This is a genomic window from Streptomyces sp. NPDC043853 (genome assembly GCF_056436025.1).
Genome location: NZ_JBWKDJ010000018.1, coordinates 1 through 112486, shown reverse-complemented (window position 1 = coordinate 112486; position 112486 = coordinate 1). Strand labels below are relative to the sequence as shown.

The window sequence follows — 112486 nt, the reverse complement described above, 5'->3', positions numbered from 1 at the left end:
CACCCGGGCGAGCAGCGTGGCCACCACGACGTCCAGCGCCCCGAGCCGCCACGCCTCGATGTCCTCCTCGGCGTAGCGGTGCCCCAGCGCTGCGGACAGGGCGAGGGCCAGTCCGTTGCGGTCGCGGTGGGCCTGCCGCACCAGCCCGTCGAGCGCGAGCTCGAACCCTTCCACGGTGTGCACGCGGGCATCAAGATGAGCCGCCGCCGACGCGACGGCCCCATCGATCCCCCCGGCCGCGCCGACGACAGGGCGCTCGGGCGGCACGGTCGGCAGGACGTCCTGAGCGGCATTCCAGATCATGCCGCAACGCTAGACCCACCCACCGACACCCCCGGGGCCCGTCCTGGGGACGGGTCGCTCACGGGCGCGCCGAACAGTGAGGCCCCGGGACGGTCGCCCGTCCCGGGGCCTCACTGGCTTCGCTTGACCACTCCCTTCAACGACCGGCCCGGGAGTTCGTCACGGCCGCTGGCCGACAGGCAGGGGGTGAGGAGGGTCCGGCCCCTCAGGTGTGGAGGCGGCTGTTGGTCCCGTCGTGGCTGTCGGCGCCCTCGTCGTCGAACCAGTAATCGCCCGCCGCCAGGTAGCGGAACGCGTGCGTGCCGTGCGCCGGAAGGGTGACGCTGACGGCGCGCGTGCCGTCGCCCCGCGCTTCCAGCGGATGGGCCGCCGGATTCCAGTGGTTGAAGTCCCCGACCACGCTGACCGGACCGTGCGGAGTGTTCTCGGGGAGGATGAAGGTGACCTGGGTGCGGCCCTTGAGCTGCTTGCGTTCGAGCACCGAAAGACTCCGGGGGCGTAGCGGGAGTGGGGCGGTGGGGCTGTGGGTGATGAGGCTTGAGCATCCTCACTCGGCCGTCGCGCCGCCGACGCGGTACACGCCGCCGGGCGACCGGCCATCACTCGGTCGGCCGCCGCGCGCGGCCCGGCCCCGGCCCGGGCGCTCCCGGACCGCCCTCCCCGAGGACGGCACCCTGCCCCGGTGCCGTGGAACGGATCGCCAACCCGGCGGCGCACTGGCACTCTGCCTCCGTGGACCGTGCAGAGGCATTGCTCATCGGCGGACGCGCCGGCGTCGGGAAAACAACGGTGGCATGGGAGGTTTCGGCGCGCCTGCGCGCCGCAGCGATCCCCCACGCGATCATCGAGGGCGATTTCATGGGACAGGTGCATCCGGCGCCGGAGGACGACCCCGATCGCTCGGAGATCACGACACGGAACCTCACGGCCGTGTGGGCGAACTACGCCCGTCTGGGCTACCGCCGCCTCGTCTACACGAACACCGCGAGCGTGCTGCCCGAGGCGACACCCATGTTCGAGCGAGCCATGGGACCGGACCTGCGGATCATCCGAATCCTGCTCACTGCCACCGACGCCACCACCACGGAGCGCCTGACGGCCCGTGAACGGGGCTCGGAACTGCATCAGGAGCTCCGGAACAGCATCCGCAGGGCCCGGATCCTGGACGAGCGTGCACCGGCGGAGACCCTGCGCGTGGCCACCGACGGAAGAACGGTCGTGGACATCGCCCGCGAACTGGTCGCCCTGACCGGCTGGGGCCGCGCCGGGTGACTCCGAACCAGTACGCGCGCTGGTTGTCGGACCGCACACATACGGCGGGGCCACCGCAGGTGGCGATCAGCGCGGCGAGAACGCGCCGGTCGTGGGGGTCTTCAGGACCCGGGTCAGGTAGGCGATCAAGGATGGCAGGCCGTCCTTCGGTCGGCAGCATCGAGGACGCGCCTTTGCGGCGGCCATGTGCCCGAGCGCGGGCGAGATCAACTGGGACAGCCCGTGCCGGCCGAGCCGGCCGGCCTCCGCTGCTGTCATCTTGACCGCTCCGCCCGGGCGTACTCGGTCACGTGGGCGTCAGGTCCCGGAGCGCGACCTCGCGTCACGGCAACGGGCGGGTGAGCCATGCCACTTCGCCGCTGTCTTCCGTGGAGACGTGATCGCGCTCGAACCCGAGCTTCTCCAGGACATGGAACGACGGTGTGTTCCAGGTGGCGACGGTCGCCCAGAGCCGCTTCCGCCCGGTTGCCACAGCGGCATCGAGCACCGCGCCCGCTGCCTCGGTGGCGTAGCCACGCCCATGAGCGCGCCGGAACAACTCGTACGCGATTTCGGGCTCCTCCAGGGTGGAGCGGCCGATGATCAACCCGCAATAGCCGATGAAGTCGCCTTCGTCACGGCGCTGGACGGGCAGCAGGGCGATCCGCGTGCTCGCCGCTGCGGTGAGCTGCTTCGCGATGACCGTCCGGGCGTGCTCAAGCGTGGGCGTCCCGTTGCCGCGTTCGGACTGGAGGGCGCGGAGTTCAGCGGCGTCCGACTCGGCCCACGGCCGCAGTATCAGCCGCTCGGTTTCCAGGTGGAACGGCATCGTCTCGTACGCAGGCATGCCCCCACTCTGCCCCACGGACCGTTCCACACCGTTCCACGCCGTTCCACACCGTTCCACAGCGCGCGGAGGCATACTCACCCGGGGATCGGCGGCCGTCGATCCGTTTTCCTGGCCGGACGCTTTGGGAACAGCCGCCGCGACTGCCGACGGGGCGCTGCGTCTCGCCCCGTCGGCCGCCCGTCGGCCGCCCCTCGGGTGGTCATGACCAGGAGGCGGCCACCAGCGAGCGTTCGGCCGCCGCCAGGTGGACGGCCGTGGCGAGCCAGGATCTGGCGTAGCGGTCGGCGGAGGGCTCGGTGAGACGGCCGAAGGCATCGCGGGTACGCCGGTCCGCCTCGGCGGTCAGGAGGTCCGTCAGGTCGGCCGCCGTGCCGAAGCCGACGCGGCGCAGCAGGTCGGGGCGGCTCACCGGTTCCCCGCCGCGGGCGGCTTCGGCCACCGCGCGCCGGCCGCCGGCCACCCCGGTCTCCAGGAGTCGGCGTACCCGCCACAGGGGCGAGTCGGACAGGGGGTCCGGTCCGGCCGTGGCGGCACCCGGGGGTACGGCGGGGGAGCCGCTCGGGAGATGGACGCCCTGGAGCAGGTCGTAGCCGAGGTCGGCCCGGCCCAGCCACTCCTCGGGCAGCCGCAGGGTGTACTCCGCTCCCGGTACCGGCCCGACCGCGAGCGGGCGCAGGGTGGCGGCCCGGTCCAGGTCGGGGCGCCCCAGGACGCGCAGCCTCAGCCCGGGTCGGCCCGCCAGCCGGCGCAGGTTGGCGAGGTGCGGCAGCTCGGGGTGCGGATGGGCGGGCAGCAGCCGCAGCACCGGTGCCCCCTCGCGCACCGAGCCGTCCGCCGCCAGCTCGCGGACCAGCAGCTGCTCGCCCGCCGCACCGACGACCTCCACATCGCAGCCGAGCAGTTCGGGCCGGGCGTCGTCCCCCGCCGCGTCGGCGCCCAGCCGGTCCGCCACCGCCTCGGCGGCCGGGCGGGCGAACAGGGCGGCCACCGGCTCGTCCGTCCAGGACACCCCGGGCAGGGGGGTCGCCTTGACGCCGCGGCCGGCGCCGAGCCGGCCGTCGGCCGACACCGTAGCGCCCACGATCAGCAGCCCGCCGCGGGCCAGCCCGGCATGGTCCAGCGTCGCGCCGCCGATGGCCACGGACGCGGAACCGGCACCCCGGGCGCGGGCCAGCCCGCCCGGCTTGACGTCGGAGACCGACAGCCGCACGCCGTCCGGGGTGAGCACATGGGTGACCACCCCGCCGTACCCGGTGGCGGAGAGCACCGGCTCCCGGCACAGGCCGTACGCGCGCAGGCTGCCGCCGGGCCGATAGGCGCGGCGGCCGCTGCCCGCGATCGCGGGGTCGGCCGTGCCCGATGCCAGGACGGTGCAGATCCACAGCAGTTCGCGGAAGGCGCCGGTGAGGTCGGCCAGCCGCTGGGTGGAACTGCGGTCCCGGGCGGCGCGCAGCCCGCGCACCAGACGCAGGGTGGCCGCCTCGGCGCGGGGCAGTCCGGCCACCCGGGCGCTGTGCGCGGCCCGCAGCAGCTCCGCCTGCACCACGGCGCCGGCGGCCGGGACACCGGCTGCGAGGGCCGCGGCGGCGGCCTGCCACAGTGCCTCGGCGGCGGCGATCTGCGCGGTGGTGAGCCGTTGCCGGTCAGGGTCGGTCTCGCCCGGAGGAACCTCCGCCGTAACGGACGCGAGCGCTTCCGGTGCCGCGGGCTGCGCGTCGGAAGGCGCCTCGCCGGACGGGACGTCCGAGAGGGCGGGTTCGGCCGCTCCGCCACCGGCCCCGTTCGGGATTCCGCCCCCGGCCCCGGCCGTGGCCCCGGCCGCAACCCCCGAACTCCCCTTGCCGTCCCCCTCCCCTTCCACCGGTGCATCGGCGAGCGGAGCCGCGCCGAGCACGGCGGCCCGGTGCAGGCACCGGGGTGCCAGCAGACAGGTGCACCCCGCCTGGGCGGCGGACGTGACGGTACCCGAAGGCCCGGGACACAGGGTGACCACGGCGTCCTCGCCGAAGCGGACGGTGACCCGGCCGTCCTCCGCCGGAGCCGCCCCCGCGCCGCACCCGGCGATGGCGGCGTCCAGCTTCTTGCGCAGCCGCGCGGTGAGCCCCTCGACGGCCTCGGCCAGGACATCGGGTGCCACCGGCGGCAGCGCGACTTCCGCAGGAGGTGTGGCGGTCGCGGGGGACGTGGCGGTCAACGGGCATCTCCACGGAGGCGGTCGCCCACCCAGCGGGCGAGGGCGAGGGGACTGAGTGCGGCCACCGGCATGCCGGCCGCGACGAGTTGACGGGCGATCGGAACGGAGTAACGCGGGGTGCCGGTGTCGTCGAGGGCGGCGCAACCCAGCAGATGGGCCCCGGAAGCGGCCAGCGCCCGGACCTCGCCGAGCAGTCCGGCCACCGGGAGTCCCTCCTCGAAGTCGCTCACCACGACGACGAGCGTGCGGCTCGGCACGGTGATCAGCGAACGGGCATGGGCGAGACCGGCCGCGATGTGCGTACCGCCGCCGACCCGTACTTCCAGCAGCAGCGACAGCGGGTCGTCGACCCGGTCGGTCAGGTCGACCACGTCGGTGGAGAAGGCGAGGAAATGCGTGGACAGCGTCGGCACTCCCGCCAGGACGGCGGCGGTCAGCGCTGACCAGATCACCGATGCCTCCATCGAGCCCGAGACGTCGACGACCAGCACCAGCCGCCAGTCGGCCTCGCGGCTCACCCGGGTGCTGAACACGGGCCGTTCCGGGACCACCCGCACCCGACCGTCCGCCAGCCGGCGCGTGTGCGCCAGGTTCGCACGCAGCGTGCGGGCCAGGTCCAGCCGCCCGCCGGGACGGCGGGTGGGGCGCGGTGTGGCCAGACCGGACAGGGCGGGACGCGTCCGGGTGGCCAGCTCCTCGGCGAGTTCCTCCACCAGCCGTTTGACCAGGGGCCGGAGCTTCGCCACCTGGTGCTCGGGCATCCCGCCGGCCAGCGACAGCACCGAGGTGAGCAGCTCCACCGACGGGCGTACGGCCGCCGGATCGAGCTGGGTCAGGACATCGGTGCGGCCCGCGTCGGCCGCCGCCGCGAGCACTTCCTCGCGCACGTCGGCGCCGAACAGCGCCTCCAGTTCCGCAGACCACTCCCGGGCCGTGGGGAAGGAAGCCTCCTGCCCGCCGCCGGGGCCCTGGGCACCGCCCCGCTCCAGGTCCGAAGACCCCTCGCCGCGCCCCGCACCGTACAGCTCGTCCAGTGCGCGGGCGTGGCGGCGTACGTCGGCGGGGAGCCGCTCGGGCTCACGGCCCAGCAGCAGCCGCCAGCGGTCGGCCGGACCGATGCGCAGCACGGCGGATGCCGCGATCGGCTGTCCGTCCGACGGCACCCCGGAGCCGGCACCCCCGGCCGGGCCCCGGGCGTCCTGCCCCGGCGGCGGGTCGATCGGCGTCGGCACCGGACCCGGCGCCGAGCCCGTTCCCGGCGCCGAGCCCGTTCCCGGCGCCGTGGCCGCTCCCGGCCCCCGCGCGGGCCCGGCCGCCGCCCCTACGCCCGGGTCGGCGGCCTCCCGCAGGACCTTCAGGGCGGCCGCCCCGGCCGCGTCTGCCGCCGCCCACAGGGCGAGCAGCGCCGGCGGCGCATCGAGGGACAGGTCGATCCGGTCGCCGAGACGGCCGGACACGGCGGCCAGCATCCGTTCGCGCGCGGCGGGGGACAGCACGTCGAACCCGCCGCGCAGGGCGGGCAGCCGGTCCAGGAACTCCAGGTCCCCGAGCGTCTCGACCCGGTCCAGCAGCGGGTCCAGGGCCGCCGCGGAAACCTGTAGCAGCGGACCGGCGGCGGCCAGCAGGCCGGTGAGACGGCGGGTCAGCCGACGTCGGCCGTCCGGACCGGTGGCCCCGTCGACCCACCCGGCGGTGCGCCCGCCCAGATCCGTCGTCCGCTCCAGGTCGAGCAGCACCCGCACCGCCAGGGCCGCGCCCTGCATCAGCGGCGAACCGGTCTCGCCCAGGCCGGCCAGCGCACGGTCCAGTCGCAGACCGAGGTGGTGTGCGGCGGCCCGGTCGGCCAGGGCCACCAGTGCGGCGGCGTCGGCGGGGTCGTCACTGCCCGCCAGGCCGGGCAGCGTACGCACCGCCGCCTCGAGCAGCTCCGCGGCGAGGGCGGCGGCCGCAGCCCGGCCCTCGGCGCCGGCACCCGGCAGATGACCCCGGTGCAGGGCCTCCAACAGATCGAGGGCCGCGAGGAGTTCCGGCAGGGACGCCGACCCGGGCAGCACCTCCGCCGCCTCCACCAGTCGTACGGCGACCAGCTCGGGCAGATCGCAACGGGCAGCCGCGCCCAGGCCGGTGAGGATCCGGTCGCAGGTCGGCCCGCCGTCGGCGGCCTCCCGGCGGGCGGTCTCGCGCAGGGTTCCGGCCGCGGCCTGGGCCACGGTCACCCCGCGTACGCCCGCCAGGTCGAGGCGGGCCGGCACGGACGGCGTCCACGACAGCCGCCACCTGGTGCCCAGGGCGGTCCCGTCGCCGGTCCCCGCGACCCTCAGCGGCTCGCCGTAGGACGCACCGCACACCAGCAGGCGCTGCAGCAGGATCTCCCGCCGGCCGTCGAGCGGCGAGCGCAGCGGGTCGAGCCGCACCTCGCGCGCCGCAGGCTCCTCCGGGCACGGCAGCCGCAGCTCCGCCAACTCCCTCTCCACGGCGGGCCCCAGCCCGGAGCGCGGAGTGCGGGGCGACAGCCGGCCGCGCCCGGCGCCGACCAGTACGGCGTCCAGCGCGCGGGCCAGCGCCCGGCCGCGGCCCAGCAGTTCGCCCTGGCCGAGCACGGTCGTGACGGCCTCCAGCAGTTCGCCCCGACCCGGGGCGGGCAGCCCGCGCAGCCGGGCCAGGTCCCCGGCCAGCCGCAGTGTCTCGGCGGCCTCCCCGGTGCCCGCCGTGTGTCCGGCGCCGCGCAGTTCGCGGCAGACGCCGGTGACGGCGTGCGCGGCGGCCTCCTGCACCCGCTCGGGGTCGCCGCCCGCCCCCAGCACGGCCTGCTGCCACAGCGGATCGCGGATGCCCGCCGGATAGCCCGAGCGGGCATCCAGCAGATCGAAGGAGTACGGGACGAGCGAGGTCACCGGCGCCTCCTCGGGCCGCGCCCGGTCCGCACCGGAGGCGGCATCCGGCGGGCCCGAGGCGACGCCCGTGCCGATGCCCTCACCGACGGCCCCGTCCTCACCGACGGCCCCTTCCTCCTCGGCGGGAGCGAGCAGGGCCGGGGCGTGGAAGGCGCCGACAACGGCGGCGACCGCGCGGCCCCCGGCCGCCGCGCCGCGGATCACCCGCCGCATGTGGGCCTCGCGGGCCAGATCGGTGGCCGGTACCCCACCGCGGGCCTCGGCGTCCCGGCGCAGCGCCCAGCCCACGCCGAGCGCGGCCCGGCGGACCGCTTCCGGCGGGCAGCCGGGTGCGAGGACCTCCACGGCACGGTCCCACAGGTCCTCGCCCTCGCGTCCCGTGCCCGCGGCGGCGAGTGCCCCGGCGAAGGAGCGCCCGGCGACCGCGCCCGCAGGCCGGGCGTCGCCGGGAGTCCCGTCGCCCTGCTCGCCCCGTACGTCAGCGGCCTGCGCCGTCTCCGTCAGTGACCAGCCCTCGTCCCCCAACGGCAGGTCGCAGCAGAGCACTTCCACCCCGTGCTCCCGTGCCCAGCGGACCGCCGCCAGCTCGGGGGAGAAGTCGGCGAACGGGTAGAAGGACGACCGGCCACCGAGCCCGGCGGCCGCCAGGGCCACCGGGGCCACGGTCTCTGGATCGGCCAGGTGCGGCAGCCAGTCCTGGAAGTCGGCGGGCAGCTCCACGCAGACGACCTCGGCGCCCGAGGCCTCCAGCAGGGCCGGAGTCACCGCGGCCAGCGCCGGGCTGTGGTGCCGTACACCGAGCAGGAACGGCAGCCGGGACGCTCCCAGTACGTCCACGGCCGCACTCGGGTCGTTCGGGGCAGCGGTCGCTCCGGCCCTCACGTCAGGCTCCCGCGCAGGTCCCACAGACGGCGCCACATGGCCGAGCCCTCCTCGGCCCGGCGCCGGACCGGACCGTCCCAGTACCCCAGCAGCCGGTCGTGGTCGGCGGGGTCGTCCTTGCGGACCACTCCGAGGACATGGCCGGGCAGCAGGTCCAGCACATCGCCGGCCGGCAGGTAGGCGGTGGCGACCCCGAGCGAGGTCGCCACCTGCACCGCCTCGGCGGTGGACATCACCGTGCCCGGCCGCTCGACGTCCCAGCCCTCCGCGGAACGCCCGGACCGCAGATCACGGAAGACGGTCACGAGGGCGTCCAGCACCGCGTCGTCGACGCCGAACCCGGCGCCCGCGCGCTCCACCGCGGCGACGGCCTGACGGCGGACCAGGGCGGCCTCCGCACCGGCGTCGGCGATCGGCCGGACCGTCTCGAAGTTGAAGCGCCGTTTGAGCGCGGCGGACATCTCGGAGACCCCGCGGTCGCGCAGGTTGGCGGTGGCGATGACGGTGAAGCCGGGGGCCGCGGCGACCACCGCGTCCTCGGTCGCGGTCAGTTCGGGCACGCTGACCCTCCGCTCGGACAGGATCGACACCAGGGCGTCCTGCACCTCGGGGAGGCAGCGGGTGATCTCCTCGACGCGGGCCACCCGCCCCGTGCGCATGGCCGTCAGCACCGGCGAGTCGACGAGGGCCTGCGAGGTGGGGCCCTGGGCGAGCAGCAGCGCGTAGTTCCAGCCGTACCGGAAGGCGTCCTCGGTGGTGCCGGCGGTGCCCTGGACGGTCAGGGCGCTGGTGCCGCAGACGGCGGCCGACAGCAGTTCGGACAGCAGGGACTTGGCCGTGCCGGGCTCACCGACGAGCAGCAGGCCGCGCTCTCCGGCCAGGGTGACCACACAGCGTTCGACCAGTGCGCGTTCGCCGACGAACTTCGGGGTGACGGCCAGCTTGGCGGGCAGCCCGGCGCGGCGCTCCGGCAGGGCCAGTTCCTCGCCGCCGCTGCCGCAGACGAAGGTGACGACGGCGCGCGGGGTCAGTGCCCAGCCGGGCGGGCGGGGACCGGTGTCCTGGGCGGCGAGGAAGGCCAGTTCGGCTGCGTACCGCTCCTCGGCGGGGAGCACCTGCCGGGCGGCGGGTGCGGTGGAAGGGTGATCGGTGACGGTCATCGGATGTCCTTGAAGTTCCGTGGGCGGAGTGGAGCGGTGGGGGCGGTGGAGCGGGGCGGAGCGGTGTCGTGGGTGTGGCGGCGCGGCTGCCGGACGGTGCCGCCCGGGGCCGGCCCGCCCCCGTACGAGGGCGGGCCGAGCAGCGCCGGATCCGGCGCCTGGGCGGCGCCGGACCCAGCGGCTCGGAACCGCCCTGCTCAGCGGCGCCTGACGCGCCGCACCTTCAGCTCGGTGAAGCGCGGGACGTCGCCCTCGCGGACCCGCCGCCAGGCCCTGCGGTAGAGCTCCGCCGCGGGCTCGGTGGGCACCAGCACGCCGAGGAGCGGCGTCCGGTCGGCGAGCAGGTCCTCGTGCATCTGCGCCTTCCACTGCTCCAGCGGCAGGGAAGGCGACGTCGTCTCGACCCAGCCGCCGGGCAGGAACAGGCTGCGCCCGGCCCGGGTGCGGCTCGCCGTCACCACCAGATCGGTGGCGCCCAGTTCGGCGCGGGCGGCCTTCAGCCGGGCCGGCTTCCAGCCCGTCCAGCGGGCGGTGTTGCGGTCGGTGGGGTCGGGCATCGCCAGCAGCATCAGGTACAGGGCGGCTGCGTCCGCGCCCAGGCCGTACGCCTCCGCCGCCTCGCCCACCAGCTCGGGCACCGAGCGGGTCGGATCCTGCGGCCACCACGTCTCGACGGCGCCTGCAGCACCGGCCTCCGCAGTGCCGGCCTCGGGAGCACCCGGATCGGCGAGCAGCGCGGCGAAGCGGGGGTCGTGCACGACCTGCAGTGCCGCCTCCACGGGGAAGGGATGCTGCGCGGCCCCGCGCAGCAGCGGCAGGTACGGGTCGCGGCCGGCCGAGTCCAGCAGGGCCGGGCGCACCGCCGGCACGGGCTGCCCGTCATGGGTGGGCAGCACCACCGCTCCGTACTGCTCGAACTGCTCGGCCGTACGCGTCGGTGCCCCCGCGGCCTTGCGGAAGTCCTTCAGGTTCACGTACCAGCCGACGACCATCATCAGTTCCGGAGCGACGAGCCGCTTGCGGATGGCGGCGAGTGCCGACGGCAGCAGGGCCCGCAGCGGGTCGCCGGCCGGCAGCCGGTGGGCCAGCCAGGCGATCATGGCCACGGAGCCGGTCAGCACGTCCGCGGAGAAGGCCTCGCCGGTCGACTGCGCCGGCTCCACCCGGTCCCCCTTGACCTTCCAGGGCACGTCGGTGCTCAGCGCGGGCGCGGAGGCCGGGTCGAGCACCGCGGGGAGGGCCCGCAGCGCCGGCCAGGCGGCCTTGACACCGCGGTTGGCCTCGACGGGCAGCCACTCGGGAACCGCCACGCGGCGGCCGACCCGCCGGTTCCACACCGCGGCCGCGGCGGCCACGTCCGGTCCGTGCGTCCACAGACGGCCCGGATCGGCGGGCAGCAGCGCCGCGACCAGCTCCCGGCGGACCGAGGTGCTCAGACCCTTGAGGTCGTCACGGGCCACGGCCGCCTCGCTCGCCTTGACGTCGAGTATCGCCCGCTGCTCCGCGCTGAGGAAGCTGTGTTCGTACGAGTCCACGGAGGGCAGGCCGGCCAGGACCAGCCGCGCCAGGGTGTGGGAGACACCGGTCAGGGAGGCGAACTCCTCGGCGGCCTCGGGCCGCCAGGGCACCGCGCCCCGCGCGGCCGCTTCCTCCAGGAAGCGGGCCGTCCAGTCCTCCGGGCGCCCGGTCTCGCCGAGCGGCCGGTGCCGAACCAGGGTGTACGGCTCGGGCACGGCGAACCGGCCCGCGGGATCGTACTGGAGCGCCGTGATCTCGAACCCGTCGGTGAGGTGCGTGCAGCGTTCGCCGATGACGAGGAGGGCCCCGCCGCCCAGCGGGAGCACACTGTGCCTGAAGGCGTGGTAGTCGGTGCCGTCCGGCTTGCGCAGCGCGCGGTGCGGCAGGTGGACCGTGATCCGGCGCCACCGTCCGGTCGCGCCGGCCACGCCGAGTGCGTCGATGCGCTGCAGGAGGGCCAGGAGGGCCTCGCGGTCCTCCTCGACGGTGGCCGCGGCGACCGCACGGTAGGCGATGGCCGCGGGCTGCTCCAGGAGCCGGGTCCACGTGAGGTTGGTGTGCGGCAGGCTGGGCAAGAGGCAGTGCAGCTGACCGGGTTCGGCAACCGCACCGGTGTCCGCCTGCGCCGCGGCGACGGCGGACAGCGCCTGGCAGGCGTGGTCCTGCCGGTCGTCCCAGCCGTTGTGGCGGTAGCCGGGCCTTCCGGTCAGTCCGTCCAGTGCCGGTTCCAGCACCTGGTCTGCCGGGCCCTGCGGGGCCGTCTCGTCCGCGCCGCCCCGGACGGCGGAGGCGAGGCGCTCGGTGATCTCCCTCTGGGTGTCCCGCTGGGCGAGGGCGAAGCGGACCGCGCGGGCGATGCCCTGGACCAGGATCTCGTCGGTGACCTTCGGCAGCGTGGCACGCACCACGGCGGGCAGCTCCTCGTCGGTGGCTGCGGCGGCCGTGGCCAGCATGGCGGCCGCCGTGTCCCGGTCCACCGCCCGCAGCGCCTGCGAGGCCCCCGCGTTGCGCGGGCGCAGGCAGAACCAGTGCTCGGATGGCGGCAGCTTCGGCCCGTACGCGCCGGAGCCGTGGAACGCACGGCAGGGGGCCTCGGCGGTGATCGCACCGTCCGGGTCGGTCAGGTGGAAGAAGTGATAGTTCGAGGACAGCGCCCGGGGCCGGTCGTCACCGGGAAAGACGACCGCCGCCAGAGGGGTCCCGCCGTCGTCGCTCTTCGGCACGGTGACGGCACGCCCGGCGGCGTCGCAGGCACGCCAGCCCCCGCCGGGCACCTGCACCACGCGCCAGCCGAGCAGACCGTCCACGGGCGCGCCGAGCACCGAGCCCTCGACGCCGGGCGTCGGGCGCAGCCAACTGCCGTACGCGGACAGGGTGCTGCCCTCGGGGTGCCCCTGGAGGGCATCGGCCAGGAATCCGGGCAGCGCACGGCGGCCGGTGGTGTCAGTGGCCGGGTCGTACTCCGCCCAGCCCTGGGTCCTGCCGTCGTTCTCCCAGCTCCAGTACGACCGGCCGTCGGAGATCATCGGGCGCTCCTCCGGCAGCCCGGTGTCGCCCCGGTGCAGGACGCCCGCGCCGGTGGCGAGGCCGCCGCCGGGCAGCGGCAGATCGACGTGCTGGGGGCCGAGGCGCCACGGGTTCCTGCCGGTGTCCACGGTGAAGACGTGGTCGGGGTCGGTGTGCCAGTAGCCCTGCGTCGGGCCGCTCCCGTACCAGGAGCGCCAGCAGACCAGCAGCGCGCCGTCGACGTAGTGGAAGCCGGTGGAGCGCCGGTCCGTACCGGGGATGCGCAGGTCGTGGACCAGCACGGTGGCGTGGGCGTCGATCACCCGGACCTGCCGCTGGTTGGCCACGATGAGGTGGGGCCAGGCGCTGAACACGGTGAGGTCCGCGTTGTCCCGCTTCGGATCCAGCTCGGTGAGCGCCTCCTCCCAGGCGGGCCAGGCCAGTTCCTCGAAGAGGCCGCCGCGCAGGGTGCGGGCGAGCAGAGCCCCGAGGTCGGTGGCGGCCGCGGCGGCCACCTCCTGCTCGGCGAGGACCAGAGCCTCGGCGGGCAGCCAGGTCAGACGCTGCACGGCCTCCGGGTACCGGGGCAGACCGGTGTCGTTGGCGGCGCGGGCGACCCCGCGCACCCACTCGGCGAGCATCGGGCGCCCCCCGGGGGAGGCGGCCACCTGCCGGATCACGGACTTGTTGAGGTCGTTGTCGTGGAAGCGGTTCGCGGCATTGGCGAAGGCGGTCCGGAAGCGTTCGTCGGCGGCGAGCGCCAGCAGGTCGCGGCGGTCGTCGCCATGCGCCCAGTCGTCCAGGTTCAGTGCCACGTCCGCCGCCGGAGCGGCGACCGGGATGCCGAGGGAGAGCAGCAGGTCGAGCAGGTCGACGTCCTGGCCCGCGACCTGCAGGCCCGCTTCCCGGCCCGGCTCGGCGAGTTCGGCGCGGAGCCGGTCCGCGGACCGCCGCACCACGTCGAGGAGGAGCGGCAGCGGCTGCCGCCGGCCCCAGCCCCGGTGACGGGCGCCGTGGAAACGCTCCAGCCAGCCGACGGTGCCGTCGGCGCAGCGCTCCTCCGGGGTCGCGGCGGGGGAGACCAGTGCTGCCGTGGCCCCGGACTCCTCGAGGATGTCGAGCCACAGTCGGGACATCTCGCCGTCGTTCGAGTCGTCGCCCAGCGGCATCAGGGAAAGCAGAGTGCCGCGCACGGCCGGTTCGCGGCGGCCCAGGCCGACCAGCGCCGTCCGGTGGGTCTTCCACCACCCGGTGGCCGCCCGCAGGGTGGCGGGCATGGCCAGCAGTTCGGCGAGGTAGTCCTGTTCGGCCTCCACGGAGTCCAGACCGGCCGAGCGCGCCAGGCGGCGCAGGGCCGGGGCGACCTGGGCGGAGGGCACCATGCCGCCCGCGGTGCGGCGTACGCACAGGCGCCGGTAGCGGGCGTACGCCTCGGGCGCGGGGACCCGCAGCTCCAGCTCCTTGGCGTAGGAGGTGAGCACGCGCACCGGCAGCGCCCCGGCGAGGGCGAACTCCAGGAACACTGCGTCGATCCGGTCGTCGTCGACGGTCAGGCCGTGACTGGCCTCGCTCTTGCGGGCCCGGGTGAACAGCTGCGCCGCATAGGTGGGGTTCTCCACCGACAGGAAGATGCGGGCGGTCTCCTCGTAGAAGACCGGCAGGAAGTGCGGCACGGCCGCGGCCAGCCGGCCGGCGAGCTCGTGGCAGGCCTCCAGGGCCGCCTTGGGCTTGGACTTGGCCTGGCGGGCGACACGCTCCAGTTCCGGTACGAGCGCCAGGGCGTGGTGGCCGTCCTGCGGGTGGTGTACGAGCACCCACTCGGCGAAGCCGAGGGTCTGGCGGCGGCCCAGGCCGACGACGGCCGGCTCCGCATCGGGCACCAGCCCCAGGAATCCGGCGGCGAGGTCCTCGGCCGCGCCCAGTTCGGCCGCCGCGAGACGGACCACGACACGGCCGTCGGGCAGGCCGGGGTGGCGGTAGGTACGGGCGGTGAGGCCGACCGCGCCGGGACCGGCGCCCTCGGTGCCGGGCGGCAGCACCGCACCGGCCTCGATCAGCAGCGCGGCCTCGCCGGCGCGCTCGGCCGGTGCGTCGGCGGTGGCGCCGTCCGCGGGAGTGGTCGTGGTGGTCATCGTTCGTTCCCGCCCTCTTCGATCGTGCGGCCGGCGTACAGCGCGGCGGCCATCCGCATGCCCTCGGACCAGGCGACCGGTCCGACCTCGCGCAGCACCGCCGCGCGGCCCTCCTCGTCCTGCCAGGTCAGCGCCCCGGTCGCGGAGTCCCCGTCCCAGTACGGCTCACCGATCCACACCGAGGCCTTCAGCCCGCGGCCGGCGTCCCGGACCGCGCAGGTGGCGTAGCCGCCGGACACCCGGTAGCCGAGGGCCGTGGCGCGCGCCGCGAGACGGAACCGGTTGGGGTAGGACCCGCCGGCGAACTCCCGGACCTCGGTGGCGTCGGCCGCGAGGTCCTCCGGCTTGCGCCACGTGGCCCGGTGGATCTGCTCGACCCCCTGCACGATGCCCAGTTCCGCCGCGAACTCGCGTACCTCGTCCAGGTCGGGCAGCAGCACGGGATGCGGCAGGAGCACGGTGGGGGCGGAGAACCGAACGGTCTCGCCGTCGAGGTTCACCACCCGAAGCTCGCCGGAGGCGGTGGCATCGCGCAGGAAGCCCACCTCGTCCGGGTCCTCGCCGACCACCGCGACATCGCGCAGCGCGCCCTGCCAGGCCTCGTCGGGCCAGACCCGGGCGAGCAGCGCGGTCGGCACCGGAAGCGAGGAGACCATCCAGGCGTCCACCTGCGCGGCGCACGCGGCGGCGTGCCGGTCCAGCCACTCGGCGAGCCGGCGCAGCCGGTCCACCTCGGCGTTGTCCCGCAGGGCCTTGGGAAGCGTCTTCAACTGCCGTCCCGCAGCCCGCCCGGTTACGGCGCGTGCTGCCACCCGCCCCTCCAACAAGGCGATTTCATACCCTTCGCCCGCTGTCATCCAGCCCATCCCTCGCCGCCCCCTTACATGCCCGTTCACGTTCCGGGCAGGTCGAACCGGGGGCACGGCGCCCCCTGACCTGCGATATGAGCGGGACAGTAGCGGGCCCCACTGACAACGGCGCGGGCAGGCGGTCACCCGCGCCCTCGCGCACACCCGCCGGTGCAGGGATGTCACGGACCGTAGCGCCGCCGCCGGTTCACGGCCCGTCAGACGCCAAGGGGCCCCTCGTGCGGAGGGGCCCGGAGCGGTCGGGGTGTCAGAACGCGAAGAGGGCGTTCCCGTTGAGGGTCGCGGACATGACGCACGCGTTGGAGAAGGTGTGCTGCCAGGCGATGCGCCGGCCCTGCCAGACGCCGTCCGCCGTGACGGTGACGGGGTCGTAATGCATGGGGCAGGCCCGGTCCGGGTCGGGGGAAGCCAGGAGGGCGTCAAGGCTCCCGGCCGCGGTCGCCAGGGCCGCACACGCGGCCTGGGGGTCAGGATGCGTTCCCCGGGCGGTGGGCGCGCAGCTGAGGGTGGAGGCCCGCACGACGGACGCGGCGTCCTCGCCCTGCCCGACCGTGAGTACCACGGCGGAGGGGGCGTACAGGCTCGCGGGCTGGGCCGCGGCGACGCCGGTGGTGCCCGCCAGGGCCAGGAGGGCAGCGGAGGAGACGGTGGTGATGCGGTAACGCACGACAGAGCTCACTTTCGATTCCAAGGATGGGCGCGGCAGTTGGCTGTGCAATGCCCGCCATGACCCCGCCGAGTCTGCAGAATGCGAAGGCGGCCCGCACATCGAAGACCGATTTACGGACATCCTGTTCGTCTACCGGCGACCGAACGCTCGTTCCGGCAGTTCAGGCGGGAGCCGCGCCCCGTCCGGCGAGGCTCCGGACGCGGGCCGGCACCCCGCGTGAGCGCTCTGATGAGGCCCGATGACCCTGCGTCAGTCGAGCCCGGTTCACCCGACGTCCACCCAGACTGACCGGATCGGGTCGCCGCCCGGCCGTGGACACCTTGATCCCTCATCGCCTGGCCGCACCGGCACCCCGCCGCATCCGCCGCACTCTTCACGGCGGACACCCGCACACCGAGCACCTCTTGCGGCAGCCCGGGCACACACGCAACGTAACGAACGCTGCACCGATCGTTTTTCGCCGAATCTCCGGAACCCGCCGTCCGGCGGCGAGGGATCGGTAGCGTCCCGGTACGGAAGATCCGGTGCCGGATGCGCCGGGTACGGCAGATGCAGTGCGGAGGACGGCCATGGCCAACGTGGAAGTGTCGCTGAAGGAAGCGATGACCTCGATCGACGGCGCGCTGGGGGTGGCGCTGGTGGACTACACCAGCGGTATGGCCCTGGGCACGCTCGGCGGCGGCAAGGACCTGGACCTGATGGTGGCCGCGGCCGGCAACACGGACGTGATCCGTGCCAAGGTCCGCACCATGGAGATGCTGGGCCTCCAGGACGAGCTGGAAGACCTGCTGATCACGCTGGGCCGCCAGTACCACCTGATCAGGGTGCTGCGCAGCCACAGCGGCAGCGGACTGTTCCTCTACCTCGTCCTGGACAAGGAGAAGTCCAACCTGGCCATGGCGCGCCACCAGCTGCGCCGGATCGAAGCGGAACTGGAGGTCTAGCCCGGCGTCCCGACCGGTCCACGCATGCCCATGAGTTGAAGACATCTTCAACTCGACACATCAGAAACCAGTCAACTTCGGGTGCGGGTGTGCCGACCGGACGCGACGATGGAGGCGGAGGCCGTGCCGCCGCACGCGGCACGGCCAAGGCAAGGGTCGAGGAGCAGCAGGAGCGTCGTGGGTATGCAGGTGCCGCTGTACCAGGCGAAGGCCGAGTTCTTCCGGATGCTCGGACACCCGGTCCGCATCCGCGTCCTCGAACTCCTCCAGGACGGCCCGCTGCCGGTCCGGGACCTGCTGGCCCAGATCGACGTAGAGGCGTCCAACCTTTCCCAGCAACTCGCCGTCCTGCGCCGCTCGGGCATCGTGGTGTCCACGCGCGAGGGTTCCACGGTCACCTACGCCCTGGCCGGCGGGGACGTGGCCGACCTGCTCCGCGCCGCACGCCGCATCCTGACCGAAATGCTGGCGGGCCGGAACGAACTGCTCGCCGAGCTGAGACAGGGCCAACCGGAAACCGGCCCCGCCCCGGCCCGGATCTGACGCCCCGCACGGGAGAGGGACGACGGGGCGGCCGCGAGGAGGCGGCCATGGCGACCGAGGTGGTCGTGGGTGTGATCGGGACGCCCGAGAGCCGCGCCGCGCAGGCGTGGGCCGCCCGGGAAGCAGTCCTGCACGGGCTGCCGCTCTGCCTGATGCACGTGGAGGAATGGACGGCCACGCACACCGTCCCCCACGAGTACGCCGCGGCCGCGGCCGGACGGACCAGGACCCTCCTGAACGAAGCCGCGGAGCGGGTACGGCTGGACCACCCGGACCTGGAGGTCACCACCCGCAGCGCACTCGGAGACCCCGCCGAGGCCCTGTCCCGGGCCGCGGCGGAGGCGGAGCTGACGGTGCTGGGCTCGCGCGGTCTCGGCGGGATCACCGGCTTCCTCCTCGGCTCGGTGTCCCAGACCGTCGTCGGAACCGCCGGACGGCCCGTGGTGCTGGTGCGGGCGCACTCCGCGCGGGCCTCCGTACGGGAGACGATCGTCGTGGGCACCGGCCTGACCGACCGCAGTGGCCCCCTCCTCGCGTTCGCCTTCGCCGAAGCCGGCCGCAGGGGTGGTGAGCTGCACGTCCTGCACGTCCTGCAGGCGGGCGGCACGGGCCCGCTCGGCGACGAGGACGCCGGGCCGCGAGCCGCGGCACGGCTGACGGAGCTGCTGCGGCCGTGGCGTCGTACGCATCCCGGGGTGCGGGTCACCGAAGAGGCCGTCTCCGGCCTCCCCGGGCCCCTGCTCCTGCGGGCGGCGAAGGAGAGGCAAGCGGAGTTGCTGGTCGTGGGCCGACGACGGCGGACGGTGCCGATCGGCCCGCGCCTCGGCCCCGTCGCACACGAGGCCGTCCATCACGGCACCGTTCCCGTCGCCGTGGTACCGCTTGGCTGACCGGAGCCGGTGGAATAGTGAAGAGGTGATTACCAGGGGTGATGAAGCGAGTGGTGACCGCGGCCCGGCCCCCGGCGGGGGCTCCCCGACCGGGCCGAGGACCGGACGGGACGAAGAGGCGCAGGTCATCGTGGTGGGAGCGGGGCCGGCCGGCTCCGCCGCAGCCGTGCACCTCGCGCGCGCCGGGCTGGACGTACTGCTGCTGGAGAAGAGCGCCTTCCCACGCGACAAGGCGTGCGGCGACGGCCTGACCCCCCGGGGCGTGGCCCAGCTCGTGCGCATGGGCGTGGACATCGACGCACCGGGCTGGATGCGCAACCGCGGCATGCGATGGGTGTGCGAGGGCAACCAGGTGGAAATCGACTGGCCCCGGCTGGGCACCCTGCCCGACTTCGGACTCACCCGCAGCCGGCACGACTTCGACGACATCCTCGCCGCCCACGCCGGCGCCGCCGGAGCGCGCCTGCACACCCGGGTGAAGGTGACCGGTCCGCTGACCGACCGGGCGGGACACATCACGGGCGTCACCGCGACCCGGGGCCCTGACGCGGAGCCCGTCCGCTACCGGGCACCGCTCGTCGTCGCGGCCGACGGTGCCTCCGCACGGACCGCGGTCGCCCTCGGACTCGCCCGGGACGCGAACCGGCCGGTCGCGGCGGCAGCCCGCCGCTACTACCGCAGCCAGGCCCGCACCGACGACCCGTACCTGGAGCTGTGGGCCGACCTGCGCTGCCCCCAGACCGGGCTCGACCTGCCCGGGTACGGCTGGGTGTTCCCCCTGGGGGACGGCCGGGTCAACATCGGCCTCGGCGCCCTGCCGCAGCGCCGCCGCCGCCCGGTGGACCTGCGCGCCGCCCTGGACCACTGGCTGCCGCGCCTGCCCGCCGAGTGGGGCATCCAGGAGGAGAACGCGGACTCCCCGCTGCGCAGCGCCCCCCTGCCGATGGGCCTGAACCGGCGGCCCCAGTACCGCCGGGGCCTCCTGCTGGTCGGAGACAGCGCGGGCATGGTCAGCCCGTGGAGCGGCGAGGGCATCGCCCAGGCCATGGAAGCCGCGGAAGTCGCCGCCGAGACCATCGCCCTGGCCCTGGCCCGGCCGGCCGGGCCCAGCCGGGAACAGGCGCTGCAGCAGTACCCCGCCGAGATCCGCCGCCGCTGGGGACGCTACTACCGGCTGGGCAGCCTCGCCGGTGACCTCGTCCTCTCCCGGTACGGCTACCGGACCCTGCTCCATCCGCGCGTCATGGCCTCGCCCCCGCTGCTGCGCGTCCTGGCCCGCCTGCTCACCCACGTCTCCGACGAACCGGCACACGACGCCCTCGACGCCGTCCTGCACACGCTGATGCGCCTCGTGCCCTCTCCGCGCCGTTGAACCCGTCGAACCGCGCCGTCGTCGTCAGGACCCGGACGGCGGGAGGAGCCGGCCCAGGGGGCCGAGGTCCAGGTTGAGGTCCTCGAGCGTGCAGCCGTGCTGGGCGCACAGCTCGGTCATCCGGTCGTACAGGGCGAGGAGGGTGGCTCCCAGCTCCTCTTCCTGTGCGTCCGTCAGGCCGCCCGCCTCGACCCGGCGCAGCGCCTGCCGTTCGATGAGCTGCCGCAGCAGCTCGACCACGGTCAGCACCAGTCTGACCAGGTCCTCTCCGACCGTATCGGGGCCGGTACGGACGCGTCGGCCCGGGGAGCGGCCCGAGGGGGCCGCATCCGAGGGGGAGGCCGGCAGCAGCCGGACGGCATCGGCCATCGCCTCGCCGACCGCCCGCAGGTCGGGGGCGGCGGGGCGCGGCGGACGGGACGTGTCACCAGTCATGGCGCTGCTCGCTCTCCAGGGCCGGTCGGGGACCGTCGGCCGTGCTCACGGAGCTGATGAGGGCGCGCAGGGAGATCCGGACGAGGTCGATGTCCGCGATGGACAGGACGATGTCCCCGGTGATGACGACGCCCCCGGCGAGCAGCCGGTCGAGGAGGTCGACCAGCGCGACCTGCCGGCCCGGCAGCCCGGGATCGTGACCGTCGACGGGGGTCATGGCGCGGGGGGATCCGGCGCCGGCGGTGCCGCGGGTTCGGCGGGTTCGGCGGCGAACGAGTAGGGGGCCCAGGGACCCGTGACCTCCAGGCGGATCCCGCGCAGGTCCTCGGCCGCGCCGTCGACGGCCGCACGGAACTCGTCGGCCTGCGCGTCGGCGATCAGGAAGGCGTCGTTGAGGACGTTCTCCCCGGCCGCGGGGGTGGCGAGCGGCCCGCTCTGCGGGGCGTGGCGCACGTGCTGCGCCGCGTAACGCCGGGCGATCCCGGCGATGCGTTCGGCAGCCAGCTGCGCCTGCCGGTAGTGGTCCTCGCGGGCGCCGTGCTGCGCCCGGCGGGCCTGGAGGTACGCCTTGCCGGGACTGGCCGGTACGGATGCGGTGGCAGCGGCGGATGGGCCGGCCGGGGCCTCGTCGGCGGGGCTCACGTAGATCTTGACCCCGTACTCGGTGTGGGCGCTGAGCCGGGCCAGCTGGGTGGCGAAGCCCTGACCCTGCTGCCGCAGTGCCTGACGCGCGCGCGTGCGGTCCTCGTAGAGCGTGGCCATGCGCAGTGGCAGGACGGTGGTGCGGGCGGCGAGTGCCTCGATGACGTGGTGGTGGGCGCGTGCCGTGTCCTCGAGCCACCGCAGGTCCTCGAAGCGGTCCTTGAGCACGTCTTCGGCCCAGTCGTCGCGGGGTACGTCGCTGATGACGAAGGCGACCGGTCCGGCGTCGTCGCCCGGGGGCACCAGGAGCGCGACGGGGCGGTCCGCCACCCCCGTGAGGGCGGGCAGGACCTCGTCCAGGACGGGCGCGGTGGGCGTGACGGCGTAGACGTAGGTGAGTGCCCGCGTCGGGGCGCCGGTATCCGCCGTTCCCGGGCCTGCCGCGTCCGTCGTCCCCGGTTCCGCCGCGTCCGTCGTCCCCCGGTCCTCGGGGCCCTTCATTTCTCGGTCCTCCTCCGTGCCGCCCTATCGCCTGCGGGCTGCGTCCCCTGCTCCAAGGTCTCCTGGCGCCCGGTGCCCGTGGCGTCCTGCTGCGGTCCGGACGAGGTGAGCCGGTCCCGGCGCAGTTCCGCCAGCTCGGCGCGCAGGCGCTGGTTCTCGGCGGCCAGCGACCCGTCGTTCGAGTGACGGGAGGACAGCGAAGCGTCGTGCTCCCACCAGTCGATTCCCATCTCCTTGGCCTTGTCCACCGACGCGATCAGGATCCGCAGCTTGATGGTGAGGAGTTCGATGTCGAGCAGGTTGATGCGGATGTCGCCGGCGATGACGATCCCCTTGTCGAGCACGCGCTCGAGGATGTCCGCCAGGCTGGCCGAGGAGCTCGCGGGATAGCCCGCCATCGGCGGGCCCGTACCGAATCTGCGGTCCAGGGGGCTCGTCACGAAGGTTCACCTCCCCGGCCGCCGGCCCGATACCGGTCGATCTCCACCAGTCGCTCGAGCAGCAGGTCTTCTTCACGGTCGAAGGTCTCCTCGTCGATCTCGCCCTCCTCCAGCAGACGCTCCAGGTAGGCGAGCCGTGCCCGGACGGGCGCCGGGTCGTAGTACGAGGCCTCGGCCTCGTCGGCCACGCGCTGCGCCGCCCAGAGCACGGTGCGCATCGGCAGCAGCGGCAGGGTGACCAGTTGCTCCAGCAGCCCCATCGCGCGTCACCTCCCTCCGTTCCGGGTCCCGGACGTCCTACGGCACGAAGCTGTACGGGGGTAGCGGCCCGTTCAGGCGGACCGCGACACCGCCGTCGTGAGCGTGTTCGAGCTCGGCGTGCGCCTTCAGCAGCGCCGCTTCGCCCTCCCACGGCACGAGCAGGGACAGATTGAGGAAATCCTCTCCGGCAGGAGCGTGCAGGGCGTACTCCCGTCCCAGCGGCGCCAGTGTCCGGAGCAGCTGAGCGGCCGCGTTCGACCGCCGTACCTCGACCTCGTCCGAGATCATGCGCCCCAGCTCAAGGGGCAGCCGCGGGTCCGGGGATCCGGCGAGGATCTGTTCGTTGAGCCCGCGCGCCGGGGGAGAGGCGTCCAGGATCTCGCGCAGCAGGTCCTCCTGCTCCCACGAGGCCTTCACGTTGTACTCGGCACAGCCTCGTACCCGTTCCAGCGCGGCACGGTAGGCGTCCACCTCCTCCTCCAGCACCCGTCGTACGGCTTCGTCGTCGGGCGCGGTGTACCCGAACTGCAGCGGTAGTGGTGTGCCGTCGGCCATCAGGCGGTCCTGCAGCGCCTGGTGCGCGGCCAGATCGCGCCTTTTGGGCCGGATCTCCTCCTCGATGTCGCTGACGACCGCGCTCAGCTCCCCGGTGGAAACGACCCGGGCGGGAGCGGCGTGGGCGCCGACACCGGTCATGCCGTCGACCCGGCAGGGGTGGTCGCGCGAGGTCACGGCGTACACGTAGACGGACACGGTTCACTCCCTCTCACGCCGGACCGGCCTTCGGGCGGGCCGCCGACGCCGAGGAGGCTCTTCCTCCTCGCGTTCGTCCTTCTCCTCGTCTTCGTCCGCGTCCTCGTCCTTGGCGGACAGGGACTGCGTCACGGCCTCGATGGCACCGCTGAGGGCGCCCTTGGACTTGCCTCGGCTGCCACCCTCGACCACCTTGCCGACGACGTCCGGGAGCTGGGCGGGAGCCTTGCGGCCCGCTTCCAGATCGAGCCGGTTGCACGCCTCGGCGAAGCGGAGGTAGGTGTCGACGCTGGCGACGACGATCCGTGCGTCGATCTTGATCAGTTCGATCCCGACCAGCGAGACGCGCACGAAGACGTCGATGACCAGCCCACGATCGAGAATGAGTTCCAGGACGTCGTAGAGGCTGCTCGTTCCGCCCCCGCCCGCGCGGCCGAGACCTCCGTTGGCCCCCTGCGGCATCACCGTCATGGCGTTTCCCTTCCCGGCCGTGGCGGCGTCAGCGGCCCGGCCGGTCGATCATGCCCCGGCTGTACCTCCGGGTCCGTTCGTAGGAGATCAACTCACCCTCCGTGTCCAGTTCGACCCGGTAGCTGCCCATGACGCTGGTGGTGTCCGGGATGCGTTCCAGCTCCACCACCTCGACCACGGCCTCCCAGCCGTCATCGGTGGGTTTCAGGGACGAGACCGACTCCGGGCGCCTGCCGAGCAGTTCGGACAGTTGCTCCGCGGCAGCCCTCAACGCCGTTGCGGCGCCGGGCACACCGTGCTTTCGGCGGCCGGTGCTCCGGTGCGCGGGGGTGGCGGTGGGCTGTTCGTCCTCGTCGCCCTCTGGCGGGCGGCGTCGGCGGCGAGCCGGTTCCGGTGCGGTCATCTCTCTTCCTCGTCGACCAGATCTCCCTCGACCAGGCGCCTCCCCCGACGCGTCCACACCACACCTCACATTTCAAACTTTCTTCACACAAAACCGAATATCCGGCGCCAGGGCGAGCAGCCGCCCAGGGAGAACCCGTGCGCCCGGCCCCCTCCCGGGCCCGACGCACACGCCACCGCATCCGGCCGCGGCCGGGTGATTCACCAGCGTGGGAAGGGACCGGGCTGATGGAGGACACCAGCAAGATCGCCCTGGCGGCCGCCGTGATCGGAGGCTACGTACTGGGACGAACGAAGAAGGGCCGCATGGCCCTGTCATTGGCGACCTATCTCGCCGGCCGGAGATTCGCACTGGACCCGGGCCAGCTCATGACCCAGGGAGTGCGCAGGCTCGGCGAGATGCCGCAGGTGGCCGAACTCGGTGAACAGCTCCGCGGCGAAGCCCTCCAGGCGGGACGCGCGGCACTCACCGCTGCCGCCAACCGTCAGATCGCCGGCCTCGCCGACTCCCTCCACCAACGCACGCTCGAACTCACCCGCGGGCGCGAGGAGCCGGACGAGCAGTACGACGAGGAGGAAGAGGCGGAAGGGTACGAGGACGAGGCCTACGGCGAGGGATCGTACGAGGACGAGAGGTCCGAGGACGAGGAGGCGTACGAGGGCGAGGAAGAGGAGCCCTACGAGGACGAAGAGCAGGAGCCGTACGAGGAAGAGGAGGAGGAAGAAGAGGAGGAAGAGGCGGAGCAGCCCTACGGGGAGGAGGAAGAAGAGGGAGAAGAGGTAGAGGAGGAACCGGAGGAAACGGAGACCGAGGAGGAGCGCCCGCGCAGACGTGCCCGTAGCGGAAGCCGCTCGACCGGTTCGACGCGCACCGCCGCGGCCCGCCGGAGGACCGGACCGTCCAGGACGGCCACTTCCCGCCGCGCACCGGCGAAGAAGGCGGGCACGGCGGCCGCCAGGCAGCCGGCAGCAAAGCGGTCGGCAGCGAAGAAGACGGCAGCACCGGCGAAGAAGGCGACGGCGACAGCTGCGAAGAAGACGTCGGCACCTGCGAAGGGGACCGCGGCCCGGGCCCCGGCGGCCGAGAAGCCGGCTGCCTCGAGGAAGACGGCCGCTTCTCGGAGCGCCCCGGCGAAGAAGGCGCCGGCGAAGAAGGCACCGGCGAAGAAGGCGCCGGCGAAGAAGACGGCGACGAAGAAGACGGCGTCCACGGGCCGTGCCGCGCCGAAGAAGGCGTCCGTCAGGCCGCCCGCCAAGAAGGCGACGGCGAAGCGGACACCCGCGAAGAAGACCACGGCGCGCCGGCCGGCACGGAGCGGCAGCGCCGGGAAGACCTCGACGCCGGCGAAGAAGACGACGGCGCGCAAGACGTCGACGCGGAGGTAGAGCCATGGCCATCACGCAACGCCCACGCGAATCCGGCAGTTCACGGTCCCCCATGGACCAGCTGTTCGACGAACTCGGCGGATTCCTCGCGGCGCAGGCGGGCCAGCTGGCCGACAAGGCGGTCGACAAGCTGGACGACGTCACCGACCAACTCCAGGACGTGGCTGCCAACGGAGGCTCGTTCGCCGATATCGGAGGCCGGCTCCTCAAGGGCGACTCACCCGTCAAGGCCGTCCTGGGCAGCGCCTTCGGCGGCATCAAGGAGAAGGTCAAGGACATCGGCAGCGGACTGACCGGCGGCGGAAGGGGCCGCAAGAGCGGGTCCAAGCCCACGCACATCATGGAAGCGGTCGACGTCGGAGTTCCGTTGCGAACGGCCTACGACCAGTGGACGCAGTACGAGGACTTCAGCACCTTCGCCAAGGGCGTGCGCAGCGTCTCTCAGGGCGACGACACCAAGTCCGACTGGAAGGTCAAGGTGGGACCCTCCACCCGGAGCTGGCAGGCGACCGTACAGGAGCAGGTTCCCGACGAGCGGATCGTGTGGTCCTCTTCCGGCGCCAAGGGCAGCACGCGCGGATGCGTCAGCTTCCACGAACTCGCGCCCTCCCTCACCCGCGTACTCGTGGTCGTCGAGTACTACCCCTCCGGCCTGTTCGAGAGGACGGGCAACCTGTGGCGGGCCCAAGGCCGCCGGCTGCGCCTGGACCTCAAGCACTTCGCGCGCCATGTGACCCTCAGCGACAAGGAACCCGAGGGATGGCGCGGCGAGATCCGTGACGGCGAGGTCGTCCGCACCCATGAGGAGGCCGTCGAGGAGGAGGAGTCGGCTGAGGAGGAACCGGAGGAGTACGAGGGAGAGGATGGCGAGGAATACGAGGAGGACTACCCCGCCGACGAGGACGCCGAGGAGGCCGAGGAGGCCGAGGAGGCCGAGGGGTACGGCGACGAGGTGGAAGACGAGGGTGACGAGGCCGAAGACGAGCTCGAAGACGAGACCGTAGGAGAGGACGAGGAAGGGGCCGAAGAAGCGGACGAGGGAGCCGAACGGCGTCCGCGTCGGCGACGCACCCGCTGACCGTGTCACTCCCTCCCCCCGGTGCGATCGCAGGTTACGCGATCGCACCGGCGCCCACGCGGACAAGAAACGCGGCGCGGAGCACACGCCGGAGCGCATGCCGCATGCCCCACATCGTGAGCCGCACCCCGAACACCGTCATCCGCACACAGCCCCTGCGGATGACGGCTTTGGGTGACCAGCGGGCCAGCGCCCGGCGCCTTCTCCGCTTGCTCCACTTGCTCCTGCGTCGCCGCCCCGGGAATTTCACGAATGTCTCCTGCCTGCGACAAGGCGATATACGCCCAGGAGAACGAGCGAGCCGACAATGGCGGCGACCCACGTGGACAGCTCGAAGAATCCGTCAATGGAGTCGACGCCGAAAATGACCTTGCCGAGCCATCCGCCCAGAAGGCCGCCGGCAATGCCGATGAGGATCGTGATGATGATGCCGCCGGGGTCCCGGCCCGGCATGAGGACCTTCGCGATGATTCCCGCGAGCAGGCCCAGAAGAATCCAGCCGATGATGCTCATGGAATACCTCTTGTCAACGTGCAAATCCTGTGTGATTCCGTCTGCGCCTTCTGGTCCGATTTCAAACATGGGAAATGCCGCCGACTGCGGAATGCGATGCCCCACCCACACTTCGGGCAGTTCGGCGAATGCCCGTGGCCGTTCACGGGGTTCGCGTTCGCCGCGGGGGAGACGCCTACCGCGGCACGAGGAGACGGTGGACCACGCCGCACTGACCGCCCGGCTGGACGCCTACCTGCGGGACACGTGCCCTCGCCGCTGACGCCGACGCCCCACGCTCACCCGGCGGGCCCCTGACGTCATGCCGGGTGACGGCCGGCATCCACAGCCCGAAGGCCAGGAACGCCACCGACCGGCATTCGGCTTGACCGGGCCGTGAGTTCGACGCGTTGAGACCCCCGGTCATGCCGGCCCGGGGAGAAAATCCCTGGCCCGTAGGCCGGAAAGGACGAAGACTCCTCCCATGGCTGACATGGGGGAGTTCCGGAAGACGGTCACGGAGTGGGTGGCCGGCGGGCCGGCCGAACCCGCACACGAGCTCGCCGCGCGGCTGTCCGTGCGGGCGGTCGTCCTGCTGGAAGGGCTGAGCGATGTTGCGGCGGTCGGTGCGCTGGCCGCGAGGCATGGCCGGGACCTGGACGCGGAAGGCGTGTGCGTCCTGTCGATGGGCGGTGCGATGAACGTCCGGCGCTTCGCAGGTCTCCTGGGGCCGTCCGGTCTGGGGCTGCGACTCGTGGGGCTCTGCGACGAGGCGGAGCGGGGCTACTACGCGCGCGGCTGGGAGCGGGCCGGCGCACCCCGGGAGGAGTTCTTCGTCTGCGCGGCGGATCTCGAGGACGAACTGATCCGCGCGCTGGGGGTGACCCGGGTGGCGGAGCTCATCGAGGCGGAGGGCGACCTGCGCGCGCTGCAGACCTTCCTGCGCCAGCCCGCGCAGCGGGACCGCACATCGGAACAGCGGCTGCGGCGCTTCCTCGGCACCAAGAAGGGCCGCAAGATCCACTACGGCCGGGTGCTCGTCGAGGCACTCGACGCCGACCGCGTACCCGCCCCGCTCGACGGCCTGATCGGCAGCCTCTGACTGCCGGGCGACGCCGCACGGTGGACCGGCGGCGTCAGCGGGCCCCCGCCCCGAGCAGGTTCAGGAGATCCGCGCGGTGGAGTTCGGCTATCGGGGACAGGAAGTCCGGGTGCCGGAGCAGAGCCGCTGCCTGACGGTCCCCGTCGGCCGGGTCGGTGAGGCGGTCGAAGGCGATGGGTGCCGCCGCCAGGTGGACCGTGTCGGCCAGGGCGCGGACGGCGGATCCGGCCAGCGCGGTGTCCGCGAGCAGGCAGGCGGCCCAGCTGGCCACGACCTCGTCCACCCAGCTCCGCCAGGCTCCCTGGGGTGCCGAGTGGTCCGCGGGCCCGGCCGCGTCGGCGCCGGTGACCCAGTCGAGCCGGCCCGCGCCGCCGGGTCCGGTGAACGCGACCAGCTGCGCGTCCATCGCCGTCGGATAGCGCAACCAGGCGGCGACCGTCACGGCCTGCCGCGCCTGTGCTTCGGCGAGGCTGCGCTGGAACGCGCCGGGGCCGGAGGGGAAGGCGCGGACGAGCCACTGCGTGGTCGCGGAGATCAGCGAGGACAGGGATTCTGCGGGCACGGGACCACCCGGACGGGGTCGGCGTCGGCGACGGCGTCGCGACTTAAGCGGAAGGGGGACGGCTGCACCATAGCCGCGGCCCCCGGTGGGCCGGAGTGACCTACGCCGCTCGCCGGACGGTGGCATCCGCCACACGCGGCGGCGGGCTTCAGCCCCGCTGCCAGACCTTGACCAGGCCCTCGGCGTAGCCGTCCGGACCGTCAGCGGTGTCGCTGACCTCGAAGACGATCAGCACGTCGGAGGCGACGCGCGCGCAGACCATCGAGTCCGGCCCCCAGTCGGCGCCGTCGGCGCGGCTGCCGTAGTCCGGACCCCTTCCCGTGTCGAGGCAGTCGGCATCGCCGCCGTCCGTGGAGCCCACCGTCATGATCTTCGCGGCGGTGAGGTCCCCGTCCTCGGTGAGGTTGACGTCCCATCCGTCCCCGCTGCCGATGGCGGCCGGGTCGTCCCCGTCGAACCCCTGCCCGGTGGGCAGTCGGACGTCGATCTCCTTCTCCAGAGACCAGCCGTCGAGTGGGTCCGATGCGCCGGCTGCCCTGGACGAGACGTCCGGAGACCCTCCGGACGCGGCCGCGGCGGAGTCTCCCCCGGAGTTGTCGGAGGCAGTGCCGGAATCCTCGTCCGCCGTGGCGCTTCCCTCTCCGGCGCTGTACGCGCTGTCGTCACGGGGGCCGTCGGACCGGTCGGGCCACAGGACCACGACACATTCCACCGCCACCACCACCGCCACGGCGCGGGCCACCACGCGGTACGGGCCCACGTACGCCGGATCCTCGGCCGCCAATGACTCCATGCCGCCCCCCCCGGGTCGCCGCGTGGCCGGCAGCCTACTACCGCCCCTGGCCGGACCACAGCCGTTCCGGTGCCGCGCACGGGCCCGCCGGGCGGTGATGCGGCCGATCCGCTGAACCCCGCCCCCGCGGCGCATCCCGCGCGACGGCCGGGGGCAGCCACCCCCTGTGCCCCGACCCGAAGCCGGCCCGGAACACCGGTCCGACGCAGCGTCCGTCCTGCCGTCGCCGTCCTCACTGCCCCCACCCCCACCCCCGCCGCCCTCACCGGTCCCGCGGGGCGATCACGACCGGGGCGCCCGGCAGGCCCTCCTCGCCGGAGCCGTCGGCAACTTCGTGGAGTGGTACGAATTCGGTGTCTACGGCGCCTTCGCGACCGTCATCGCCGCCAGGTTCTTCACCGCCGAGGGCGTCGACCGGACCGAGGCGCTCATCGGGACGTACGCCGCGTTCGCCGTGGCCTTCTTCTTCCGGCCGCTCGGCGCACTGCTCTTCGGGCGGCTCGCCGACCGGGCCGGACGCCGTCCCGCGCTCATCGCCGCCGTCTGTCTGATGAGCGGCGCGACCGCCCTGATCGGGATCCTGCCCGACCGCTCCGCGATCGGCGCCTCCGCCCCGTGGCTGCTGACCGTGCTGCGGTCCGTCCAGGGACTCTCCGCGGGCGGCGAGTTCGGGGGAGCCGTCAGCATCATGACCGAGACCGCCCCGGCCGGCCGGCGCGGCCGGAACGGCGCCTGGCAGTCCTTCACCGTCGCGCTCGGCCTCCTCGCGGGCGCCGGCGCCGCCGCGGGCCTGGCGACCGTGCTCTCCGGCAGCGCCCTCCACAGCTGGGGCTGGCGCGTCCCCTTCCTCCTCGCCCTCCCGATGGGCGCCGTCGCCCTGTGGCTCCGACTGCGGCTGCCCGAGCCCGCCGCTCCCGCTCGCGCTCCCGCCCCCGCCCGCAGTGCCGCCCCGACCTCCGAGGCCGCGCCCGCCGCCCCCCGGGCACTCCGGCCGATCCGCGCCATCCCCCTCGGCATCGCCCGGATCATGGGCTGGTCCGCGGCCGGCTACACCTTCCTCGTCGTCCTGCCCTCCTACCTCCAGGCCACCCTGGGCGCCTCGTTCCGGAACGCCCTCATCGCCACCTGCCTGGCCAACCTGGGCTTCGCCGCGGCGGTCCTCCCCGCCGGGTCGCTCAGCGACCGGATGGGCCGGCGCGCCGTCATGCTCACGGGCAGCCTCCTCGTCGTGCTGCTCGCCGTACCCCTCCTGCACCTGCTGCGCGACCCGGGAGTCCCGCCGGCGGCGAAGGCCGCCATGCTGGTCGCGGCGGGCGCGACCGTCGGGCTGCTGGCCGGGCCGGGTCCCGCCCTGCTCGCCGAAATGTTCCCCACACAGGTCCGCAGCACCGGGCTCGGTCTCGCCTACGCCCTCTCCAACGCCGTCTTCGCGGGCTGCGCCGGCCTGATCGTCACCGCCCTCGTCCGCCACACCGGCAATCCGGACGTCCCCGCCCTCTATGCGGCGGGCGCCTGCGCGGCGGCCGTCCCCGCCCTCCTCACCCTGCGCCCCGACGACCACCTGAGGCCCCTCCGATGACCCCTCCGATGACCGCTCCGAAGACCCCTCCCACCGCCCCTTTCCCGGCTCCCGCCGCGCCGCCGATGACCGTCATCGGCCTGATGTCCGGCACCTCCTGCGACGCCGTCGACGCCGCGGCCGCGGTCCTCGCCCGCCACGGTGACACCCTGCGCCTCACCCCGCTCGGCATGGTCAGCCAGCCCTACGAGGACGAGCTCCGCCGGGACCTGCTCGCCGCGCTGCCGCCCGGCCGTACCACCTTCGCCGACGTCTGCCGCCTCGACACCCGCATCGGGCAGTCCTTCGCCCGCCTCGCCGTCCGCGCCGACCGGGAACTGTGCGGCGGCCACGCCCAACTGGTCGCCTCGCACGGCCAGACCGTCTACCACTGGGCCGACGCTGGCCGTGTCCACGGCACCCTGCAACTCGGCGAACCGGCCTGGATCGCGGAGGCCACGGGCCTCCCCGTCGTCTCCGGGTTCCGGACCCGCGACGTCGCCGCCGGAGGCCAGGGCGCCCCCCTCGTCGCCCTGATCGACTGCATGCTGCTGCGCGGCCGCCCCGGCGTACCGGCCGCACTGAACCTCGGCGGCATCGCCAACGCCACCGTGCTGCCCCCGGGCGGCATCCCCGCTGCCTTCGACACCGGTCCCGGCAACGCCCTCCTCGACGCCGCCGCCCGCTCACTCACCGACGGCCGTCTCGACCACGACACGGACGGTCGCCTCGCGGCCCGCGGCACCGTCCACCGGCCCCTGCTCGACCGGCTGCTCGCCGAGCCGTACTACGGCCTGCCGGTGCCGAGGACCACCGGCCGAGAGCTGTTCCACGCCGGCTACCTGCGGGCCGCCCTCGACGACAGCGGCCCGCTCCCGCCCCCCGACGTCCTCGCCACGCTCACCCGGCTCACCGCCCGCACCGTCGCCGACGCGCTGCGCCCGTACGGGGTCACCGAGGTCCTCGCCTCCGGCGGCGGCACCCGCAACCCCGCCCTGATGGCGGCACTCGGCCAGGAACTCGGCCCCGCTGTACGGCTCCGCACCTCCGAGGAGGCGCTCGGACTGCCCGAAGCCGCCAAGGAGGCGTACGCCTTCGCCGTGCTCGGCTACCTCACCCTGCACGGCATGCCGGGCACCCTCCCGGAGTGCACGGGAGCCGCGGGCCCCCGCGTCCTCGGCTCCCTCACCCCGGGCCGCGCCCCGCTCCGGCTGCCCGCCCGGTCCGCCGGGCTCGGGGCTCCGCCCCGCACCCTCACGGTGGACCCGCCCCAGGTGTGTCCGGCTCAGCCGTGGAGCGTCTGACCGGGCGGGTGCCCCTGCGCGTTCCGGCGGCGGACGGACAACGGTGGCGGGGCGGCGGTCCCGTCGGACCGGGGCTTCCCCGCCGGGCGCGGTCTTCTCAGAACGTCCACCGCGTATGGGTGTAGACACCGTCGTCCCGGCCGAAGCCGTAGGCCGTGATCGGGGCGACCCCGAACACCACCGCGTCGCCCTTCCTGAAGGCGTCCCCGATGCCGTGGAACGTACCCTCGGGCGAGGTGATGTGGTGCCCGTACTTGGTCTCGTAGGCCGTGATCACCTCTTCCAGCGCCGCCGGATCGGCGACGCGCTCGGCCTTGCCCTCGACGATGAGATCGAGCCCCTCGGTGAGCGAGTTCGCCCCGGTGGTCAGCGCGCAGTGCCCGTCATGGGCCAGGTTCTTCGCCTTCTGTTCCCCCGGGCCCGTGGAGAAGTACAGCACCCCGTCGTGCCAGGCGGCGATCACCGGAGTGACGTGCAGCCGGCCGTCGGGCCGCACCGTGGACACCCAGAAGATCTCCGCGGTGTCCAGGGTCCGCCGCGCCTCGGCCCATTCCGTGGCGGTGACGTCCTCGGCCCCCGGGCGGGGATTGAGCGCGGAGCTGTAGCGGGCGTCGAGCTCCGTCGTGGGCTGCCGTTCGGGTCCCTCTGCGGTCATGGCGGCCTCCTTTCCCTTGCCCTGTAGACCGCCCGCGCGCACCGGAACCCTCGCCGGGGCCGTTTGCGCCGGTGAGTACGCCCGATCGGGGGCAGGGCTGCGTCCGCCCGCACGGCCCGGCCGACCGGCGCCGCTCAGCCGGCAGCGATCAGGGCCGGCAGGTCGTGCATGGCGTGGAAGACCGTGGTGCCGGGGCCCGCGAGCCGTTCCGCCGGAGTGAGTCCGCCGGCGTAGCCGAAGGCGCGCATGCCTGCGGCACGGGCGGCCTGCACGCCGGGCCGGCTGTCCTCGACCACGGCGCACGCCGCCGGGTCGACGCCCGACTGCCGGGCCGCATGGAGGAAGAGGTCCGGGGCCGGCTTGCCCCGCGAGACCTCGGTGGCGCTGTAGATGCGCCCGGCGAAGTGTCCGTGGAGGCCGGTGCGACCAAGGGTGTGGCGCATCTTCTCGTGCGAACCACTGGAGGCGACACACGTCGGCAGGGTGATCGCGGCCAGCGCCTCGCGGATCCCCTCGACCGGGGAGAGCCCGGCGTCGACCGCCTCCGCGTGCATCTGCACGAACCGTTCCTCCCATACGGCGGCCGTCTCCGCACCCAGCCGGCGGATCACCTGTTCGCGGATCGAGGCGTTCGACCGGCCGATGAACCGTTTCACCACCTCGTCCTCGGTGAGCGGCCAGCCCAGTTCCGCCCCCAGGGCCACCTGGACGCGCGCGGCGATGCGTTCGCTGTCGACCAGCACGCCGTCGCAGTCGAATATGACGAGCTCGATTGGCTTGATCATTCCCGCAGGATAGGGCCGTCCGTGCCGTTGTCGTTCATGCCCTTGTCGTCCGTGCCGTTGTCCCGTCCGTGCCGTTGTCGTTCATGCCCTTGTCGTCCGTGCCGTTGTCCCGTCCGTGCCGTTGTCGTCCGAGCCGGGGGCGGACGAGCCGTCAGGAGCCCTGCGGGAAGGAGCCGGTTCGAGCGCCCGGACGAGGAGGTCGCGCAGCCGGACGATGTCGTCGGCCAGGTCGATGGACGGGTCCAGCAGCCACTGCAACTGCAGTCCATCGGCAGCCGCGATCAGCATCCGGGCCGCCCAGTCGGCGTCCGGCTCCGCCGTAGGAGGAACACCGGCGGCCGGAGGGCCTTCGGCGAAGGCGCCGGAGAACCGGTCCCTGAGGATGCGGTACCGGTCGGTGAAGAAGCCGTGGGCGGGATGGCCCGGCTCGGCGGCAGCAGCTGCGAGGTCCAGGAGCAGTTTGGCGAGACCGGGGGTCGAGGCGCTGTGGGCGATCATGTCCGGCCGCCACAGGGCTTCGCCCCGGCCGTAGGTCTGCTCGAGGGCGGTGTCCCGTGCCTCCGCGACGGCCGTGAGCAGCGCTTCACGGCTGCCGAAGTGGTGCAGGACGCCCGCGTCCGTCATTCCCACCCGCTCGGCGATGTCCTTGACCGAGACCCCCCGGGTCCCGGCCTCGGCGTAGGCGGCCAGCGCCGCATCGATGATCAGTTGCCGCTTGGCGGCGGTCTTGGCGTAGGGGCCGCGCCGTCGGGGAGTGCTCACCCGGTGAACCGTAGTCGTGGGCGCGGGCCACGAAAACCTAGACACGCTTAATTTTTGCCTTTAGCGTGAAACCGGGGGCGGACACCATTCACGCGGTCCCGACACCCCCGGAGAAAGCGATGCCCGGTCCTCTTCCGCAGAGCCCCCAGAGCCCCGAGAGTCCCCCGAGCTCCCAGAGCTCCCAGAGCCCCCAGAGCCCACGGAGCCCCGAGAACCCGTCGGTCCTGCCGCAGCTGCCGAGCCCCCGCGGCCCTCTGCGGTGGGCCGACCTGCTGACGCCGGACAGCACGCACCGCAGGGGCTGGGAAGGCGGAATCCACCGGCCCGAGCTGGTCGCCTGCGGCATCGCCTGGGACGCCGTCGTCATCGCTCCCCTGGAACGCGGGCTGGCCGCACTGGACCGGCTGGGCCTCCCGATGGAGGCCGGGTACCCGGTGCTGGCGGACTACGTTCGCCGGGAGCTGATCGTCCTCGTCCCCGCCGGCACCGGACACCGCTGCGGGGCACACGGCAGCCGCGCCCTCTCCGCAGGGGCGTGGCTGCTGGTCCCGGCGGGCCGCCACGGCGCGGCATCGGCGACCTGGCTGAGCGAACCCGACCCCCGCACCCCCCGTCTGGTCGACCCGGACCGGCTTCGGGACGCCCTCCCGGCGGCCGACCACGCCGTCGTGGCCGACTGAACGCCGACCGCATGGGGTTCCGGCCCGCCTTCATGCCGGGGCGACCGGGCGCCAGTCGGGCGGGGCCGGGTGCCGCAGGAAGACGGCCCGTTCGGTGAGTGCCGCTCCGGGCCGCGGGGCAGACGAGCCTTCGGCGGGCACGGATGAGGTGCCCCACCCGGGGCCGGCCGAACCCCGAGGCGCCGGCCCCGGTCCCCCCGGCCCCGGTTTTCCCCGGCCACACAAGAGGAGGATGAGGAGGATGAGCGTGTCGCAGGTCAAGGAATCCATCGAGGTCGACGTTCCGGTGCGTGCCGCATACGACCAGTGGACGCAGTTCGAGTCGTTCCCGCAGTTCATGGACGGGGTGGAACGGATCGAGCAGCGCACTGACACGCTCACGCACTGGGTGACGCGGATCGCCGGGGTGGAGCGGGAGTTCGACGCGGAGATCACCGAGCAGATCCCCGACACGAAGGTCGCATGGGTCACGGTGAGCGGACAGACCGAGCAGTCCGGGCTGGTGACCTTCCGTCCGATCGACCCGTCCCATACGGAAGTGACGCTGATGATGGACTTCGATCCCGAAGGGATGGCGGAGAACATCGGCGACAAGTTCGGCTTCGTCGACCGGCAGGTCAAGGGCGATCTGAAGCGGTTCAAGCACTTCATCGAGGAACGCGGGACCGCGACCGGCGCCTGGCGCGGCCAGGTCTGAGCCGACCGGGTCTGAGCCGGCCGGTCCGCGGCGCCGGCGCAGCCGCCTCACCCGGCCGGACGTGGGGTGCGGGCGAAGGCGCGGCGGTACGAGCGGGGCGGGACTCCCCGCCGGCGGACGAACTGTTCGCGCAGTACGGACGCGCTGCCGTAACCGACCCTGCGGGCGATCTCCTCGACCGGCAGGTCCGTCGTCTCCAGCAGCTCCTCGGCGCCGCTGAGCCGCAGTTCCCGCAGCCAGGCGTGCGGGGTGGTGCCGGTGGACGCACTGAACCGGCGCGCGAAGGAGCGCTTGCTCATCATGGCGCGCCGGGCCAACTCCGAGACCGGCAGGGGTTGGTGAAGGTGCTCGCGGGCCCAGGCGAGCACGCCGGCGAGACGCTCGTCCTCGCCGTCCTCGGGGACGGGGGCGGCCAGGTACTGGGTCTGCCCACCGTCCCGGTGCGAGGGCAGCACCATGTCCCGGGCGACGGTGTTGGCCACGGCGGCGCCGTGCTCCCGCCGCAGCAGGTGCAGGCAGAGGTCGAAGCCCGCGGCCGCCCCGGCACCCGTGCTGATCCGCCCCTCGTCGAGGTACAGGACATCGGGTTCGACGGTGACCTCCGGATAGCTGCGCGCCAGGAGTTCCGCGAACCGCCAGTGGGTGGTGGCCCGGAGGCCGTCGAGGAGGCCGGCGGCGGCGAGTGCGAACGTGCCGACGCAGTGGGCCGCGATCAGCGCGCCGCGCTCGTGCGCGGCCTTGAGGGATTCGAGCACGGCGGGAGCCGGCGGCGTGCGGAAACCCGCCCCGGGCAGGACGAGCACGAGGTCGGCGGCGGCCAGCCGGTCCAATCCGTGGCTGACCGTGAGCGGTACCGCCAGGTCCGTGGGCACGGACCCCGGCCGGTCGCCGCACAGGGCGAAGTCGAAGCCGGGCAGCCCCTCGCCGTGCGGGCCGAACACCTCGGCGACGATGCCGACGGCCAGCATGCCGACTCCGTGCGGGGCGTACGCGGCGACGGTCCTGAAGGGAGGCATGCGCGGAGTCTGGCACAGGTGACCGGTACCGGTGGTCGACGCATTTCCCGTGGTCAACGGCAGGAGCGCCAGTTGCCGGCGATCTTCCCGTGGCAAGGGGCCGGTGCGGTCCGACTGGGCGGTGCCGGCCGATCCGGGGATGCTGAAGCTTGGTGGCGGCCACGACCGGACCCGCAGGACGCGGCCACCGGAACGGAGGCGGCCATGGACACCCCGCAGACCCCGCAGACCCCGCAGGCCCCCGGGGCTCCACCGACCCCCCGGGCCCCGCTGCACTGCCTGGTCACCGGTGCCACCGGCTACATCGGCGGGCGCCTGGTCCCCGAGCTGCTGGACGCCGGCCACCGCGTCCGCTGCATGGCCCGTTCACCCGAACGGCTCCGCGACCACCCGTGGGCCGGCCGGGTGGAGGCGGTCCGGGGCGACGTCACCGATGCCGCCGACACCGCGTCCGCCCTGCGCGGCATCGATGTCGCGTACTACCTCGTCCACTCCCTCACCGGCGGCCCGGACTTCGAGGAACGCGACCGCGCCGCCGCCCGGACCTTCGCGGAAGCGGCACACGCCGCCGGCGTACGGCGCATCGTCTACCTGGGCGGACTCGTCCCGAGCGGCGAACCTTCCCGCGCTCTCTCCCCGCACCTTCGCTCCCGCGCCGAGGTCGGCGAGATCTTCCTGCGCGGGCCGGTCCCGGCCACCGTGCTGCGCGCCGCCGTGATCATCGGTTCGGGCTCGGCTTCCTTCGAGATGCTGCGCTACCTCACCGAACGGCTTCCGGTCATGGTCACCCCGAGCTGGCTGGGCACCCGGGTGCAGCCGATCGCCGTCCGGGACGTCCTGTCCTACCTGGTCGGCAGCGCCCGCATGCCCGAGGACGTCAACCGCGCCTTCGACATCGGCGGGCCCGAGGTGCTCACGTACGAGGAGATGATGCACCGGTACGCGGCGGTCGCCGAACTGCCGCCACGCCTCATCCTCCGGGTGCCGATGCTCACCCCGCGGCTGTCCAGCCTCTGGATCGGGCTGGTCACCCCGGTCCCTCCCGCCCTGGCCCGGCCGCTCGCCGAGTCGCTGCGCCACGAGGTGGTCTGCCGGGACCACGACATCGCCCGTCACGTACCGGACCCGCCCGGTCACCCCATCGGCTTCGACCGGTCGCTGGAGCTGGCCCTGCAGCGGGTCCGCGAGGCGAACGTCAGCACCCGCTGGTCCAACGCGTCCCTGCGGGGCGCGCCGAGCGACCCGCTGCCCACCGACCCGGACTGGGCGGGCGGCAGCCTGTACACCGACCGCCGGATCCGGGACACCGACGCCGGGCCCGCCGCGCTGTGGCGGATCATCGAGGGCGTCGGCGGCGAGAACGGCTGGTACTCGGCCCCGCTCGCCTGGGCGGTACGGGGCTGGCTCGACCGGCTGGCCGGCGGCGCCGGCATCCGCCGAGGCCGGCGCGACGCCGCCAGGCTCCGGGTCGGTGACTCGCTGGACTTCTGGCGGGTGGAGGAGATCGAACCGGGCCGGCTGTTGCGTCTGCGGGCCGAGATGCGGCTGCCCGGCCTGGCCTGGCTGGAGCTGTACGTCGACCCGCGCACGGGCCCCGGAGTCCGTGACGGCTCCGGGGCCCGCTACCTCCAGCGGGCGCTGTTCCACCCGCACGGCCTGCTCGGCCACCTCTACTGGTGGAGCGTGTCCCCGTTCCACGCGGTGGTCTTCGGGGGCATGGCCCGCAACATCACCCGTGCGGCCGAACGGCTGGCCGCCGAGGAACCCGCGGAGTCCTTTCAGAAGCGGCCCAGCGGGGCGTCGCCCCAGTAGCCGCCGACCGCGCGGCGGTACTCAGGATCGATCGGCTGCCTGTCGCGGACGAACTCGGGCGAGTGCTTGACCTGCTCCCTGGTCAGGTCGACGTAGATTTTCTCCTCCGCCGTGTCGACGCGGAGGATCGTGCCGGCGGGCAGGAGCACCTCCCGGCCGAAGATCCACGGCCCGGTGTCGACGACGATCCAGGAGGCGTCGGTCTCGTCGGAGTGCTTGTCGACCTTGCCGATGGTGCCGTCGAGGGCCTCCACCGCGTAGCCCGTCAGGTCGATGCCTTCGAGGCGGGCGACGGTGAGGCGGTAGGCCCATACGTTGTCGGTCATCGTGCGGTATCCCTTCGCGCTGCTTCTTCCTGCCGGTGCCGGTACCAACCGGCCGTGTACCGAGCTGAGGTGACGGAGCGTCATCGCTCCGCGCCTCCTCCGTTCCGGCGTCCCTGTGCCGGTCCGGGCCGGCCACGGGCCGGATGGCCCCTGGCCAGACTGTGGACGAGGACGCCCAATGCGTAGGCGAGGAGGAGCAGATGCAGCCAGACGGGCCCCGGCGGGGCGGCTCCGGCCTCGGCGAGGGGAAGGAACGGGATCGCTGTCATGATGCGCGCCTGCCCCGGAACGGCGCATCGACACGCCCCGATTGCGGGACGGTCAGCCCGCGGTGTCGCGGATGCCCCCACCCAGGTGCCGGGCCGCGGCGTGGAGCGAGCGCAGGGCGATCAGCAGTACGCCGATGTCGTCCAGGTACAGGGGGTCGGGCAACAGGTCGACCGGCCACAGCGTGTACGCGACGGCGGTCCAGAACAGTGCCTTGTCCCGCAGGGGCACGCCCGCGTCCACCAGCAGCCGCCGGGCCCGGAGCACGCGGACCAGGAGCACGACGGCAACGGCCACGGTGACGACGGCGAGGATCCCGAGGACCCACCAGATGCTGCTGTCCATGCCTGTGCTCCTACCCGCGGTTTCCCCGGTCCGGCACCGTCACGCCGGGTTGCCGGCGGCCCGCTGCGGCCCCGTCTCCCCATCGTCGGCCGTCGTCGCCGGGGCGGCCAGCGGGGCGGCGAGGTACGCCAGCAGTCCGGCGATCTCGTGTCCGGCCTCCGCGGGGTGGCGGAAACGGGCGCCGGGGGCGATGACGTAGCGGTTGCGCCTGCCGTCCCGGGTCCGCGTCAGATACCCGTCGGCCTGCAGGTCCGTGACGATCGCCTGCACGGTGCGCTCGGTCAGGTCGCAGGTCGCCGCGATGTCGCGCAGCCGGACTCCGGGGTCGCGCGCGATGGTGATCAGCACCCGGGCGTGGTTCGTCAGGAAGGTCCACCGGTTCCGGCGGGAAGCCGTGCTCTCGTTCTCCACGCTGGCATTCTTGAGTGAGGACTCGCGAAAAGCAAATCCAGAACTGTTTTTCCGGTATCCCTTGACGTGTGTCCGGAGCCCCGGCAGGGTTCAGGGAAGCGGAAGCTGACTTCCGCGCACCGAGCAATCGCGCAACGCGCCGCAAGCACCCGTGCCCAAGGAGCGAAGACGATGACCCTCACGGCCGCGTACGAGGCCCCTGCCCAGGCGAAGACGCCGACGACGGGCACCCATCCCACCGGTGGTGCCGCACCGGCACCCGCACCCGAACCCGCACCCGCACTCGCCGGGCTGCCGCACGTCTCCTGCCCCCGGGAACTGTCCACCTCCGACGCCCGCCGTCTGACCCGCGTGTTCTTCGAACGGCTGCGGAGCCTCGAAGAGGGCACCCGGGAGTACCAGTACGTCCGCAACACCCTGATCGAGATGAACGTCTCACTGGTGCACTTCGCCGCCCGCCGCTTCCGGGACCGCCCCGGCGGCCCCGAGAACGAGGACATCCTCCAGGTCGGCATCGTCGGCCTGATCAAGGCCATCGACCGCTACGACCCGGCGCGCAACACGCAGTTCACCACGCTCGCCCTGCCGTACATCACCGGCGAGATCAAACGCCACTTCCGGGACACCACCTGGGCCGTCCGCGTCCCGCGCCGCCTCCAGGAGATGCGCGTGCAGCTGGCGAAGGCCACGGAGGAGCTGACCTCCGTGCTGGACCACGAGCCCGCCCCCGGGGAACTGGCGGCCCACCTGGACCTCACCGAGGAAGAGGTCCGCGACGGCCTGGTCGCGGCCAACGGCTACTCGACCCAGTCCCTCGACGCGCCCCAGGAGGCAGCCACCGGCGGCGGCACGCAGGCGCCCGCGGCCGGCCGGGCGCCGCGCACCCTCGCCGACACCCTCGGCGAGGTCGACCCCGCCCTCGAATCGGTCGAGGACCGGCACGCCCTCGCGCCCCTCCTCGCCGACCTGGACGAACGCTGCACCCGGATCCTGGAACTGCGCTTCGGCCAGGAGATGACCCAGGCGGAGATCGGCGCGGAGATCGGCCTCTCCCAGATGCACGTGTCCCGCCTGCTCAACCGCACCCTGGGCGCACTGCGCGAGGAACTGCTCCACGCCTGACCCGGCGCCCGGATCCCGGCGCCCGGATCCCGGCGCCCGGATCCCGACACCGGCGCGCCGCGCCGAGACGGCCGTCCCGGCCGCCCGCGCGGCGGCCGCGCGGGCGGCCGGCGTGCGCGACGGAGCCCGTTCCACGACCCGTCCCTTCCTTCGAGGAGTCATGAACAGCCTTCTCCGACTGCTTGCCGTCATGGGCGGCTCGATCCTGCTCACCCTCACCGCGGGCTGGCTCACCGATCTTCTCCTGCGCCGTGCCGACGCCCGCCACCCCGAGACACCCCTCTGGAACATGCTGCGCCGCTGCGGTCCGTCCGTGCGGGTCCTGCTGTTCACGGCCCTGTTGCGCGGCGCGTACCGGCAGACCGGCTGGGCACCGCTGCGGGAGCACGAGGCGGCCGTGGGCCGGATCCTGACGCTCGTGCTGATCGGGGCGAGCGCCTGGTTCGTCGTCCGCGTCACCTCCGCCGTGGTCGAGTCCACCTACGCCCGCTACGCGCTGGGCACGCGGGAGCCCTCCCGCCTCCGCCGGGTCCGTACCCAGGTGACCCTCATCATGAGGATCGTCACCGCCGTCGTCGCCCTGATCGCCGCGGCCGCGATGCTGCTCACCTTCCCCGACTTCCGTGCCGTCGGCACTTCTGTGCTGGCCTCGGCCGGCATCCTCGGCATCGTCGCCGGCGTGGCCGCGCAGTCCACGCTGGGCAACCTCTTCGCCGGATTCCAGATCGCCTTCGGCGACATGGTGCGCATCGGAGACACGGTCGTCGTGGGCGGCGAATGGGGTGTGGTGGAGGAGGTGACGCTCACCTTCCTCGCCGTCCGTACGTGGGACGAGCGCCGGATCACCATGCCCGTCTCGTACTTCACCGGGAGGCCCTTCGAGAACTGGTCGCGGGGCGGGATCCAGATGACCGGCACGGTGTTCCTGCACTGCGACCACACGGCCCCCGTCGCCCTGATGCGGGAGGAGCTCAAGGAGATCCTCGACGGTTGCGAGGCGTGGGACGGCCGCGGCTGGGACCTCGCGGTCACCGACACGACCCCCAGCACCATCGTGGTGCGGGCGATCGTCACCGCCAAGGACCCGGACGACCTCTGGACCGCCCGCTGCGCGGTCCGCGAACGGCTCGTCGCCTGGCTCGCCGAGAAGCATCCGTACGCCCTGCCTCAGGTCAGCACGTCCATGGCCGTCCCCGCACCCGGCGGCGAGCCGACGCGGGAAGTGTTTGGGAACGCCCACGCGGGCCAGACGCGCCAGGGGTGAGCGCCACGAAACCGGATGGACCCGAAAGAACCCGGAACCCGGAAAGAACCCGAGACCCGGAAAGAACCCGGAAGAAAGGATGCGGCACATGCCGAACGTGACACGTCTGCCCGGGCGGTCGGACCACCACTGGCTGTGGCAGGAGGAGGCCGCGTGCAGGAACTTGGGCACAGAGCGGTTCTTCCATCCCGCGGGGGAGCGCGCCGAGGCGCGCTCCGTACGGGACCGGGCGGCCAAGGAAGTCTGTGCTCTCTGCCCGGTGCAGGTGGAATGCCTGCGGCACGCGCTGCGCGTGGGCGAGCCGTACGGCGTGTGGGGCGGTCTGACCGAGACGGAGCGGCGGGCACTGACGGCACGCGCGGCCGGCTGACGAGCGGCGCCGGCCGACGCGCCGAGGGGGCTTGTGGACAGCACGCCGTCCGCAAGCCCCCTGGAACGTGACGCCGACGTGGCGTCAGCGCTCCGGCCGTTCCCCGTCGGTCCTGCGTCAGCCCTTCGCGGGGCCGGCTGCGGAACCGGTCTTGCTGCTGCCCGTGGAGCGGGTCACGATCGGCCATTCGCGCTGGAAGGCCGCGAAGGGGATCTCCTTCTCGAACAGCGGGGTGCCGAAGACGGCGATACGGGCCATCAGCGCCCCGTTGATGTCGAGACCGCCGTACAGGCCGGCCTTGCCGTTCACCACCGGTGCGGCGCCGCCCGATTCGATGGTCACCGACCCGTCGACCGCGGCCCGCAGGTAGGGCTTGATCGAAGCCTTCACGCCCACCGCGTCGTACAGGGCGACCGAACCCTCGAGATCCAGGCCGGTACGGACCGAAGCCGAGCCGCTGAACTTGGCGCGCACGGGGGAGATGTCCGTGGTGCCGGGCTCGGTCTTCGTCGTCCAGCCCTTGCCCTTGGCGTAGTCGGAGCGGATGCCCCAGTCGGCCGCGAGCTGCTGTTCGGCCTCGACCGTGACCTTGCCGTCGGCGGAGACCGTCGCGTGCAGCGCCAGGTCCAGCCCGATCACGATCGGCACCGGACCGGCCATCACCGTGGGGGTGGCGTGGAGCTTGGCCAGCGGGATCCGGACCGGCTCCGCCGACCCGGAGATTCCGGCGGCGACACGCCAGTTGGCGCGGGCGTCCACGTCGAAGCCGACGCTGGCCTGACGCGGGCTGAGCGCGTGGCCGTCGTAGGAGAAGTCGATGGACGGGTCGATCTCGACCGAGCCGGACAGATCCACCGAACCCCCGTGGGGCAGCGGGACCTTGGTGTCCGCGTCCAGTTTCAGTCCGGTCGAGACGGACCCGTTGCCGCCGTCGGCACGCTTGCCGAAGGAGATCTTGAGGTCCTTCACCTGTGGCTCGACCTTGATGCTGCTTGGGTCCAGGGCGGTCCGCAGGCTGGCCGAGGCGTCACCGAGCAGTTCGGCCACGGTGGCCGGGCGGGTGGCGACGGAGGTCTTCCCGCCCTCGGTCCGCTTCACCTCGGTGATCGCGACCAGCGCACCGCGGGGCGCGGCCGGGGTCGGCGGACTGTCGATCAGCTGGCCGACCTTGACCGCGGGTGCGGCCGCGGTCCCGCCCTTGCCGCCCTGCGGGGTTCCTCCGGAGGGGGCGAGCACGGCCGCGCCGGTCCGCTGGTCGTAGGAGGCCAGCGTGAGGTCGGGGGCGCCGGCCACGGGTGCGGGTTTGCCGGTCCGGGCGGAGGCGGGGGAGACGAGGGCCAGCTTCGCCGGCTTCCCGGCGGGGACCACGGAGACCGGCAGGCTGCCGGCCGTGGACGTGCGCGGGGGCTTCGGCTTGGCGGAGGCGGGGCCGCCGCCGGCCTTGGTGGTGCTGTCGGTGGCGGCGGAGCCGGCCGGCGGCGTCGCGCCGGGCCCGGTCGGGTCTGCCGCCGAAGTCGCGGCGTCGGCCGCTGACTTGGCGTCCGGCGTCGACGTACCGCAGGCGGTGAGCGTGAGCGCGGTGGCTATGAGGAGTGCGGGAAGCGCTCCGCGGGTGCTTGGGGACATGCAGGAGGTGCACCTTCGGCTTTGATGGTCAGTCAGGAAGGCAAGGCATGGGAGCGGGGGAGGGGTGCCGTGCGCGCGGTGGCGCAGGCGTGGTGGCGTCAGGACCGCGAACGTCGGTACCAGGTACGGATGTCAGGCCCTTGCCATCCCGCTCACCGCAACTACTGGGTAGTAGCTTCAGTGAGGGTGACCGTACACCAGGCGGGCGGGCGGCCCGAAACCCGGACGGCAGTGCCGGCAGGCGGACCGAAACGATCAAGCCAGTGGTCATCCAAACCCTGAACACCCGCTTCAAAAGCGCGGTGTTGATGAACCGTCAACCACGCCGTCGGCCGTCCCCTGCCTCCTCCCGCAGCCACGGCCACAGCACCAGATGGGTCAGGCCGGCCGCGGGGACGACGGCGAAGGCGATGGCCAGGGTGCGCTGCCGCACCGCCTCTCCGGACCATGCCGCGTCCCAGGCGTGCGGCAGACCGGACAGCAGCACGCTGCAGAGGAGCGACAGCCCCACCGAGCACACGCCGGCAGCCAGTGTGCACACGATCCACCCGGGTGTGCGCGGGCCGTAGCGGCTTCGCCACCAGAGGGTGAGCGCGTGGGCCGGTACCACCCCGCAGACGGCGGTGAGGAGGGACAGCACCATCACCGCGGCGAGGCGGAAGCGCAATCCTTCGATCAGCCAGATGTTGCCGATCACCACCAGGGACACTCCCAGCCCCACGATCGCGGCCCACGACAGCCGTTGCGACATGCTGCGTCCCCCCTGGATCAGCCCCGCCCCGACCGGCAGAAGCGGCGTCCCTCTCCGCCGGCGGGCCCCATCCTCCAGGCGGGGGACCCTCCTCCGCCACCCGTGTGTCCACGCGACGCAGCCTCCGTACGGCGCGGGGGCGCCGTACGGAGGCGGTCGGGACGGCCGGCGTCAGGGGTCGGTCAGGTTCCCAGGGGTGCGCCGCGCCACTGCTGGTTGGTGTGGCTCGGCGTGCAGTCCCAGATGCCCAGGCGTGCTCCGTTGCCGGTGGCCCAGCCCAGGGCGTCGAGGCACTTGCCCGAGTGGACGCTGCGCAGCAGGCCGCCCGGCAGCACCTCCCACTTCTGGTTCAGGCCCTGGTGGCAGGTGTTGAGCCCGAGCAGCGAGCCGTTCTCCGTCTTGGCGTACTGGACGTCCATGCACCGGCCGAGCGCGCGGAGGGTGCCGTCCCCCTCCAGCCTCCACGCCTGTGCGTCGGTGCCGTTGCACTGGTAGAGCTGGATCGGGGCGCCGTCCTTGAGGCTCGCGCCCTTGACGTCGACGCACTTGCCGGAGTGGACGCCGACGATCTGGCCGGATCCCGGAGGCGGCGGCGCGGTGCAGTAGATCTCCACGAGCACCTGGTAGTAGCCGTTGTTGCCGATCGGGTTCGCGGCCGGACCGGCGGACCGGGAGCAGCGGTTGCTCTCGTACCCCTCGTTCGCGGCCGCTCCGTAGGCGCTGGCCCAGGCGGCGTCGACGGCGATGTTGTAGGGGCCGTATCCGGTGCCGAGGAAGTACTTCGGGGCGGTGGGCGCCAGGGTGGCCGCGGACGAGGCGTTCTCCGCGGCGGATGCCGTCGCGGGTGCGGAGAGCAGGGCCGTTGCGGTGAGGAGGGCCATGGCCGTGGTCGACAGCCATCGAACCAGCTTCACGGCAGGCTCCTTTCGGGTTCGTGGTGGTCGTGCAGGAAGGTGTGCCGCCGGGGCCCCGCGGTCGGCTCGACACTAGCCCCGGTCCGCGGGCGCGGAGTCTCACGCAGGTATCAACTCCGGCCACACTTCGGCTGGTTGCTTTCTGACCTGTGGAGACGGCGGGTGGGTATCGTCCCGAGTCCGTGAAGATCCCCCATGGCCTCTCCGACCTGTCGGCCGCGCTCGAGTCGAGCCCCGTGGTGAACCTGACCGGCGGTGTGGGCAGCGGCAAGAGCGCACTGGCCCGGCAGCTGCCGCTCGCGGACCATGTCGACCTGTGCGGTCTGACCGCGGCCGAGGCCGCGGCACGGCTACGGGCGCTCGCGGCGCCCGGCGGGCTGCTGTTGATCGACAGCGTGGACGGGCCGGCCCGGGCCGAATCCGTCGCGGCCGCCCTGGACACCCGTGCCCGGCCCGTGCTCCTGGTCAGCCGGCGGCCGCTGCGGTCCGTGCCCGGCTGGGCGGAGCACGCCCCGGCCACCGTGCCCCTCGATCCGTGGCCGGCCGAGGCCGTCGAGGAGCACCTGCGGGCGGCCGGCCTGGCCGACCCCGAGGCCGTGGCACTGGGGGTCCGCCTGGCGGGCGGACTTCCCCTCCTGGCCGAACTGGCCTGCCGCGAGCTGCTGGCGGGCACCCCGGCCGACGCACCCGGCGCCGTCGCCGACGCCATGACCGAGGAGGTACTCGGCAGGCTCGACCGCGAGGACACCCGGACCGGGGGCCGCCACCGGCACGCACTGCGCCTGCTGGCAACCGTGAGAGCGGGCGACGAGAGCCTGCTCACCGGCGGCCCGGAACTGTTCTCCACGCTGGCCGGGCTGAGCCTGGTGCGCCGGGAGCCGCTCGGCCTCGCGGTGCGCGAACCGTACCGAACCCTGTTCGAACTCGCCTACGCCTGGCGGCGCCCCCAGGCCCACGACAGCGTCCGCAAGCGCGCGGCCGGCTACCGCCGGTCGCTGCTCACCCAGCGCCGGGATCCGCGCGAGCAGGCACAACTGGTGGAACAGGGCCTGTTCCTCTCGGGCGAACCCGTCCTGCGCCACTCACTGTTCCCCCCGGTCGAGGACTCCGCGCTGATCCGGCCCGCCGGACCCGGAGAAGCCGACGACATCGCCCGACTGATGCACCGGTGGGCGGCCCGCAGCGGCTTCGACCCCCGGCGCTCCGAGCGGATCACCGAAGGCTGGCTGGCGGCGGCACCCACCGCCTTCCATGTCGCCCGGGACCGGGACGGCCGAGCGGTGGCACTGGCCGCACTCGTGCCGGTCGGCCCGGACACGGCGGACGGGATCGAACCACTGCTCCAGCAGCACGCCACCGGCCTCCTCACGCCGCCCCGCGGCCGACCGCACAGGACCGGCGGCGCGAGCCGGGCACAAGCCGCGACCGGTCTGTTCCTGGGGGCGGCCTACGGCGCGGACGCGGGCGCGCACGCCCAGATGCTGCGCCACATCCTCGTCCAGGCCACCCTCGCCGGGCACCTCGTCGTCTCGACGGCGAGCCCGGACTACCAGCAGCTGCTGCATGCGCTGAGCTTCCGCCCGCACGGCGGCATCCGGGACGACGTCTACCGCTGCGGGCGCCGCCCGGAGGTGTACAGCCAGGACTTCACCACCGTCAGCCTGTCGGGCTGGATGAGCAGGCTCGGCCCCGGCGCGGCACCCACGGCAGGTCAGGATCTGCCGGCCCTGGTCGGATGGGCGCTGACCCACGTCCGGGAGCCGGCCCGGCTGGCGGACAGCCCACTGCTCACCCTGCCGGGACTGGCCACCCCCCGGTCGCTGGGCGGATGGCTGAAGGACCGGGTGGACGCCCTGGCCGGCTCACCCACCGCCGCGGACAGCGAGGCGGGCGCCATCCTCGCGGCGTACTACCTCGGCCGGTCCCGTACGCACCACCAGATCGCACGCAGCCTGCACCTGAGCCGGGCCACCTACTTCCGTCGGCTTCGCCACGGCCTGGCACTGCTGGCGGCCCAACTCCCCGGAGCGGTGCCTCAGCCGGCCGACATCTCGGAGTCGCCGTCCTTGTCCGGGGCCCAGTCGGTGCGGGAGTCCTCCTCGTAGGTCGGGACGGGCGACCACTTGGTGGCCGGGTTCGCCCACAGCCACTCGCCCCCTGCGGTGCCCCCGGCACCTGTACGCAGAGTGGCCGACCGCATGCGCGCCGTCAACGGGCTGTGGACAGCGCCGCGGGCAACCCCGCGGCCACCCCCGCGGGCGGCGCCGAAATCCACAGGCGGCGCGAAATCCGCAGGCCGTCCGTGATGACCGCCCACTACGATCGGGGCCCACCCGATCATCACGGTCCGACGGAGGCACCGATGACCCAGGCCCCCTCACGGACCACCCTCCCCGCCCACCCCGAACGGCTGGAACAGGGACACCCCTTCCGCCAGTGGAAGACCTGGCGCATCCCCGGCACCGAGCTCACCCTCACCGGCTACTCACGGGCCAACGACAAGACCTTCTTCCACGTCCCGGAGCTGCGCTGCGCCCTGGACGCGGGACTGGCGGAAGGCCGGCAGCCGGAGACCGTCTTCCTCACCCACACCCACCACGACCACTCCAAGGACCTCGACTACCTCGCCGCCCGGCCCGGCGGAGTCGACATCCACCTGCCGGCCGCCGCCGTGCCGTACGCGGAGGCCTTCCTGAAGGCCTCGGCCGAACTCAACCACGGCACCGCCTACGATCCGGCCCTGGCGGCGAACGGCCGACTGCACGGCGTACGCGGGGGAGACGAGTTCACCTTCGGCCGCCGCGGCCACCACGTGCGGGTGGTGGAATGCGCCCACAAGGTGCCGTGCGTGGGCTACGCGTTCTCGGAACGTCGCAAGGCACTGCTCCCCGAGTACGAGGAACTGCGCCGCACCCTCACCGGACAGGGGCGCGGCGCCGAGTTCGGCCGTATCGTGGCCCGGCGCCGTGCGGAAGGCGTCCAGGTGGAACACGAGGTCCGCCGACCGCTGTTCGCGTTCCTCGGCGACACCAACGTCAGTGTCTTCGAGGAGAACCCGTGGCTCTTCGAGTACCCGGTGCTGATCACCGAGTGCACCTACCTGGACGACGCCGAGACGGACCGCGCCGACCGCGTGGGCCACACCGTCTGGAGCCGGCTGCGGCCCTTCGTCGAGGCCCATCCCGACACGCTGTTCGTCCTCACCCACTTCAGCCTGCGCCACTCCGACCGGGACGTCCTCGACTTCTTCGGCGACGCACCGCCCGCCAACGTCCTGCCGTGGGTGCACCCGGACAGCCGCCTGCCCGAACAGCACCAGCACGGAGGTACCCGTGACTGACCACCCCTGGTCGCCCTACCCGAAGATCCCGTCCCGGCGCCGATTGGCCGAGACGCGGGTCCGGGACTGGGTCGCACTGGAGAAGGTCCACGGCGCGAACTTCGCCGTCGTCTGCGACCACACCGGAGTACGCCCGGCCAAACGCCGTGAACTGCTCGGCGAGGACGGCCTGGACGACTTCTTCGGCGTGGCCCGGATCTGGCCCGCCCTGGCCGTCGCCGCGGACCGCTGCGCCGCCGCGCTGCGCCACCGGCACGGCGTGGACGCCTCCGCCCCGGTCACGGTCTACGGCGAACTGGCGGGCGGCCGCTACCCGCACCCGGACGTGCCGTCCTCGCCGGGCACGGAGCCGGTGCAGACCGGCGTCTGGTACGCACCGGGACTCCTCTGGCTGCCCTTCGACGCCGCGATCGGCGGCAACGGCACGAGCGACGGCGGCACGAGGAGCGGCGATGACGGCGCCGGCAGCGGCGGTGACGGTACGAGCAGCGGCGGTGACGGCACGAGCGGCGGCGGCCTGCTCTGGGTCGGTGACCGGGTCCTGCGCGAGGCCGCGGCGGCGGCCGGCCTGCACTGCGCCCCGCTGATCGCCCAGGGGACGCTCGACCGGGTCCAGGACCACAGCCCCGTGTTCCCGACCCGGGTACCCGCCCTGCTGGGACTGCCCGAACTCCCCGGCAACCTCGCCGAGGGCCTCGTCGTCAAGCCGGCGGGCACGTGGTGGTCCCCGGCCGGTATCGCCGCCGGCGCGCGGCCGCTGGCCAAGTCCAAGCACCCCGCCTTCGCGGAGGACGAACGCTTCGACGGCTCCCGCCCCTACCGGGTGCCCCCGACGGGCGCGGCCGGCGTACCCGGCTGGCTCCTCGGCCAGGTCACCGGCCTCCTCACCCCCGCCCGTGCCGCGGCCGCCGTCAGCAAACTCGGCCCGCGCACACCCGCCGAAGAGGTCGCCGCGGAGATCGTCCGGGACGCGGTGGAGGAGGCCGCCGAGGCTCTGGGCGGCCTCGACGACCGCCTCGCCGCGGCGCTGCGGGAGGCATTGCGGCCCGGAGCCCGTACCCTCGCACGCTTCGACGCCGCGGACCGCCGCGCGCACTGAGCGGCGGGTGCGAGCCCCTCGGCGGCATGCCGCCGGGCAGGGCGGGCAGGGGGAGAGCATGGCGGAAGCGGACTTCGGACGGTTCGGTGACCTCCTCGACCCACCCGTGTACGTGGTCACGGTGGCCGGCGCGAGGGGCCAGGAGCGCTCCGGCTGCCTCGTCGGGTTCGCGTCCCAGTGCTCGATCCGCCCGCCCCGGTTCATGGTCTGGCTGTCGGTGGTCAACCACACGTACCGCGTCGCCCTGAGCGCGTCCTACCTCGCCGTGCACGTCCTGGACCGCGGACAGCTCGGCCTGGCGGAGCTGTTCGGCCACGAGACCGGGGACACGACGGACAAGTTCGCGCGGGTCGCGTGGCGTCCGTGCGGGCCGGAGCGGACGCCCGTCCTGGACGACGCCGCCGCGTGGTTCCTCGGCCGCGTACGGGAACACCGGTCGGCGGGCGACCACGTCGGATTCCTGCTGGACATCACCGACGAAGGCTCCGTCCCCGCCACCCCGACGGCGTCCGGCGGAGAACGGCTGCTCTCCTACGACGACGTACGGAACCTGCAGCCCGGCCACCCCGCCTGAACCGTCCCCGCAACCGTGCCCGGGAAGCGGAAAACACGGGTCGGCGAAGGCTGCCGCGGCCTATCGTGGTGCCATGATCACTCGCACCTCGATGGCACCCGCCACCTTCCACGCACCGCTCCGCGACCAGTTCGAGGCGTTCCTGGAGGAGCACCGCTCCGCCCTGCACGACAGCCTCGACGGGCTGACCGAAGAGCAGGCCCGGCGCTCGCTGGTCACCTCCAAGACCACCCTGCTGGGCCTGGTCAAGCACGCCGCGTTCGTCGAGAAGGTCTGGTTCGACGAGGCGGTCACCTGCCGGTCCCGCGCCGAGATCGGCATACCGGAAACCCCCGACGAGTCCTTCGACCTGGACGAAGGGGACACGATCGACTCCGTCCGGAAGTCCTACCGGGACGCCTGCGCGGCCTCGCGCGAGGCCACGGCCGGACTGACGCCGGACGACCTCCTCCAGGGCAACCGGCGCGGTCCGCTGCCCCTCCGCTGGGTCTACCTCCACGTGCTGCGCGAGTTGGCGCAGCACTGCGGCCACGCGGACATCCTCCGCGAGCAGGTCCTCGAGGACGCCCCCGCGGACGCCCCCGCGACCGGGTGACGATGGTCCGATCGCGCGGTGAGCCGGGACCGCCGGTTCCCGCCGCCGTGGGCGCGGTATACGTGCCCTGATCACCCATGGCCCCGAAAGGCGCGAAAGGACTGGTTTCCGTGGAGCGTACGACCTGCTGCGTCGTCGGAGGCGGGCCCGCCGGAATGGTTCTCGCGCTGCTGCTGGCACGGGCCGGGGTCCAGGTGACGGTGCTGGAGAAGCACGGTGACTTCCTGCGCGACTTCCGCGGTGACACCGTGCACCCCTCCACGCTGTCGCTGCTGGACGACATCGGCCTCGCCGAACGGTTCGCCCGGCTGCCGCAGCGCCGGGTGACTTCGGTGCAGCTGCCGATCGGGCCGAACCGGTCCCTGGTGACGGTCGGGAACATCGGAGCGCTGCGCGGCACCTACAACTACATCGCGATGGTGCCCCAGTGGGACCTGCTCGACCTCCTCGCGGACGAGGCGGCCCGCGAGCCGTCCTTCCAGCTGCGCATGGACACCGAGGCGACCTCCATCCTGATCGAACGGGGACGCGTCAACGGGGTGCGCTACCGCACCGCGGACGGCGGTACCGGCGAACTGCGGGCCACCCTGACCGTCGCCTGCGACGGCCGCGGCTCCCTGGCCAGGGAGATGCCCGAACTCGGGCTGCAACGCTTCCCTTGCCCGATGGACGCCTGGTGGTTCCGGCTGCCGCGCCACGAGGACGACCCCAGCGGGCTGGTGGGGGGCCTGGGGGAGCGGTTCTTCACCGCCCTGATCGACCGCGGCGACTACTGGCAGTGCGCGGCGCTCATCCCCAAGGGAACCGATGCCGAGCGCCGCGCCGCGGGGCTGGACCGCTTCATGGAACAGTTCACCGCGGCCGCGCCGTGGCTGGCCGACCGGGCCCACGCCCTCGCCTCCTGGGACGAGGTGAAGCTGCTCGACGTACGACTGGACCGGCTGCGCCGCTGGCACCGACCCGGGCTGCTGTGCATCGGTGACGCCGCCCACGCGATGTCACCGGTCTTCGGCATCGGCATCAACCTCGCCGTCCAGGACGCGGTGGCCGCGGCCCGCCACCTCGTGCGCCCGCTGCGCGAGGGCACCCTGGGGCTGTGGGACGTCCGCCGCGTCCAGAACCGCCGGCTGCCCACCACGGTGGCGACCCAGGGCCTCCAGCGGCTCGCCCACACCCAGGTCATCGAGCCGCTGCTGGCCGGCCGCTCCGCCTTCGGCCACCCCCGGCGGACGAAACGGATGACCGAGCTCGTCACCGACTCGCGCTGGCTGAACCGGCTGCCCGCCTACTTCCTCGCCTACGGTGCCCTGCGCGAGCGGCCACCGAAGGAATCCCTCCGCTGACTCCTCCGTCGGCCCGTGCACCACATGCGGGCGGGCGATCCGTCGAAGCCCGGAACCTGCTCCGGCCGGCGGAAGTGACGGGCCACCACCCGCTGCTCCGCGCTGCTTCTTGCTCGGCGAGCCCTCTCTCTCCGTGGTTCCGGGCCGGGCGTTAGCCTCTGTGGATGATTCCTGCAGTGCCTCCGAAGGTCATCACGCGATACCGTGACGGGTCGATATACGCCTACCTGATCGACTCCGGGGCCCTTGGGACGCTGGAACCCGCCGCGGTGTTCCAGCCGCAGCCCGGCGACGAGGTCGTGGACTGTGCGGTGCGGCCCGATCTGGAGCGAGTCGTGTACACGACGCTGAACGGGATCGTCTGCCTCACGCGCGCCGGCGACCTGGTGTGGACGTCGGCCTTCGAGCCGCACTCCGACGTGCACCGTGGCCACCTGCCCGGATGTGCGCTCTCCCTGGACGGCCGGACCGTGTGGGTCTACCGGCCGGACGCGATGGCGGGGCGTGGGGGCGGAGACCAGTGGGTCGTGTACGACGCCGACAGCGGGGTGGTCCTTGCCCGCCGGGAGCTGGAGACGGTCGGGCACGGCGCCGGCCAGCACGTGCACCCCGTGGACGGCAGTGTCTACCTCGACGTCGGTGAGGGGCAGGACGGCTCCGTCATCCTCCGGGGTACGGACGGCGCCGACGGCGCGCCGGAGTTCGTCACGTACCCGTGGTGGGACCGCTGCCTGATCGAGCTGGCACCGGGCGGGCAGCAGTTCATGACGGTCGACCACGGGCAGGCGGACGTTTCCTTCCACCACCACCCCAGCGGGGACGTGCTCTTCACCGTGCCCGTCGAGGCCTTCGGATACGACCCCGAGCAGACCTTCGTGGAATGGAGCGGCGGCTACCTGACCCCGGACACGGCCGTCGTCACCCTGGGCGGTGAGACCCAGGACGAGGAAGAGTGGTTCCGCTGCCACCTGGTCGACGTGCGCACGGGCTCGGTCAGCGGGGAGATCGCCGTCGAGGCGACCAGCCCTTACGAACTGGACCCCCTGGGCGACGGCTCCTGGCTCACCGACGGCCCCGACGGCTACCCCGTCCGCTGGGCCCGTGCCCCGCACCCCGCAGGTTGACATGCGGTCAGCACCTTGAAGCCGGTTGCAGCGGACAGGGACTGAAAGCAGTGGGTCGGCCGGGGGAGTTCTTTTGTGCGCGTTCAATTCTTCGGTGGTCACCGGATACGGCAGGTGTGGAACCGGTTGGACTTCACGTGCCCGAACGCCGCCGGAAGCCGGTCGATGCCCTGGTCGGGCCGGAGGGTCAGAGCACTGCCCTTGAAGTGCGCCCTGTTGTAGACGGTGACGCAGCGGCCCCACACCGCGTCGCCGGTCCGCCACGAACCGGAGCCGTTCCACACCGAGAGCCCGCCGTTGAGCCCGACATAGGAGGTCGTCTCCGGATACCAGGGCATGTCCTCCGCCACGGGGCTCACCACCCCGGTGTAGCCGGGCGAGGTCCATCCGCACATCCAGCCCGGCGAGCAGCGCTCCTCGACCGGGGTCACCGCCGGGGACGCCGCCGCAGCCGAGGGGGCGATCACGAGTCCCGCGGCGGCGAGCGCGGCGGCGACACCCCCGCGGAGGGCCGCCCTTCCGAGGACTTCGTGCCGCATACACCCATCGAAACGCCGGACGGCGAAGATCGCATCGCATTTGCATTGCATTGCATCGCGTCGCAACGCATCGGAGCGGTGAGCGGCGGGACTTCGGCTACCGTCCCGCAGGACGTGAACCGGGCCGGGATACCGTGGCCCCACAGAGCGGGACCGGGACCTCTGCGGCCGATGCCCGACCCGAACGGAGAGGTGTGCTGTGCCGAGACGACATGCGGTGGTGGTCGGCGCCGGCATCGGCGGCCTGACCGCCGCGATCGCCCTGCACCGCCGCGGCTGGCAGGTGACCGTGTGCGAACGTGCCCCCGAACCCCCCGTCACCGGCGCCGGCATCGGCCTCGCCCCCAACGCCCTGCGGGCCCTCGAGGCCATCGGCGTGGACGCCGCCCGCACCGTCGGCAGCGCAGTGCCGGACACGATGGGGGTGCGCCGCCGTGACGGCCGGTGGCTCACCCGGATGAGCACCGCGGACATGGCGGACCGCTACGGCACGGCGCCGATCGCCGTCCCGCGCCCGGCCTTCACCGCCGCCCTGGCCGCCGCCCTGCCCCCGGGCACCCTGCGCTACGGCGCTGCCGTGACGGCCGTGGACGACCCCGTGGACGACCCCGTGGGCCGCCCGCTCGTCCGCACGGCGGGCGGCGCCCAGGAGGACCTCTCCGCCGATCTCGTCGTCGCCGCCGACGGCATCCGCAGCCCGCTGCGTACCGCCTTCTTCCCGGCCCACCCCGGCCTGCGCTACCTCGGCGAGACCGCGTGGCGGACCATCGTGGACGCGCCGGACCTCCGGATACCCGCCATGAGCGAGACCTGGGGACGCGGCGAACGGTTCGGCGTGACCCCGCTCGCCGACGGCCGGTTCTACCTCTACGCCACCGCGGTCGTGCCGGCCGGCACCCGGTCGGCGGACCCGCGCACCGAACTCCGGGACCGCTTCGGTTCCTGGCACGACCCGATCCCGGCCCTGCTGGACCGCATCGGCCGCCTCGACCCCGCCGACGTACTCCAGAACGACCTGCACGACCTGGCCGCCCCGCTCCCTCGCCTGCACCACGGGCGGATCGCCTGGCTCGGCGACGCCGCCCACGCCATGGCACCCAACCTCGGCCAGGGCGGCTGCCAGGCCATCGAGGACGCGGCGGTCCTCGCCCGCCTCCTTCCCCCGGGGGACGGCACCGAGGGTCCGGACGCCGTTCCGGCCGCCCTCGCCGCGTACACCGCCGCCCGCCGCGACCGCACCGACGCCGTCCGCGTCCGCGCCCGCCGGGTCGGCCGCCTGGGCGCCCTCCGCAGCCCGCTCGCGGCAGCCGCCCGCGACCTCGCGGTCCTCGCCACCCCCGCCCGCCTGGCCCGGTACGGCCTGGACGACCTCTTCAACGGTTTTCCGCCGCCGGGCCGCTGACCGCCGGCGACCGCCGGCGACCGGCCGCGCACCCGGAGCGAGCGGCCGCGGCGTGCCGGAGCGGTCCCGCACGATCGAACATACGATGGGCGGGAACCGGCGCGGCCGCCCTGCCGTGCCCGACAGCCGGAACACGCAGGTGGAGACGCATGGCACAGGCCGGCGACGCGACACGTACCGTGATCCTGACGGTGGACGACGATCCGGGAGTCTCCCGCGCCATCGCCCGCGACCTGAGGCGCCGCTACGGCGGCGGATACCGGATCGTGCGCGCCGAATCGGGCGAGTCCGCGCTGGAGGCACTGCGCGAGCTGAAGCTCCGCGGCGACCTTGTGGCCGTCATCCTCGCCGACTACCGCATGCCGCAGATGAACGGCATCGAGTTCCTCGAACAGGCCCTCGGCGTGTACCCGGGCGCGCGGCGGGTGCTGCTGACCGCGTACGCCGACACCAACGCGGCCATCGACGCGATCAACGTCGTGGACCTCGACCACTACCTGCTCAAGCCCTGGGACCCCCCGGAGGAGAAGCTCTACCCGGTCCTGGACGACCTGATCACGGCCTGGCGCTCCAGCGACCACCGGCCCGTACCCGCCACCAAGGTGGTCGGGCACCGCTGGTCGGCACACTCCTCACAGGTACGGGAGTTCCTGGCCCGCAACCAGGTCCCCTACCGCTGGTACTCCTCCGACGAGCCCGAGGGCCGGCGGCTCCTGGAGGCGGCCGGGGCCGACGGCCGCAGGCTCCCCCTGGTGATCACACCGGACTGCACCGTGCTGACCGACCCGGAGCCGCCCGAACTGGCCGCCCGCGTGGGGCTCGCGACCACCCCGACCGCCGACTTCTACGACCTGGTGGTCATCGGCGGCGGGCCGGCCGGACTCGGCTCGGCCGTGTACGGCGCCTCCGAGGGGCTGCGGACCGTCCTGGTCGAGCGGTCGGCGACCGGCGGGCAGGCAGGCCAGAGCTCCCGCATCGAGAACTACCTCGGCTTCCCGGACGGCGTCTCGGGCGCACAGCTCACCGAACGCGCCCGCCGCCAGGCCGGCCGGTTCGGCGCAGAGATCCTCACGGCGCGTGAGGTCACCGGGCTGGAGGCCAGCGGCTCGGCCCGCGTCGTGCACTTCTCCGACGGCTCCACGGTCGCGGCGCACAGCGTCATCCTGGCGACCGGTGTGTCCTACCGCCAGCTCGGCGCCCCCGGCTGCGACGGCCTGACCGGCCGCGGGGTGTACTACGGCTCCTCCCTCACCGAGGCGTCCTCCTGCGAGGGGCAGGACGTGTACGTCGTCGGCGGCGCCAACTCCGCCGGACAGGCCGCCGTGTTCTTGGCGCGGGGCGCGAAATCGGTGACCCTGCTGGTGCGCGGGGAGTCCCTCACGGCGTCGATGTCGTACTACCTGGTCCAACAGATCGAGGAGGCACCGAACATCAGGGTGCGGACCCGCACCGCCGTCGAGGCGGCGCACGGTGAGGAACACCTGGAACGGCTCACCCTGCGGGACCTCGCCACCGGCGCCACCGAAGCCGTCGACGCCCAGTGGATGTTCGTCTTCATCGGTGCCGCCCCGCTCACCGACTGGCTGGAGGGTACGGTGCTGCGCGACCGGGACGGCTTCATCCTGGCCGGCCCGGACCTCACCCCGGACGGGCGCCCGCCGGCCGACTGGGAACTCGACCGGCCGCCCTACCACTTGGAGACCAGCGTTCCGGGCGTGTTCGTGGCGGGCGACGCGCGCGCCCGGTCCGCCAAGCGGGTCGCCTCCGCAGTCGGCGAGGGAGCCATGGCCGTGATGCTCGTCCACCGCTACCTGGAGCAGTCGTGAACGGGCGGTTCACGTCCTGCGACCCGCAGGAGATCGGTTCCCTGTTCCTGTTCGAGAAGCTCTCCCCGGAGCAGCTCGGCCGGCTCTGCGCCGAGGGACGCGTGGAACGGTTCGAAGCCGGCCCGGTCTACACCGAGGGCGAACCGGCCACCTGCTTCTACGTGATGATCGAGGGCGCCGTCGTGCTGTACCGCCGGGTCGGCGGCGAGGACGTGGAAGTCAGCCGCACCTCGCAGCGCGGCGTGTACGCGGGGGCCATGCAGGCGTACCTGGGCGACCGGGTGCCGCAGACGTACGTCAACTCCATGCGGGTGACCGGGCCCACCCGCTTCTTCGTCCTGCCCGCGCAGTCCTTCGCGGACATCATGCAGGAGTGGTTCCCGATGGCGGCACACCTGCTGGAGGGCCTCTTCTTCGGCGCGAAGGACACCCAGCGGGCCATCGGACACCGCGAACGCCTGCTGGCGCTCGGTTCGTTGTCCGCCGGCCTCACCCACGAACTCAACAACCCGGCCGCGGCCGCGGTACGGGCCACCGCGGCGCTGCGCGAGCGCGTGGGCAAGATGCGGCACAAGCTGGCCGTCATCGCCCGGGGCCCCTACTCCCGCGAGGCCCTCGCCGACCTCATCGAGATCCAGGAACGGACCGCCGAACGCGTGGCCAAGGCACCGGTGCTGAGCCCACTGGAGGCTTCCGACCGGGAGGACGAGCTCGCCGACTGGCTCGAGGACCACGGCATCCCGGAGGGCTGGCGGATCGCCCCGGCCTTCGTCCAGGCCGGGTTGGACCCGGACTGGCTGGAGCAGGTCGCGGCGACCGTGGCCGAGGACATCCTGCCGGGAGCCGTCGGCTGGCTCAACTACACGGTCGAGACCGAACTGCTGATGGACGAGATCGACGACTCCACCACCCGCATCTCCCACCTCGTGGACGCGGCCAAGCAGTACGCGCAGCTCGACCGTGCCCCGCACCGCGACGTCGACGTGCACGAACTCCTCGACAGCACCCTGCTCATGCTGTCCGGCAAGATCGGCCCCCGGGTGCGGGTGGTCAAGGACTACGACCGATCCCTCCCCGACGTACCCGCCTACCCGGCGGAACTCAACCAGGTGTGGACCAACCTCATCGACAACGCGGTGTCCGCCATGGGGAGCACCGGCGGCGAGGGCACGCTGACCGTCCGCACGGCCAGGGAGGGCGACCGCCTGCTCGTGGAGTTCCGGGACACCGGCCCCGGGGTCCCCGAGGACATCCGCGGGCGCATCTTCGACCCCTTCTTCACCACCAAGCCGGTCGGCGAGGGCACCGGCCTCGGCCTCGACATCTCCTGGCGGATCGTCGTCAACAAACACCACGGCAGCCTCCAGGTCGAGTCCGTCCCGGGCGACACCCGCTTCCAGGTGCTCCTCCCGCTGACCTCCCCCGACACCGACACCGACACCGACACCGATGCCGATGCCGATGCCGGCACCGAAACCGGCACCGACTCCGAGACCCCCGAGGAGCCCGCATGACCGAGACCGACGGAATCGACCCCGGCGTCCCGCCCAGCGGCACCGGCTGCGCCGAATGCGACGCGGTCGGCGGCTGGTGGTTCCACCTGAGGCGCTGTGCCCAGTGCGGCCACATCGGCTGCTGCGACTCCTCACCGGCCCAGCACGCCACCGCCCACTGGAAGTCCACCGGGCATCCCCTGGTGCAGAGCTTCGAACCGGGCGAGGAATGGTTCTGGAACTACGACACCGGCGACCTGTACGACGCGGGGCCCGAACTGGCCCCGCCGTCCGACCACCCGTCCGACCAGCCCGCCCCGGGCCCGGCCGGCCGCGTCCCCCAGGACTGGCCGGAGCTCCTGCACCGCTGAAGACCGGTCGGACCCGCCGGACAGCCGTCGTCCCCGGCCGGCCGCCGTGCGGTCCGCTGCCGCCGTTCCCGCGTTCGCCTTCCGGACGCGCGAGGGCGGCCGCGGTCAGCCGCCGTCGCGGGCCGGGAAGGTGAAGGCGTACCCCTGCCGGGCGAACCACGGCAGCACCTGCCGGAGGGCGGCCACCGTCTCGGAGCGGTCACCGCCCCCGTCGTGGAAGAGCACGGTGGGGCGGACGAGGGGGTGCTGCACGGTGTCCACGATCGAGGGCACGCCCGGACGGCTCCAGTCCTTCGGGTCCACGCTCCAGCCCAGCGGCCGCATCCCGTGCTCGGCGGCTATGCGCCGGCTGTCCGGGGTGAACGCTCCGCCCGGCGCCCGGTAGTAGTCCACGCGGGCCCCCGGCGCGGCCTTCTCGATCATCTGCTTGCCGCCCACGATCTCCCGCTCCTGGTAGGCGACCGGCTTGTGGTCCATGGCCGTGTCGTGGCCGACCGAGTGGTCGCACAGCCGGTGGCCCCGGGCCACGACCTCACGGACCAGGGCGGGGTGCTCCTGCGCATGGTTGCCGATCATGCAGAAGGTGGCCTTGACGTGGTACCGGTCGAGGACGTCGAGCACCTTGGGCGTCCAGACGGGGTCGGGGCCGTCGTCGATGGTGATGGCGACCGAGCGCTCCGCGCCCAGGGCCGTCCTGGTGATCGTCATGGGCGGCGTCCCGCGCCGGGCCCCCGACGCCTTCGCCGACTGCGCGGCGGCAGCGGCTTTCGTCCCGGTCCCCGTTCCCGCCCCCGTCCCCGCCTTGCCGTCCGTGGCGGCGTACGAGGGGGTGCCCAGGAGCGCCGCGGGGATGAGGACCGCCGCCGCCAGGGCGGTACGGCCGGCCCGACGCCGGGCACGCGTGCTGGTGATCGCCATGAAAGCCGCTCTCGTGTCGCAGTGAGGTCCCCCGGCCGACAAGGGTACGTAATGCCGCAATCGTCCCCATCGTCCTTTCGGCTCCCCCGGCCCGTCCCGACGGCCGTGCACCACGCCCCGCGCCCGGACAGCGCCCGCCCACCGCCGCCCCCGCCCCCGGACGGAAGGCGATAATGTGCCTTTGGTCACAGCCGGCGGTGCGAGGGCCGGTGGCAGGCCACGGCCACGGCCACGGCGCAGCCCCGGCCGCGCTCAGCGAAGGCGCGCGGACCGGCGGACGCGCTCGATCCGGTCCGCGGCCCGGCCCGCGTCCGACCCGCCGTGCTCCACACGGCGCTCCAACCGGCGGATCACGGTCTCACCGAGCCGGACGTCCGCCCACTTGCGCCACGAGCCGGTACCCGGCCGCCCGAAGCGGACCTCCGACTCGTCCACCGCCCCGCCGAACCCCTCCAGCTTGCGCAGGGCCACCTGCTCGGCCCGGCGCAGCCCGTGATGGCGGGCCCGACGGGATCGCGGGATGTTCTTCCGCGAGCTCTTGTCGTTCTCGCCGTAGGAGTTGCGGCGGTCCTTGACGTAGCTCAGCCGCTTCTTCTCCTGCGGGGATCTGGGTGTCATGCGCGCATCGTGGCAAACTGCCGGGGCCGCCGCCACCGCCTTTCAGCGCCGGGCGGTGCCGCGGCCGATCACCACCAGACTGCCCTCCGGAGTGCGCCGCACGAGGTCACCGGTCCGGAGGTAGCCGTCGACCGTGAAGGAGCGTGCGTCGAGTCCGGGCGCCCGGTAGTAGCCGCGCGGCGTGCAGGGCCCGCGGGCGAGGAGCTCGCCGGGCTCCCCGTCGGGCACTTCCTCGCCGTCGGCGCCGACGATGCGGATCTCGTCGTCGGGCGAGAGCGGCCGGCCCTGCGTGGTGAGCACGGTCTCTTCGGGATCCCCGGGCCGGGTCAGGGTGAGCGGCCCTTCGGGCCCGCCGTGGACCTGTTGCAGTCGGCCGCCCAGTTCGACGGCCACCCGCTCGGCGGTCGCCCGGTCCAAGGGGCCGCCGCCGATCTGCACCAGACGCAGACTGCTCGTGTCGGCCCCGGCCGTGGGAAGCGCGTCGAGCCAGTGGCGGGCGATGCCGGGCGACACCGAGGTGAGGGTGACCCGCTCCCGTCCGATGAGCGGAAGGCATGCGGCGGGCTCCGGGCCGTCGGCCAGGACCACCGTGCCGCCCACGGAGAGCGCGCCGATGATGCCGGGGCAGCCGAAGGCGAAGTGGGACTCCGCGGGCAGCGCGGCGAGATACACGTCGTTCTCGGTGAGCGACACCAACTCGGCGGCGGCCCGCGCCTGATAGGCGTAGTCGTTGTGGGTGCGGGGAACGATCCGGGGCTCGGCGGCGGTACCGCCGGAGAGCAGCAGGAACGCCACCTGTTCGGCCCTCTGCGCCTGCGCCGGTTCGGGGGGCCCGTCCACGGTGCTCAGCGAGGAGTACTGGCAGCCCCACGGGTCGGTCGTGAGCCCGCCGTACGGGGACGCGGTACCCGGCTCCTCGAAGGTGAACACCCGCCGCAGGAAGGGCCATCGGGCCGCGATGTCCGAGGCCACCGCCATGTGGTCGACGCCCCCGTACGCGGACGGGCCGACGTAACCGGCGGCCTGGGTGACCCGTACGAGCTCGGGCAGCTCGGACGCGGGGTGGGAGAGCGGGCAGAACACGGGGACCGCGCCGGCACGCATCAGCGCGAACACGGTGAGGACGAACTCGGGGACGTTCGGCAGCTGGACGACGACCCGCATGCCGGAGCGGATGCCGCGCATCCGGAACCCGGCGGCCATCCGGTCCACCCGCCGGTTGAGGTTCGCGTACGTGAGGCGGGTGTCCCCGTGCACGAGCGCGGTCCGCGGCCCGTGGTCCAGGGCCCACCCGCGCAGCAGGTTGTCCAGGGTGTTGCCGCGCCAGTGCCCGGCCGCCCAGTAGCGGTCCGTGAACTCCTCGGGCCAGGGCGTACAGCCGTTCAGCAGGGATGTCATGGGTTTCCTTCGCCATCGCCTCGACCCGGACCATCCAATCCGTCAGCACCCCTGGCCACAATGGTGCTTTCGCCACCACGGACACCGAATGCGGTCATCGGAAAATCCAACACCCCGGCCCCCGCCCACCGAGCACCAACCAGCAAGCAGCAACCACCAATCACCCGCCACCGACCCCTACCCCGACCCTGAGCCGGGCCGTGTCCCTCGTGGGGGTGTCGTCGGGGTGATCACCGATGGCGGCCGGGCGGCGGCCGCCGCCAGGGTGGGGGCATGACAAAGCAAGCGGCACGACTCACCCGGTTCTCCCTCGTCGCGGCTCCCGTACTCCTCGTGGTCTACGGGTCCGTACGCCTGCTGGTGGAAGGGTCCAGGGAACCAGGCGCCGCCTGGACCACCGGCCACTGCGCCTTCCTGCTGGCGGTGCTGTTCTTCGGCGCGGCCTGCGAAGGGCTGCGCCGTACGGTGGCGGCATCCGCCGGACCGGCCCGGCGGAGGGTCGCAGCGGCCGGGGCGTTCGCAGGCCTCATCGGCACCTCCGCGGCCGCGGCCCAGGCCGTGATCGACCTGTACGCAGGACTTCGCGCCGCCGACAAGCCGGAGATGAGGGAGATCTTCGCCCGGGTCCAGGACGTACCGGGCGTGATGCCCGTCGTGTACACCGTCGGGCCGGTCTTCCTCTACCTGGGGATGATCACCCTGCTCGCCGCGCTCAGGGCCCCCGGTGCACGTCGCTCGCTGGTGCTCTTCGTCCTGGGCACGTTCGCGATGGCGACGAGCCTGGACCTCATGCCCCTCGGAGGTCTGTGCTACCTCCTGGCCCTCGCACCCCTGCGCCACCGGGTGCCGGTCCCGGACACGGCGGATGAGGCCGGGTCCGGCCGCACCCCGGCCGGACCGGTCGGCAGCGCGGCGCGTTAGCGGCCGCCGACTGCCGGCGAGGGGAGCGTCACGCCCCGGCCCGCCGTCGGCTTCCGTCCCTCCGAAGGGCTGGAAGCCGGCAGCATCCGCCCAGCCGCTCCGGCGTGGCTGGTTGCCCCGACCCGGAGACCGGGCATGTCATGTGTTCCCGTACAGGCCCAGCCGCGTGGGGGAACCATGGTCAGACGTCCCGCGCGCCGTTCCCTGCTCGTGGCCGGGGCCGGCGGATCGGCCGCGTCCGTCGTCTCCGCGGCCTTCCTGCTGCGCGCCGGCCGCGGGGCGCCCCGGCCGGCGCCTTCCCCCGGCCCTTCCGCTCCACCGGCCGCCGGGACCGGCTTGCTGCGGACCGACCTGGCGGTGCACAGCCGGCTGCTCGGCCGGGACGTCCCGTACAGCCTCTACCTGCCCGCCGGAGTGACCTCCGTCCCTCGGACCGGCAGCCCGGGCACCGGCAGCCCGGCCACCGGCACCCCGGTCCTCTTCCTGCTGCACGGCGCGAGCGGGAAACACACCGACTGGGTCGTCAAGGGCGGCATCGTGCCGACCCTGGAACGGGCCGTGGCGGCGGGCCGGATCCCGGCGTGTGCCCTCGTCATGCCCGATGCGCGGCGCGACCCCGGCCAGTCGCGCGGAGGCCAGGACGAGACGTTCTACATCGACGACGCCCCGTCCGGCGGCGACGTCCTGCGCTACGAGGGCATGTTCGTCCAGGAGTTCGTCCCGGCCGTCGAACAAGCCCACGGCCTCGGCGGCCGGATGGAGCAGAGGGCCGTCGGCGGGCTCTCCATGGGCGGCTACGGCGCGCTGATGTACGCCCTGCGCTACCCCGGTCTGTTCGGCGCCGCCGCCGGGCTGAGCACGGCCCACTTCACCCACGAGGGCTACGGCATGATCCCGATGAAGGAATGGAACCGTTTCTACGGCCATGCCTTCGGCCGGGACCTGGCCGGACCCGCCCGGCTGACGGACCGCTCCCGGGAGTACAACCTGGCCGACATCATCCGGCGCACCCCGGCCGGCCGGCTCCGGCGCACCCGCTACCACCTCGCCTGCGGGACCGAGGACATCCACCACCTGCCGGGGACCGAGGACCTGCGCACCGCGTTCGCGGCCCGCGGAGTGGAAGCCGAGGTGGTCCTGGGGCCGGGCACCCACGGCTGGCCCTACTGGAGCCTCGCCGCGGAGCCCATGCTGGACTTCTTCGGACGCGGGTTCGGCTGAGCCCGGTCGGCCGGGCTCGGGCCCCGGGCGGGTGCGAGGCCGCGGTGGCGGCAGGGGCGGGGCCGGTCGCGCCCGCCGCCCCGGCCGCGCCTACGGGCAGCTGATGCGGGTGTCGCCCGCGTCGGTGGTGCAGGTGTCCGGGCCCGAGCCGCCGTTGGCGGTGTCGTTTCCGGAGACACCGTCGGTGGTGGTCAGGCGGTCGTTGCCGTAGTAGCCCGTCAGGGTGTCGTTCCCCTGGTCGCCGGTGATGGTGTCGTCGCCGAAACCGCCGTCGAGGTTGTCGTTGCCCGGACCGCCGTGGACGGTGTCGTTGCCGTAGCCCGCACGGACGGTGTCGTTGCCGCTCAGGGCACAAATCACGTCATTGCCGAAGCCGCCGGTCAAGGTGTCCGTTCCGCTGGTGCCGATGATCGTGCAGCCGCGGGCGTTGTTCACCGAAGTCGACGCGGTGGCGCTGTTGTTGCCGGTGCCCGGGTCCTGCGGCGAGCCGGTGACGGAAGCGCTGTCGGTCAGGGTGCCGGTGGTGCGCGGCTCGGCGGTCACCGCCACCGTGGCGCTCGCGCCGGGGGCCAGGCTGCCGAGCGCGCAGGTCGCGCTCGTCGCGCTGGTCGTGCAGCTGCCCTGCGAGGGAACGGCGGAGATCAGGGTGCCACCGGCCCCCGAGAGCGAATCGGTGAGCGTCACACCCGTGGCGGTCGCCGTCGACGAGGTGGAGTTGGTGACCCGGACCGTGTACGTGGCCTGGTCGCCGATGCTCACGCTCGCCGTGCCCGACTTCGCCACCTCGCCACCGACAGGTCCGCCGACGCCGGCGGCGGCACCGTGCCTCCGCCGCCCAGGTAGCGGGCCACGGCGCCCCCGGAGGCGGCGTCGATGTCCTCGCCGGCGAGGCCGCCGGCGAGGATCTTGCCGTCGGTCTGCACGGCGACGGCGTCGGCCCGGTCCGTCGGGCTGCACCACCACCGCGTTGGCCGTCTGGATCGCGTCGGGATCGAACTCGACGAGTACCCGGCCGCCGTCGCCGAAGCCCGTGTCCACGCTCCCGTCCGGGTTGTAGCGGGCCGTGACCCAGTCGCCGAAGCCGCCCCAGGAGGTGGAACCCCCGATCGCGATGATCTTGCCGTCCGGCTGCACGGCCACGGCCTTGGCCTCGTCGTTGTTGAGGTCGAAGTCGCTGGTCACCAAGCCGTCGCCGCCGCCGAAGCTTGTGTCCAGGCTGCCGTCGGCGTTGTGGCGCACCAGCACGAAGTCGCCGCTGGTGTCGACGGACCAGCCGCCGCCGATCGTGATGATCTTGCCATCGGGCTGTACGGCCATGCCCGTGACGCTCTCGTAGCTCATCACGTGCGTGTCGGCCTTCCCGTCCCCGCTGAACGCGGGGTCCAGGTCTCCGGGTGCCGCCGAGGCGGCTCCGGGCAGGCCGAGTACGAGCGCCAGGGCCGCGACGCTCACCACGCAGGCACGTCCGGCCCGGCGCCGTGGGGAATACGAGGGCATTCGCTTTTCCTCCGTGGTTTCCGGGGCCCCAGCCTTCTGGCCCGCCGGCGCCGAGCGGCCACCGGCGGGCCCGTCTGCGCCCACTGGCCCGCCCGGTTCCACTCCCAGGAGTGACGCAGCGGGCGTCCGGACGAACGCCGGTCCCCCCGGCCGGCGGGCCTCGCGTCCCGGGCCCTCAGCCTTCGTGCTCCGGTCCGCCCCGCCGCAGCTCGGCATCGGTGAGGCGTTCCAGCCCCCGCGGGAGTCGAGCCGGTACGGCAGGGCGACGGCGGGGAAGACCAGGACCACGGCCACGACGCCCACGTCGCCCACGACGGCCTCGACGATCGGCCCGTGCAGGGTCGAAGCCCGGTCGGCGGTGTCCCCCGCGGGCTCTACAGCCGGGCCGCGCGCTGCCGGAGCAGGTCGCGTTCGCGGGCGTTGCGGGTCAGCGAGGCCGCCCGTTCGAACTCCGCGCGGGCCTCCGCCGGCCGGCCGAGCCGCTCCAGCAGGTCGCCCCGTACGCTCGGCAGCAGATGGTAGGAACGCAGGGCCGGCTCGTCCGCGAGCGCGTCGACCAGCGGCAGCGCCGCTGCCGGCCCCTCGGCCATCGAGACCGCCACCGCCCGGTTGAGCTCCACCACCGGCGAGGGGACGATCAGCACCAGCCGCCCGTAGAGGGCGGCGATCGTCGCCCAGTCGGTGTCCTCGTAGCGGACGGACGCCGCGTGGCAGGCGGCGATGGCGGCCTGCACCGAGTACGGGCCGGTGCCCGCGTGCCGCAGGGCCTCCATGCCGCGGAGGATGAGCAGCCGGTTCCACCGGGTCCGGTTCTGGTCCGCGAGCAGGACCGGCTCCCCGTCGGGTCCGGTCCGGGCCCCCGTCCTGGACGCCTGGAACTCCAGCAGCGCGACGAGACCGTGTACCTCGGGCTCCTTGGGCATGAGGCCGGCCAGTACCCGGGCGAGCCGCAGCGCGTCCTCGCACAGGGCGGGACGCAGCAGGTCGTCGCCCGAAGTGGCCGCGTAGCCCTCGTTGAAGACCAGGTAGATGACCTCCAGGACCGAGGCGAGGCGGGCCTCGCGGTCGGTGCCGTAGGGGACTTCGAAGGGCACCGCCGCCGCGGCCAGGGCCCGCTTCGCCCGGACGATGCGCTGGGCCACGGTCGGCTCGGTGACGAGGAAGGCCCGGGCGATCTCCCCGGTGGTCAGGCCGCCCATCAGGCGCAGGGTGAGCGCGACCCGGGCCTCGGTGGTCAGGACGGGATGGCAGGCGGTGAAGATCAGCCGGAGCAGGTCGTCGTCGATGTCCTCCGGGTCCGCCGGTTCGGCGGGCGCCGGCACGTCCTCCAGGCTCCGCCCGACCTCCGCCAGCTTGCGCGCGTACGTCTCCCGGCGGCGTACGAGGTCGATCGCCCGGTGCTTGGCCGTGGCCGTCAGCCAGGCACCCGGGCGCTCGGGAATGCCGGACTCCGGCCAGCGTTCGAGTGCGGCGACCACGGCGTCCTGTGCGATCTCCTCGGCGATGCCGACGTCCCCGACGACCCGGGCGACGGCGGCGATGATGCGCGCCGACTCGATCCTGTACACCGTCTCGACCGCCTCGGCCGCGTTCCCTGCCGTCACGACCACCCATCAGAGCAGCCGTGACGGGCCAGGGCAAACGCGGCCCGGTCAGCGGCCGCTCACATCTCCTGGATCTCCCGGACCTCGGCGCTGACGTTCCATTCCACCGGGTGGATCTCCAGGAACCGGCGGGTCCATTCGATGGCTTCGGCCTTGTCCTTGCACTGGGTGAGGGAGTAGCCGCCGACCACCTCCTTGGTCTCCGTGAACGGGCCGTCGGTGTAGCTGATCTTCCCGCCGGACCAGCTGAGCCGGGTCCCTTCGGAGGTCGGGAGCAGTCCGGCGGTGTCGAGCATGACCCCCGCCTTGGTGATCTCCTCGAACAGGGCGCCCATGCGCTGCTCGAATTCCGGCGGGAAGGACTCGGGGGGCAGGTTCTGCTCGTCGATGCGGATCATCGTCAGGAAGCGCGGCATGGTGACTCCTCGGTCGGGAGGGCGGGGGCTTTCCCCGCCTCTCACCCTTGCGTCGAACGGGAGGCGCCCGGATCGACGACTCCGGCCAAGATTCTTCGGAGATTTTTCCGGCGGGGCGGGACGACGCGTCGAGGGCCCGTCGATCGTGAACCTGAGGGGGTTGTCCACAGGTTCCCGGACGCGCTGTGATCCGGTGCTGCTTCCCGCATACGCTTCCACCGGAACGGACGCTGTGGGGGCGGTGCGCATGACGACGGACACACGCATGACGACAGACACAGGCATGACGAAAGAGACAGCAGCGGGACAGTGGGGGTCGGCCCTCGATTCGGTGGTGGTGTACGCGCAGGGGGCGCTCTGCCGCCGCCTGGCCCGCGGAAGCCTGCCGGCCGGCGGCAGGGTCCGGGTGGCGGGGCTGCCCCGGTCCATGGACCCGGGTTCGCTGCGGGCCCGGGTCCTGGGCGCCGGCGGGGTGCGGGTCACCGAGGCCCGGGTGGAGGTCGAGGCCGGCGCGCCCGGCCGGGGAACGCCCGACGGGTTGCGCGGCGAGGTCGAGCGGCTGACCGACGCGTACGCGGCGGCTCAGGCCCGCCGGGACCGGCAGCTCGGCCTGATCGAGGAGGTCCGGGGGCTCAAACCGGTGCCGCCCGTACGCGGGAAGGACGACCCGCACCGCCGCACTCCGGTCGACGCCTGGCTGGACCTCGCCGACTTCGTCGACGAGCGGCTGACGCGGCTGCACTCCCGCCTCGCCGAGCTGGAGCGGGCCCTGAGCACCGTGCGGCACGAACTCGACGTCGCCGCGGACCGTCTGGCCCGCGCCACGACCGACACCCCCGCGGCCCATGTGGAGACCACGGTCTGCGCGGTCCTCACCCTGGAGCTCCAGGAGGAAGAAGAGGGGGACCAGTCCGAGGTCAAGGAGGTGGAGCTCGAGCTGGAGTACGGAGTTCCGGGCGCGGTGTGGGTGCCGGCCTACCGGCTCACCTGCCGTCAGGGCGACACCGACGGCCGCCTCCTGATGCGCGCCTCGGTCGCCCAGCGCACCGGCGAGGACTGGACCGGCGTGCGCATCGCGCTGGCCACCGCCGACCTCCGGCGCGGCAACGACCTGCCCGGGCTCCGGTCGATCCGGCTCGGCCGCCGCCAGGCCGCCCCCGCGCCGTCCGGCTGGCGTGAGCCCCCGGCCGGGCTGGCCGACCTGTTCACCGGATACGACACAGCGGGCTCCCGTCCCGCCGTCCGAGCTGCAGCGGTCGCCGCCGCGGGCGGATCCGCCGCTCTGGCCGGCCCGCCCCTGCCGGGTGGTTCCGTCCCGAGCCCGGTGCAGAGCCCGATGCCGGCCCCCATGCCGCTCGCCGCTCCGGCCGCTGCCGCCCCGTCACCCGTACCGCCTCCGTCGGTCCCGGCTCCCGCCCCACTGCCCCCGGCACCGCAGGGCTACGCCGGCGCGCCCGGCCTCGCCCCGCGGGCTCCCTCGGGGCGGCCGGGCGGCAGGGCCCGTTCGGCCGGCTTCGCCGGCGCACCCGCCCCGGCCATGCCGGCCGCGCCCTCTGGCGGTGCCCCGGTACCTCCGCCTCCGCCACCCGTGGTCGGACCGCCGCGGCCGAGCGGCACCGAGCTCGACTACGCCGCCCTGGTCCTCAGCGGCCCCCACGAGCCGGGCGCGCGCAGGGGCCGGCTGTTCCCCGGTGCCCCCTCCGACCCGGTGGCGGAGGAACACCGCCGCCGCGCCGAAGCGGTGGCCTCGCTGCCCCTGCCCGGCCACGCGGTGCGGCCCCGCCGGTCGGCCGGCTCCTTCGACCACCGGTTCGACGCTGCCGCACGCACCGACATTCCGTCGGACGGCATCTGGCACACGGTCACCATCACCGAGATCCCCGTCGGCCTGCGCACCGAGTACCTCACCGTGCCGTCCGTGGAACAGACGGTCTACGCGACGCTGGTGCTGTCCAACGCCACCGACCAGGCACTGCTGGCCGGCCCGGTGGAGGTCACCGTCGACGGCGAGTTCCTGCTGACGGCCGCCCTGCCCACGCTTGCCCCCGGTGCCGTCCGCCGGGTCGGGCTCGGCCCCGCCGAGGGCATCCGGGTCACCCGCCGCACCCACCTGAACGAGTCGACCTCGGGCCTGCGCAACAACACCACCGTGCTCGACCACCGCGTCCACGTCGAGCTGGCCAACGGGCTCGCCGGGCCCGTCACCATCGAGGTCCGCGAGCGGATACCCGTCACCACCGATCCGGACGTCCGGATCGAGGAACGGGCCGACTGGACGGCGCCCGAGACGGGCACCGCGCCCGAGACGGGCACCGCGCCCCAGAACCACGCGCCCGGCACCCGCCTCTGGCGGCTCGACCTGCCCGCAGGCACCACCGCCGCCCTCCGAGGCGGCTACGAGATCCGCATCCCGACCGGCAAGGCCCTGGTCGGCGGCAACCGCAGGAGCTGACCACCGCCATGTCCACGGCCCCGAAGCCGATCGCCCTCCCCGTCACCGCCGTCACCTGCCTGGAGGACCGCGCTCACGTCGAACGGTCCGCCGTCCTCCCTCTGGAGGCCGGCGTCCAGCGGCTGCGCCTCGGGCCGGTCAGCGCGCTCGCCGTCGACCGGACCCTCCACGCCAGCCTGACCGCCGATTTCCCCGCGACCGTGCTCGACGCGCGGATCGTCCGCACCTGGACCCCTCGCGGGCCGCTGCCGTCCGCCGAGGAGGACTCCGCCCTCCGCCTGCGCGTCCACGAACTGGAGGAAGAACAGCAGAACCTCGAACGGCGGCGGGACCGGCTGCGCGCCCGCCTCGACCTGCTCGGCCACCTGGCCACCGACCTGCTGCGGGAGATCTCCGAAGGGGCCGGCACCGGGGAGACCGACCGGACCCGCTGGGCCGCCGAACTGGACCGCGTGGACGGTGAACGCGACACCCACGCAGAGCAACTCCGCACCGTCCAGGCCCGCCTCACCGCGCTCCACCGCGAACTCGGCGCCACCCAGGGGGCCATGGACCTGGCCGAGGAGGAGCCCGCCGAGCTGGTCGCCCACATCGACCTGACCGTGCAGGCCGAGACCGCCGGCCAGGCCGGACTGCGCCTGACACACCTCACCCCGTGCGCACTCTGGCGGCCCGCCTACCGGGCCGTGCTCAAGGGGAACTCCCTGACACTGGAGACCGACGCGATGGTCTGGCAGCGCACCGGCGAGGACTGGTCGGACGTACGGCTGACCCTGTCCACGGCCCGCTCGGCACTCACCACCAGCCCGCCGCGGCTGGACGAAGACCGGCTGACCCTCACCGACCGCTCCGCGGCAGAACGCCGCACGGTCGACATCGAACTGCGCGAGGAGGAGATCGGAGACCTCGGCCCGGCCCCGGTCCTGGGCCTGCCGGGCGTCGAGGACGGCGGGGAAACACGCGTGCTGACCGCCCCGGCACCGGTGTCCGTGCCCGGTGACGGCCGCGCCCACCGGGTGCCCCTCTCCGCCTTCACCACGGAAACGAGCAGTGAGTACGTCTGCTCACCGGAGATGTCACCCCTGGTCACCCAGGTGGTGCGGTTCGACAACCTGTCCGGCCACGCCCTGCTCTCCGGCCCGGTGGACCTGGTCCGCGGCAGTGGGTTCACCGGCCGGGGCACGCTGGACATGACCGCACCCGGAGCACCCGTCGAACTCGCCTTCGGCAGCCGCGACGACCACGCGGTGGTCCGGCACACCGAGGAGTCCCGGGACACCACCGGCATCCTCCAGAAGACCGTGATCACCCGCACCGTGAAGGTGAACCTGTCCCGCTTCTCCGCACCCGGCGAACGGGGCGACCGCGTGGTGGTCCTCCGCGAACGCATACCGGTCTCCGAGGTCTCGGCCGTGGAGGTCCGCCTCCGGCAGGACGCCTGCTCCCCGGCCCCCGACAGCATCGACCCCGAGGGAATCGTCCGCTGGTCCGTGCCCCTCCCGCCGGGCGGCCGAAGGACGGTCACCCTGGTCTACGAGCTGTCGGCAAGCTCCAAGGTCACGGGCCTCTGAGCAGACGCCCACCGCCGGCCGCCCCACGGTTCGCGCCGGGGCGCGGATCACGTTTCGGTGGCCCTGACCGGGCGGCGCCCGGTCCCGCACCGACCGTCGGTGGGCGGCCCATGGCCCCCCGTCCTGGCCCCGTCAGGTCAGCTGGTCGCAGACGAGTTCGGCGAAGGCCTCCGGGGTGAGGACCTCGACGCCGAGTTCGGCCGCCTTGACCGCCTTCGAGCTCGGCTTGCCGTTCGCGGCCGGGGCCGCGACCAGGATGGACGTCCTGGAGTTCACGCTGCCGCCCGCACGCCCGCCGGCCTTCTCGATCAGGGAGTTCATCTCGGAGCGGCCGTAGGCCTCCAGCGGCCCGGTCATCTTCCCGGTGACGACGACCACCTTGCCCGCCAGCGGCCCTTCCCCCTGGGCCGGCGCCGCCGGCTCCCCGGGCTCGGTCATGTTGACGCCCGCGGCGACCAGCTTGTCGATGACCGGTGCCAGCGCGGCGACCTGCTCGACGATCACCGGGGCCTTCTCCGGGCCGATCCCCTCGACCTCCTGCATCGCGGCGGCGTCCGCCTGCCGGATCGCGTCCATCGTGCCGAAGTGCCGGGCGATCCGCCGGGACATGCTGCGCCCGGTGCCGAGCACACCCAGCGCGCAGAAGACCCGGCTGAGGGGGAGCGACGCGGCGGCCGCGATCTGCCCGGCGAGCTTCGCGCCCCGCCTGCTGCTGCCGGAGGCCGCGGTGAGCTGCTCCTCGGTGAGGGTGAACAGGTCGGCGACATCGGTGACATCGCCGGACTCGACCAGCGCCGCCACGTACGTCCTGCCGAGCCCGTCGATGTCCAGCATCTCGCGGCCGGCCGCGTACTGGATCAGCGCCGGGAGCGCACACGCCGTGCCCCGGGCGCACCGCCACCGCTCCTGGGCCTTGTTGATCTCCCCACCGCAGTTGGGGCAGGACTCCGGCAGCGGGACCTCGCGCGCGTCCGCGGGACGGAGTCCGGGCACGGAGGCCTGGACGCGCGGGATGATGTCGCCGGCCTTGTAGACCACCACCGTGTCGCCGAGGTGGAGGTCGCGGCGGCGGATGTCGGCGGGGTTGTGCAGCGTGGCGCGGGTGACGGTGGAGCCGTCGATCTGCACGGCGCGCAGGACCGCGGTCGGGGCGAGGACCCCGGTGCGGCCGACCTCCCACACCACGTCCTCCAGCACCGTCTGCCGTTCGACCGCGGGCAGCTTGACCGCGATCGCCCAGTACGGGAACCGCGAGCCGACCCCGGCCGACCGCTGCTCGGCCGACTCGTTCAGCTTGACGACCACGCCGTCGATGCCGACCGGCAGATCCGCCCGCATGGCGGCGATCGCGTCGATCCGCTGCTGTGCTTCCGTGAGGTCGGCGACGACGTGCAGGCCGGCGGGGGAGGCCGCGGTGGTCCGCACCCCGGTGGCCGCCACCGCGGCGAGGGTCTCCGCGTGTGTGGCCCCGTCGGGCAGGAACGTTTCACCGTCGAGCTCCACCGCGCCGTAGGCCCAGAACGTCATCCGGAGCCGGTAGGGCCGGTCCTTCGCCCGCAGGGTGCCGGCCGTTCCGTTGCGCGGGTTGGCGAAGACCGGCGCACCGTGCGCGGCCCGGACCTCGTTCGCCGCCTCGAACTGTTCCTGGGTGAAGGCCACCTCACCCCGCACCTCGACGGTGACCGGCTCCGCCAGCTCCTCGGGCAGACCGTCGATCTGCCCGATGACATGGCTGACGTCCTCCCCGTACGCGCCGTCGCCGCGGGTGATGACCTGGACCAGGCGCCCGTCACGGTAGCGGGCGGCGACGGCGGCGCCGTCGATCTTCGGCTCGACGGTGAAGCCGCCCTCCGGTGCGCGACCCAACCGCCGCTCGACGGAAGCCCCCCAGCCCACCAGGCCCTCGGCGTCGAAGACGTTGTCCAGGCTCAGCAGGCGGGTGGTGTGCTCGACGTCCCCGGCCGGCGCGGCGCCGTCGGCGACCTTTGCGGTGGGGGAGTCCTCGGCCACCTCGGCCGGGTGCTCCTGCTCCCAGGCCAGCACCGCCAGCCGGAGCCGGTCGTAGGCCGCATCGTCCAACGGGCTGTCGCCACCGCCGTAGTACGCCTGAGAGGCCTCGCGCAGGCGGCCGAGCGCGGCCTCGTACGCGGTGCGGTCGGACAGGCCGGACTGCGCCTCATCGGCGAGAAGAATCGTCATACGGATGATCCTCTCGCAGGGGACTGACAATGCCCGCGGCACGCACGCCGGGTCCGGCTCACACGGGGAACGAACGCAGGTGCACCGCTCCGGCCGGCCAGTCCGCGCCCTCGCTCAGCGGCGTCCACATGCTCCGCAGTGGCATCAGCGCCGTTCCCCCGGGCTGCTCGACCCGGACGTCACCGTGCAGCGCCTGCCAGCCCAGCCGCTCGTAGAAGGGCACGAGGGGGTGCCGGCAGAAGAGCAGAGCGTGCCGCGGCCCCAGCGTCCGCGCGTGCTCCAGGGCGGCCGCGAGGGCCAGTCGTGCGAGGCCCTGCCCCCGAAGGTCCGGTGCCACGGCCACTCCGCCCACCCCCATCACCTCGGTGTCCACACCCCCGATCGACACGGGCATCCGCAGCAGCCCGGCGTGCGCCACCAGGCGGCCACCCAACCTGATGCCGAAGTGGTCCTCCTTGGGCAGCCAGGTCAGACCCGTGAACGCGACGCCGAACGGATCGTCGCCGTCCCCCAGGATCTCGCTCTGTTCCGCCTTCGCGTACCGGGTGAGTCGCACCGCGGTCGGCGGCGCGGATGACAGGTGATCAGACATTCCTCCATGATCCACTTCATGGCACTCCGTGCCAACCGGGCGGCAACGCCGAGCACATGGGTGAACAGGGCCCGGAACGGGACCGTTCCGGGCCCTGACGCGTCAACTCTTCACGAACCGCTGTCGGGAGCCACGTCCTCGACGCGGTAGCCCACTCCCGGGGTCGTCCTGATCACAGGAGGATCCCCCAGCTTGCGGCGCAGCCGCCCGATCGTCACCGCCACGGTGTTGGTGAACGGATCGGCATGCTCGTCCCACACGCGTTCCAGGAGCGCCTCCGCGCTCATGAAGCCCGGAGCTGCGTCCAGCAGCGCCTCCAGCACGGCGAACTCCTTGACCGACAGGTCCACGGGTGTACCGTCCCGGCTGACCGTGCGCCGTAGCGGATCGAGGGTGATGCCCGCCGCCGAGAGCATCCGGGACGGGGCCGCCGGCCGCCGTCGGCCCAGGGCCCGGACCCGCAGCACCAGTTCGGGGAAGTGGAAGGGCTTGCCCAGGTAGTCGTCGGCCCCCAGGGACAGCCCGCTGACCCGGTCGCCCGGCGTCCCCGCAGCCGTCAGCATCAGCACCATCACCCGCTCGTCCCGCTCCGTGATCATCCGGCACAGGGTGTCCCCGTGCAGCCCGGGCAGGTCACGGTCGAGGACCACCACGTCGTAGGAGGTGAGATCCAGTTTCGCCGCCGCCTCCAGCCCGTCGTGGGCCACGTCCACCGCCATGCCCTGATCGCGCAGCCCTTCCGCCACCACGTCCGCCAACACCCGCGCGTCCTCCACCACCAGCACCCTCATACCGTCTCCCGCGCCGGCCGGGGCAGCGTGACCGTGACACGCAGGCCGCCCTCCGGACGGGCCAGCAGCCGCAGGTCCCCGCCGTGCGCCTCGCTGACGGCCCGTACGACGGACAGCCCGAGCCCGGATCCGGATCCCTGCCCTCCGCCCGTGCGTTCCGCGCCGAGCCGGGTGAAGGGCCTGCCCAGCAAGGCGACTTCGCGTGCGTCGAGCACGGGCCCTCCGGTCTCCACCACCAGCTCCACCGTCTTCCCCTGCGTACGGACGCAGGCCCGGACGCAACCGCCGTCCTGGTTGTGCCGGACCGCGTTGTCGAGCAGATTGTCGACCACACGGCGCAGCAGGCTCCCGCTGCCCCACACCACGCCGCCCGTGCCGTCGGCCGGCACGTGCCGTACGTCCAGCTCCCTGGCGGCGATCTCCGCGGACCTGGCCCGGATCCCTGCCCCCACCAGTTCGTCCAGGGAGACCGGGCCGGCATCCGTGAACGCCCCGTGCTGCGCCCGGGCCAGCACCAGCAGGCCTTCGAGGAGGCCGTCGACCCGGTCGAGTTCGGCCCGTATCCGGCCGTTCAGGATGCGCGCCGGCCCGGGCAGGGGTTCCGGTTTGGCCTCGGCGACGTCCAGCGCGGCCCGCATCGTGGCCAACGGGGTCCGCAGTTCGTGGGAGGCGTCGGCGACGAACCGGCGCTGCGCCGCGTAGGCGCTCTCCAGCGGGCCCACGACCCGGCCCGCCACGAACCGGCCCAGTCCCACCGACAGCACCGCCGTCACGCCGAGCCCCACGGCCGAACCGCGCAGCAGGTCCCGGGACCTGTCCTCGTCCGCCCGCGCCAACTGCTGTTCGAGCTGCCCGATCCGGGCGGCGGTGGCGGCAGCCCGGGCAGGCTCCGCCTCGTCCGCCGCCGAGGGCCGCGGAACGGCCTCGGGAGCTTTCGTGACCTCCTTGGTGCCCGACGCCGCCAGCGCGGCCACCGCCAGCAGCACGGCACCGCAGACCAGGAACAGCCCCGTGTACAGGACGGTGAACCGTGTCCGCGGACTGCCCCGCCAACCCGAACCCATGCCCGATGCCTCCCCCGCCGTCTCCTGGATCCGCCTGATCCGCCTGATCCGCCTGATCCGCCTGATCCGCCGGATCCGTGCGCCCGGTCCACGTTAGGCGCAGCCGCCTAACAACGGGATGACAGCCGTCGTTCGGCCCGTGTCACCCGCCACGGCGCACCGTGGCCCCATGACTCCGACTCGGACACACGGGACACACACCGGCGCCGCGGCGGCCATCGAAGTCGTCGCCGTGCACAAGAGATTCGGGCCGCACGTGGCCCTGGACGGCATGAACTTCACCGTACGGCCGGGCCTGGTGACCGGCTTCGTCGGGCCCAACGGCGCCGGCAAGTCCACAACCATGCGCGTGATCCTCGGCCTGGACGCCCCCGACGCGGGGCACGCCACGATCGGCGGCCGCTCCTACCGGGATCTGCGCGATCCCCTGCGGCACCTGGGGGCGTTGCTGGACGCCTCGGCCCTGCACCCGTCCCGCACCGCCCGCGACCACCTGCTGTGGCTGGCCCGTTCGCAGGGGCTGCCCGTCCGGCGGGTCGACGAGGTGCTGGCGTACGCCGGTCTGACCGGGGCCGCCCGGCGCCGGGCCGGCGGCTTCTCCCTGGGCATGCGCCAGCGGCTGGGCATCGCGGCGGCGCTGCTGGGCGATCCGCCGGCCCTCATGCTGGACGAGCCCTTCAACGGCCTGGACCCCGACGGCATCCGCTGGATGAGGGGCCTGCTGGCGTCCCTGGCGCGCGAGGGCCGCGCCGTACTCGTCTCCACGCACCTCATGGGCGAGCTGGAGGGGAGCGCCGACCACGTGGTGGTGGTCGGCCGGGGCAAGGTCCTCGCGGACGCGGGCGTACCGGAGTTGCTGGAGGACGGAGCGGGAGGCCGCCGCCGGACGCTGGAGGAGGCGTACGTGCAGCTCACCCGGGACGCGGTCGAGTACGGCGGGACCGGCGCTCCCGCGGGCGAGGAGGCGGCCCGATGAGCCGCACACCCGGCAACGACCGTACGCCCCTCGGCGGTACGCCGTACGTACGCGCCCTCCGAGCCGAGTGGACGAAGTTCCGCACCGTACGCGGCTGGGTCCTCGCCCTCGCCGCCGCGGCCGTGGCGACGGTGGCCGTCGGGCTGCTCGCCACGGCCGCCCCGGGCAAGCCGGGGTCGGAAGGCGGCGGACCGTTCCCCCTCGGACCGGCCGGCGAGGCCGTCAACGACAACTTCTACTTCGTGCACCGGACGCTGACGGGCGACGGCAGCATCACCGTCCCGGTGACCTCGCTCACCGGCATCACCGCCGGCGGCCAGGGCGACACCGACACCGCCCACTCCACCGCTCAGCCCTGGGCCAAGGCCGGTGTCCTCGTCAAGGCGGACCTGGAACAGGGCTCCCGGTACGCCGCCGTCATGCTCACCGGCGGGCACGGCGTGCGCATGCAGTACGACTACACCCATGACCTGGCGGCCACCGGCACCGCTGCCGCCGAGGCCGGCTCCGCGCGCTGGCTGCGGCTGGTCCGCTCCGCGGACCTCCTCTCCGGGTACACCTCCGCCGACGGCAGGCAGTGGACGCGCATCGGCAGCGCCCGCCTGCCCGGGCTCCCGCACACCGTCCGGGCGGGCCTGTTCGCAGCCTCCCCGCAGGCCATGGAAGACATCGCCGGCCGCAAGGGCTCCAGCCCGGCGGTCGCCGTCGCCGCGTTCGGCCGGCCCGACCTCCAGGGCGAGTGGACCGGCCCCGGCTGGACCAGTACGCAAGTGGGCGGCCACGCCGGCACCTCCGGCAGCTACACCGGCCACACCCGGGGCGGCTTCACCACGGCCGGGGAGCGCCTGACCCTGACCGGTGCCGGGGACATCGCCCCCGTGGTCGGCGGTCCGGCGATGGGCCCCGCCTACGCGCCGGAGAACTTCCTCGTCGGTGCCTTCGCCGGACTGGTCGTGGTCATCGGCGTGGCCACGGCCGCCGCCACCGGCGAGTACCGGCGCGGGCTCATCCGCACCACCGCCGCAGCCCTCCCCGGCCGCGGCGCAATGCTGGCCGCCAAAGCCACCGTCGTCTTCGCGGTCGCCTGCGCAGCCGGCCTGGCCGCCGCCGCGGTCACCCTGCCGCTGGGGGAACTGGGCGCGGAGGGCCGGGACTTCCGCGTCCTGCCCGTGTCCACCGCCACGGAGCTGCGCCTGGTCCTCGGAACCTCCCTCCTCTTCGGGGTCACGGCCGTCCTCGCGCTGTCCCTCGGCTTCCTGCTGCGGCGCGGCGCCACCACCGTCGCGGTGGCCGTGGGCGCGCTCGTCCTGCCCTACCTCCTGGCCGCTTCGGGCGTCCTGCCGGCCGCGCCGGCCCGGTGGCTCCTGACGCTCACTCCCGCCGCCGGATTCGCCGTCCAGCAGACCCTGCCCCGGTACGCGCAGGTCCTCAGCGTGTACGAGCCTTCGACGGGCTATCACCCACTGCCGCCCTGGGCCGGCTTCGGCGTGCTGTGCGCCTATGCGCTGGCCGCCCTCGGCCTGGCCGCGCTCCGCCTGCGCAGGAGGGACGTATGAGCGGAACGCGGAACCTGCTGTCCGCCGAGTGGACGAAACTGCGCACGGACCCGGCCAACGCCCGGCTGCTCCTCCTGGCCGTCGTGTTCACCGCGGGCCTCGGCGCTGCCCTGGCCCGGACCGTGCCCTGCCCCGACCCGGGCTGCGGACAGGACCCCGTACGGCTGTCCCTCACCGGAGTCGTCCTGGGGCAGGCGGCCGTCGCGGCGATGGCGGCCCTGACCGTCGGCGGGGAGTACGCCACGGGCATGATCCACACCACCTTCGCCGCCGTCCCGCGGCGCGGACGGGCCCTCGCCGCCAAGGCGGCGGTCCTCACCGCCGCGGTCGCGGCCTGCGGAACCGCGGCGGTCCTCGCCTCCCTGCTGGCCGCCGGCCGGCTCCTGCCCGGCAGCGGCTACACCGAGGCACACGGCTACCCGCCGCTCTCCCTCGCCGACGGGCCGACCCTGCGTGCCGCCGCGGGCACCGTGCTCTACCTGGTGCTCGTCGCGCTCCTCACCCTCGGCACCACCCTCGCGGTACGCAACGCGCCCGCCGCCATCGGCACCGTCCTCTCCCTCCTCTACCTCTTCCCCGTCATCGGCCAGGTCGTGGGCGATCCGCAATGGCAGCGCCGGCTGCAGCAGATCGGGCCCATGACCGCGGGGCTGTCGGTCCAGTCGACCACCGGCGTGGACGCGCTGCCGATCGCTCCCTGGCCCGGCCTGGCCGTCCTCGCCGCATGGACCGCGGCAGCCCTCCTGGCCGGCGCCGCCGTCCTGCACACCCGCGACGCATAGACCGGCACCGTCCACCGCTGTCCACGGATTAATCGCTTGTCGGCGGGCGGAGGACGGCGGACACTGTCGCGGTGCTCTCCGACGCCGACGCAGCCGCGCTGTACGACCTGCTGAACCCCTGGGACCCGGACGGGCGGGCCGACGACGGCTTCTACTTCCCGTTGGTCATGGGCGCGGAGTCGGTCCTGGACCTCGGTTGCGGCACCGGCGCCATGCTGGGTCTCGCCCGTGAGCGCGGTCATCGCGGGAGGCTGGCCGGCCTGGACCCCGACCGCGCCGCTCTGGCGCGGGCCCGGCGCCGGGCCGACGTCGAATGGATGGAGGGCAGCGCGGCGGACGCGCCCGAGGGCGCAGGCTTCGCCCTGGCGACGATGACCGGGCACGCCTTCCAGTGCCTGGTCACCGACCACGACATCCGGGCTTCGCTCGCCGCCGTCCGTGGGGCACTGCGGCCGGACGGACGGTTCGCCTTCGAGACCCGCCATCCGCAGGCCCGGGCCTGGGAAGGGTGGGACGCCTCGAACCCGGACGACCTCGTCGAACTCCTCGACGGATCCGGCCGGTCCCTGAGGGTCTGGCACACGGTCGACTCCGTCGTCGACGACGTGGTCACCTTTCGGGAGACGACAGCGGCGCCCGACGGCACGGTGCTGCGCACCGATCGAACGAGTCTGCGTTTCCTCGGCGGGGCGGCGCTCAACTCCTTCCTCGCCGACGCGGGGTTCGAGATCGAAGCGCAGTACGGGGACTGGCACCGGGAACCGGTCACGGCCTCCAGCCGGGAGATCATCACGATCGCCCGCCGTCGGTAGCGGGCCCGCGGCCGCGAGGTCAGCACACCTTGCGGTAGGGCGTGCCGGGAATGTACGTACGCCATTCCTCCGGGGTGATGTCGCGGCCGGCCCGCTTGCAGACGGCCGCGGCCGCGCGCTCCGGCACGAGGTCGAACGCGGCCTGGCGATCACCGCCCAGAGCCCGCAGGACCCCGTCCGGGCCGAACGTCAGGAGGTCCAGCCGGCGGCCTCCGGTCGGCAGCGGCCCGCCCAGGGCGAGCCGGGCCGCGGTGTCCCAGACCTGCACCCGGTCCCCGTGCGTGACGGACGCCAGGAGCGTCCCGTCCTGCGAGAACACCGGTTCGGTCGCGTCGTCGACGAGCTGGTTGTCGAGGCGCGGAGCACTGCCGGGGATGTGCGCGATCCGGCTCCGTCCGGCACCGTCCCACAACTCGACGGATCCGGTGTCGCGGACCAGGGCCAGCAGGCGGCCGTCCGGTGAGAAGGTGAGGGAGCTCGCGGCGCCGGGCCCCCACGCCCCTTCCCGGACGGCACCCGACGCGAGATCGAGAACCTGGCCCGTCGTCGTGGCGAAGAGGGCGCCGCCCGGGCTGAAGCGCCCGTACCCGGTGGTGTGCGGGAACCGGCGGACCTCCTTGCGCTGCCCGACGTCCCAGACCTGGATGGTGCCGCCCTGGCCGTCGCGTACGCCGCCCTGGATGACGTAGGCGGAGACGTACCGTCCGTCGGGGGAGAGCGTGAGGCGACGCACCGTGTCATCGCCGGGAACGAAGCGGTGGACCTCCCGGTTCCGCACGGTGTCCCACACGACGACGTACTGCTTGCCCTCCGGGGTGTAGTCGGTGAAGGCGAGCACCGCGCCGTCGTGGCTGAGGGCGTTGTAGACGTGCCGGGTCGGCAGTTCGCGCCACCGCTGGGGCACGGTCAGCAGGGTCCGGCCGGTGCGCAGGTCGACGAGCCGTTGCCGCATGTCCGTGAAGCCCTCGCGGACGACCGCCTTCGTCCCGTCGCCGGACGCGGCGGCCGTCGCCAGCTCCCGGTCGGGCGCGGGCAGGCCCAGCACGGCCGAAAGGTCGATCCGCCGGACGGTGCTGTCGGACGTGGACAGGACGAGCAGGCTCTTGCCGGCCTCGTCCAGCACGGTGCGGTCGGACGGTCCGCGTTCCTGCTGCTGTGAGACCGGGGGCAGGATGGCCAGGCGGCCGCCACCGTCGGTGGCCCAGATTTCCAGGTCGCCCTTCGAGGAGTAGCCGATCAGATAGTTTCCCTTCGAGCTCAGGCGGACGTCGCTGAGGTCGAGGTAGGCGACCCCGGTCGCCTTGCCGTCCGTGGTCCAGAAGGACGCCGAGGTGTAGCGGTCGGTCCACGGGGCTGCGGGGTTCGAGGGCGTGGACTTGCGCAGGCGCGCGATCCTGCCGCCGTCGGGGCTGAAGAGCGTCACGCGGTCGCACGGGCTCGGGACGACGGGTCCCAGAGAGACGATCCCGGTGCCGTCCAGCCGGGACAGCCGTTCGCCCGTGGCATCGCAGGTCACCTGGTGGACCCCGTCCGGGGACACGTCACCCGCGTCGCCGGTGACGAGTCTCCCCGAGGGGTCCAGGACGCGCCCGGAGCCGGAATCCGCCCGACTGTGAACGATCTGGCCCCGGTTGGTGAGGCGGAGGGGGTACGCGCTGTCGGCTTCGAGGGGGAAGGCGCCTGCCAGGGCCTTTCCCGTCGCGAGTTCGACGATCTGGGCCCGGCCCTTGGCTTCCTCCCGAAGGACGAGTCGGCCGTCGGGGCTGATCAGGGGCCCTCCGCTCTCACCCCACAGGAGGTCGCCGGACAGCGGCCGGGAGGTCCGCCCGCCGACGGCCGCCAGCGTGAGGTCCGTGAAGGTGACCGTGACCGGGGTGTGGACGACCACCCCGCTGCCCGTGTCGGTCAGTACCGTCCCCGACTGCTGCCCGTGGTCCAACCGCGGCAGGGCCACTGTCTCCGACTCGAGCTGGGCGAGCGAAGCGTAGAGCGCCGCCCGGGACTCGGGCACATCGGCGATGCGGTGGGCGGCGAGACCGAGCAGCCTGGCGGTGTCGGGCTCCTGGCCGCGCAGGCTGTCCGCGGTCTGGGCCACCGTGCGGGCCGTGGCCTCTTCCTGACGGCGGTTCGCCTCGGCGGCGCGCAGGCCGGCCTCACGGTTCTCCAGGTAGGCGACCGCACCGGCGAGAAGGGCGAGCGCGGTGGCCGCGGCAAGACCCGCCCGCAGTCGGCGACGGCGGCGGACCGTACGGGCGGCCTCGGCGGCCGCGGCCGCGAGGAACTCCGCTTCGGCCGGGCTGGGGCGCAGATGCGCCGGCGCCGTGGGGAGCCAGTCGAGGAGCACGCGGAGTTCGGATCCCGCGAGCAGGTCCTCGGTGCGCTTGCCGTGGGCGGCCCACCGGTGGGTCGCGGCGGTCAGGCGCTGCCGGAAGGCGATGGCGGTGCGGTCGGCGACCGTCCAGGCGCGCAGCCTCCGCCAGGCCGGCAACAGCGCCGTGCTCACCGGGCGCAGCGCACCGTCCGGTTCGACGACGAGGACGTCGGCGGCGGTGAGGACCTGGGCGACGCGCGTGACGGCACGCTGTTCGGCATCGGGCCGGCCGGCCAGGAGTTCGGTCCGGGTGGCCGTACGGACGGTGTCCTGGGAGCCGTCCAGCGCACCGCCCGGTACGGTCAGCCGCAGCAGGAGGTCACGGGCGGCGAGCTGATCGTCGGGGGTGAGAGCGGCGTAGGCGGCCTCGGCACGCTCGCCGAGCGGCGGCAGCGCTTCGGCGGTGGCCAGGAGAGGAGCCTCGTCGGCCCGCAGGACACCGGCCCGCAGGAGTGCGAGGCGGCCGTCCTCGCCGGTAGGCCCGTCCTCGCCGGGAAGCTCGTCCTCGCCGGGAGGCCCGTCGAGGCCGCCGGGGCCGGGGGAGGCGGCGGAACCGGGGGCACGCTCCGGACCCACGGGCCGCGCGGGCTCCGGGGTCGCGGCGTCGATGAGCCCCGTCAGGAGGTCCTGTGCGCCGGGCCGCAGCGCCGGATCCTTGGCGAGCGCGGCGGCGATCAGGGGACGCAGCCGGGGCGGGAGCCGGGAGAGGTCCGGATCGACCGAGGTGGTGCGGTAGACCACCTCCGCGACGGTGTCCCCGCGGAACGGCTCCGTGGCGGTGGCGGCGAACAGCACCACCGCTCCCCAGGCGAAGACGTCCGAAGCGGCGGAGGCCCCGTGACCGGAGAGGACCTCCGGGGCCATGTACCCGAAGGTGCCCATGATCGCGCCCTGCACGGTCACCGAGGTGTCCGGGGCGCGGGCGATGCCGAAGTCGATGATGCGGGGACCGTCGGGACCGAGCAGGACGTTGCCCGGCTTCAGATCACGATGGACCACGCCCGCGGCGTGGATGGCGACGAGAGCGGTCGCCGCGCCCGTGGCCAGGCGGAGCACGGCGTCCTCGGCGAGCGGTCCCCGGGCGCGTACTTCCGCGGCGAGGGCGGGGCCGGGCACGTACTCGCTGACCAGGTACGGGGTGTCCCCGTCGACGGCCGCGTCGAGCACCCGGGCCGTGCAGAACGCGGCCACGCGCCGGGCGGCCCTCGCCTCACGTGCGAACCAGGCGCGCACGGCCGGATCCGCGTCACGGTGCAGTGCCTTGAGCGCGACACGCGTCCCCTGTGCGTCGTAGGCCTCGTACACCACCCCTTGGCCGCCCGCGCCGAGGCGCGCCGCCAGACAGTACGCACCGATCCGCTCGGGATCCTCGGGCAATAACGGCGATCCGCTCATGTGACGCGCTCTCCCCCCACTTCCGGACGGCTCCGGCAGGGCACGCCGGACACCGGCCCACCGCTCGGGGCGCAGCACCGGCGAGATCATGCTGTCCCATGAATCCGGCATTCCGGCGGGTTCCGCCAAGCCGGCCCCTTCCGGCTCCGCGGGCCCGTCGCGGGCCCTCGCGGGCCCGCCTGGGCATGCCGGGGCATACCGGACGACGCGGTGTCAGGGCGGCTGCGTGGGTGGGGGACCCCCGCATGGTGCAGCCGGACGGAGCCGGTCAGGGGGGAGCTGGTGTCCCCCGTCGGCGGGCGTGTAGTCCGTGACGATGTCGTTGCCGGGCCCACCGGTCATGTCGTCGGCGCCCGCGCCGCCGGTGTGGTTGAAGATCTCCAGCGCTTTGTTGTTCCCGGTCCCTTCCACGTACTCGCTGAGGAACAGGTCGGTCGACTGGGCGTGCGCCGGAGCGGCGGACAGCGCCATGGGAACCGCGGGTGTGGCGAGGAAGACCAGGGAACGCCTCAGCAGGGTTCCGTTCACTCTTCCGTTCGCGGCGTGGTTCATCCCACCGGCCGTGATCGCTCCCGTGCACGGCTGTTCGGGGGGCCGGGCTGACCCCAGTGGTCCGGCAGCCGCTCGCCGCAACCTTGGCCGGGAGCGGTGATCCGCTCGGCGAAGGACACGCGGCGGTCGGCCGATGCGGTGACGAACTCGCCCACAAAGAACGAACCGTGCTGCCCGGACCGCACCGGCCGGACCTCCGGCGGCAGGGTTACCGGTGAAGCCGACGGACAGGTCGGGCGCGGGATGCTCTCAGTTCCGGGGGTTCGTGTGCCGGCGGTCGCCGGTCCCGCCCCCGCCCGGCAGGGCGACGGCCGCCAGTGACAGGGCGACGGCCAGGACGCAGCTCGCCACCACGAACGCCGCCGGAGCGGCCGCGGCGGTGACGATCCCGGCCTCGTCGGCGGCCTCGTCGTTCGCGGCCAGTACGACGGCCCCCGCCGTGGCCAGCCCCACGGCCCCGCCCAGCTGCCGGAGCGTCTGCCGCAGGACGGACGCGTCGGCCCTCTTGCCCGAGGGGACCGCACGCATGAGCTCGGCGCTCAGGGCGGGGATCGGCAGGCCCGTCCCGATCCCCGTCAGCACCATCCCGGGAATCTGCCGGAGGTACGCGTGCGAGGCCAGGGCGACGGTCCAGGCCACCGCGCCGATGGTGGCCGCCGTCAGACCGAGCAGGACGGGGACCCGGACCGACCGGTACCGGTCCAGCAGGTACCCGGAGAGGAAGGTGCCCGCTGCCGAGGCCGTGACCAGGGGCAGCAGGGAGAGACCGGTGGCCAGCAGCGAGAGGTCCATGGACTGCCGCAGGAACAGCGTGCCGTGCACCAGCACGATCAGCTGCGGTGCCTGCACCAGGAACGTGAGCGCCACCGCCACGGCGTACGGGCGGATGCCGAGCAGCCGAAGGTCGACGAGCGGCCGGCGGGACCTCAGGACCAGCCGCACCGCCAGGGCCAGCGTCAAGGCGCCCGTCGCGAGCGCGGCGAACGTCCTGAGGTCGGTGAAGCCCCAAACCCCGCACTGGTAGAGCCCGAAGACGAGCACGACCAGGGAAAAGATCACCAGGAGGGGCTGGAAGGCGGTGAGCGGGCCGCCACCCGCCTCGTTGTCCAGTCGGGCCCGGGTGATCAGCCACAGGGACGCCGCGCCGACGGGGAGGTTGAGGAGGAAGACCGGGCGCCAGCCGAACAGCTGGATCAGGACCGCCCCCACGATGGGACCCAGGATCAGGAACACCTGCGCCAGACCCGCGTAGACGGCCAGCGCCCTGCCGCGTTCGTGCTCCGCGTACGCGTCCGAGATCACGGCCGTGGCCACCGGCATCATCAGCGCGGCACCGATCCCCTGCACCGCCCTGACCAGGAGCAGGAACGGCTCGGCGGCATCACCGGCCGGGGTCATCGCGCAGACCCCCGAAGCGAGGGCGAAGACCGCGGTCCCGCACCGGAAGGCCGTCAGGAGGCCGAACCTGCGGGCCACCATGCCACCGACCGGCACGAAGGCGGCCAGCGAGAGGACGTAGACGAGCACCACGGCGTGCATCGCGAAGGTGTTCAGCCCGAGGCTCCGCGCCATCGGGTCGAGGGCGACCGCGACGACGGTCTGGTCCAGACTGACCATTCCGGCGGCGCACCCCACGGCTGCGACGACGTAGTGCCTGCGGGGTGGATGACGGCCTTCGGGGACGGCCGGCGCTGCGGACTCGACACCTACTCCCGATGGGTGAAGCGCACCGGCCTCCATCGGTCCGGGGCGGGCTGTCGGAGCTGCTGGAGCTCCCGGGCCTGCTCGGCCTGAGGCAGTGCCACCGCCATCCTGGGGAGTCGGTGCCGTCCCCCTCTCGACGAAACCTCTTCAGCGGCCGTACGGGGCGTGCGGTTCGCCCGTACGGCTCCCCGTCAGGCGTCTGATCAGGGAACGGCCCGATTCCGCCGCTAGGGTCGGCCGACGGCGAGTGCGCTGCAGCGGGAGGTCTTGATGTCGCAGGATCACGTCGGTTAGCCGCTCGGCGCGCGGCGATCGAGCACTCACATGCGCGAACCCACCTTCACGGTCACGACCGAGGCCTCGAGGAGAGCCCTGGCCGGGGGTCTCCTCTGGGCTTCGCTGATCCAGGTCTTCCTCGTCAACAACCTGATCGTCCTCCCGCACGCTTCGAGTCAGAACCTGGTGCAGGAGATCATCTCCGCACTCGGCGTGACGCGATGCAGCCGCGTCGAGGGGATCCGCTTCTGCTCTCCCTGGCACGAGGCCGCCGACCTCGCCTGGGTCGTCGGAGGCCTGTGCCTCGCCTCGGGCTCGGCGCTGACCGCCGTGGTCTTTCCTGCCGGTCGTCGCCGGAGCACGGCGTTCGGCGCACTGGCCGTCAGCGGACTGGGGCTCCTCTCCACCGGCCTCAACCCCTACAACCTCCGACTGGTGGTGCATCTGCTGTCCGCGGCTGCGTGCCTGGTCGGCGGGGCCGTGGGCGTACTGCTGCTGGGCAGCATGCTCCGCCGGGCGCACCGGCCGTACTGGGGCACGCTCGGCATCGCGTGCGGAGTCACCTCCCTCGTCTCCGCCACGGTCACGGCCTTCAAACCCGACCCCGGGGTCCAAGGGCTGTTCGAGCGGGTCTCCGTCTGGCCGGCCGTCGTGTGGATCATCTACAGCGGCGGGTACATCGCCTTCCGTGCGTGGCGAACGACCCGGAGCCGGCGGCCCCGTGATCAGTGAGGCGTGCGCTCAGGCCCGGTCTCTCCCGCCTCCTCTGCCGCCTCCTCCGTCCTGCCCGTCACTCGTGTCCCCGGGTGCAGCAGGGTGCACAGGAAGGCCACGCCCAGGGCGATCGCCATACCGTAGAAGACCCACCGGTTGGCTTCGGCGAAGTCCATGCGGAGGGCCCGCACGGAGCCGCGCATCAGTGTGGCGGTCGGTCCGCCGCCGGAGGGCTGGTGGTCGTCCGGGTGGCCCGTGACCGCTTCCGCGAGCCCTCGGGCCGCGCCCCGGGCCTGCTCTTCCGGCAGGCCCTGAGAGGTGAGCGTCCGCGTGATCCGGCTGGTCGTGGCATGGAGGAGGACGCTGCCGAAGATGGCCATGCCCACCACGGCCGCGTAGTTGCGTACGGTCTGGGTGATGCCGGTGACCTCACCGTACGAGGCTCCGATCGCCCGGTTCACGGCGTCGGTGGAGGCGGGGGAGAGCAGGAAGCCGATGCCGGCCCCGGCGAGAGCGGCGTAGGGCCACTGGTCATGGGGCGACAGGTCCGTCAGTTTCGACGCCCACAGGGCGAAGCCCGTGCAGCCGAGCGCCGTGCCGAGCCGCATCGCGGGTCGGGCACCGCGTTCGTCGAGGATCCGGCCGCCCCACGGGGCCGCGATGCCGAAGCCGAGGAAGAAGTACAGCAGGTAGAACGCGGCCTGGTCGGGTGACGAGCTGAGCGAGATCTGCGCGTACACCGAAGCGAAGTACATCACCGGGACGAACGCCAGCATCGAGAAGAAGAGCACCAGGACGTCGGCCGTGAACGCCCGGTCGCGGAAGACGCGCAAGGTGACGAGCGGTTCGTCGGTGTGCAGTTCGTGGCGGCAGAAGAACACCAGGACGGCGAGCCCGCCGATGATGCAGCCCCAGGTGGCGGGGCTGGTCCAGCCCCAGGCGGACGCCTGCTGGAGTCCGAGGACGTTCAGTCCCATCCCGGCGGCGACGAGCACGGCGCCCGGCACGTCGAGGCGTTCGGGCCGCCGGGCGTCGGGGACGCGGGCGAGGGCGGTGAGGACCAGGGCGATTGCGGCGACGGGAAGGTTGACCCAGAAGACGGCCCGCCAGGTCCAGGCGGTCAGCCAACCGCCGAGCAGCGGCCCGACCGCGGTCAGCGCGCCGGCGAGGACGAAGAACAGGGCCAGGGCACGGCCCCGTTCGCCGACCGGGAAGACGCCGACGACGACGGCGAGGGCGGAGGGGAAGACGAGCGCCGCCCCGAACCCCTGGGTGGCGCGGAAGAGGACCAGCCAGCCCTCGGCGAAGTCTCCGGTCGGCACCGAGCCGCACAGCACGGACGAGGCGACGAAGACGAGCGTTCCGGCCACCACCACCCGGCGGTGCCCGTGGATGTCGCCGAGCCGCCCGCCGAGCGCGAAGAACGCGGCCAGCGCGAGCAGGTAGGCATTGACCACCCGCTGCATTCCGGAGGACGAGAGAGCGAGTTCCTCGATGATGCTCGGCGCGGCGATGCTCACCACCGTCTGGTCCACGAAGATCATCGCGACGGAGAAGACCATGGCCGCGAGGGCCAGGGTCCGGTGCGGAGCCTTTCCGTGCGCGATGCCCGGACCCCGCCGCGCCGGCCCTTCCGGCCCGTCCGGCCCGTCCGGCCCGTCCGGCCCGTCCGGCCCGTCCGGCCCGTCCGGCCCGTCCGGCCCGTCCGGCCCGTCCGGCCCGTCCGGCCCTTCCGGCCCTTCCGGCCCTTCCGTTCCACTCGGAGCACCCCGGGAGGCGTCCCCACCGGCGCCCCCTCTGTCCCTCACACTCCTCATGCTCCCCGGTGGAAGGCCGTCCTGCACGCCGTAAGAAGGGGAAGGGGGAAAGGGCCGGGGGCTCCGGGCCCGGGGCCCCCGGCCCGCTCGTGACGCTGGTGAACTCGACGTCAGCTGCCGTGGGCGGTCGGGACAGCGCCCTCGGCCTCGCCGACGAGCCAGGCCAGCGTCGCGGGAGTGGCGTCGAAATGGCCGCCGTGCCCGGCATCGGCCCGTCGGCTCAGCGTCGCGGCCGGAATGCGCGAGGCCAGCCACTCGCCGTGCGCCGGCGGAACCAGGGTGTCGAGGCCGCCGTGCCAGAGCCGTACCGGCACCGAGAGGGCGGCGGGGTCGAACCCCCACTCGGTGCCGAAGATCGCCATGACGTCGTCCACCCAGCCGTCCAGCCCCGGCCTGACCGCCTCGGCGAAGGCCGCGCCCATCATCGCGCTGACGTCCGGCCGGGCCAGCACCGCCTGTTCGACGTCCGGCAGCGGCGGCAGACCGGCCGTTCCGAGGTTCGCCAGGTGTTCCATGACGGCATGGCGCCCGGTCAGGGCCGCGGCGGCACTGCGCCGGTTCCCCTCGTTCATGCCGGCGGTCCAGTCCAGCCCGGCCGCGTCACGCGGCGCGGGACTCGCCAGCGTGGCCACCCGTGTCACCCGGTCGGGATGCAGGGCGGCGAACGCCAAGGCGTGCGGGCCGCCCCCGGACACGCCGAACACCGCGAAGCGGTCCAGGCCGAGTGCGTCGGCTATGGCGGCTACGTCGCCGGCGGCGTCGACGACCCGACGTCCCCGACTCGGTGCGGAGCACCCGAACCCGGGCCGGTCGTAGGTGATCAGCCGGACGCCCAGCTCATGGAACAGGGAGTCGTCGGGATAGCGGGCCAGCCGGCTCATCGGGCTTCCGTGCAGGTAGACGACCGGTATCCCGGTAGGCTTGCCCCACTCCTCCACCGCCAGCGTCCGTCGGTCGTTCGTGATCACCTGTCGCATGGCGGCCAAGCTAGCCCCGCCGCCGGCCGACGGCCAAGGCGTTTCTTCCACAGCGCAACATCGCGGGAAGGCCAGGCCCCGACGAGTGCGCGGGGGAGCGCGGGAAGCTCACCGGGGCCCGGCTACGGGTACCCGGGCGCGGCACATCAGGTACGCGGCCGGTCCGGCAGCAGCACGGCCGCGATCAGCAGAGCGATGCCCAGCACACTGCTCGCGACCAGGAAGGCGCCGGGGGTGGCCGCGGCGCTGACGATGCCGGCCCCGTCCGCCGCGTCGTCATTGACGCCCAGTACGACGGCCCCCGCGCTCGCCAGCCCGATCGCCCCGCCCAACTGCCGGAACGTCTGCCGGAGGACGGACGCGTCGGCCCGCTTGCCGGCGGGCACCGCGCGCATCATCTCGGCGCTCAAGGCGGGTACGGGCACGCCCATCCCGAGTCCCGCGAGGATCATCCCGGGCACCTGCCACAGGTACTCGCCCGTCGGCAGCGCGAGCGTCCAGACCACCGCACCCAACGTGGCTGCCGCCAGGCCGGACAGGACGGGCACCCGGACCGAGCGGAAGCGGTCCAGCAGGTACCCGGACAGGAAGGTACCGGCGGCCAGGGCAGTGACCAGAGGGAGCAAGCGGATGCCGGTGGCCCGCAGGGACAGGTCCATCGCCTGCCGCAGGAACAGGGTGCCGTGCACCAGCAGGATCAACTGCGAGGCCTGCACCATGAAGGTGAGCGCCACCTCCACCGCGTAGGGACGGATACGCAGCAGGCGCAGGTCGACGAGGGGCCTCGGAGACCGCAGGAGGAGCCGCGCCGCCAACGCCAGCGTGATCGCTCCCCCCACCAGTGCGGTGAGCGTTCTGCGGTCGGTGATGCCCCAGATCCCGCACTGGTAGAGCCCGAAGACGAACAGGCCCAGCGACAGGACCACGGCGAGGGGCTGACCCGCGGTGAGCGGGTCGCCCGCGGCCTTCCCCCGTACGCGTGCCGCGGCCATCGCCCACAGGGTCAGCGCGCCGACGGGCACGTTGACGAGGAAGACCGAACGCCAGCCGAGGAACTCGATGAGGACCGCCCCCACCACGGGACCGACGACGAAGAAGACCTGCGCCAGGCCCGCGTAGGTCGCCAGCGCCCGGCCGCGTTCGTGCTCCCCGTACACGTCCGCGATCAACGTCGTGGCCACCGGCAGCATCAGCGCGGCCCCCACGCCCTGCACGGCCCGCACCGTGAGCACGTACGGCTCGGCGGCGTCACCGCCCGGCGTGAGGCCGCAGAGCCCGGAAGCGACCGCGAACACCGCGGTCCCCAGCCGGAAGGTGAACAGGAGACCGAACCGACGCGAGACCATGGCGCCGACCGGGGTGAACGCGGACCACGTCAGGCTGTAGACGAGCACGAGGGCGTGCATGACGAACGTGGTCAGGTCCAGGCTCTGCGCCACCGGATCGAGGGCGATCGCGACGACGGTCTGGTCCAGCATGACCATGCCGCCGGCACAGCCCATGGCGAGGACGACGAAGTGCCGGCGGGACGACGGGGAGACCTCGCAGGACCGGGAACCTTCGCCGGGAGGCCGGTCCGGACGGGTGCCCGCCACCTAAGGAGCGGCGGCCGCGGACGACCGGACTCGGCCACGACGCCGCCGCGCACGCCGCCGTTCCGGCGCGCCCGAGACCGCGGTACCCGACATCAAGACCTCCTGCATGCACGGCACCGACCTGCCGTCGCCCTGTCCCTCTGTCCCCCTACCTCCCCATCTCACCCTATCTGGCCCTATCTCCCCGTCTTCCTGTGGTCGCCCGTGTGCCGGTCGCGCAGCCGACGCTAGGCGCGTGGGCCCGCCCGAACCGCCCGATGCGCGTGGAGGAGGACCGGACGGACCAGCCGAATACCCCGGACGGCTCCGTGGGACCGAAGGCCGGTGCCCACGCCAGGCTCCGCGCACAGCACCTTCCGCCGGACTGAACATTTCTTCGATCCCGGTGCAACCTTCCGGCCGAGCCATGAGTCATGTCGGTGGAGTGCGCGGGAGCGCACTCGTTCCGCGACAAAGGGGATGGGAAGCCTCCAATGACTCACCGGATATCCCGGCGCGCCCGCATGCTCTCCGCAGGCCTCGCGGCCGGGGTACTCGTACCGCTCGCCGCCGCCACGCCCGCCGCGGCCGCCCCGACGGTCGCCTGCACCTCCGCCAAGGCCGGGCTCGCCGCCAAGCTCCAGAAGGACATCACGGCGGCCATGGCGAACCGCAAGGGCGCCATCGCGATCGGCCTGTACGACCGCACCACGAAGACCACCTGCACCTTCCGTTCGACGTCCGCGTACGACTCGGCGAGCGTCGTCAAGGTGACCGTCCTGGCGGCCCTCCTCTGGGACGCGAAGAAGACGAACCGCTACCTCACGCAGCGCGAGGTGGACCTGGCGACCGCGATGATCACCAAGTCCGACAACAACGCCACGACCGCGCTGTGGAAGCAGCTCGGCATGACGAAGATCAAGGGCTTCCTCACCGCGGCCGGGATGACGCACACCGTGCCCGGCGCGAACGGCTACTGGGGGCTCACCCAGATCACCGTCCAGGACGAGCAGCGCCTGCTGTCGCTCATCACCGCCAAGAACACGGTGCTCAGCGACAACTCCCGCGCCTACATCCTCAAGCTGATGAACCAGGTCGTCGCCTCGCAGCGCTGGGGCACGCCCGCCGGCGCGCCGTCCACGGTGAAGGTGCACGTCAAGAACGGCTGGCTGCCGCGTGCCACGCACGGCTGGCGGGTCCACAGCGTGGGTGCCTTCCAGGGCGGCGGGCACGACTACTACATGTCGGTCCTGACCCAGGACAACAGCACGATGGAGTACGGCGTCGCCACCATCCAGGCCATCGCCAAGGCCGTCCACAAGGATCTCGTGCCGACCACGGTGGCCCCGCTGCGGATCGCGCCGCCGGTGGCCCCGGCCGAGGCGATCCCGCCGGCGCCCGCGTCCTAGGGACGGGGCGGGCGGCCGGGCGGCGGAGCTGCCCGGCCGCCCTCTGCCGGCTTCCGGGCCCTCAGGCCCGCAGGCTCCACGCCGGGACGCCTTCGAGGACCGTGCGCCAGGCGGCGGGGATCCCACCCGTGCCGGTGCGGGCGGCCACCACCCCGCCGACGATCGCACAGGTGGTGTCCCGGTCGCCCCAGCCGCCAACGGTCATCCACAACGCCTCGGTCAGGTCGTCCAGGTGGCCCGCGGCGCTCCACAGGGCGAACGGGACCGTGTCCGGAGCAGAGATCCGGTATCCCGAGCCGAGTACGGACGCCGCGTGGCGTACGGACGTGCGCGCGGAGAAGGACGCGGCGACCAGCAGCCCGGAGCGGACGTCGCCGACCGGCACGTGGTCGGCGACCTCCCGCAGGAACTCGGACCGTGAGGGGACGCCTTGCCCCTCCGGGGCCGCCGCCAGCGCCGCGGCCACCGCGACGGCCACGGCACCCGCGACGGCTTCGGGATGGGCGTGGGTGGTCAGGGCCGACAGCCGGGCCTGCTCCGCCGCGGCCGCGAGATCGTCCCGGAACCAGGCACCGAGCGGGGCAACCCGCATTGCCGCGCCGTTGCCGTAGGAGCCCTGGCCCTCGAACTGGGCGGTGGTGACGGCCCGCCAGGACCGGCCCTCGCCGATGCTCCGCAGCACCCCGTGCATCGACGGGCCGTACTTGCGTCCCGGGTCCCGTGCGTACTCGGCGGCGAACGCGCGCGCCAGGTCGTCGGGACGTACCTCGCCGTGGGTCACGAGGTGGGCGAACAGGACGCACGCCATGGCGGAATCGTCCGTCCACGACCACGGTCCCGGTCGCGGGCTCCGCGCGGCCCACTGCCCCTCGACGTCCTCGCCGGACAAGGTGAACCAGCTGTCGCCGAAGGCATCGCCCGTCACCAGGCCGTCGAGGGCGGCGTGGGCGTGCGGCGTACGGGTCATGGCGATTCTCCTCGGCGGTGGTACGGCGGCCAGGACATCTTCCGCCGAACCGATCGCGCACGCGAGCGAATTGCGCGGGAGCGAATGCTGCCGGGGCGGATGGCGCCGGAGCGGATGGCGCCGGAGCCCCGCTGCGAACGCGTTCCACCGCTCAGCGGTAGCCGTCCACGAACATCGGGAGGAGGCCCGCGCCGTCCACCTCGAACTCCCGGCAGGTGTCACACCGCAGGTCCTCGTACACACGGAAGGGCAAGCGGCTCCGGTCGCCCACGACGATCGTGGTCCCGTCCGGCGCCAGGAACTCCGGCAGCTCCTCGAGCGCGGTGTACGGGTGGCGCCGTTCGCGCTGCGCCGCGTCCGTCTGGTCGCCGCAGCCCGTGACCACCACTCCCGGCAGGACGGCCGCCAGCGCCGCACGGCGCGTTCCCCCACCGCCCGTCCGCACGACGGGTCCGATCCTCGTGAACACGCACTCTCCTCCGGTCTCGACGAGATGTGACTCGCGCCGAGGTCAGAGGGTTGCACGGGAGGCCGGGCTCGCCGGGAGTGGGGCTGAGGGACCGGCCGGCGATGGCTGTGTCCGGTCCGATGGGGATCCGCGGACCGGGTTCAGGTGGTTCGGGCCGCGAGGCCCGTCAAGTGATCCGCTGCTTGGTTCCGTCGGGCAACGTGCAGGTGGTGCCTCCGTAGGGGACCGACGTGATCTGTCCGCCCGCAGCCGTGCACTCGTCACCGGTGATGGTCGGAGACCCGGCGGCCTGAGCGCTGACAGCGCCGATGGCGCTCGCGCCGGCCAGGGTCGCTGCGGCCAGGGCCAGGCCCAGCATTCTTCGGATGCGCATGGCTTCCTCCTCTCGGGCGCCCCCTTCGGCCCTGGGAGGGACAAGCCTCGGACCGACGGCGCCCTACTTCTCAGCATGGGCGATGCACAGGACGCCCGCGCGGCGAACCGGGCGCCGGGCTACGCCTCGGTGCCGTCCCGCCCGCGGCTGCCGTCGGAATCCAGCGCCGCGACGGTGAGGCAGACGGCGGCTCCGAGCCCCAGGACGAAGAAGACCGGATTGACGTAGCCGGGGACGGAGGTGGCGTAGTCGCCGACGTCGTCGGCCTCGCAGACGAACCGCAGCGGCACGTATTCCACCCGGTAGCCCGTGATTCCCTCCGCCCGGTACTCCCAGCCCGGGGTACGGCAGGGCTGGATGGGGATCGAATTCGTCCCGCCGTCCTCCGCCGACACGACCGCGCCGGTGACGTGCAGCAGGCCCCAGCCGTACACGCCCACCGCGATCGCCGCCTGGACGAACCCGGCGGTCCGCAGCCAGGTCATGCTGTCGGCACCCCGAGGTCCGCCGGCCCGGGCCAGGACACCGACCGCCCGCCCCGCGAAGACGAACGGAAAGATCAGACCGGCCGGGACGAGAAGCAACAGGAAGTACGCCACCACCCGACCCCACCAGCACGGCGGGCGCGAGCGCTGTGCCGGAGACCACAACCCCTGCAACAACTTCGTAACTGCTCACCGGGGTTGGCGCCGCGGCGCGGCAAGCCGACTGGTTCCGTCTGTCATGGCCGTCATCCCGACCGCCGCCGGTGACGACGCATCGCGACGGCGTCGCAGGGCGACACGGGACGGCCCCCGGCCGGACCGCAGTCGCGATCCCGGCCGGGGGCCTGATCCACCGTGCGTCTCAGTAGGAGATCTGCACCCCCCTCACCGTGTGGTTGTCCGTGGAAGCGCCCGTGGCGCCGCTGAACCCGACCAGCACGTTCTGCGGCAGGGCCACCGCGGTGTCGATGACCTGTCGGCCGTCGACGGCGACCAGCAGGTGTCCGGCCGTGGTCACGGTCACGTCCACCACGTGCGTGCCGGTGCGGAGGCTCGGAACGGCGGTCGAGGTGGCCGCGTACCCCGTGGACCCGGTGGCCACTCCGATGAAGTTGGCCGAAGGGTCGCCGGTGTTCTGCCAGGTGTCCAGGGTGACGGCGACGCCGGGCAGTCCCCGGTAGCCGAGGCCGCCCCCGCCCCTGCCCAGCGCGGTGGGGGTCGCCTTGGAGGCGTCCAGCAGCAGGAGGGCGAGGCCGTCGGCGCCGGTGCCGCCGCCGATCGCGGCGGTGAACCTGGCCCGCAGGCGGGCCGAGGGTACGGCGGTGGCCTGGAGGGCCGAGCCGGCGGTGTTGGGCACGGCCGTGGTCAGCACCAGATCGGTGCCGGACAGTTTGGCGGAGCCGTTGAGCGTCCAGCCGTTGGGCCCGGGCGGCGCGTTGGCGTAGGAGGCCGCGGTGATGGCGACGTTCCGCACGGTGTGGATGTCGGTCACCCAGCCGGTACCGCCGGTGAACGCGAGCAGCGCCGTCGGGGTCAGCGTGGGCACGCTCTTCTGGAGCACCTGCGTGCCGTCCATGGAGACGGTCAGCGTGGTCCCGGACACGGAGACCGAAACGGCGTGGGTGCCCGTGCGCAGGGCGGGGACGGTGGTGTTGGTCTCCGCGTAGGTGAGGGAGTCGCCGCTCGCCGCGGTGGCGATGCCGACGAAGTTCGACGAGGGGTCGGCCCGGTTGCGGAAGGTGTCGAAGGTGACCGCCACGCCCGGCAGCCCCGACCAGCCGAGGCCACCGCCGGCCCGGCCGAGGGAGCTCGGGGTGGTCCGGGACGGGTCCAGCAGGCTGAAGGTCAGTCCGTCGGCACCGGTGCCGCCGCCGATGACGGTGTTGAACGTCGCCTTCAGGCCGTCGGTGACCACGGGGACGGGGAAGACCGCCGAGCCGGCCTGGGTCTTGCCGGTCTGGGTGAGCTGGAGGTCGTCGCCCGAGAGCTGCGCGGATCCGTTGAGGTTCCAGCCCCCCGCTCCGGGTGCCGGGACGGTGACCCCGGCGGGTCCGGCGATACCGGTGCCGGTGAGCGCCTCGTTCTGGGGCCCCCGGCCGTCGTCGGAGGTGATCTGGTACGTGCCGGTGACCGCGCCCACGGAGGTCGGGGAGAAGGTGACGGCCTGGTGGACCACGTCCTCCGGACCGATGACCTGGCCCTCGCTCAGCGGATTGCTGACCTGGAACGGAGCCGCGGGCGGTGCGGCCTTGGTGATGGTGAGCGGGATGTTGCCGGTGTTGCTGATGTCGAAGGTCTTGGTGACCGACTGCCCGACCGGCACCTGGCCGAAGTCGGTGGAGGTCGGAGTGACCGTCAGATGTGCCTGCCCGGTCACCGCGGTGCCGGTCAGACTCACGGTGGCCGTGCCGTTCTGCCCGGTGACCGAGAGGGTGCCGGTGTGGTTGCCGGCGGCCGTGGGGGCGTACTTCACCTGGACGGTGACCGACTGCTGGGGCTGGACGACCGTACCGTTGGCCGGCATGCCCGTGACGCTGAACGGGGCGCCCGGGGTGCTGCTCGCCGAGATGGTCTCGGCCGCGGTGCCGGTGTTGGTGAAGGTCACCCCGAGGGTCTTGGTCGTTCCCGTCGCCACCGTGTCGAAGGCCAGGGCGGACGGGAAGGGCGTGAGGCCGCTCGTGGTGCCGTAGCCGTTCAGCCCGAGGCCGATACCGCCGAGATCGGTGGTGAAGGTCAGCACGGAACTGTCCGCTCCGGCCGCGGTCGGCGAGAACGACACCGGTACCGAGTACGTGTCACCCGTGCGCAGCGTGACCGGCAGACCGGTGGGTGCCGCCGAGAACCTGCTGTCCGAGGGGGTACCGACCGCCGTGATCGTCACGTCACGGGTCGCCGTGACCTTGGCCGTGGCCGTCCCGGTGGTGCCCACGGCCACCTTCCCGAAGTCCACGGGAGGGCCGATCAGCGCCGCGTTGGCCGGCCGGCCGAAGGCGATCACGTGGCCGTCGCGGGTGCCGACGTAGACGCGTCCGCCGTCGGTGGCGGGCACGGCGAACTTGGACGCGATGCCGATCGGGGCGGACCAGCGCAGGTTGAGCACTCCGCCCACCGGAACGGCGTCGTACGCCCGCAGTTGGGCGTTGGCCCCGTTGGAGCCGGCCGAGTAGATCGCCCACACCAGGGCGGAGCCCGGGGTGGTGCCGGTCGAGGTGACGACGGGCGAGCCCGAGGTGTAGCCGAAGCGGCCGGTGCTGGCGCCCACGTTCGTCAGTGCGGGCAGGCCCGCGCCGGTGACGCCGTAGGCGAGGGCCCGGAGCGGGCCGTTGCTGCCGATCGTGTAGACGTAGCCGCCTTCGGCGCCGTACGCGGCCGGGTGTCCCCAGACGCCCTCGTACGGACCGAAGGTGCCCACGACGGCATCGGTGCCGCCCGGGCCCTGGCTGCGGCCGCCGAGATTGTCCCGGTCGAGGAGGAAGAGCCGGCCGTCCTTGCCGATCTGCACCAGCAGATGGGGGTGCGCGGCCGTGCCGAACGTCGGGCCGGGCAGGGCCACCGGGCCTCCCGAGCCCAGGTCCGTGTCGTTCTGGTCGAGGATCGGTGCGTTGCTGGGGCTGAAGAAGTCCTGGGCGGACATCGTGCCGTCGCTGTTGACCCCCAGCCGGACCACCGACTCCGCGAGCTGGCCCGGCGGTTGCGAACCCGGGCCGGGGGCCGGGGAGACGCCGTTGCCGGTGGTGAAGATGATCCGGCCCGGCCCGTCGGAGACCAGGCCGCCGCCGCTCGTCCAGATGCCGGCCATGCCGTTGGCGGAGGCGTCCTCGGACGCCCACAGCGTGGTGCCGCGCGTCGTGGTGTTGACGCCCAGCACGTAGCCCACGTACGGGCCGCGGTCGCAGTGCGAGGCGAAGGCCGCGTACACCGAGCCGCCCATCAGGAGCAGGCCCGGACGCTGACCGGCGGTGAACGCGTTGAACGGGTGGGCCGGATCGTTGACCGGCGCGCCCTGCACCTTCACCGGCCAGCCGCTGCGCTCGGCGCCGGTGGCGGCGTCCAGCGCGTGCACGTACCAGTTGGGGTGCGCGGCGTCGGGCCCGTCGTTGACCTTCGCGGTGAGGTAGACCGTCTTGGTGGCGGGGTCGTACACGGGGGTCGAGGTCACCCCGATGTTCGGTACCAGATCACCGCAGCCGATGGCCGAGGCCGGCCATGGCGCGCCCAGGTTCACCGTCCAGTTGATCTTCCCGGTCGCCGAGTCCAGTCCGTAGACCTTGTTGTTCTCGGTGGCCGCGATCACCGTCTTCCCGGCCACCAGCGGCTGGGCGTAGACCTGGCCGTCCACGGTGGTGGAGAACTGCTGTCCGAAGTCGGAGCTGGACACCTGGGACGGAGCCAGACCGGGCTCGTTCGCGTCCCAGCCGGTACGCAGCGTGTCCACGGAGATGGTCGTGGCGTCGGCACGGGCGGGTACGGCGGCCAGCACCGGCAACGCGCCGAGCGCCGCGGCCAGCAGACCGGTCGTCAGCAGCCAGGCGAGGGGTCTGGGCAGCCGTCTGCCCGCCCCCGGCCGGAGGCGGACTGCCGGTCCGTGGCGACTGACCGGTCCGTGGCGGCCTGCCGGTTCGCGCGTGCTGGACATCTCTCCACCTCGGTGTGTGAAGCCGCGAGGGCGGAGACCGGCCTGGTCCCGCCGCCGATCATCGTGGGAGAGGCGGCACCGCGGGCGAGCGTTTCCGCCGCGCGGGCCCGGCGTTGTTCACTCCGGCGGATCAAGGGGAACGATGATCGGAGCGGCACGGCGGAACGACCTCGGCACGGCCCGTAGCCGAGCCGGTCGCGCGGAAGGAGAGGGGCCGGTCACGAACCCTTCCGTGACAGGTGTGCGGGTCGCGAGGCCGCCCCGCGATGCCTGAGGTTGACGGCCGAAGCCTTGGCCAGTGCCGCGGGGTTCAGGAATCGCAGCGGACCGATCAGGCGGGCGGCGAAGAAGTACATGTGCCGCGCCATCGACGCGTCGCGCGCCGCTGCCGAGAACACCAGCCGCTCACCGGGATTGAACGGACGCGCCTTGGCGAAGTCCACGGCCAGGCTCTGGTGGCCGCGCAGCCGGCGCCGGTGGGTGCGAGCGTACGCCGCGAGCGACTTGTCGAGGTCGCCCCGGCCGGCCGCGGCCGGGGCGACCGCCTCCGCCAGCCACTGCGCGGACTGCAGGGCCCACCCGCAGCCCACTCCCCACAGGGGGTCGCCGGTCAGGGCGGCGTCGCCGATGAGCGCGACGCCCGGTGCGGTCGGTTCGCGGGTGAGGAGCGGGTAGTCGACCGTGCCGATGATCTTCGAGACCAGCTCGGCGGAGTCGATGGGCGGTGCCTCGGGCAGGGCGCGGACGAAGGCCCGGAAGCTGCCCTCCAGGTCTTCCCGGAAGGCCGGCAGCCGCTTCTTGTCCGGGAGCACCGCGAGGACCGTCACCCCGTCGTCGTTCGGGAACGCGTACGCCATGTCGGGCTCCAGGAACCAGGTCTGCCCGATTCCCCCGTGCAGCGGAAGGTTGCGGAAGTGTGCCAGGTACCCGAACCGCGTGTTCTCGTGCAGTTGCGTGGGCACCTCGGCGAATTTCGCCACGGCCGAGTCCTTGCCGTCGGCGCCCACCACCAGGCGGGCCCGGATCTCACGCGCGCCCTGGGGCGTCGACGCGCGCACGCCGACGGTTCGCCCGGCTTCCCGGAGCAGCCCGGTCACCTGGTGGCCGAGGAGCAGATCGACACCGGGGGTCTTCGCCGCATGGGACCTGATCAAGGGGTCGAGGGTGCTGCGACGGATGTTGTACCCGTACGGCAGCTCGGGGCCCGCGGGCGCCGCCCTGGGCTCGATCCATCCCCAGCGGGTGTACCAGCGGGCGTCGTTGTGGACGGCTCCCGCCTTCTCCAGGGCGGGGACGAGGCCGAGTTCCTCCAGCACGGGGTGGGCGTTGGCCGTGATGGAGTGGGTGCACAGCACCTTGTACGCCGCCGGGTCCGAGCGGCGCTCCAGCAGTGCGACGCGGACACCGCGTCGAGCGAGCAGGATCGCCGCGGTGCTGCCGGCGAGGCTGGCTCCGCTGATGACGACGTCGTAGTCGGATCCCGCGCTGTCGGGCTTGGTCATGCGCTGATCGCCCCCTTCTGGGTGGGTGCCGTTCCTGTGGGTGGAGTGGAGTGCGGTGGTGAGTGCGGTGGTGCAGTGCCACTGCTGTCAGGAACATGACCGGTTGTCAAGGTGCGGTCCGTCGGCCCGTCGGTCCGTCGCACCCGTACACGGCACCCGCACGGGACGCCGTGCCGGGGTGAGCCGGACGGCGACCGGACGGCGGCGGAGTGGTCCTGCTCGCACCCGGACGGCAATGCCGTCCAGAATTGAAGGACGCGCCCGTGCGCCACCCTGCGGAAGGGGGTGCGCCATGCCACCGCACCGGCCGGCCGAGGAAGACGCCGCCGGCCCGATCCGGTCCGAACCGGGTTCCCTCCTGGAGCACGTCCCCGTCGCCGTCTTCGGCATCGACGGTCAGGAGCGGATCTGCTGGTGGGGACCCGGCGCGCGCGGCCTGTTCGGCCACGAGGCCGCACAGGTGCTCGCCCGGCCCGCGGCCGGGCTCTTCCCCGCAAGCGCCGCCGCTGGCGGGCTGCTGCCGGCCGCCCGGCTGGTGGAGAACGCCCGAACACTGGGCTACTGGCGGGTAAGGATGCCGGCCCGGCACCGCGACGGCACGGTCTTCGACTGCGGTTTCCGCGTGTTCCCGGTGACCGCGGCGGACGGCGCCTTCGCGGTGCTGGGCCTGGCCAGCCGCGGCGGGGAACTCGACCGCGTGAAGACGAACCTGTCGTTCCTCGACTCGCTCTTCGAGACCTGCCCGATCGGCCTGGTCATGCTCGACCAGGACCTGCGCTACGTCCACCTCAACCAGGCCCTCGCCGACATGGACGGACTGCCCCTGGCGGACCACCTCGGCCGCCGTACGGACGAGGTCATGCTCACCCACGACGGCGGCGCCTTCCGCACCCTCCTGGAAGGCGTCGCCCGCGAGGGCCGCACCGTGATCGGCACCCTGGTCGGCCTGCGCACCCCCGGCTTCCCCGACCGCGACCAGGTCCGGTCGGTCAGCCTCTTCCCGCTCACCGGAGCGGGCGACACGCGCCGCGGAGTGGGCGGCCTGCTGCTGGACGTGACCGACCGGGAGCAGGCCATCCTGGACGCCACCGCCGCCCGCCAGCGCCTGGACCTGCTGGACCGGGCCACCGCGCGGATCGGCACCACCCTGGACGTGGACGTCACCGCCCGTGAGCTGGTCGAGGCCGCCGTCCCCGACTTCTGTGACGGATCGGTCGTGGAGCTCGTACGGTGGGCCGACGAGCGCGAGCCGTTCGACCCGGCCCTCCCGCTGGTGACCCACCGGATCGCGGCCCTGACCACCCTCCCGCCCCCCGCCCCCGAACTGGTCAGCGGCCTGGAAACGATCACCTATCCACCGGGATCCAGCATCCACGACATGCTGCGCACCGGCCGACCGCTGAGCGTCGCGGTGAACGAGGAGTTCACCACGCGCACCGTGGCCCACCGCGAACGGGCCCGGCTCCTCCTGGAGAGCGGCCTCGCCAGCATCGCCATCGCCCCGCTCATCGCGCGCGGCACCGTCCAGGGACTCGCCATGTTCGGCCGTTCCGCGGCCCGCCCGGCGTTCGACGAGGCCGACCTCAGCCTGGCCGGCGAACTCGCCTCCCGGGCGGCCCTCTCCCTGGACAACGCCCGCCTCTACAGCCGCGAACGGGACATCGCCCTCACCCTCCAGCGGGCCCTGCTGCCCACCGCCCCCGTCGCCGGCCCGCACGTCGACCTCGCCCACCGCTACCTGCCCGGCAGCCGCATCACCGAGGTGGGCGGCGACTGGTACGACGCCGTCTCCCTGCCCGGGGACCGTGTCGCCCTCGTCGTGGGCGACGTGATGGGCCACGGCGTCCCCGCGGCGGCCGCGATGGGACGGCTCCGCATCACGGCCAAGGCCCTCGCCCGGCACATCGCCGACCCCGCCGACCTGATGACGGAACTCGACCGGTGCGCCCGGGAAACCGGCATCGAGTTCGCCACCTGCCTCTACCTCGTCTACGACCCCCACACCGGTCGGGCCCGCATGGCGAACGCCGGCCACCCACCCCTCCTGCTCCGGCACGCCGACGGCACGGTCGAGACCGGCGGCGACGGCCTCGGCGTCCCCCTCGGCGTCGGCGGCGTGGCCTTCCGGTCCACCGAGATCGAGCTGCCCGACGGGGCCGTGCTCGCCCTGTACACCGACGGCCTGGTCGAAACCCGGGGCCGGGACCTCGAGGCCGGGATCGCCGCGGCCGCCCGCGAGCTCGACGCCGGGACCGCGAGCGGCTCGCTGGAGGACGCGGCGGACCGCATCCTCGCCCGCATGCTGCCGGCCAGCGCCACGGACGACACCGTCCTGATCCTCGCGCGCGTCCACCGCGCCACCTGAAGCATCCGCGTCCGGGGGAGTGCGTGCCGCGCCGGACCCCCTGCGGGCCCACCGGGCGGGCTCCGTCACCGGGCCTCGCGCAGCCCCAGAACGTACGCCGCGGTGAGCGCGACGGCGCGGTCCCCGTCCCGCGACAGATCGGCGAGGGCACCCGACGCCGCACTCCCGGGGATGTCCGCGAGCGCCTGCGCCAACCGCAGCCGGGCGGACGGTCCGACGGCGCCGCGGCCGAGGCGGTCGACGAGCCCGGCGACGATGCGGTCCGCCGCCGGGGGATCACTGGCCAGCGCGCTCAGGGCATCGGCCGCATCGACGTCGTTCGCCTCCTCGACGATCATGTCGGTGAGTACCGGGACCGCCGCCACCACCCCGCGCGCCCCGAGGGACAGGGCCGCACACCGGCGGACCGCGCCGTCGGAGTCCGCGAGGGCCTCCCGCAGCAGCACCGTCGCCGCCTCGGAGGGAATCTCCGCGACGGCCCCCGCCGCACGTCTCCTCACCTCGGCCGACGAGGACCCCAGCCCCTCCGCCAACGGGGCCAGCGCGGCATCGCCCGCCTGCGCCAGCGCCCAGCGCAGGGCTCCGGCGACGTTCGGATCCGACTCGCCCAGCGCGGCCTCGGCCAGGGCCTCCACCGGCACCGCACCGCTCTCGGCCACGGACAGGGCCGCGCGCTGCCGTCTGCCGGGGCTCGCCGACCCCAGGGCATGGAGCAGCGCGATGGTGCGGAGGACGTCCTCCCACCCGGCAGGCTCCGCGGCACCGATCCGCCGGAGCCGCGTGAGCAGCTCCTTCTCCGCCGCGATGCGCTCCCGCGTCCGGCGGACCAGGTCCTCGACGAGACCGGCGGGCGCGAAGCCGGGATCGTCCAGCGCCCGCGCGACCTCACGCAGCGAAAGCCCCAGGGACCGCAGGCTCTCGATGTGGAAGATGCGCCGGATGTCCTCCGGGGAGTACTCCCGGTAGCCCGACCCGCTACGCCCCGTCGGCCGCAGCAGGCCGAGCTTCTCGTAGTGCCGGAGCATGCGCGCGCTGACCCCGGACCGCCGGGCCACCTCACCGATCAACACGGCCCGTCACCCCTCACGGCCCGTCACCCCTCACGGCCTGTCACCCCTCACTCCCTGCCCTCCTCACGGCCTGCCCTTCCTCACTGCCTGTCACCCCTCACTGCCCGTCACTCCGCCCCCGCGGCCGGGCCCACGGCCACGATCCGCTTCGCCTCCTCGACGGCGCACTCGAACCCGGCATCAGGGTCACGCATCAGCCGTTCCGTGGCGAGCGCGTGCCGGCGCACCCGGGCTACCGGATCCGCCAGCGCGGCGTCCAGCACCGGCACGGCCGCCTCGCCCAGCGCGACCAGCGCCCGGCTCAGGCTCAACCGCGTCTCGGGCCCGCCGCGCCCGAGCTGCGTCGCCAGCACCTCGGCCAACCCGGTCTCCGCGCCCTCCGGCAGCAGGACGCCCGCCGCCCGCCAGGCGCTCCGTGCCACCTCGTCGTCGGCGTCGGTCAGCAGCGCCCGTGTGATCTCCGGCCACACCCGGCGGTCCCCGATCTTGGACAGCGTGTGCAGGGCCTGGCTCCGTGCCTGCGCGCGCTCCGAGCGGAGCGCCTCGACCAGCCTCGGCACCGTCACCGAGGACGCGTGGCGGGTCAGCGCCCAGGTCAGCATGTCCCGCACGTGGAACACCGGCTCGACCGCGCACCGTTCGATCAGCGGGTCGACGGAGCGCGGGTCCGCGGCGGTCCCTACCGCCAGGGCCGCCCGCAGCCGCACCGACGAGCTGCTGCTCTCCAGTCCGCGGACCGCCAGCATCGTGTTCGTTTCCCCTTCGCGCATGGTCATCGGGACCACCTCCTCGGCGCCAGTGAAGGCCTTGTCACCGTGTCAAGGTCAAGCGGGCCGCACCCGGTCGGCCCGCGCGGGAGGCGTGGCTCCGTCCACTGCGGCGGTGAGGCATCATCGGGGGATGTCCGATCGCATCATCGCCGCCTGTGACGGGGCGGCCAAGGGAAACCCGGGCCCGGCCGGATGGGCGTGGGTCATCGCCGACTCCGAGGGCCGCCCCGAGCGCTGGGAGGCCGGCCCGCTGGGCCGCTCCACCAACAACATCGGTGAACTCACCGCCCTCCAACGGCTGCTGGAGGCCGTCGCGCCGGGAACCGCCCTCCAGGTGCGGATGGACTCCCAGTACGCCATGAAGGCCGTCACGCAGTGGCTGCCCAACTGGAAGCGCAACGGCTGGAAGACGGCAGCCGGCAAGCCCGTCGCCAACCGCGAACTGGTGGAGAGCATCGACGGGCTGCTGGCGAGCCGCGACGTCGAGTTCCGGTACGTGCCCGCCCACCGCGAGGACGGCGACCACCTCAACGCCATCGCCGACCAGGCCGCCAGCGATGCCGCCACGACCCAGGAGCCCGCCGGCACCGCCCTGGGAGCCGCCGAACTCCCCGTACCCGCGCCGGAACGCAGCGCGCCGGCCCGCCGCAAGCCGGGCGCGGCCCCTGCCCGCAAGACCTCCACCGCAGCCGCCCCGGGGACCGGATCGCGGGTCCTCAAGGCGAAGTTCAAGGGCACCTGCCCGTGCGGTCGGCCCTACGGAGCCGGCGAGCCGATCGCCAAGGTCGGGACCCGCTGGGGCCACCCCGACTGCCGCACCACCGCCGGGGCGTCCGAGGGGCCGTGACCCGCCGGCCGGCCCGGTGGGGGAGACCGGCCCGACGCCGGGGCCGACGGCGGGCACCAAACCCGTCAAGTGCGCTTGCGGTTGCGATACCCGATCGGGCAGGGTGGTGTCCATGACCGACACCCCTCGCGCCACACGGGTCGCCCTGGACCCGGAAGAGGCCGCGGAGCTGGACCGCCTGGCCGCGGCGGTGAACGCGCACGCAGAGGCCCTGGACCGGGCCCGCGCGGCGCTGGGGCAGGCCGCCGGCCGGATCGCCGCCCGCTACGACCGCGGCGGGCCGGCCGCGGTCGCGGCCCGGGTGGGCTGGTCCCGCCAGCACGTCTCGACCCTCGCTGCCGCACATCGCCGCGCCGACGGCACCGCGGGGGCGGAGGCGGCATGAGCACCGCCCCCGAGCCCTCCTCCGCCCGCCCGGTTCCACAGCCCGCCGCGACGGCGGAGGACCTGCGGTCCGCCCTGGCCCGACTCGCCCCGGACGCGGTGCCGACCTTCGACGCCGAGCGCGCCACCGCCGTGGCCCGCGCCCGCGAACAGGTCAGTTCCGCACCGATGCGCCGGTTCCTGCGCCAGTGGGCCCTCTACGTCGCCATCGAACGCCACCCGGACCAGGCCGCCCGCCTGCGCACCCTCGAAGACAGGGCGGCCCGCGCCACGTCCGTGGAGGAGGCCCGTAGCCTGGCCGCCGAGATCGGCCGCATTCTCGACCGGGCCGCGGCCGAGGCCGGCATCCCGCACGGCGGAGCCCGGTGACCGGCTGGCGCTGGGAATACGACCCCGACGCCGACGAGGTCATCAAGGGCCTGCCCGCCCACGTCACGGCCGAGGTGGAGCGCCTGGCCGACGAACTCGTCGCCCTCGCCGACGTCGGGGTCGACGTCACCGACATCGGCGAAGGCGGACGCCGAGGCGTCCCCGGAGGACTGCGCCGGATCCCCCTCCTCGGCGACGGCTGGTTCTACGCCCTGCCGCTGCCGCGCCTGCACCTGATCGCGATCGTGCGCGTCATCCCGCCCTACACCGACCTCTAGCAGGCCCTCCGGCTCCCCGGAGACCGCCCATGCGCCGCCCGCACGTCCACCGGACCGCCCGCACACGGCAACAGCCGGTGATGCCGTGCCGGCGGACGGCCACCGGTGAGCCGGGGCCGGCCGGAGTCAGGACAGGCCGAGGAGCTGCTTGTGGCTTCCGCCGTAGCCCCGCCGTTCGTCCACGAGGTGGATCTCCAGAATCCAGTGGGCCGGGCGCCCGTGATCCAGAGTGCGGCGCAGGGGCCGGTCGTTGTCCGGGCAGATGAACGCCTCGAACCGGGTGAACTCGGCGTGCGTGGCGGGAGCGGTGCCGGCCAGCCGCCCGACGTGCCAGCTGCCCAGGGTCCGGCCGGCCTTGCCGGCCAGGGCCCGGACCTCGCCGTGCAGTTGCCGGCCGGTGATGGTCTCGTCGCCGAGGAACACCCGCTCCGCCGCAGCGGCCACACCGGCCAGGTCCTCCACGAACCGGCGGCGCTCCGGACCCGTCCCGACGGCCAGGCTCCGGGCGAAATCCGTCTCGTACGGACCCAGCAGCGCCCCGAAATCCACCACGACCACGTCCTCCAGACCGATCACCCGCCCCGGCCACCGTCCCCCCACCAGCGTGTTCGGACCCGACCGGACCAGCCGACCCGCCCCCCGGCCCGCACGCTCCCCGAACACCGCCCGCGCCGACTCCGCGATCCGCTCGCCGGCCTCCCGCTCGCTGCGCCCCGGCGCGATCACACCGCCCGACTCCACCAGCGCGAACACCTGCTGCGCCATCCGCTGGCTCTCCACCAGCAGCAACTCGCGCAGCTGCACGTCCATCAGGTCCAACGTAGCCATCGCGCTTCCTCGCTGTCGGCCCTCTTCGTGCCGCCGGACAGGCGGTCACGGCCCCCGTCACCGCCGGCTGCCCCCGCCGGCAGCCGCACCCGGCGGGTACGGTCGTGCCGACGCCCGCCGGGCCGGGCACACCGACAAACGTGAACCGTCCGGGAGCGGCCCAAACACCGGCAGTCGCATCAAACCTAACAACGCCCGGCGCCGAAATCAGTAGTCGATCACCCAGCGTTCGACCGGCCCCGGACATCAGCGCTGGTCGGACCTACGAACCGCAGGACGCGGCGCGCGGCATGGGGCCGGCGGCCGCCGGCCCGCCGCGGCTCCCCGCTCCCTGGTCCGCCGACGCGCAGGCCACTACTCCGTCCAGTCGAGACCGAGTGCGTGAGCCAGCCGTTCCAGCGCCTTCTCGGTACGTGCGTAGGCGACGAGCTCGAAGTCGCCGAGGCCGGTGTTGTGCGCGACGATCACGTCGCGGCCGCCGAAGAACTCGGTCCGTGCTCCCATTTCACGCCACGGGAGGAAGCCCATGGGCTGGAGACCCGCCCGGAGCCGGGCAACGGCCTCGGGATCGACCGCGTCCTCCTCGGCGGTCCAGCCGTACGCGGCGGGCAGCCGGGTGACGGCGAGCTGGAGGAGGAACTCGGACACCGAGCGGCTCTGGAGCACCCATGTGTCCCTGCCTTCCTCGTCCACCCCGGAGACGAGCACCTGCGGGTCGGTGAGATGGGCGTGGGCCGCGGGGTAGCCCCACTCGTTGCAGAACTGGTTCTCGGCCATGAACACGCACACGCGCGGGTCTTCCCCCGGCCCGACGAACGGGTTGCCGTCGGACAGCCCCCCGGCGATGCCGTAGCCACTGGGGTCGGGCCGGACCGTGGGCGGCCAGATCTGGTTGGTCTCGTAGTCCTCCCATCGGTCCGCCACCGAGTTGAACGGCAGGTCCCACCACTCCTCCAGCGCCGCGGGTATCGCGAGCGCGCGGTCGACGTCCTCCGGCCCGTCACCGGCCGGGCCGCTCGATGCCGCGGCCCGCAGGTTCGCGACGTACGCCTTGTGCCCGTCCGCGACGCCCCCGGGCAGGCGCCCACCGCCGGAGGGCCGGTACCCCCACTCCTCCTGGAACCGGCGCAGCAGGTCCCACCGCGCACCGAAGTCCCCCGCACCCGCGCCGCGTGCCTGCTCCAGCCACTGGTGAAAGCGTCCGTAATCGATCTCCGTCACGAGCCGAGATCCTATAATCGGCCAACACTGAACCCTCCTCGGTGCGACGGGCCTGCCCGGCATGATCCGCCGGACAGGCCCGCCGCACCGGCCCGGGGGCGCAGCCGAACCGTGGCCGGCCGCCCTGCCGCCGGGCCCGGGTGGGCTTCAGTCGTCGCTGCCGACACCGCGATCGGGCGCGCTCATGTCCCCCGTCGCAGGCGTGCCGCCGGCGAGCCCGTAGCGCAGGTACACGGTGCCCTTCGGGCCGGCTGCCGGGGGCGCGAGGAGCGTGACGTTGGTGGGCACCACACCGTCGTGGAAGACCTTCTTCCCGACACCGAGCATGATCGGGTGCAGCCAGAGGTCGATCCGGTCGAAGAGCTTCTCGCGCAGGAGGGTCTGCACGAGGTTCAGGCTCCCGACGACCTTCACGTTCTCGTGCCGGTCACGGATCTCGCGCACCGCGCCGGCCAGGTCCGGACCGAGCTGTGTGGACCCCGCCCACGAGAGGTCGGGCCGGCCGCGGGAAGCCACGTACTTCGGGACGCTGTTGAAGAGGGTCGCGATCTCGTTGTCCTCGCCGCCCTCCTGGTGGGGCCAGTAGGCGGCGAAGATGTCGTACGTCCGCCGGCCGAGCAGAAGGGCGTCGGTCCCCTCGTACGCGGCTCCGACCTGCGCCCCGGCGACCTCGTCCAGCAGGGGCGCCTGCCAGCCACCGAACGGGAACCCCACGGGGTCCTCGTCGGGTCCGCCGGGCGCCTGCCCGACGAGGTCGAGGGTCGCGAACAGCTCGATGTGGATGAGGCCCATGGCTTGCTCCCGATGAGTCGGTTGTCTCCGTCAAGAGATAGACCCGCGGGTGCCCGCAGGCTCGTCGACGCGGCGGAACCCGGCTTCGCCCATCGCCTGTCCGGGGCGGTCGGCGAGGGCGGGTGGCGCTGGGCATCCGGGCAACCCCCTCTTCTCCGGCCGTGCCGATCGGGCCTTCTTGTCAGTACAGTCGTGCGCGTGGCGGGGGATGTCGGTTTCCGTTCCTGGAACGGCTACTTCAGCCCCGAGGGGAAGACACTCGCCGTGGAAACCGCCGACGAGGGCCTACAGTTGTGGAACACCGCATCGCACACCCTCCGAGGCACCCTCAAAGACCTCGGCCCGACCGTCTTCAGCCGAGAAGGCATCGGCTTCGCCCGTGACCGGGACATCGTCTTCTGGAAACTCTCCTGATCCCCTCCTGCCCCGGACCGGCAGCCGGGGCCTCGGCCGCGACCTCCGTCGGCCACTGCCCCGGCGGCCGGGCAGCGGGACCGGACGGCCCACCGAACAGGTTCCGCGAACGAGTTCCGCCCGCACCTCGGCGGGCGAAAGGGAAAGGAAGCGTGAAGCAGTGCTGGGAACCGTGTTCCGCGGCGAGGACGTACCCGCGCGCGAACGGCTCGACCGCTGGCGCGAACTGATCGACCGGACCCGTGCGACCGACGCGACCACCGACCATGCCGACGACTTCCGGGCCGAGCTGCACCGCATGGAGCTGGGGCCGGTGACCGCCTGGCGGACATCGATCCCACCGGCGCGCCTGCGCCGTACGGCCAGGAGCGTCCGCCGGACCGACCCCGACCTGTACCACTTGACGTTGGTACTCGAAGGAGGACTGACGCTGGTGCGTGACACCAGGCGCACGGAGACCGTCGGCCCGCTCGGACTCCTCGTGGACGACAATCTGCACCCGTGCGAGGTGTACGCGGACGACGCGGGCACCGCCACCGCCGACGGACGGCCCGGCCTCATCACCGGCGTGGGAGTCGACTTCCCCAAAGCTCTGCTGCCCCTGCAGCCGGGACGGGTGGAGGGCCTCCTGGGGCGGCAACTACCCCTGCACAACGGCATCGGAGCCCTCCTGACGGACTTCCTGACCGGTTTGGACCGGCAGGCCGAGCACCTCCGGACCTCCGACGGGCCCCGTCTCGGCACGGTGCTGCTCGACCTGGTGTCGGCCGTGTTCGCCCACACACTGCAGGCCGAGACGGTTCTGCCGGAGGAGACCCGGAACGCGGTCCTGGTGAGGCGGATCCGCTCCTTCGTCAGGCAGAAACTGCACGACCCGGAGCTGACACCGGCCGTGATCGCCTCCGCACACCACGTCTCCCTCGGCCACGTCCACCGCGTTTTCACGCAGGAGTCGCAGGGCGAGACGCTCGCCACGTGGATCCGCGCCCAGCGGCTGGAGAGGGCCCGCGCCGACCTGGCGGACCCCGCCCTGCGCGCCCTGCCGATCCACGAGGTCGCCGCCCGATGGGGCATGCCACGTGCCTCCGACTTCACCCGAGCGTTCCGCACCGCCTACGGGATGTCACCGAGGGAACACCGGCTCCGGTCCCGGGCCGGTCAACCGTGATGCGTGGCGCCGAGTAGTCCGTGGATGCGGAAGGCCCCGGTGGCCGGGCCTGGGGAGGCCGGCCGCCGGGGCCTGCGTGTGTCGTGGTGCGGCGTGGGGTGTGCCGCGGTGTCACCGGTGTTTAGTACCAGTGGTTGGCCTGCCAGAAGTTCCAGGCGCCGACGGGGGAGCCGTAGCGGGAGTTCATGTAGTCCAGGCCCCACTT

Annotated in this window: 104 protein-coding genes (1 of these 104 cut by a window edge); 44 read left to right on the top strand and 60 right to left on the bottom strand. The window is 73.5% G+C overall.

The features are described from left to right. Window positions 1–303, bottom strand: partial view of a hypothetical protein gene (locus tag AC067U_RS33505; RefSeq protein ID WP_478833596.1) — the 5' end (the start) only. 1176 nt of this gene lie to the left of the window's left edge; only the first 303 of its 1479 coding nucleotides appear in the window; it begins with the start codon at window positions 301–303; its stop codon lies off the left edge, out of view. A 205-nt stretch (window positions 304–508) separates the two neighbouring features. Beyond that, entirely contained in the window at window positions 509–784 is a 276-nt protein-coding gene (locus tag AC067U_RS33500; RefSeq protein ID WP_478833595.1) for an isoamylase early set domain-containing protein, read from the bottom strand. A gap of 251 nt (window positions 785–1035) precedes the next feature. On the opposite strand from AC067U_RS33500, the gene AC067U_RS33495 reads away from it, so the two are divergent. Next, window positions 1036–1575, top strand: coding sequence for a hypothetical protein (locus tag AC067U_RS33495; RefSeq protein ID WP_478833647.1), 540 nt, complete (start codon window positions 1036–1038; stop codon window positions 1573–1575). 66 nt (window positions 1576–1641) lie between these two features. On the opposite strand, the gene AC067U_RS33490 is transcribed toward AC067U_RS33495, so the two are convergent. The 8 genes from AC067U_RS33490 to AC067U_RS33455 form a co-directional block, all read right to left on the bottom strand. Continuing rightward, window positions 1642–1833: a hypothetical protein gene (locus AC067U_RS33490; RefSeq protein ID WP_478833594.1), complete on the bottom strand. Its 192-nt coding sequence runs from the start codon at window positions 1831–1833 to the stop codon at window positions 1642–1644. 64 nt (window positions 1834–1897) lie between these two features. After that, window positions 1898–2401, bottom strand: a complete 504-nt coding sequence (locus AC067U_RS33485) for a GNAT family N-acetyltransferase (protein WP_478833593.1) — start codon at window positions 2399–2401, stop codon at window positions 1898–1900. Between the two features lie 202 nt (window positions 2402–2603). Continuing rightward, complete coding sequence (locus AC067U_RS33480) at window positions 2604–4598, bottom strand: hypothetical protein (protein ID WP_478833592.1); 1995 nt, start codon at window positions 4596–4598, stop codon at window positions 2604–2606. Beyond that, window positions 4595–8374 carry a DUF5682 family protein gene (locus tag AC067U_RS33475; RefSeq protein ID WP_478833591.1) on the bottom strand — a complete coding sequence of 1260 codons (3780 nt, stop codon included), beginning with the start codon at window positions 8372–8374 and terminating at the stop codon, window positions 4595–4597. The genes AC067U_RS33480 and AC067U_RS33475 overlap by 4 nt, the downstream gene beginning before the upstream one ends. Next, a complete protein-coding gene (locus AC067U_RS33470) occupies window positions 8371–9534 on the bottom strand; it encodes an ATP-binding protein (RefSeq protein WP_478833590.1) in 1164 nt (387 codons plus the stop codon). Before AC067U_RS33470 ends, AC067U_RS33475 begins: the two co-directional genes overlap by 4 nt. Window positions 9535–9731: 197 nt before the next feature. After that, window positions 9732–14690 carry a DNA-binding protein gene (locus tag AC067U_RS33465; RefSeq protein WP_478833589.1) on the bottom strand — a complete coding sequence of 1653 codons (4959 nt, stop codon included), beginning with the start codon at window positions 14688–14690 and terminating at the stop codon, window positions 9732–9734. Further along, window positions 14687–15556, bottom strand: a complete 870-nt coding sequence (locus tag AC067U_RS33460) for a DUF4132 domain-containing protein (RefSeq protein WP_478833588.1) — start codon at window positions 15554–15556, stop codon at window positions 14687–14689. Before AC067U_RS33460 ends, AC067U_RS33465 begins: the two co-directional genes overlap by 4 nt. Window positions 15557–15806: 250 nt before the next feature. Beyond that, on the bottom strand, window positions 15807–16238 hold the full coding sequence (locus tag AC067U_RS33455) for a subtilase-type protease inhibitor (RefSeq protein WP_478833587.1): 432 nt from the start codon (window positions 16236–16238) through the stop codon (window positions 15807–15809). Window positions 16239–16798: 560 nt separating this feature from the next. Between AC067U_RS33455 and AC067U_RS33450 the strand changes: the two genes are divergently transcribed. The 4 genes from AC067U_RS33450 (at window position 16799) to AC067U_RS33435 (ending at window position 19978) form a co-directional block, all read left to right on the top strand. Continuing rightward, window positions 16799–17173: a hypothetical protein gene (locus AC067U_RS33450; RefSeq protein WP_478833586.1), complete on the top strand. Its 375-nt coding sequence runs from the start codon at window positions 16799–16801 to the stop codon at window positions 17171–17173. A gap of 183 nt (window positions 17174–17356) precedes the next feature. After that, on the top strand, window positions 17357–17716 hold the full coding sequence (locus AC067U_RS33445; RefSeq protein ID WP_478833585.1) for an ArsR/SmtB family transcription factor: 360 nt from the start codon (window positions 17357–17359) through the stop codon (window positions 17714–17716). A gap of 47 nt (window positions 17717–17763) precedes the next feature. Beyond that, window positions 17764–18606, top strand: coding sequence for a universal stress protein (locus tag AC067U_RS33440; RefSeq protein ID WP_478833584.1), 843 nt, complete (start codon window positions 17764–17766; stop codon window positions 18604–18606). A gap of 127 nt (window positions 18607–18733) precedes the next feature. Next, window positions 18734–19978, top strand: coding sequence for a geranylgeranyl reductase family protein (locus AC067U_RS33435; RefSeq protein WP_478833646.1), 1245 nt, complete (start codon window positions 18734–18736; stop codon window positions 19976–19978). Between the two features lie 24 nt (window positions 19979–20002). Here the strand turns inward: AC067U_RS33435 and AC067U_RS33430 are convergent, their stop codons facing one another. The 8 genes from AC067U_RS33430 to AC067U_RS33395 are packed head-to-tail and all read right to left on the bottom strand — an operon-like array spanning window position 20003 to window position 23884. Further along, a complete protein-coding gene (locus AC067U_RS33430) occupies window positions 20003–20413 on the bottom strand; it encodes a gas vesicle protein K (RefSeq protein ID WP_478833583.1) in 411 nt (136 codons plus the stop codon). Beyond that, window positions 20403–20630, bottom strand: a complete 228-nt coding sequence (locus AC067U_RS33425) for a gas vesicle protein (RefSeq protein WP_478833582.1) — start codon at window positions 20628–20630, stop codon at window positions 20403–20405. The genes AC067U_RS33430 and AC067U_RS33425 overlap by 11 nt, the downstream gene beginning before the upstream one ends. Beyond that, window positions 20627–21556: a GvpL/GvpF family gas vesicle protein gene (locus AC067U_RS33420; protein ID WP_478833581.1), complete on the bottom strand. Its 930-nt coding sequence runs from the start codon at window positions 21554–21556 to the stop codon at window positions 20627–20629. Before AC067U_RS33420 ends, AC067U_RS33425 begins: the two co-directional genes overlap by 4 nt. Then, a complete protein-coding gene (locus AC067U_RS33415; protein WP_478833645.1) occupies window positions 21553–21954 on the bottom strand; it encodes a gas vesicle protein in 402 nt (133 codons plus the stop codon). The genes AC067U_RS33420 and AC067U_RS33415 overlap by 4 nt, the downstream gene beginning before the upstream one ends. 38 nt (window positions 21955–21992) lie before the next feature. Continuing rightward, the gene (locus tag AC067U_RS33410; RefSeq protein ID WP_478833580.1) at window positions 21993–22256 is read right to left on the bottom strand and encodes a gas vesicle protein GvpG; all 264 of its coding nucleotides are present in this window, start codon (window positions 22254–22256) and stop codon (window positions 21993–21995) included. A gap of 37 nt (window positions 22257–22293) precedes the next feature. Then, window positions 22294–23010, bottom strand: a complete 717-nt coding sequence (locus tag AC067U_RS33405; protein WP_478833579.1) for a GvpL/GvpF family gas vesicle protein — start codon at window positions 23008–23010, stop codon at window positions 22294–22296. Window positions 23011–23013: 3 nt separating this feature from the next. Beyond that, window positions 23014–23481 (bottom strand): gas vesicle protein GvpJ, encoded by a 468-nt coding sequence (gene gvpJ, locus AC067U_RS33400; protein ID WP_478833578.1) that lies wholly within the window; start codon window positions 23479–23481, stop codon window positions 23014–23016. Between the two features lie 28 nt (window positions 23482–23509). Further along, window positions 23510–23884 carry a gas vesicle protein GvpO gene (locus AC067U_RS33395; protein WP_478833577.1) on the bottom strand — a complete coding sequence of 125 codons (375 nt, stop codon included), beginning with the start codon at window positions 23882–23884 and terminating at the stop codon, window positions 23510–23512. A 227-nt stretch (window positions 23885–24111) separates the two neighbouring features. Here AC067U_RS33395 and AC067U_RS33390 point away from each other — a divergent pair, with 227 nt between their 5' ends. Both AC067U_RS33390 and AC067U_RS33385 read left to right on the top strand, forming a co-directional pair. Continuing rightward, window positions 24112–25269: a histone protein gene (locus AC067U_RS33390; RefSeq protein ID WP_478833576.1), complete on the top strand. Its 1158-nt coding sequence runs from the start codon at window positions 24112–24114 to the stop codon at window positions 25267–25269. A gap of 4 nt (window positions 25270–25273) precedes the next feature. Next, on the top strand, window positions 25274–26347 hold the full coding sequence (locus tag AC067U_RS33385; RefSeq protein WP_478833575.1) for an SRPBCC family protein: 1074 nt from the start codon (window positions 25274–25276) through the stop codon (window positions 26345–26347). Between the two features lie 246 nt (window positions 26348–26593). Here AC067U_RS33385 and AC067U_RS33380 read toward each other — a convergent pair whose 3' ends face one another. After that, window positions 26594–26860 carry a GlsB/YeaQ/YmgE family stress response membrane protein gene (locus tag AC067U_RS33380; protein ID WP_478833574.1) on the bottom strand — a complete coding sequence of 89 codons (267 nt, stop codon included), beginning with the start codon at window positions 26858–26860 and terminating at the stop codon, window positions 26594–26596. A 463-nt stretch (window positions 26861–27323) separates the two neighbouring features. Here AC067U_RS33380 and AC067U_RS33375 point away from each other — a divergent pair, with 463 nt between their 5' ends. Next, window positions 27324–27941, top strand: a complete 618-nt coding sequence (locus tag AC067U_RS33375) for a TOPRIM nucleotidyl transferase/hydrolase domain-containing protein (RefSeq protein ID WP_478833573.1) — start codon at window positions 27324–27326, stop codon at window positions 27939–27941. Window positions 27942–27975: 34 nt separating this feature from the next. On the opposite strand, the gene AC067U_RS33370 is transcribed toward AC067U_RS33375, so the two are convergent. Further along, window positions 27976–28503 (bottom strand): hypothetical protein, encoded by a 528-nt coding sequence (locus AC067U_RS33370; RefSeq protein WP_478833572.1) that lies wholly within the window; start codon window positions 28501–28503, stop codon window positions 27976–27978. A gap of 148 nt (window positions 28504–28651) precedes the next feature. Beyond that, complete coding sequence (locus AC067U_RS33365) at window positions 28652–29296, bottom strand: hypothetical protein (RefSeq protein ID WP_478833571.1); 645 nt, start codon at window positions 29294–29296, stop codon at window positions 28652–28654. 235 nt (window positions 29297–29531) lie between these two features. Here AC067U_RS33365 and AC067U_RS33360 point away from each other — a divergent pair, with 235 nt between their 5' ends. Next, complete coding sequence (locus AC067U_RS33360; RefSeq protein WP_478833644.1) at window positions 29532–30875, top strand: MFS transporter; 1344 nt, start codon at window positions 29532–29534, stop codon at window positions 30873–30875. A gap of 65 nt (window positions 30876–30940) precedes the next feature. Further along, on the top strand, window positions 30941–32158 hold the full coding sequence (locus AC067U_RS33355; protein ID WP_478833643.1) for an anhydro-N-acetylmuramic acid kinase: 1218 nt from the start codon (window positions 30941–30943) through the stop codon (window positions 32156–32158). A 97-nt stretch (window positions 32159–32255) separates the two neighbouring features. Here the strand turns inward: AC067U_RS33355 and AC067U_RS33350 are convergent, their stop codons facing one another. From AC067U_RS33350 to AC067U_RS33340, 3 genes are all read right to left on the bottom strand, one after another. Further along, window positions 32256–32813: a pyridoxamine 5'-phosphate oxidase family protein gene (locus tag AC067U_RS33350; protein WP_478833570.1), complete on the bottom strand. Its 558-nt coding sequence runs from the start codon at window positions 32811–32813 to the stop codon at window positions 32256–32258. A 134-nt stretch (window positions 32814–32947) separates the two neighbouring features. Beyond that, a complete protein-coding gene (locus AC067U_RS33345) occupies window positions 32948–33598 on the bottom strand; it encodes an HAD family hydrolase (RefSeq protein WP_478833569.1) in 651 nt (216 codons plus the stop codon). A gap of 81 nt (window positions 33599–33679) precedes the next feature. Further along, a complete protein-coding gene (locus AC067U_RS33340) occupies window positions 33680–34360 on the bottom strand; it encodes a TetR/AcrR family transcriptional regulator (protein ID WP_478833568.1) in 681 nt (226 codons plus the stop codon). Between the two features lie 119 nt (window positions 34361–34479). Here AC067U_RS33340 and AC067U_RS33335 point away from each other — a divergent pair, with 119 nt between their 5' ends. Together AC067U_RS33335 and AC067U_RS33330 are read left to right on the top strand one after the other, a co-directional pair. Beyond that, on the top strand, window positions 34480–35040 hold the full coding sequence (locus AC067U_RS33335) for a hypothetical protein (protein ID WP_478833567.1): 561 nt from the start codon (window positions 34480–34482) through the stop codon (window positions 35038–35040). Between the two features lie 247 nt (window positions 35041–35287). After that, the gene (locus AC067U_RS33330) at window positions 35288–35737 is read left to right on the top strand and encodes an SRPBCC family protein (protein WP_478833642.1); all 450 of its coding nucleotides are present in this window, start codon (window positions 35288–35290) and stop codon (window positions 35735–35737) included. A 47-nt stretch (window positions 35738–35784) separates the two neighbouring features. Here the strand turns inward: AC067U_RS33330 and AC067U_RS33325 are convergent, their stop codons facing one another. Beyond that, on the bottom strand, window positions 35785–36753 hold the full coding sequence (locus tag AC067U_RS33325; RefSeq protein WP_478833566.1) for a GlxA family transcriptional regulator: 969 nt from the start codon (window positions 36751–36753) through the stop codon (window positions 35785–35787). A 204-nt stretch (window positions 36754–36957) separates the two neighbouring features. Here AC067U_RS33325 and AC067U_RS33320 point away from each other — a divergent pair, with 204 nt between their 5' ends. After that, complete coding sequence (locus AC067U_RS33320; RefSeq protein WP_478833565.1) at window positions 36958–38565, top strand: SDR family oxidoreductase; 1608 nt, start codon at window positions 36958–36960, stop codon at window positions 38563–38565. Here the strand turns inward: AC067U_RS33320 and AC067U_RS33315 are convergent. From AC067U_RS33315 to AC067U_RS33305, 3 genes are all read right to left on the bottom strand, one after another. Beyond that, a complete protein-coding gene (locus AC067U_RS33315; RefSeq protein ID WP_478833564.1) occupies window positions 38532–38891 on the bottom strand; it encodes a PRC-barrel domain-containing protein in 360 nt (119 codons plus the stop codon). The genes AC067U_RS33320 and AC067U_RS33315 overlap by 34 nt on opposite strands. A 321-nt stretch (window positions 38892–39212) precedes the next feature. Then, window positions 39213–39503 carry a YkvA family protein gene (locus AC067U_RS33310; protein WP_478833563.1) on the bottom strand — a complete coding sequence of 97 codons (291 nt, stop codon included), beginning with the start codon at window positions 39501–39503 and terminating at the stop codon, window positions 39213–39215. A 39-nt stretch (window positions 39504–39542) separates the two neighbouring features. Then, the gene (locus AC067U_RS33305; protein ID WP_478833562.1) at window positions 39543–39914 is read right to left on the bottom strand and encodes a helix-turn-helix transcriptional regulator; all 372 of its coding nucleotides are present in this window, start codon (window positions 39912–39914) and stop codon (window positions 39543–39545) included. Window positions 39915–40085: 171 nt separating this feature from the next. On the opposite strand from AC067U_RS33305, the gene AC067U_RS33300 reads away from it, so the two are divergent. The 3 genes from AC067U_RS33300 to AC067U_RS33290 all read left to right on the top strand — a co-directional run bounded on the left by AC067U_RS33300 (window position 40086) and on the right by AC067U_RS33290 (window position 42670). Then, window positions 40086–41036: a SigB/SigF/SigG family RNA polymerase sigma factor gene (locus AC067U_RS33300; protein ID WP_478833561.1), complete on the top strand. Its 951-nt coding sequence runs from the start codon at window positions 40086–40088 to the stop codon at window positions 41034–41036. A 160-nt stretch (window positions 41037–41196) separates the two neighbouring features. Continuing rightward, window positions 41197–42300 (top strand): mechanosensitive ion channel family protein, encoded by a 1104-nt coding sequence (locus AC067U_RS33295; protein WP_478833560.1) that lies wholly within the window; start codon window positions 41197–41199, stop codon window positions 42298–42300. Between the two features lie 88 nt (window positions 42301–42388). Further along, window positions 42389–42670, top strand: coding sequence for a WhiB family transcriptional regulator (locus AC067U_RS33290; protein ID WP_478833559.1), 282 nt, complete (start codon window positions 42389–42391; stop codon window positions 42668–42670). A gap of 117 nt (window positions 42671–42787) precedes the next feature. Here the strand turns inward: AC067U_RS33290 and AC067U_RS33285 are convergent, their stop codons facing one another. The 3 genes from AC067U_RS33285 to AC067U_RS33275 form a co-directional block, all read right to left on the bottom strand. Further along, on the bottom strand, window positions 42788–44296 hold the full coding sequence (locus AC067U_RS33285; RefSeq protein WP_478833558.1) for a hypothetical protein: 1509 nt from the start codon (window positions 44294–44296) through the stop codon (window positions 42788–42790). Window positions 44297–44612: 316 nt separating this feature from the next. Beyond that, window positions 44613–45047 (bottom strand): hypothetical protein, encoded by a 435-nt coding sequence (locus AC067U_RS33280; RefSeq protein ID WP_478833557.1) that lies wholly within the window; start codon window positions 45045–45047, stop codon window positions 44613–44615. Window positions 45048–45229: 182 nt separating this feature from the next. Further along, the gene (locus tag AC067U_RS33275) at window positions 45230–45961 is read right to left on the bottom strand and encodes a ricin-type beta-trefoil lectin domain protein (RefSeq protein ID WP_478833556.1); all 732 of its coding nucleotides are present in this window, start codon (window positions 45959–45961) and stop codon (window positions 45230–45232) included. Between the two features lie 182 nt (window positions 45962–46143). Between AC067U_RS33275 and AC067U_RS33270 the strand changes: the two genes are divergently transcribed. The 7 genes from AC067U_RS33270 to AC067U_RS33240 all read left to right on the top strand — a co-directional run bounded on the left by AC067U_RS33270 (window position 46144) and on the right by AC067U_RS33240 (window position 54036). Beyond that, window positions 46144–48066 carry a hypothetical protein gene (locus AC067U_RS33270; protein ID WP_478833555.1) on the top strand — a complete coding sequence of 641 codons (1923 nt, stop codon included), beginning with the start codon at window positions 46144–46146 and terminating at the stop codon, window positions 48064–48066. 257 nt (window positions 48067–48323) lie between these two features. After that, window positions 48324–49301, top strand: coding sequence for an MBL fold metallo-hydrolase (locus AC067U_RS33265; protein ID WP_478833554.1), 978 nt, complete (start codon window positions 48324–48326; stop codon window positions 49299–49301). Further along, on the top strand, window positions 49294–50400 hold the full coding sequence (locus AC067U_RS33260; RefSeq protein ID WP_478833553.1) for an RNA ligase family protein: 1107 nt from the start codon (window positions 49294–49296) through the stop codon (window positions 50398–50400). The genes AC067U_RS33265 and AC067U_RS33260 overlap by 8 nt, the downstream gene beginning before the upstream one ends. A gap of 58 nt (window positions 50401–50458) precedes the next feature. Then, complete coding sequence (locus tag AC067U_RS33255; RefSeq protein ID WP_478833552.1) at window positions 50459–50974, top strand: flavin reductase family protein; 516 nt, start codon at window positions 50459–50461, stop codon at window positions 50972–50974. 73 nt (window positions 50975–51047) lie between these two features. Then, a complete protein-coding gene (locus tag AC067U_RS33250) occupies window positions 51048–51569 on the top strand; it encodes a DinB family protein (RefSeq protein WP_478833551.1) in 522 nt (173 codons plus the stop codon). A gap of 110 nt (window positions 51570–51679) precedes the next feature. Further along, a complete protein-coding gene (locus AC067U_RS33245) occupies window positions 51680–52912 on the top strand; it encodes an FAD-dependent oxidoreductase (RefSeq protein ID WP_478833550.1) in 1233 nt (410 codons plus the stop codon). Between the two features lie 164 nt (window positions 52913–53076). Continuing rightward, a complete protein-coding gene (locus tag AC067U_RS33240; RefSeq protein WP_478833549.1) occupies window positions 53077–54036 on the top strand; it encodes a hypothetical protein in 960 nt (319 codons plus the stop codon). Between the two features lie 98 nt (window positions 54037–54134). Here the strand turns inward: AC067U_RS33240 and AC067U_RS33235 are convergent, their stop codons facing one another. After that, entirely contained in the window at window positions 54135–54575 is a 441-nt protein-coding gene (locus AC067U_RS33235; protein WP_478833548.1) for a peptidase inhibitor family I36 protein, read from the bottom strand. A 199-nt stretch (window positions 54576–54774) separates the two neighbouring features. Between AC067U_RS33235 and AC067U_RS33230 the strand changes: the two genes are divergently transcribed. The 4 genes from AC067U_RS33230 (at window position 54775) to AC067U_RS33215 (ending at window position 59667) form a co-directional block, all read left to right on the top strand. Continuing rightward, window positions 54775–55977, top strand: a complete 1203-nt coding sequence (locus AC067U_RS33230; protein WP_478833547.1) for an FAD-dependent oxidoreductase — start codon at window positions 54775–54777, stop codon at window positions 55975–55977. 149 nt (window positions 55978–56126) lie between these two features. Further along, complete coding sequence (locus AC067U_RS33225) at window positions 56127–57803, top strand: NAD(P)/FAD-dependent oxidoreductase (protein WP_478833546.1); 1677 nt, start codon at window positions 56127–56129, stop codon at window positions 57801–57803. After that, entirely contained in the window at window positions 57800–59317 is a 1518-nt protein-coding gene (locus tag AC067U_RS33220; RefSeq protein WP_478833545.1) for an ATP-binding protein, read from the top strand. The genes AC067U_RS33225 and AC067U_RS33220 overlap by 4 nt, the downstream gene beginning before the upstream one ends. Beyond that, window positions 59314–59667 (top strand): UBP-type zinc finger domain-containing protein, encoded by a 354-nt coding sequence (locus tag AC067U_RS33215; protein ID WP_478833544.1) that lies wholly within the window; start codon window positions 59314–59316, stop codon window positions 59665–59667. The genes AC067U_RS33220 and AC067U_RS33215 overlap by 4 nt, the downstream gene beginning before the upstream one ends. A gap of 105 nt (window positions 59668–59772) precedes the next feature. Here the strand turns inward: AC067U_RS33215 and AC067U_RS33210 are convergent, their stop codons facing one another. The 3 genes from AC067U_RS33210 to AC067U_RS33200 form a co-directional block, all read right to left on the bottom strand. Continuing rightward, window positions 59773–60585 carry a polysaccharide deacetylase family protein gene (locus AC067U_RS33210; protein ID WP_478833543.1) on the bottom strand — a complete coding sequence of 271 codons (813 nt, stop codon included), beginning with the start codon at window positions 60583–60585 and terminating at the stop codon, window positions 59773–59775. A gap of 252 nt (window positions 60586–60837) precedes the next feature. Continuing rightward, on the bottom strand, window positions 60838–61203 hold the full coding sequence (locus AC067U_RS33205; protein ID WP_478833542.1) for a hypothetical protein: 366 nt from the start codon (window positions 61201–61203) through the stop codon (window positions 60838–60840). 42 nt (window positions 61204–61245) lie between these two features. After that, window positions 61246–62601 (bottom strand): AMP-binding protein, encoded by a 1356-nt coding sequence (locus tag AC067U_RS33200; protein ID WP_478833541.1) that lies wholly within the window; start codon window positions 62599–62601, stop codon window positions 61246–61248. A 273-nt stretch (window positions 62602–62874) separates the two neighbouring features. Between AC067U_RS33200 and AC067U_RS33195 the strand changes: the two genes are divergently transcribed. Together AC067U_RS33195 and AC067U_RS33190 are read left to right on the top strand one after the other, a co-directional pair. Next, entirely contained in the window at window positions 62875–63522 is a 648-nt protein-coding gene (locus tag AC067U_RS33195; protein ID WP_478833540.1) for a hypothetical protein, read from the top strand. 177 nt (window positions 63523–63699) lie between these two features. Next, entirely contained in the window at window positions 63700–64743 is a 1044-nt protein-coding gene (locus AC067U_RS33190; protein ID WP_478833539.1) for an alpha/beta hydrolase, read from the top strand. A 90-nt stretch (window positions 64744–64833) separates the two neighbouring features. Here the strand turns inward: AC067U_RS33190 and AC067U_RS33185 are convergent, their stop codons facing one another. From AC067U_RS33185 to AC067U_RS33175, 3 genes are all read right to left on the bottom strand, one after another. Next, window positions 64834–66240 carry a hypothetical protein gene (locus AC067U_RS33185; RefSeq protein ID WP_478833538.1) on the bottom strand — a complete coding sequence of 469 codons (1407 nt, stop codon included), beginning with the start codon at window positions 66238–66240 and terminating at the stop codon, window positions 64834–64836. Window positions 66241–66614: 374 nt separating this feature from the next. Continuing rightward, the gene (locus tag AC067U_RS33180; RefSeq protein ID WP_478833537.1) at window positions 66615–67850 is read right to left on the bottom strand and encodes an RNA polymerase sigma factor; all 1236 of its coding nucleotides are present in this window, start codon (window positions 67848–67850) and stop codon (window positions 66615–66617) included. Window positions 67851–67903: 53 nt separating this feature from the next. Then, window positions 67904–68260 carry a YciI family protein gene (locus tag AC067U_RS33175; RefSeq protein WP_478833536.1) on the bottom strand — a complete coding sequence of 119 codons (357 nt, stop codon included), beginning with the start codon at window positions 68258–68260 and terminating at the stop codon, window positions 67904–67906. A gap of 283 nt (window positions 68261–68543) precedes the next feature. On the opposite strand from AC067U_RS33175, the gene AC067U_RS33170 reads away from it, so the two are divergent. Both AC067U_RS33170 and AC067U_RS33165 read left to right on the top strand, forming a co-directional pair. Continuing rightward, window positions 68544–70712: a DUF4139 domain-containing protein gene (locus AC067U_RS33170; RefSeq protein ID WP_478833641.1), complete on the top strand. Its 2169-nt coding sequence runs from the start codon at window positions 68544–68546 to the stop codon at window positions 70710–70712. Between the two features lie 8 nt (window positions 70713–70720). After that, window positions 70721–72283, top strand: a complete 1563-nt coding sequence (locus AC067U_RS33165) for a mucoidy inhibitor MuiA family protein (RefSeq protein ID WP_478833535.1) — start codon at window positions 70721–70723, stop codon at window positions 72281–72283. 132 nt (window positions 72284–72415) lie between these two features. On the opposite strand, the gene ligA is transcribed toward AC067U_RS33165, so the two are convergent. From ligA to AC067U_RS33145, 4 genes are all read right to left on the bottom strand, one after another. After that, complete coding sequence (ligA, locus tag AC067U_RS33160) at window positions 72416–74482, bottom strand: NAD-dependent DNA ligase LigA (protein ID WP_478833534.1); 2067 nt, start codon at window positions 74480–74482, stop codon at window positions 72416–72418. A 58-nt stretch (window positions 74483–74540) separates the two neighbouring features. Beyond that, window positions 74541–75074 (bottom strand): GNAT family N-acetyltransferase, encoded by a 534-nt coding sequence (locus AC067U_RS33155; RefSeq protein ID WP_478833533.1) that lies wholly within the window; start codon window positions 75072–75074, stop codon window positions 74541–74543. A gap of 110 nt (window positions 75075–75184) precedes the next feature. Beyond that, on the bottom strand, window positions 75185–75865 hold the full coding sequence (locus AC067U_RS33150; protein WP_478833532.1) for a response regulator transcription factor: 681 nt from the start codon (window positions 75863–75865) through the stop codon (window positions 75185–75187). Beyond that, a complete protein-coding gene (locus AC067U_RS33145) occupies window positions 75862–76929 on the bottom strand; it encodes a sensor histidine kinase (protein ID WP_478833531.1) in 1068 nt (355 codons plus the stop codon). The genes AC067U_RS33150 and AC067U_RS33145 overlap by 4 nt, the downstream gene beginning before the upstream one ends. A 169-nt stretch (window positions 76930–77098) precedes the next feature. Here AC067U_RS33145 and AC067U_RS33140 point away from each other — a divergent pair, with 169 nt between their 5' ends. From AC067U_RS33140 to AC067U_RS33125, 4 genes are all read left to right on the top strand, one after another. After that, entirely contained in the window at window positions 77099–77905 is an 807-nt protein-coding gene (locus AC067U_RS33140; protein WP_478833530.1) for an ABC transporter ATP-binding protein, read from the top strand. Next, window positions 77902–79461 carry an ABC transporter permease subunit gene (locus AC067U_RS33135; protein WP_478833529.1) on the top strand — a complete coding sequence of 520 codons (1560 nt, stop codon included), beginning with the start codon at window positions 77902–77904 and terminating at the stop codon, window positions 79459–79461. Before AC067U_RS33140 ends, AC067U_RS33135 begins: the two co-directional genes overlap by 4 nt. Further along, a complete protein-coding gene (locus tag AC067U_RS33130; protein ID WP_478833528.1) occupies window positions 79458–80243 on the top strand; it encodes an ABC transporter permease in 786 nt (261 codons plus the stop codon). Before AC067U_RS33135 ends, AC067U_RS33130 begins: the two co-directional genes overlap by 4 nt. Before the next feature lie 71 nt (window positions 80244–80314). Further along, window positions 80315–81055, top strand: coding sequence for a class I SAM-dependent methyltransferase (locus AC067U_RS33125; RefSeq protein WP_478833527.1), 741 nt, complete (start codon window positions 80315–80317; stop codon window positions 81053–81055). 19 nt (window positions 81056–81074) lie between these two features. Here the strand turns inward: AC067U_RS33125 and AC067U_RS33120 are convergent, their stop codons facing one another. The 3 genes from AC067U_RS33120 to AC067U_RS33110 all read right to left on the bottom strand — a co-directional run bounded on the left by AC067U_RS33120 (window position 81075) and on the right by AC067U_RS33110 (window position 86990). After that, entirely contained in the window at window positions 81075–84821 is a 3747-nt protein-coding gene (locus AC067U_RS33120; RefSeq protein WP_478833526.1) for a WD40 repeat domain-containing serine/threonine protein kinase, read from the bottom strand. 213 nt (window positions 84822–85034) lie between these two features. Next, window positions 85035–85349, bottom strand: a complete 315-nt coding sequence (locus AC067U_RS33115; RefSeq protein WP_478833525.1) for a hypothetical protein — start codon at window positions 85347–85349, stop codon at window positions 85035–85037. A gap of 273 nt (window positions 85350–85622) precedes the next feature. Beyond that, window positions 85623–86990 (bottom strand): MFS transporter, encoded by a 1368-nt coding sequence (locus AC067U_RS33110; protein WP_478833524.1) that lies wholly within the window; start codon window positions 86988–86990, stop codon window positions 85623–85625. Between the two features lie 411 nt (window positions 86991–87401). Between AC067U_RS33110 and AC067U_RS33105 the strand changes: the two genes are divergently transcribed. After that, window positions 87402–88085 (top strand): DUF998 domain-containing protein, encoded by a 684-nt coding sequence (locus AC067U_RS33105; protein WP_478833523.1) that lies wholly within the window; start codon window positions 87402–87404, stop codon window positions 88083–88085. Here the strand turns inward: AC067U_RS33105 and AC067U_RS33100 are convergent. From AC067U_RS33100 to AC067U_RS33090, 3 genes are all read right to left on the bottom strand, one after another. Beyond that, window positions 88079–89629, bottom strand: coding sequence for an MFS transporter (locus tag AC067U_RS33100; RefSeq protein WP_478833640.1), 1551 nt, complete (start codon window positions 89627–89629; stop codon window positions 88079–88081). The genes AC067U_RS33105 and AC067U_RS33100 overlap by 7 nt on opposite strands. A 365-nt stretch (window positions 89630–89994) precedes the next feature. Beyond that, on the bottom strand, window positions 89995–90861 hold the full coding sequence (locus AC067U_RS33095) for an alpha/beta fold hydrolase (protein ID WP_478833522.1): 867 nt from the start codon (window positions 90859–90861) through the stop codon (window positions 89995–89997). A 146-nt stretch (window positions 90862–91007) separates the two neighbouring features. Then, window positions 91008–92456, bottom strand: a complete 1449-nt coding sequence (locus tag AC067U_RS33090) for an MFS transporter (protein ID WP_478833521.1) — start codon at window positions 92454–92456, stop codon at window positions 91008–91010. 473 nt (window positions 92457–92929) lie between these two features. On the opposite strand from AC067U_RS33090, the gene AC067U_RS33085 reads away from it, so the two are divergent. Further along, a complete protein-coding gene (locus AC067U_RS33085; RefSeq protein ID WP_478833520.1) occupies window positions 92930–93844 on the top strand; it encodes a serine hydrolase in 915 nt (304 codons plus the stop codon). Between the two features lie 61 nt (window positions 93845–93905). On the opposite strand, the gene AC067U_RS33080 is transcribed toward AC067U_RS33085, so the two are convergent. The 6 genes from AC067U_RS33080 to AC067U_RS33055 form a co-directional block, all read right to left on the bottom strand. Further along, complete coding sequence (locus AC067U_RS33080) at window positions 93906–94811, bottom strand: ADP-ribosylglycohydrolase family protein (RefSeq protein WP_478833519.1); 906 nt, start codon at window positions 94809–94811, stop codon at window positions 93906–93908. A 151-nt stretch (window positions 94812–94962) separates the two neighbouring features. Then, complete coding sequence (locus tag AC067U_RS33075; protein ID WP_478833518.1) at window positions 94963–95280, bottom strand: hypothetical protein; 318 nt, start codon at window positions 95278–95280, stop codon at window positions 94963–94965. A gap of 166 nt (window positions 95281–95446) precedes the next feature. Further along, complete coding sequence (locus AC067U_RS33070; protein ID WP_478833517.1) at window positions 95447–95653, bottom strand: hypothetical protein; 207 nt, start codon at window positions 95651–95653, stop codon at window positions 95447–95449. Window positions 95654–95772: 119 nt separating this feature from the next. Further along, entirely contained in the window at window positions 95773–96255 is a 483-nt protein-coding gene (locus AC067U_RS33065) for a hypothetical protein (protein WP_478833516.1), read from the bottom strand. Window positions 96256–96499: 244 nt separating this feature from the next. Next, entirely contained in the window at window positions 96500–100273 is a 3774-nt protein-coding gene (locus tag AC067U_RS33060; RefSeq protein WP_478833515.1) for a choice-of-anchor D domain-containing protein, read from the bottom strand. Between the two features lie 218 nt (window positions 100274–100491). After that, complete coding sequence (locus AC067U_RS33055) at window positions 100492–101775, bottom strand: NAD(P)/FAD-dependent oxidoreductase (RefSeq protein ID WP_478833514.1); 1284 nt, start codon at window positions 101773–101775, stop codon at window positions 100492–100494. 292 nt (window positions 101776–102067) lie between these two features. Here AC067U_RS33055 and AC067U_RS33050 point away from each other — a divergent pair, with 292 nt between their 5' ends. Next, window positions 102068–104140 (top strand): SpoIIE family protein phosphatase, encoded by a 2073-nt coding sequence (locus tag AC067U_RS33050; RefSeq protein ID WP_478833513.1) that lies wholly within the window; start codon window positions 102068–102070, stop codon window positions 104138–104140. A 65-nt stretch (window positions 104141–104205) separates the two neighbouring features. Here AC067U_RS33050 and AC067U_RS33045 read toward each other — a convergent pair whose 3' ends face one another. Together AC067U_RS33045 and AC067U_RS33040 are read right to left on the bottom strand one after the other, a co-directional pair. Next, the gene (locus AC067U_RS33045; protein WP_478833512.1) at window positions 104206–105210 is read right to left on the bottom strand and encodes a MerR family transcriptional regulator; all 1005 of its coding nucleotides are present in this window, start codon (window positions 105208–105210) and stop codon (window positions 104206–104208) included. A gap of 107 nt (window positions 105211–105317) precedes the next feature. Next, window positions 105318–105986, bottom strand: a complete 669-nt coding sequence (locus AC067U_RS33040; RefSeq protein WP_478833511.1) for a HEAT repeat domain-containing protein — start codon at window positions 105984–105986, stop codon at window positions 105318–105320. A gap of 124 nt (window positions 105987–106110) precedes the next feature. Here AC067U_RS33040 and AC067U_RS33035 point away from each other — a divergent pair, with 124 nt between their 5' ends. From AC067U_RS33035 to AC067U_RS33020, 4 genes are all read left to right on the top strand, one after another. After that, window positions 106111–106827, top strand: coding sequence for a ribonuclease H family protein (locus AC067U_RS33035; protein ID WP_478833510.1), 717 nt, complete (start codon window positions 106111–106113; stop codon window positions 106825–106827). 112 nt (window positions 106828–106939) lie between these two features. After that, entirely contained in the window at window positions 106940–107212 is a 273-nt protein-coding gene (locus AC067U_RS33030; RefSeq protein WP_478833509.1) for a hypothetical protein, read from the top strand. Further along, the gene (locus AC067U_RS33025; protein ID WP_478833508.1) at window positions 107209–107580 is read left to right on the top strand and encodes a DUF6247 family protein; all 372 of its coding nucleotides are present in this window, start codon (window positions 107209–107211) and stop codon (window positions 107578–107580) included. Before AC067U_RS33030 ends, AC067U_RS33025 begins: the two co-directional genes overlap by 4 nt. After that, window positions 107577–107858: a hypothetical protein gene (locus AC067U_RS33020; RefSeq protein WP_478833507.1), complete on the top strand. Its 282-nt coding sequence runs from the start codon at window positions 107577–107579 to the stop codon at window positions 107856–107858. Before AC067U_RS33025 ends, AC067U_RS33020 begins: the two co-directional genes overlap by 4 nt. A gap of 126 nt (window positions 107859–107984) precedes the next feature. Here AC067U_RS33020 and AC067U_RS33015 read toward each other — a convergent pair whose 3' ends face one another. From AC067U_RS33015 to AC067U_RS33005, 3 genes are all read right to left on the bottom strand, one after another. Then, the gene (locus AC067U_RS33015; protein WP_478833506.1) at window positions 107985–108686 is read right to left on the bottom strand and encodes a M24 family metallopeptidase; all 702 of its coding nucleotides are present in this window, start codon (window positions 108684–108686) and stop codon (window positions 107985–107987) included. A gap of 354 nt (window positions 108687–109040) precedes the next feature. Then, on the bottom strand, window positions 109041–109907 hold the full coding sequence (locus tag AC067U_RS33010; protein ID WP_478833505.1) for a hypothetical protein: 867 nt from the start codon (window positions 109905–109907) through the stop codon (window positions 109041–109043). A 147-nt stretch (window positions 109908–110054) separates the two neighbouring features. Next, the gene (locus AC067U_RS33005) at window positions 110055–110699 is read right to left on the bottom strand and encodes a dihydrofolate reductase family protein (protein WP_478833504.1); all 645 of its coding nucleotides are present in this window, start codon (window positions 110697–110699) and stop codon (window positions 110055–110057) included. A 198-nt stretch (window positions 110700–110897) separates the two neighbouring features. Between AC067U_RS33005 and AC067U_RS33000 the strand changes: the two genes are divergently transcribed. Then, on the top strand, window positions 110898–111113 hold the full coding sequence (locus AC067U_RS33000) for a hypothetical protein (RefSeq protein WP_478833503.1): 216 nt from the start codon (window positions 110898–110900) through the stop codon (window positions 111111–111113). A gap of 160 nt (window positions 111114–111273) precedes the next feature. Next, a complete protein-coding gene (locus tag AC067U_RS32995; protein WP_478833502.1) occupies window positions 111274–112281 on the top strand; it encodes an AraC family transcriptional regulator in 1008 nt (335 codons plus the stop codon). A 121-nt stretch (window positions 112282–112402) separates the two neighbouring features. Here the strand turns inward: AC067U_RS32995 and AC067U_RS32990 are convergent. Then, the coding region (locus AC067U_RS32990) for an aggregation-promoting factor C-terminal-like domain-containing protein (RefSeq protein ID WP_478833639.1) at window positions 112403–112486 on the bottom strand (84 nt) is incomplete at its 5' end.

Excerpts from the sequence above, each read along its gene's own strand:
- AC067U_RS33095 (WP_478833522.1), bottom strand. The coding sequence starts at position 90,861 with ATGCGACAGGTGATCACGAACGACCGACGGACGCTGGCGGTGGAGGAG.
- AC067U_RS33235 (WP_478833548.1), bottom strand. The coding sequence starts at position 54,575 with ATGCGGCACGAAGTCCTCGGAAGGGCGGCCCTCCGCGGGGGTGTCGCC.
- AC067U_RS33030 (WP_478833509.1), top strand. The coding sequence starts at position 106,940 with ATGACCGACACCCCTCGCGCCACACGGGTCGCCCTGGACCCGGAAGAG.
- AC067U_RS33315 (WP_478833564.1), bottom strand. The coding sequence starts at position 38,891 with ATGACCGACAACGTATGGGCCTACCGCCTCACCGTCGCCCGCCTCGAA.
- AC067U_RS33150 (WP_478833532.1), bottom strand. The coding sequence starts at position 75,865 with ATGAGGGTGCTGGTGGTGGAGGACGCGCGGGTGTTGGCGGACGTGGTG.
- AC067U_RS33195 (WP_478833540.1), top strand. The coding sequence starts at position 62,875 with ATGACAAAGCAAGCGGCACGACTCACCCGGTTCTCCCTCGTCGCGGCT.
- AC067U_RS33310 (WP_478833563.1), bottom strand. The coding sequence starts at position 39,503 with ATGGACAGCAGCATCTGGTGGGTCCTCGGGATCCTCGCCGTCGTCACC.
- AC067U_RS33420 (WP_478833581.1), bottom strand. The coding sequence starts at position 21,556 with ATGAAGGGCCCCGAGGACCGGGGGACGACGGACGCGGCGGAACCGGGG.
- AC067U_RS33060 (WP_478833515.1), bottom strand. The coding sequence starts at position 100,273 with ATGTCCAGCACGCGCGAACCGGCAGGCCGCCACGGACCGGTCAGTCGC.
- AC067U_RS33185 (WP_478833538.1), bottom strand. The coding sequence starts at position 66,240 with ATGCCCTCGTATTCCCCACGGCGCCGGGCCGGACGTGCCTGCGTGGTG.
- AC067U_RS33130 (WP_478833528.1), top strand. The coding sequence starts at position 79,458 with ATGAGCGGAACGCGGAACCTGCTGTCCGCCGAGTGGACGAAACTGCGC.
- AC067U_RS33380 (WP_478833574.1), bottom strand. The coding sequence starts at position 26,860 with ATGAGCATCATCGGCTGGATTCTTCTGGGCCTGCTCGCGGGAATCATC.
- AC067U_RS33365 (WP_478833571.1), bottom strand. The coding sequence starts at position 29,296 with ATGGAGTCATTGGCGGCCGAGGATCCGGCGTACGTGGGCCCGTACCGC.
- AC067U_RS33240 (WP_478833549.1), top strand. The coding sequence starts at position 53,077 with ATGATTCCTGCAGTGCCTCCGAAGGTCATCACGCGATACCGTGACGGG.
- AC067U_RS33430 (WP_478833583.1), bottom strand. The coding sequence starts at position 20,413 with ATGACTGGTGACACGTCCCGTCCGCCGCGCCCCGCCGCCCCCGACCTG.
- AC067U_RS33255 (WP_478833552.1), top strand. The coding sequence starts at position 50,459 with ATGGCGGAAGCGGACTTCGGACGGTTCGGTGACCTCCTCGACCCACCC.
- AC067U_RS33040 (WP_478833511.1), bottom strand. The coding sequence starts at position 105,986 with ATGACCATGCGCGAAGGGGAAACGAACACGATGCTGGCGGTCCGCGGA.
- AC067U_RS33215 (WP_478833544.1), top strand. The coding sequence starts at position 59,314 with ATGACCGAGACCGACGGAATCGACCCCGGCGTCCCGCCCAGCGGCACC.
- AC067U_RS33145 (WP_478833531.1), bottom strand. The coding sequence starts at position 76,929 with ATGGGTTCGGGTTGGCGGGGCAGTCCGCGGACACGGTTCACCGTCCTG.
- AC067U_RS33325 (WP_478833566.1), bottom strand. The coding sequence starts at position 36,753 with ATGCCTCCCTTCAGGACCGTCGCCGCGTACGCCCCGCACGGAGTCGGC.
- AC067U_RS33205 (WP_478833542.1), bottom strand. The coding sequence starts at position 61,203 with ATGACACCCAGATCCCCGCAGGAGAAGAAGCGGCTGAGCTACGTCAAG.
- AC067U_RS33105 (WP_478833523.1), top strand. The coding sequence starts at position 87,402 with ATGCGCGAACCCACCTTCACGGTCACGACCGAGGCCTCGAGGAGAGCC.
- AC067U_RS33290 (WP_478833559.1), top strand. The coding sequence starts at position 42,389 with ATGCCGAACGTGACACGTCTGCCCGGGCGGTCGGACCACCACTGGCTG.
- AC067U_RS33015 (WP_478833506.1), bottom strand. The coding sequence starts at position 108,686 with ATGGCTACGTTGGACCTGATGGACGTGCAGCTGCGCGAGTTGCTGCTG.
- AC067U_RS33265 (WP_478833554.1), top strand. The coding sequence starts at position 48,324 with ATGACCCAGGCCCCCTCACGGACCACCCTCCCCGCCCACCCCGAACGG.
- AC067U_RS33175 (WP_478833536.1), bottom strand. The coding sequence starts at position 68,260 with ATGCCGCGCTTCCTGACGATGATCCGCATCGACGAGCAGAACCTGCCC.
- AC067U_RS33110 (WP_478833524.1), bottom strand. The coding sequence starts at position 86,990 with ATGGTCAGTCTGGACCAGACCGTCGTCGCGGTCGCCCTCGACCCGATG.
- AC067U_RS33460 (WP_478833588.1), bottom strand. The coding sequence starts at position 15,556 with ATGGGCTGGATGACAGCGGGCGAAGGGTATGAAATCGCCTTGTTGGAG.
- AC067U_RS33250 (WP_478833551.1), top strand. The coding sequence starts at position 51,048 with ATGATCACTCGCACCTCGATGGCACCCGCCACCTTCCACGCACCGCTC.
- gvpJ (WP_478833578.1), bottom strand. The coding sequence starts at position 23,481 with ATGACGGTGATGCCGCAGGGGGCCAACGGAGGTCTCGGCCGCGCGGGC.
- AC067U_RS33490 (WP_478833594.1), bottom strand. The coding sequence starts at position 1,833 with ATGACAGCAGCGGAGGCCGGCCGGCTCGGCCGGCACGGGCTGTCCCAG.
- AC067U_RS33350 (WP_478833570.1), bottom strand. The coding sequence starts at position 32,813 with ATGACCGCAGAGGGACCCGAACGGCAGCCCACGACGGAGCTCGACGCC.
- AC067U_RS33485 (WP_478833593.1), bottom strand. The coding sequence starts at position 2,401 with ATGCCTGCGTACGAGACGATGCCGTTCCACCTGGAAACCGAGCGGCTG.
- AC067U_RS33085 (WP_478833520.1), top strand. The coding sequence starts at position 92,930 with ATGACTCACCGGATATCCCGGCGCGCCCGCATGCTCTCCGCAGGCCTC.
- AC067U_RS33170 (WP_478833641.1), top strand. The coding sequence starts at position 68,544 with ATGACGAAAGAGACAGCAGCGGGACAGTGGGGGTCGGCCCTCGATTCG.
- AC067U_RS33120 (WP_478833526.1), bottom strand. The coding sequence starts at position 84,821 with ATGAGCGGATCGCCGTTATTGCCCGAGGATCCCGAGCGGATCGGTGCG.
- AC067U_RS33465 (WP_478833589.1), bottom strand. The coding sequence starts at position 14,690 with ATGACCACCACGACCACTCCCGCGGACGGCGCCACCGCCGACGCACCG.
- AC067U_RS33320 (WP_478833565.1), top strand. The coding sequence starts at position 36,958 with ATGGACACCCCGCAGACCCCGCAGACCCCGCAGGCCCCCGGGGCTCCA.
- AC067U_RS33070 (WP_478833517.1), bottom strand. The coding sequence starts at position 95,653 with ATGCGCATCCGAAGAATGCTGGGCCTGGCCCTGGCCGCAGCGACCCTG.
- AC067U_RS33140 (WP_478833530.1), top strand. The coding sequence starts at position 77,099 with ATGACTCCGACTCGGACACACGGGACACACACCGGCGCCGCGGCGGCC.
- AC067U_RS33375 (WP_478833573.1), top strand. The coding sequence starts at position 27,324 with ATGGCTGACATGGGGGAGTTCCGGAAGACGGTCACGGAGTGGGTGGCC.
- AC067U_RS33080 (WP_478833519.1), bottom strand. The coding sequence starts at position 94,811 with ATGACCCGTACGCCGCACGCCCACGCCGCCCTCGACGGCCTGGTGACG.
- AC067U_RS33025 (WP_478833508.1), top strand. The coding sequence starts at position 107,209 with ATGAGCACCGCCCCCGAGCCCTCCTCCGCCCGCCCGGTTCCACAGCCC.
- AC067U_RS33415 (WP_478833645.1), bottom strand. The coding sequence starts at position 21,954 with ATGGCGGGCTATCCCGCGAGCTCCTCGGCCAGCCTGGCGGACATCCTC.
- AC067U_RS33035 (WP_478833510.1), top strand. The coding sequence starts at position 106,111 with ATGTCCGATCGCATCATCGCCGCCTGTGACGGGGCGGCCAAGGGAAAC.
- AC067U_RS33285 (WP_478833558.1), bottom strand. The coding sequence starts at position 44,296 with ATGTCCCCAAGCACCCGCGGAGCGCTTCCCGCACTCCTCATAGCCACC.
- AC067U_RS33425 (WP_478833582.1), bottom strand. The coding sequence starts at position 20,630 with ATGACCCCCGTCGACGGTCACGATCCCGGGCTGCCGGGCCGGCAGGTC.
- AC067U_RS33055 (WP_478833514.1), bottom strand. The coding sequence starts at position 101,775 with ATGACCAAGCCCGACAGCGCGGGATCCGACTACGACGTCGTCATCAGC.
- AC067U_RS33165 (WP_478833535.1), top strand. The coding sequence starts at position 70,721 with ATGTCCACGGCCCCGAAGCCGATCGCCCTCCCCGTCACCGCCGTCACC.
- AC067U_RS33225 (WP_478833546.1), top strand. The coding sequence starts at position 56,127 with ATGGCACAGGCCGGCGACGCGACACGTACCGTGATCCTGACGGTGGAC.
- AC067U_RS33385 (WP_478833575.1), top strand. The coding sequence starts at position 25,274 with ATGGCCATCACGCAACGCCCACGCGAATCCGGCAGTTCACGGTCCCCC.
- AC067U_RS33210 (WP_478833543.1), bottom strand. The coding sequence starts at position 60,585 with ATGGCGATCACCAGCACGCGTGCCCGGCGTCGGGCCGGCCGTACCGCC.
- AC067U_RS33395 (WP_478833577.1), bottom strand. The coding sequence starts at position 23,884 with ATGACCGCACCGGAACCGGCTCGCCGCCGACGCCGCCCGCCAGAGGGC.
- AC067U_RS33295 (WP_478833560.1), top strand. The coding sequence starts at position 41,197 with ATGAACAGCCTTCTCCGACTGCTTGCCGTCATGGGCGGCTCGATCCTG.
- AC067U_RS33005 (WP_478833504.1), bottom strand. The coding sequence starts at position 110,699 with ATGGGCCTCATCCACATCGAGCTGTTCGCGACCCTCGACCTCGTCGGG.
- AC067U_RS33050 (WP_478833513.1), top strand. The coding sequence starts at position 102,068 with ATGCCACCGCACCGGCCGGCCGAGGAAGACGCCGCCGGCCCGATCCGG.
- AC067U_RS33155 (WP_478833533.1), bottom strand. The coding sequence starts at position 75,074 with ATGTCTGATCACCTGTCATCCGCGCCGCCGACCGCGGTGCGACTCACC.
- AC067U_RS33355 (WP_478833643.1), top strand. The coding sequence starts at position 30,941 with ATGACCGTCATCGGCCTGATGTCCGGCACCTCCTGCGACGCCGTCGAC.
- AC067U_RS33190 (WP_478833539.1), top strand. The coding sequence starts at position 63,700 with ATGGTCAGACGTCCCGCGCGCCGTTCCCTGCTCGTGGCCGGGGCCGGC.
- AC067U_RS33300 (WP_478833561.1), top strand. The coding sequence starts at position 40,086 with ATGACCCTCACGGCCGCGTACGAGGCCCCTGCCCAGGCGAAGACGCCG.
- AC067U_RS33200 (WP_478833541.1), bottom strand. The coding sequence starts at position 62,601 with ATGACATCCCTGCTGAACGGCTGTACGCCCTGGCCCGAGGAGTTCACG.
- AC067U_RS33410 (WP_478833580.1), bottom strand. The coding sequence starts at position 22,256 with ATGGGGCTGCTGGAGCAACTGGTCACCCTGCCGCTGCTGCCGATGCGC.
- AC067U_RS33135 (WP_478833529.1), top strand. The coding sequence starts at position 77,902 with ATGAGCCGCACACCCGGCAACGACCGTACGCCCCTCGGCGGTACGCCG.
- AC067U_RS33390 (WP_478833576.1), top strand. The coding sequence starts at position 24,112 with ATGGAGGACACCAGCAAGATCGCCCTGGCGGCCGCCGTGATCGGAGGC.
- AC067U_RS33450 (WP_478833586.1), top strand. The coding sequence starts at position 16,799 with ATGGCCAACGTGGAAGTGTCGCTGAAGGAAGCGATGACCTCGATCGAC.
- AC067U_RS33335 (WP_478833567.1), top strand. The coding sequence starts at position 34,480 with ATGCCCGGTCCTCTTCCGCAGAGCCCCCAGAGCCCCGAGAGTCCCCCG.
- AC067U_RS33100 (WP_478833640.1), bottom strand. The coding sequence starts at position 89,629 with ATGGTCTTCTCCGTCGCGATGATCTTCGTGGACCAGACGGTGGTGAGC.
- AC067U_RS33470 (WP_478833590.1), bottom strand. The coding sequence starts at position 9,534 with ATGACCGTCACCGATCACCCTTCCACCGCACCCGCCGCCCGGCAGGTG.
- AC067U_RS33440 (WP_478833584.1), top strand. The coding sequence starts at position 17,764 with ATGGCGACCGAGGTGGTCGTGGGTGTGATCGGGACGCCCGAGAGCCGC.
- AC067U_RS33345 (WP_478833569.1), bottom strand. The coding sequence starts at position 33,598 with ATGATCAAGCCAATCGAGCTCGTCATATTCGACTGCGACGGCGTGCTG.
- ligA (WP_478833534.1), bottom strand. The coding sequence starts at position 74,482 with ATGACGATTCTTCTCGCCGATGAGGCGCAGTCCGGCCTGTCCGACCGC.
- AC067U_RS33445 (WP_478833585.1), top strand. The coding sequence starts at position 17,357 with ATGCAGGTGCCGCTGTACCAGGCGAAGGCCGAGTTCTTCCGGATGCTC.
- AC067U_RS33280 (WP_478833557.1), bottom strand. The coding sequence starts at position 45,047 with ATGTCGCAACGGCTGTCGTGGGCCGCGATCGTGGGGCTGGGAGTGTCC.